Origin of the sequence: Dyadobacter psychrophilus (assembly GCF_900167945.1) — a bacterium.
Taxonomy (GTDB): Bacteria; Bacteroidota; Bacteroidia; order Cytophagales; family Spirosomataceae; genus Dyadobacter; species Dyadobacter psychrophilus.
Window position 1 is genome coordinate 346,029 of sequence record NZ_FUZA01000003.1, and the last position, 115,343, is coordinate 461,371.

95 protein-coding genes and 1 tRNA gene (2 of these 96 cut by a window edge) are annotated in these 115,343 nt (G+C 44.5%); 67 read left to right on the top strand and 29 right to left on the bottom strand.

The window, feature by feature from the left end:
* From B5X68_RS15275 to B5X68_RS15335, 13 genes are all read left to right on the top strand, one after another.
* Nucleotides 1-1,232, top strand: partial view of a M16 family metallopeptidase gene (locus B5X68_RS15275; protein ID WP_082215609.1) — the 3' portion only. 88 nt of this gene lie to the left of the window's left edge; the window shows 1,232 of its 1,320 coding nt (coding positions 89-1,320); its start codon lies off the left edge, out of view; it ends in the stop codon at nucleotides 1,230-1,232.
* Nucleotides 1,233-1,272: 40 nt separating this feature from the next.
* Nucleotides 1,273-2,649: a M16 family metallopeptidase gene (locus B5X68_RS15280; RefSeq protein ID WP_082215610.1), complete on the top strand. Its 1,377-nt coding sequence runs from the start codon at nucleotides 1,273-1,275 to the stop codon at nucleotides 2,647-2,649.
* A gap of 69 nt (nucleotides 2,650-2,718) precedes the next feature.
* On the top strand, nucleotides 2,719-3,573 hold the full coding sequence (locus B5X68_RS15285; protein ID WP_082215611.1) for a sugar phosphate isomerase/epimerase family protein: 855 nt from the start codon (nucleotides 2,719-2,721) through the stop codon (nucleotides 3,571-3,573).
* Nucleotides 3,574-3,664: 91 nt separating this feature from the next.
* The gene (locus B5X68_RS15290) at nucleotides 3,665-4,621 is read left to right on the top strand and encodes an isopenicillin N synthase family dioxygenase (protein ID WP_082215612.1); all 957 of its coding nucleotides are present in this window, start codon (nucleotides 3,665-3,667) and stop codon (nucleotides 4,619-4,621) included.
* Between the two features lie 57 nt (nucleotides 4,622-4,678).
* Nucleotides 4,679-5,821, top strand: a complete 1,143-nt coding sequence (chrA, locus tag B5X68_RS15295) for a chromate efflux transporter (protein ID WP_082215613.1) — start codon at nucleotides 4,679-4,681, stop codon at nucleotides 5,819-5,821.
* An 82-nt stretch (nucleotides 5,822-5,903) separates the two neighbouring features.
* On the top strand, nucleotides 5,904-6,146 hold the full coding sequence (locus B5X68_RS15300; RefSeq protein ID WP_082215614.1) for a UPF0175 family protein: 243 nt from the start codon (nucleotides 5,904-5,906) through the stop codon (nucleotides 6,144-6,146).
* A complete protein-coding gene (locus B5X68_RS15305; protein WP_170916660.1) occupies nucleotides 6,143-6,622 on the top strand; it encodes a PIN domain-containing protein in 480 nt (159 codons plus the stop codon). The genes B5X68_RS15300 and B5X68_RS15305 overlap by 4 nt, the downstream gene beginning before the upstream one ends.
* A gap of 27 nt (nucleotides 6,623-6,649) precedes the next feature.
* Nucleotides 6,650-9,640, top strand: a complete 2,991-nt coding sequence (locus B5X68_RS15310) for a serine hydrolase domain-containing protein (RefSeq protein WP_082215616.1) — start codon at nucleotides 6,650-6,652, stop codon at nucleotides 9,638-9,640.
* A gap of 36 nt (nucleotides 9,641-9,676) precedes the next feature.
* The gene (locus B5X68_RS15315) at nucleotides 9,677-10,003 is read left to right on the top strand and encodes a DciA family protein (RefSeq protein WP_082215617.1); all 327 of its coding nucleotides are present in this window, start codon (nucleotides 9,677-9,679) and stop codon (nucleotides 10,001-10,003) included.
* Between the two features lie 43 nt (nucleotides 10,004-10,046).
* The gene (locus B5X68_RS15320; RefSeq protein WP_082215618.1) at nucleotides 10,047-10,265 is read left to right on the top strand and encodes a DUF2683 family protein; all 219 of its coding nucleotides are present in this window, start codon (nucleotides 10,047-10,049) and stop codon (nucleotides 10,263-10,265) included.
* Entirely contained in the window at nucleotides 10,241-10,513 is a 273-nt protein-coding gene (locus tag B5X68_RS15325; protein WP_082215619.1) for a Txe/YoeB family addiction module toxin, read from the top strand. Before B5X68_RS15320 ends, B5X68_RS15325 begins: the two co-directional genes overlap by 25 nt.
* Nucleotides 10,514-10,537: 24 nt before the next feature.
* A complete protein-coding gene (locus B5X68_RS15330) occupies nucleotides 10,538-11,464 on the top strand; it encodes a S66 peptidase family protein (RefSeq protein ID WP_082215620.1) in 927 nt (308 codons plus the stop codon).
* Between the two features lie 9 nt (nucleotides 11,465-11,473).
* Nucleotides 11,474-12,274 carry an SDR family oxidoreductase gene (locus tag B5X68_RS15335; RefSeq protein WP_082215621.1) on the top strand — a complete coding sequence of 267 codons (801 nt, stop codon included), beginning with the start codon at nucleotides 11,474-11,476 and terminating at the stop codon, nucleotides 12,272-12,274.
* Between the two features lie 5 nt (nucleotides 12,275-12,279).
* On the opposite strand, the gene B5X68_RS15340 is transcribed toward B5X68_RS15335, so the two are convergent.
* The gene (locus tag B5X68_RS15340; RefSeq protein WP_229208434.1) at nucleotides 12,280-13,566 is read right to left on the bottom strand and encodes an amidohydrolase; all 1,287 of its coding nucleotides are present in this window, start codon (nucleotides 13,564-13,566) and stop codon (nucleotides 12,280-12,282) included.
* Nucleotides 13,567-14,037: 471 nt separating this feature from the next.
* Between B5X68_RS15340 and B5X68_RS15345 the strand changes: the two genes are divergently transcribed.
* From B5X68_RS15345 to B5X68_RS15375, 7 genes are all read left to right on the top strand, one after another.
* Nucleotides 14,038-17,301 carry a SusC/RagA family TonB-linked outer membrane protein gene (locus tag B5X68_RS15345; protein ID WP_082215623.1) on the top strand — a complete coding sequence of 1,088 codons (3,264 nt, stop codon included), beginning with the start codon at nucleotides 14,038-14,040 and terminating at the stop codon, nucleotides 17,299-17,301.
* 8 nt (nucleotides 17,302-17,309) lie between these two features.
* Nucleotides 17,310-18,746: a SusD/RagB family nutrient-binding outer membrane lipoprotein gene (locus tag B5X68_RS15350; protein WP_082215624.1), complete on the top strand. Its 1,437-nt coding sequence runs from the start codon at nucleotides 17,310-17,312 to the stop codon at nucleotides 18,744-18,746.
* 237 nt (nucleotides 18,747-18,983) lie between these two features.
* On the top strand, nucleotides 18,984-22,139 hold the full coding sequence (locus tag B5X68_RS15355; protein WP_141110312.1) for a SusC/RagA family TonB-linked outer membrane protein: 3,156 nt from the start codon (nucleotides 18,984-18,986) through the stop codon (nucleotides 22,137-22,139).
* 11 nt (nucleotides 22,140-22,150) lie between these two features.
* On the top strand, nucleotides 22,151-23,725 hold the full coding sequence (locus B5X68_RS15360) for a SusD/RagB family nutrient-binding outer membrane lipoprotein (RefSeq protein ID WP_082215625.1): 1,575 nt from the start codon (nucleotides 22,151-22,153) through the stop codon (nucleotides 23,723-23,725).
* Between the two features lie 10 nt (nucleotides 23,726-23,735).
* A complete protein-coding gene (locus B5X68_RS15365; protein WP_082215626.1) occupies nucleotides 23,736-24,710 on the top strand; it encodes a DUF1735 domain-containing protein in 975 nt (324 codons plus the stop codon).
* Nucleotides 24,711-24,816: 106 nt separating this feature from the next.
* Nucleotides 24,817-26,061: a pyridoxal phosphate-dependent aminotransferase gene (locus tag B5X68_RS15370; protein ID WP_082215627.1), complete on the top strand. Its 1,245-nt coding sequence runs from the start codon at nucleotides 24,817-24,819 to the stop codon at nucleotides 26,059-26,061.
* A 49-nt stretch (nucleotides 26,062-26,110) separates the two neighbouring features.
* Nucleotides 26,111-26,899, top strand: coding sequence for a queuosine precursor transporter (locus B5X68_RS15375; protein WP_082215628.1), 789 nt, complete (start codon nucleotides 26,111-26,113; stop codon nucleotides 26,897-26,899).
* A gap of 27 nt (nucleotides 26,900-26,926) precedes the next feature.
* Here the strand turns inward: B5X68_RS15375 and B5X68_RS15380 are convergent, their stop codons facing one another.
* Entirely contained in the window at nucleotides 26,927-27,679 is a 753-nt protein-coding gene (locus tag B5X68_RS15380) for a TrmH family RNA methyltransferase (RefSeq protein ID WP_082215629.1), read from the bottom strand.
* Between B5X68_RS15380 and tamL the strand changes: the two genes are divergently transcribed.
* The 6 genes from tamL (at nucleotide 27,679) to secG (ending at nucleotide 34,810) form a co-directional block, all read left to right on the top strand.
* On the top strand, nucleotides 27,679-30,150 hold the full coding sequence (gene tamL / locus B5X68_RS15385; RefSeq protein ID WP_445447087.1) for a translocation and assembly module lipoprotein TamL: 2,472 nt from the start codon (nucleotides 27,679-27,681) through the stop codon (nucleotides 30,148-30,150). The two genes, B5X68_RS15380 and tamL, sit on opposite strands and share 1 nt — an antisense overlap.
* Before the next feature lie 138 nt (nucleotides 30,151-30,288).
* Nucleotides 30,289-31,773, top strand: coding sequence for a tRNA (N6-isopentenyl adenosine(37)-C2)-methylthiotransferase MiaB (miaB, locus tag B5X68_RS15390; protein ID WP_082215630.1), 1,485 nt, complete (start codon nucleotides 30,289-30,291; stop codon nucleotides 31,771-31,773).
* Complete coding sequence (locus B5X68_RS15395; RefSeq protein ID WP_082215631.1) at nucleotides 31,770-33,080, top strand: sigma-54 interaction domain-containing protein; 1,311 nt, start codon at nucleotides 31,770-31,772, stop codon at nucleotides 33,078-33,080. Before miaB ends, B5X68_RS15395 begins: the two co-directional genes overlap by 4 nt.
* The gene (locus B5X68_RS15400) at nucleotides 33,064-33,624 is read left to right on the top strand and encodes an LptE family protein (RefSeq protein WP_374754820.1); all 561 of its coding nucleotides are present in this window, start codon (nucleotides 33,064-33,066) and stop codon (nucleotides 33,622-33,624) included. Before B5X68_RS15395 ends, B5X68_RS15400 begins: the two co-directional genes overlap by 17 nt.
* A 54-nt stretch (nucleotides 33,625-33,678) precedes the next feature.
* Nucleotides 33,679-34,335, top strand: a complete 657-nt coding sequence (locus B5X68_RS15405) for a DUF8458 domain-containing protein (RefSeq protein ID WP_082215632.1) — start codon at nucleotides 33,679-33,681, stop codon at nucleotides 34,333-34,335.
* A 67-nt stretch (nucleotides 34,336-34,402) separates the two neighbouring features.
* The gene (gene secG, locus B5X68_RS15410) at nucleotides 34,403-34,810 is read left to right on the top strand and encodes a preprotein translocase subunit SecG (RefSeq protein WP_082215633.1); all 408 of its coding nucleotides are present in this window, start codon (nucleotides 34,403-34,405) and stop codon (nucleotides 34,808-34,810) included.
* A gap of 91 nt (nucleotides 34,811-34,901) precedes the next feature.
* Here secG and B5X68_RS15415 read toward each other — a convergent pair whose 3' ends face one another.
* The gene (locus tag B5X68_RS15415; RefSeq protein WP_082215634.1) at nucleotides 34,902-35,609 is read right to left on the bottom strand and encodes a hypothetical protein; all 708 of its coding nucleotides are present in this window, start codon (nucleotides 35,607-35,609) and stop codon (nucleotides 34,902-34,904) included.
* A gap of 231 nt (nucleotides 35,610-35,840) precedes the next feature.
* Here B5X68_RS15415 and B5X68_RS15420 point away from each other — a divergent pair, with 231 nt between their 5' ends.
* Both B5X68_RS15420 and groL read left to right on the top strand, forming a co-directional pair.
* Nucleotides 35,841-36,137, top strand: coding sequence for a co-chaperone GroES (locus tag B5X68_RS15420; protein ID WP_026628287.1), 297 nt, complete (start codon nucleotides 35,841-35,843; stop codon nucleotides 36,135-36,137).
* A gap of 57 nt (nucleotides 36,138-36,194) precedes the next feature.
* Nucleotides 36,195-37,826 carry a chaperonin GroEL gene (gene groL / locus B5X68_RS15425; RefSeq protein ID WP_082215635.1) on the top strand — a complete coding sequence of 544 codons (1,632 nt, stop codon included), beginning with the start codon at nucleotides 36,195-36,197 and terminating at the stop codon, nucleotides 37,824-37,826.
* Nucleotides 37,827-37,902: 76 nt separating this feature from the next.
* Here the strand turns inward: groL and B5X68_RS15430 are convergent, their stop codons facing one another.
* A complete protein-coding gene (locus B5X68_RS15430) occupies nucleotides 37,903-38,565 on the bottom strand; it encodes an ABC transporter ATP-binding protein (RefSeq protein ID WP_082215770.1) in 663 nt (220 codons plus the stop codon).
* A gap of 90 nt (nucleotides 38,566-38,655) precedes the next feature.
* Between B5X68_RS15430 and sucC the strand changes: the two genes are divergently transcribed.
* Nucleotides 38,656-39,879: an ADP-forming succinate--CoA ligase subunit beta gene (sucC, locus tag B5X68_RS15435; protein ID WP_026628290.1), complete on the top strand. Its 1,224-nt coding sequence runs from the start codon at nucleotides 38,656-38,658 to the stop codon at nucleotides 39,877-39,879.
* A gap of 133 nt (nucleotides 39,880-40,012) precedes the next feature.
* On the opposite strand, the gene B5X68_RS15440 is transcribed toward sucC, so the two are convergent.
* The 3 genes from B5X68_RS15440 to B5X68_RS15450 all read right to left on the bottom strand — a co-directional run bounded on the left by B5X68_RS15440 (nucleotide 40,013) and on the right by B5X68_RS15450 (nucleotide 43,459).
* Nucleotides 40,013-41,347, bottom strand: coding sequence for a GntP family permease (locus tag B5X68_RS15440; RefSeq protein WP_082215636.1), 1,335 nt, complete (start codon nucleotides 41,345-41,347; stop codon nucleotides 40,013-40,015).
* A gap of 13 nt (nucleotides 41,348-41,360) precedes the next feature.
* Nucleotides 41,361-42,497, bottom strand: a complete 1,137-nt coding sequence (locus B5X68_RS15445; protein WP_229208436.1) for an alpha/beta hydrolase family protein — start codon at nucleotides 42,495-42,497, stop codon at nucleotides 41,361-41,363.
* An 86-nt stretch (nucleotides 42,498-42,583) separates the two neighbouring features.
* Nucleotides 42,584-43,459: a diacylglycerol/lipid kinase family protein gene (locus tag B5X68_RS15450; RefSeq protein ID WP_082215638.1), complete on the bottom strand. Its 876-nt coding sequence runs from the start codon at nucleotides 43,457-43,459 to the stop codon at nucleotides 42,584-42,586.
* A gap of 45 nt (nucleotides 43,460-43,504) precedes the next feature.
* Here B5X68_RS15450 and B5X68_RS15455 point away from each other — a divergent pair, with 45 nt between their 5' ends.
* The 6 genes from B5X68_RS15455 (at nucleotide 43,505) to B5X68_RS15480 (ending at nucleotide 52,180) form a co-directional block, all read left to right on the top strand.
* Nucleotides 43,505-44,545 (top strand): App1 family protein phosphatidate phosphatase, encoded by a 1,041-nt coding sequence (locus B5X68_RS15455; protein ID WP_082215639.1) that lies wholly within the window; start codon nucleotides 43,505-43,507, stop codon nucleotides 44,543-44,545.
* Nucleotides 44,542-45,228 carry a response regulator transcription factor gene (locus B5X68_RS15460; protein ID WP_082215640.1) on the top strand — a complete coding sequence of 229 codons (687 nt, stop codon included), beginning with the start codon at nucleotides 44,542-44,544 and terminating at the stop codon, nucleotides 45,226-45,228. The genes B5X68_RS15455 and B5X68_RS15460 overlap by 4 nt, the downstream gene beginning before the upstream one ends.
* A 2-nt stretch (nucleotides 45,229-45,230) precedes the next feature.
* Complete coding sequence (locus tag B5X68_RS15465; RefSeq protein ID WP_082215641.1) at nucleotides 45,231-46,598, top strand: HAMP domain-containing sensor histidine kinase; 1,368 nt, start codon at nucleotides 45,231-45,233, stop codon at nucleotides 46,596-46,598.
* Between the two features lie 93 nt (nucleotides 46,599-46,691).
* The gene (locus B5X68_RS15470; protein ID WP_082215642.1) at nucleotides 46,692-47,939 is read left to right on the top strand and encodes a TolC family protein; all 1,248 of its coding nucleotides are present in this window, start codon (nucleotides 46,692-46,694) and stop codon (nucleotides 47,937-47,939) included.
* Nucleotides 47,940-47,980: 41 nt separating this feature from the next.
* Nucleotides 47,981-49,069: an efflux RND transporter periplasmic adaptor subunit gene (locus tag B5X68_RS15475; protein ID WP_082215643.1), complete on the top strand. Its 1,089-nt coding sequence runs from the start codon at nucleotides 47,981-47,983 to the stop codon at nucleotides 49,067-49,069.
* 3 nt (nucleotides 49,070-49,072) lie between these two features.
* Entirely contained in the window at nucleotides 49,073-52,180 is a 3,108-nt protein-coding gene (locus B5X68_RS15480) for an efflux RND transporter permease subunit (RefSeq protein ID WP_082215644.1), read from the top strand.
* Nucleotides 52,181-52,243: 63 nt separating this feature from the next.
* Here the strand turns inward: B5X68_RS15480 and B5X68_RS15485 are convergent, their stop codons facing one another.
* The 5 genes from B5X68_RS15485 to B5X68_RS15505 form a co-directional block, all read right to left on the bottom strand.
* Nucleotides 52,244-53,674, bottom strand: coding sequence for a hybrid sensor histidine kinase/response regulator (locus B5X68_RS15485; protein WP_082215645.1), 1,431 nt, complete (start codon nucleotides 53,672-53,674; stop codon nucleotides 52,244-52,246).
* Nucleotides 53,675-53,705: 31 nt separating this feature from the next.
* On the bottom strand, nucleotides 53,706-55,172 hold the full coding sequence (locus tag B5X68_RS15490; RefSeq protein WP_082215646.1) for a sigma-54-dependent transcriptional regulator: 1,467 nt from the start codon (nucleotides 55,170-55,172) through the stop codon (nucleotides 53,706-53,708).
* Between the two features lie 42 nt (nucleotides 55,173-55,214).
* Nucleotides 55,215-56,657: an RNA polymerase factor sigma-54 gene (gene rpoN, locus B5X68_RS15495; protein WP_082215647.1), complete on the bottom strand. Its 1,443-nt coding sequence runs from the start codon at nucleotides 56,655-56,657 to the stop codon at nucleotides 55,215-55,217.
* 488 nt (nucleotides 56,658-57,145) lie between these two features.
* Nucleotides 57,146-57,457 (bottom strand): hypothetical protein, encoded by a 312-nt coding sequence (locus B5X68_RS15500; RefSeq protein ID WP_082215648.1) that lies wholly within the window; start codon nucleotides 57,455-57,457, stop codon nucleotides 57,146-57,148.
* 54 nt (nucleotides 57,458-57,511) lie between these two features.
* Entirely contained in the window at nucleotides 57,512-57,811 is a 300-nt protein-coding gene (locus B5X68_RS15505) for a YtxH domain-containing protein (protein WP_229208437.1), read from the bottom strand.
* 263 nt (nucleotides 57,812-58,074) lie between these two features.
* Between B5X68_RS15505 and B5X68_RS15510 the strand changes: the two genes are divergently transcribed.
* Nucleotides 58,075-58,464, top strand: a complete 390-nt coding sequence (locus B5X68_RS15510; protein WP_082215649.1) for a response regulator — start codon at nucleotides 58,075-58,077, stop codon at nucleotides 58,462-58,464.
* 105 nt (nucleotides 58,465-58,569) lie between these two features.
* Here B5X68_RS15510 and B5X68_RS15515 read toward each other — a convergent pair whose 3' ends face one another.
* The 3 genes from B5X68_RS15515 to pgmB form a co-directional block, all read right to left on the bottom strand.
* Complete coding sequence (locus tag B5X68_RS15515) at nucleotides 58,570-60,846, bottom strand: tetratricopeptide repeat protein (RefSeq protein ID WP_082215650.1); 2,277 nt, start codon at nucleotides 60,844-60,846, stop codon at nucleotides 58,570-58,572.
* Between the two features lie 138 nt (nucleotides 60,847-60,984).
* Nucleotides 60,985-63,300, bottom strand: a complete 2,316-nt coding sequence (locus B5X68_RS15520) for a glycoside hydrolase family 65 protein (protein WP_082215651.1) — start codon at nucleotides 63,298-63,300, stop codon at nucleotides 60,985-60,987.
* A gap of 38 nt (nucleotides 63,301-63,338) precedes the next feature.
* A complete protein-coding gene (pgmB, locus tag B5X68_RS15525; RefSeq protein WP_082215652.1) occupies nucleotides 63,339-63,995 on the bottom strand; it encodes a beta-phosphoglucomutase in 657 nt (218 codons plus the stop codon).
* Nucleotides 63,996-64,116: 121 nt separating this feature from the next.
* Between pgmB and B5X68_RS15530 the strand changes: the two genes are divergently transcribed.
* The 3 genes from B5X68_RS15530 to B5X68_RS15540 are packed head-to-tail and all read left to right on the top strand — an operon-like array spanning nucleotide 64,117 to nucleotide 67,819.
* The gene (locus B5X68_RS15530) at nucleotides 64,117-65,856 is read left to right on the top strand and encodes an alpha-amylase family protein (RefSeq protein ID WP_082215653.1); all 1,740 of its coding nucleotides are present in this window, start codon (nucleotides 64,117-64,119) and stop codon (nucleotides 65,854-65,856) included.
* A 52-nt stretch (nucleotides 65,857-65,908) separates the two neighbouring features.
* Nucleotides 65,909-66,727 (top strand): N-acetylmuramoyl-L-alanine amidase-like domain-containing protein, encoded by an 819-nt coding sequence (locus B5X68_RS15535; RefSeq protein ID WP_082215772.1) that lies wholly within the window; start codon nucleotides 65,909-65,911, stop codon nucleotides 66,725-66,727.
* 3 nt (nucleotides 66,728-66,730) lie between these two features.
* The gene (locus B5X68_RS15540; RefSeq protein ID WP_082215654.1) at nucleotides 66,731-67,819 is read left to right on the top strand and encodes a mechanosensitive ion channel family protein; all 1,089 of its coding nucleotides are present in this window, start codon (nucleotides 66,731-66,733) and stop codon (nucleotides 67,817-67,819) included.
* A gap of 156 nt (nucleotides 67,820-67,975) precedes the next feature.
* Here the strand turns inward: B5X68_RS15540 and B5X68_RS15545 are convergent, their stop codons facing one another.
* From B5X68_RS15545 to B5X68_RS15555, 3 genes are all read right to left on the bottom strand, one after another.
* Nucleotides 67,976-69,346, bottom strand: coding sequence for a HAMP domain-containing sensor histidine kinase (locus tag B5X68_RS15545; protein WP_082215655.1), 1,371 nt, complete (start codon nucleotides 69,344-69,346; stop codon nucleotides 67,976-67,978).
* Complete coding sequence (locus B5X68_RS15550; RefSeq protein WP_082215656.1) at nucleotides 69,343-70,020, bottom strand: response regulator; 678 nt, start codon at nucleotides 70,018-70,020, stop codon at nucleotides 69,343-69,345. The genes B5X68_RS15545 and B5X68_RS15550 overlap by 4 nt, the downstream gene beginning before the upstream one ends.
* Nucleotides 70,021-70,234: 214 nt before the next feature.
* Nucleotides 70,235-70,792 (bottom strand): DinB family protein, encoded by a 558-nt coding sequence (locus B5X68_RS15555; protein ID WP_082215657.1) that lies wholly within the window; start codon nucleotides 70,790-70,792, stop codon nucleotides 70,235-70,237.
* 189 nt (nucleotides 70,793-70,981) lie between these two features.
* On the opposite strand from B5X68_RS15555, the gene B5X68_RS15560 reads away from it, so the two are divergent.
* Genes B5X68_RS15560 through B5X68_RS15570 form a run of 3 tightly spaced genes read left to right on the top strand, consistent with a single transcriptional unit; the run spans nucleotide 70,982 to nucleotide 74,460 of the window.
* On the top strand, nucleotides 70,982-71,593 hold the full coding sequence (locus tag B5X68_RS15560) for a DUF4136 domain-containing protein (protein ID WP_082215658.1): 612 nt from the start codon (nucleotides 70,982-70,984) through the stop codon (nucleotides 71,591-71,593).
* A gap of 2 nt (nucleotides 71,594-71,595) precedes the next feature.
* The gene (locus B5X68_RS15565; protein ID WP_082215659.1) at nucleotides 71,596-72,258 is read left to right on the top strand and encodes a hypothetical protein; all 663 of its coding nucleotides are present in this window, start codon (nucleotides 71,596-71,598) and stop codon (nucleotides 72,256-72,258) included.
* A 57-nt stretch (nucleotides 72,259-72,315) separates the two neighbouring features.
* Nucleotides 72,316-74,460: a hypothetical protein gene (locus tag B5X68_RS15570; RefSeq protein WP_082215773.1), complete on the top strand. Its 2,145-nt coding sequence runs from the start codon at nucleotides 72,316-72,318 to the stop codon at nucleotides 74,458-74,460.
* 61 nt (nucleotides 74,461-74,521) lie between these two features.
* Here the strand turns inward: B5X68_RS15570 and pheA are convergent, their stop codons facing one another.
* Both pheA and B5X68_RS15580 read right to left on the bottom strand, forming a co-directional pair.
* A complete protein-coding gene (gene pheA / locus B5X68_RS15575) occupies nucleotides 74,522-75,595 on the bottom strand; it encodes a prephenate dehydratase (RefSeq protein WP_082215660.1) in 1,074 nt (357 codons plus the stop codon).
* Nucleotides 75,596-75,692: 97 nt separating this feature from the next.
* Nucleotides 75,693-77,564 carry a DNA topoisomerase IV subunit B gene (locus tag B5X68_RS15580; protein ID WP_082215661.1) on the bottom strand — a complete coding sequence of 624 codons (1,872 nt, stop codon included), beginning with the start codon at nucleotides 77,562-77,564 and terminating at the stop codon, nucleotides 75,693-75,695.
* A 269-nt stretch (nucleotides 77,565-77,833) separates the two neighbouring features.
* On the opposite strand from B5X68_RS15580, the gene B5X68_RS15585 reads away from it, so the two are divergent.
* From B5X68_RS15585 to nagA, 18 genes are all read left to right on the top strand, one after another.
* The gene (locus tag B5X68_RS15585) at nucleotides 77,834-80,326 is read left to right on the top strand and encodes an SLBB domain-containing protein (protein WP_082215662.1); all 2,493 of its coding nucleotides are present in this window, start codon (nucleotides 77,834-77,836) and stop codon (nucleotides 80,324-80,326) included.
* 2 nt (nucleotides 80,327-80,328) lie between these two features.
* Nucleotides 80,329-81,411 (top strand): hypothetical protein, encoded by a 1,083-nt coding sequence (locus B5X68_RS15590; protein WP_082215663.1) that lies wholly within the window; start codon nucleotides 80,329-80,331, stop codon nucleotides 81,409-81,411.
* Between the two features lies 1 nt (nucleotide 81,412).
* Nucleotides 81,413-82,246, top strand: a complete 834-nt coding sequence (locus B5X68_RS15595; protein ID WP_082215664.1) for an ABC transporter permease — start codon at nucleotides 81,413-81,415, stop codon at nucleotides 82,244-82,246.
* A gap of 17 nt (nucleotides 82,247-82,263) precedes the next feature.
* The gene (locus tag B5X68_RS15600; protein ID WP_082215665.1) at nucleotides 82,264-83,523 is read left to right on the top strand and encodes an ABC transporter ATP-binding protein; all 1,260 of its coding nucleotides are present in this window, start codon (nucleotides 82,264-82,266) and stop codon (nucleotides 83,521-83,523) included.
* The gene (locus B5X68_RS15605; RefSeq protein WP_082215666.1) at nucleotides 83,516-84,601 is read left to right on the top strand and encodes a DegT/DnrJ/EryC1/StrS family aminotransferase; all 1,086 of its coding nucleotides are present in this window, start codon (nucleotides 83,516-83,518) and stop codon (nucleotides 84,599-84,601) included. The genes B5X68_RS15600 and B5X68_RS15605 overlap by 8 nt, the downstream gene beginning before the upstream one ends.
* Before the next feature lies 1 nt (nucleotide 84,602).
* Nucleotides 84,603-86,651, top strand: coding sequence for an ArnT family glycosyltransferase (locus B5X68_RS15610; RefSeq protein ID WP_082215667.1), 2,049 nt, complete (start codon nucleotides 84,603-84,605; stop codon nucleotides 86,649-86,651).
* Nucleotides 86,652-86,657: 6 nt separating this feature from the next.
* The gene (locus B5X68_RS15615; protein ID WP_082215668.1) at nucleotides 86,658-87,356 is read left to right on the top strand and encodes a WbqC family protein; all 699 of its coding nucleotides are present in this window, start codon (nucleotides 86,658-86,660) and stop codon (nucleotides 87,354-87,356) included.
* Between the two features lie 2 nt (nucleotides 87,357-87,358).
* Complete coding sequence (locus tag B5X68_RS15620) at nucleotides 87,359-88,018, top strand: acetyltransferase (RefSeq protein ID WP_082215669.1); 660 nt, start codon at nucleotides 87,359-87,361, stop codon at nucleotides 88,016-88,018.
* A 65-nt stretch (nucleotides 88,019-88,083) separates the two neighbouring features.
* Nucleotides 88,084-89,307: a glycosyltransferase family 4 protein gene (locus B5X68_RS15625; protein ID WP_082215670.1), complete on the top strand. Its 1,224-nt coding sequence runs from the start codon at nucleotides 88,084-88,086 to the stop codon at nucleotides 89,305-89,307.
* Nucleotides 89,304-90,287: a glycosyltransferase family protein gene (locus B5X68_RS15630; protein ID WP_082215671.1), complete on the top strand. Its 984-nt coding sequence runs from the start codon at nucleotides 89,304-89,306 to the stop codon at nucleotides 90,285-90,287. The genes B5X68_RS15625 and B5X68_RS15630 overlap by 4 nt, the downstream gene beginning before the upstream one ends.
* Nucleotides 90,287-91,045 (top strand): DUF5672 family protein, encoded by a 759-nt coding sequence (locus B5X68_RS15635; RefSeq protein ID WP_082215672.1) that lies wholly within the window; start codon nucleotides 90,287-90,289, stop codon nucleotides 91,043-91,045. Before B5X68_RS15630 ends, B5X68_RS15635 begins: the two co-directional genes overlap by 1 nt.
* 6 nt (nucleotides 91,046-91,051) lie before the next feature.
* Nucleotides 91,052-92,002, top strand: coding sequence for a hypothetical protein (locus B5X68_RS15640; protein ID WP_082215673.1), 951 nt, complete (start codon nucleotides 91,052-91,054; stop codon nucleotides 92,000-92,002).
* A 27-nt stretch (nucleotides 92,003-92,029) separates the two neighbouring features.
* On the top strand, nucleotides 92,030-92,917 hold the full coding sequence (locus B5X68_RS15645) for a glycosyltransferase family 2 protein (protein WP_082215674.1): 888 nt from the start codon (nucleotides 92,030-92,032) through the stop codon (nucleotides 92,915-92,917).
* A complete protein-coding gene (locus B5X68_RS15650; RefSeq protein ID WP_082215675.1) occupies nucleotides 92,914-94,245 on the top strand; it encodes a hypothetical protein in 1,332 nt (443 codons plus the stop codon). Before B5X68_RS15645 ends, B5X68_RS15650 begins: the two co-directional genes overlap by 4 nt.
* Nucleotides 94,246-94,307: 62 nt before the next feature.
* Entirely contained in the window at nucleotides 94,308-95,357 is a 1,050-nt protein-coding gene (locus B5X68_RS15655; protein ID WP_082215676.1) for an acyltransferase family protein, read from the top strand.
* Between the two features lie 68 nt (nucleotides 95,358-95,425).
* Nucleotides 95,426-95,722 (top strand): thioredoxin, encoded by a 297-nt coding sequence (gene trxA, locus B5X68_RS15660; protein ID WP_026628332.1) that lies wholly within the window; start codon nucleotides 95,426-95,428, stop codon nucleotides 95,720-95,722.
* Nucleotides 95,723-95,745: 23 nt separating this feature from the next.
* On the top strand, nucleotides 95,746-96,306 hold the full coding sequence (locus tag B5X68_RS15665; protein WP_082215677.1) for a pentapeptide repeat-containing protein: 561 nt from the start codon (nucleotides 95,746-95,748) through the stop codon (nucleotides 96,304-96,306).
* Nucleotides 96,307-96,365: 59 nt separating this feature from the next.
* Nucleotides 96,366-97,475, top strand: a complete 1,110-nt coding sequence (gene nagA / locus B5X68_RS15670) for an N-acetylglucosamine-6-phosphate deacetylase (protein WP_082215678.1) — start codon at nucleotides 96,366-96,368, stop codon at nucleotides 97,473-97,475.
* Here nagA and B5X68_RS15675 read toward each other — a convergent pair whose 3' ends face one another.
* Nucleotides 97,476-99,674, bottom strand: a complete 2,199-nt coding sequence (locus B5X68_RS15675) for a B12-binding domain-containing radical SAM protein (RefSeq protein ID WP_082215679.1) — start codon at nucleotides 99,672-99,674, stop codon at nucleotides 97,476-97,478.
* Nucleotides 99,675-99,793: 119 nt separating this feature from the next.
* Here B5X68_RS15675 and B5X68_RS15680 point away from each other — a divergent pair, with 119 nt between their 5' ends.
* Nucleotides 99,794-101,194 (top strand): purple acid phosphatase family protein, encoded by a 1,401-nt coding sequence (locus tag B5X68_RS15680; RefSeq protein WP_082215680.1) that lies wholly within the window; start codon nucleotides 99,794-99,796, stop codon nucleotides 101,192-101,194.
* Between the two features lie 5 nt (nucleotides 101,195-101,199).
* Here B5X68_RS15680 and B5X68_RS15685 read toward each other — a convergent pair whose 3' ends face one another.
* Genes B5X68_RS15685 through B5X68_RS15695 form a run of 3 tightly spaced genes read right to left on the bottom strand, consistent with a single transcriptional unit; the run spans nucleotide 101,200 to nucleotide 106,884 of the window.
* Nucleotides 101,200-104,187, bottom strand: a complete 2,988-nt coding sequence (locus B5X68_RS15685) for a glycosyl hydrolase family 28-related protein (RefSeq protein WP_082215681.1) — start codon at nucleotides 104,185-104,187, stop codon at nucleotides 101,200-101,202.
* Nucleotides 104,188-104,197: 10 nt separating this feature from the next.
* Nucleotides 104,198-104,977: a ThuA domain-containing protein gene (locus B5X68_RS15690; protein WP_082215682.1), complete on the bottom strand. Its 780-nt coding sequence runs from the start codon at nucleotides 104,975-104,977 to the stop codon at nucleotides 104,198-104,200.
* 32 nt (nucleotides 104,978-105,009) lie between these two features.
* Entirely contained in the window at nucleotides 105,010-106,884 is a 1,875-nt protein-coding gene (locus B5X68_RS15695) for a CocE/NonD family hydrolase (RefSeq protein WP_082215683.1), read from the bottom strand.
* 131 nt (nucleotides 106,885-107,015) lie between these two features.
* Here B5X68_RS15695 and B5X68_RS15700 point away from each other — a divergent pair, with 131 nt between their 5' ends.
* From B5X68_RS15700 to B5X68_RS15710, 3 genes are all read left to right on the top strand, one after another.
* A complete protein-coding gene (locus tag B5X68_RS15700) occupies nucleotides 107,016-108,122 on the top strand; it encodes an MBL fold metallo-hydrolase (RefSeq protein WP_082215774.1) in 1,107 nt (368 codons plus the stop codon).
* Nucleotides 108,123-108,206: 84 nt separating this feature from the next.
* Nucleotides 108,207-108,404 (top strand): hypothetical protein, encoded by a 198-nt coding sequence (locus B5X68_RS15705; RefSeq protein ID WP_082215684.1) that lies wholly within the window; start codon nucleotides 108,207-108,209, stop codon nucleotides 108,402-108,404.
* Between the two features lie 24 nt (nucleotides 108,405-108,428).
* On the top strand, nucleotides 108,429-109,022 hold the full coding sequence (locus B5X68_RS15710) for a hypothetical protein (RefSeq protein WP_082215685.1): 594 nt from the start codon (nucleotides 108,429-108,431) through the stop codon (nucleotides 109,020-109,022).
* An 82-nt stretch (nucleotides 109,023-109,104) separates the two neighbouring features.
* Here B5X68_RS15710 and B5X68_RS15715 read toward each other — a convergent pair whose 3' ends face one another.
* Nucleotides 109,105-109,812 carry an AAA family ATPase gene (locus B5X68_RS15715; RefSeq protein WP_082215686.1) on the bottom strand — a complete coding sequence of 236 codons (708 nt, stop codon included), beginning with the start codon at nucleotides 109,810-109,812 and terminating at the stop codon, nucleotides 109,105-109,107.
* Nucleotides 109,813-109,921: 109 nt separating this feature from the next.
* Nucleotides 109,922-109,993: transfer RNA gene (locus B5X68_RS15720), tRNA-Glu, on the bottom strand.
* A gap of 259 nt (nucleotides 109,994-110,252) precedes the next feature.
* Between B5X68_RS15720 and B5X68_RS15725 the strand changes: the two genes are divergently transcribed.
* The gene (locus B5X68_RS15725; RefSeq protein WP_082215687.1) at nucleotides 110,253-112,742 is read left to right on the top strand and encodes a M14 family zinc carboxypeptidase; all 2,490 of its coding nucleotides are present in this window, start codon (nucleotides 110,253-110,255) and stop codon (nucleotides 112,740-112,742) included.
* 48 nt (nucleotides 112,743-112,790) lie between these two features.
* Here B5X68_RS15725 and aroQ read toward each other — a convergent pair whose 3' ends face one another.
* Complete coding sequence (aroQ, locus tag B5X68_RS15730) at nucleotides 112,791-113,204, bottom strand: type II 3-dehydroquinate dehydratase (protein WP_082215688.1); 414 nt, start codon at nucleotides 113,202-113,204, stop codon at nucleotides 112,791-112,793.
* Nucleotides 113,205-113,230: 26 nt separating this feature from the next.
* Between aroQ and xerD the strand changes: the two genes are divergently transcribed.
* A complete protein-coding gene (gene xerD / locus B5X68_RS15735; protein ID WP_082215689.1) occupies nucleotides 113,231-114,127 on the top strand; it encodes a site-specific tyrosine recombinase XerD in 897 nt (298 codons plus the stop codon).
* Here xerD and B5X68_RS15740 read toward each other — a convergent pair whose 3' ends face one another.
* Nucleotides 114,128-114,331: a hypothetical protein gene (locus B5X68_RS15740; protein ID WP_170916661.1), complete on the bottom strand. Its 204-nt coding sequence runs from the start codon at nucleotides 114,329-114,331 to the stop codon at nucleotides 114,128-114,130.
* Between the two features lies 1 nt (nucleotide 114,332).
* Entirely contained in the window at nucleotides 114,333-114,839 is a 507-nt protein-coding gene (locus B5X68_RS15745; RefSeq protein WP_082215691.1) for a SixA phosphatase family protein, read from the bottom strand.
* Nucleotides 114,840-115,033: 194 nt separating this feature from the next.
* On the opposite strand from B5X68_RS15745, the gene sppA reads away from it, so the two are divergent.
* Nucleotides 115,034-115,343: the beginning of a signal peptide peptidase SppA gene (gene sppA / locus B5X68_RS15750; RefSeq protein ID WP_082215692.1), read on the top strand. Its footprint extends 1,457 nt past the window's final position; the window shows 310 of its 1,767 coding nt (coding positions 1-310); its start codon is at nucleotides 115,034-115,036; the stop codon falls past the right edge of the window.

The window sequence follows — 115,343 nt, forward strand, 5'->3', positions numbered from 1 at the left end:
TCACATTGGAAAACGGCATGAAATTTCTCGTGCTGGAAGACAAATCCATTCCCAATGCGAACATGTATCTGTTCTGGAAAGTGGGTTCGCGCAATGAGGTGCATGGCATTACGGGCTTATCCCATTTCTTCGAGCATATGATGTTCAATGGTTCCAAAAACTTCGGCCCGAAAGAGTTTGACCGTTTTATGGAAGCCAACGGCGGTTCCAATAATGCATATACCAGTGAAAATGTAACAGTCTACACCGACTGGTTCCAGAAAGATGCCTTAGAACCGATCTTCAAACTCGAATCCGACCGCATTGCCAGCTTATCCATTGACCCAAAAATGGTGGAAAGCGAACGCGGCGTGGTGCTTTCTGAACGCAGTACGGGCTTGGAAAACAGCAATTACAGGCTCATAGGCGAGCTTGTACAATCCGTTGCATTTCAGGAACATCCTTATATGTTTCCAGTGATTGGCTTTGAATCCGACATTAAAAGCTGGACGCAGGAGGATTTGGAAAACTATTTCAAAACTTACTATTCACCTAACAACGCGACGGTTGTGGTGGTTGGCGATGTCACTTTGGAACAGGTCAAAAAAATGGCTGACCAATACATGGCGCCTATTCCGGCAAGAGGTTTGCCGCCTAAAATCAGGACGGTTGAACCGCCGCAAAACGGTGAAAGACGCGTTACGGCTTACAAAGACATTGCGACGCCGAACATTCTGATGGCCTACCATGTGCCGGAAACCAAACATGAAGACTTCTATGCACTGGATTTATTAAGCAGCTTATTAACCTCCGGGAATTCTTCGAGACTTACCAAATCGCTGGTAATGGATTCCACAATAGCGACCAATGTTTCCAGTTTTACAGACCAAAGTTTCGATCCTAGTCTGTTCATCATTTATGCCATTGCTGGGAATAATGTTAGCGCGCCAGATCTGGAAAAGGCAATTGATAATCAAATAGATATGGTGATTAAAAACGGCGTGAAAGATGAAGAACTTCAAAAAGTGAAAAACCAGAAGCTGATGGAATTCTATCACACACTGGAAACTATTAACGGAAAAGCCAATAGTCTGGGAAGTTATGACGTGTTTTTTGGGGATTATAAAAAGATGTTTGAAGCGCCGGATTTGTATAAAAAGGTGACCGTGGAAGACATTAAGCGCGTTGCCGCCAAGTATTTCACCGACCGCAACCGTACCGTCGGTTATCTGATTCCCGAGAAATCTAAATAACATCCTCTTCAAACCGACATTCATTCATAAAATTTGAGATATGAAAAAGATACTATTTGTGTTCCTGGCGCTGCTCACGCTTTCAGCCTCAGCACAAAACAATTTTAAAGTGCCGCCTTTCGAGAAATTCAAGCTTAAAAACGGCCTGACCGTTTTCCTGATGGAGCAGCACGAAGTTCCGCTGATCAATGTTTCGGCCGTTTTCGATGCGGGTTCTATCAATGATGGCGAGCGCTACGGCCTTGCAGGCATTACTGCCGATGCATTGCTTTTTGGCACTGAAAAATATACAAAACCGCAGATCGAAGAAATGACCGATTTCGTAGGCGCAAGCATTAACACCTACGCAGCCAAAGACTTAGCCGGTTTGACCTCCTCTTTTGCTGCCAAGGATCAGGAAAAGCTTTTTGACATTATCCAGCAAGTGATCATGCACCCGGTTTTTGACAAAACGGAATTTGACAAGCACAAGCAACGCCTCACGCAGGAATTGGTCAGAGAAAAGGAAAGCCCGCGGGCCGTGATCAACGCCTATATGAATGCATTCATGTTCAAAGACTTCCCCTATGCAACACCTGGCGGCGGCACGCCCACGACCATTGAAAAACTTTCAGCAGCAGATGCAAAGGCTTTTTATGAAGGAAATTACACTTCCGGACGCGGCGCCATCGCCATTGTAGGTGATTTCAAAGCAGCTGATATGAAGAAAAAAGTGACCGCAATGTTCGGCTCCTGGAAAACAGCGCCTTACCGCATGGTGAAACGCGTCGCCCCCGATCTGGAATTTGACAAAAGCCGTGTATTGCTGGTTGACAAGCCCGATGCAAGAGAAACAACTTTCCTTATTGCAGGCAAGGGAATCGATTACAATTCAGCGGATTATGTGCCCGTTCTGGTCGTGAACACTATTCTTGGCGGCCGCTTCACTTCCTGGCTGAATGATGCATTGCGTGTAAATTCAGGACTTACTTATGGCGCAAGGAGCAGTTTTACCCGTTACAAATTCGCAGGAACATTCTCGATCAGCACATTTACCAAAAACTCGACAACGGTTCCGGCTGTGGATATGGCTTTGCAGGTTTTAGATAGTTTACACAAAACTGGCATCAATGACGAAATACTGAAATCGGCCAAGGCATACGTAAAAGGCAGTTTTCCGCCCGCATACGAGTCCGCTGGCGCATTGGCCAGACTGCTCACTGACATGCACATTTACAATTTCGACGAAAATTACATCAACACATTTCAGGCAAAAGTGGACGGCCTGACGACCGAGCAAACCAAACAAATAATCGCGACTTACTTCCCCAAAGACAAGCTGCAATTCGTTATGGTAGGCAAGGCAAGTGAAATACGTGATTCGGTCAAGAAATACGGCGAACTGACCGAAAAGCAGATCAAGGCGGATGGGTTTTAGTATAACTAACATTGCCGGGGCTTTTATGCAAGTTGGCAGCCAAACAAGAAAAAACAAAACCATTATTATATGAACAAACTGTTGAAAACCTGTCTCTTTGCAGCCGCAGCCTTTACGAGTCAGACCGATCTTTTAGCCCAGGGAAATGTTTACACAAATCCAATCGGCTTGCAGGCATACACATTCCGTGGGAGCTGGGACAAAGGGATCGAAGCGACATTGGACACAATCAAGTCATTGGGCGTTACTGAAATGGAAGGCGGCCCGATCAAAGGGATGACAACCGAAGAGTTGCGCAAGCAGCTGGACAAGCGTGGCATTAAGATGGTATCGATTGGTGCCGATTACAACAAATTGGCTGAAAGCAGCGAACAGACGATCAAAGATGCAAAAGTCTTGGGTGCCAAATATGTAATGGTTGCCTGGATTCCTCATAAAGGCAAATTTGACCTCGAAACAGCTAAAAAAGCAGTCGCTGACTTCAATAAAGCGGGCAAAGAACTTAAAGAAGCTGGCATTGAGCTGACTTACCACAACCACGGCTACGAGTTCGAGCCCTATGAGGATGGAACATTGTTTGATTACATCGTAAAAAACACAAACCCTGAGTATGTCAATTTCGAAATGGACGTGCTGTGGACCGCTTTCCCTGGTCAGGATCCGGCAAAATTACTTCTTAAATATCCTACACGGTGGAAGTTGATGCACTTGAAAGATCTCAAAAAAGGTGTCGTAGGCAACCTGTCAGGCGGCACGCCAACCACGAACGATGTGGCACTGGGAACCGGCTCCATCGACATTCCGGCCACTTTGAAAGCCGCTAAAAAGGTGGGTATCAAGCATTATTTTATTGAAGACGAAAGTCCTTCGTATCTAAAACAAATCCCTCAGACGATCGCTTACATCAAGGGTATTAAGGAATAGCAGTAACTCATTAGTCTTTCTTTAAAAGTATACAAACTATCTGTGGACTTGTCTGCGGATAGTTTTTTACTTTGCACCAAAAAAGAATCTTATGGAACCAGCATTATTAAATCAAGTCCCGTCGCTGGATTTGGCAGATTTCACCTCAGGAAATACTGAACAAAAAAAGCAGTTTGTGGCTGACCTGGGTGAGGCCTTTACCAACATTGGATTTGTAGCAATAAAAAATCACGGCCTCAGCGATACATTACGGAACGAGCTTTATGAAACGGTAAAGCAGTTTTTTGCGCTGCCGGATGAGGTCAAAAAGAAATATGAATTCGCTGAATTGTTTGGGCAAAGAGGTTACATTGGTAAGGGAAAAGAAACCGCAAAAGGATTCAAAGTGGCTGATTTAAAGGAATTTTACCACATTGGCCAACCTGATCCCATCGGCAGTATGCCTTCCAACATTTTTCCCGAAGAGCTGCCCGAGTTTGAAAAATATACATTAGAGGTTTACCACACATTTGAAAATGCCGGAAAGATGCTTCTGCGCGCCATCGCGATATATCTGAATTTGCCCGAGGATTATTTTGAAGACAAAATCAAAAACGGCGACAGCCTGCTCCGTGCATTACATTATTTCCCAATCCCGAACCCCGAACTAGTGCCGGAAGGAGCAGTGCGAGCGGCAGCACACGGCGACATTAACCTCATTACATTGCTGATGGGAGCCAGCGCTGAGGGATTGGAAGTGCTTCGGCGAGACGGAGAATGGATTGCTATCACCGCGCTTCCGGATCAGATTGTGGTGAATGTAGGCGATATGCTGGACAGGCTTACAAACCACAAATTGAAGTCGACCATTCACCGGGTGGTAAATCCGCCGCGTGAAAAAATGGGCACGTCGCGCTATTCAATCCCGTTTTTTATGCATCCACGCGCCGATATGGATCTTACGAGTTTGGAAAGTTGTGTGTCGCAAGAGTTTCCCAAATTATATACTAATATGACCGCGGGAGAATTTCTGGACGAACGATTGAGAGAACTGGGTTTAAAAAAATAACCTGCAAAACGCTTGGCCCATCCTCCTATCCGCCGCTTTCGCTACATCATTTATCTGATGGACATCCTCTTGCTGTCCGTAACCGCTTTTGGAGGCCCACAGGTGCATTTAATGATGATGATTGAAAGGCTGGTTCGGAAGAGGCGATACATTACGGAAGAAGAATTGCTCGAATTACAGGCGTTATGCTCGGTTTTGCCCGGCCCAAGCTCCACGCAGACGGTCACCGCCATCGGGCTGAAAATCGGAGGACAACCACTTGCTTACCTGACACTGATTGTGTGGTCGCTGCCTGCAATGATCCTGATGACGATGGCCGCCATCGGCATTCATTACCTGGAACGGCATTCGATTTCTTTACAATTCACGAAGTTTGTAGGACCTATGGCGGTGGCTTTTTTGATGTATGGAGCTTCTTCCATCGCCCGAAAAGTCATTCATAATACGCAGGGCTGGTCGTTTCTGATCATTTCCACGATCCTCGCTTATATGTACCCATCGCCTTACATGACCCCCGTGCTCATTATCACGGGAGGCATTGCGGCTTCATTGAATTTCAAAAAACATGAGGTAATGGAAAAAGGGCCCATCCGGATTTTATGGAGGCCTATAATTTTCTGGATATCAGTTTTGATTGCGGCCGCGATCGTTGGTAAGGTTACCAATTCCCTTCCTGTCAGGCTTTTTGAGAACTTTTACCGGAACGGCAGTCTGGTTTTCGGCGGCGGCCAGGTTTTAATTCCCATCCTTTATAACGAGTTTGTGGAATTTAAACATTACCTCACCGATCAGGAATTTCTGGCAGGGATGGCCTTAACGCAGGTTGTGCCGGGGCCTGTTTTCTCCATTGCGACATTTGTAGGTAGCATTTCGCTGCAATCAGCTGGCATACCCGGGCAAATCATAGGCGGTTTTGTTGCAACAGCAGGCATTTTCCTTCCGGGAACATTCTTCATCTTTTTTGCCTATCCGTTTTGGGCTCAACTTAAAAAATACAGAGGCATACGCGCCTCCCTTGAAGGCATTCACGCCGCCAGCTGCGGCCTCACCATTGCCGCAGCCATCTCTCTGTTCCAACCCATGATGAATCACTGGCAACCGCTATTCACCGTAATCTGCACAATCCTCGTCCTGACCTTTTCCAAAGTGCCTTCTTACGTAATTATTATTGCCGGGCTGGTGCTAGGGCTAGTATTTTGAATAAACACTTAATGAAAATCGTTTTGATGGCAGATCTAATTCTTATCCTTATCTTTACGTAATAGCCTTTAATCTCTTAAAAATGCTTTTAGAGCTGGACGACCAAATTATTCAAAGCACCGGGCTGAGCCAGGAGCAGCTCCGGGTTGAGCTAGCTGTACAACTGTACGAGCAAGGTAAAATTACGGTCGGCCAGGCTGGCAGAATGACATCAATGGGGTCTATCCAGTTTCAGCAGGAACTTGGAAAAAGACAGATTCCATCCAATTATGACAAAGATGATTTGGATGCTGATCTTAAAACACTCAGCAAATTGTTTCAGTGATTGTAGTCAGTGACACTTCGGTAATTAGTGGTTTGTTGCAGTCCGGCAGCTTGCACATTCTTCAAAAGCTTTATAAAAATATCGTAATTCCAAATGAGGTTTTTATTGAACTAGGGCAACTGGACAAAGTGCTTTTTACTCAACTTTTCAGTGACTGGATTGACATCAAGCATGTACATGACAGCAAACTTTTACATAAGCTTTCGACTCTTCTTGATCTTGGCGAAGCAGAAGCTATTACATTAGCAAAAGATTTAAACGCGGATATTTTGTTAATTGATGAGAAAAAGGGCCGTGCTATCGCAACACAGCTGGGCATCAACATTACTGGCATATTAGGGATACTCATCGAAGCAAAGCGTCAAAATCATATTGCAGAAATCAAGCCAATTATCCAGACATTGACTGAGAAAGCAGGCGTCTGGTTTAAGCCAGACCTTATCAGAGAAGTTCTTACCAGGGTTAATGAAATATAATAATCAAGAATCGCATATATATTACGAATGAAATATTCCTATCTCCTACTGCTCTTAATAATCCTTTTTTCTTCAAAAGTTTCCCAGGCCCAGATCAGCGCGCCGCCGGCTTTTTTGAACCAAAATCAACAATGGGTCGATTCGGTTTTTGCTACTTTGACGCCGGATGAGCGGATTGCGCAGTTGATCATGGTAGCGGCGGTTTCGGATGTAAAAAGGGCTGTGATTGACCCTAAAACGAGTAATCCAACTGTTGTTGAGAAGTTGATCAGGGAAAATAAGGTGGGCGGGATTGTGTTTTTTCAGGGCGGGCCGGTTCCGCAAGCCAGGTTGACAAACTTTTATCAATCCATTTCCAAAGTGCCGCTCCTGATCGCAATGGATGCAGAATTCGGATTGGCGATGCGGATCGATAGCACGGTGAGATATCCCTATCAAATGACGTTAGGTGCGATCCAGGGCAGCAATGACCTGATTTATGAAATGGGCGCGCAACTTGCCAAACAGGCGCGGCGCCTCGGAATGCACATTAATTTCGCACCCGTTGCTGACGTAAATAACAATCCGGATAATCCGGTTATAAGCTTCCGCTCTTTTGGCGAAAACAAATACAAAGTCGCAGACAAAGCCGTGGCTTACATGAAAGGAATGCAGGATAATGGCTTGTTAACCAGCGCCAAACACTTCCCGGGACATGGCGACACGGGTGTCGACTCCCATTATGACCTTCCATTAATCTCACATAATACGAACAGGCTGGATTCTCTGGAATTGTATCCTTTCAAAGCACTGATCGCCAGTGGAATAAGCGGAATGATGATTGCGCATTTGAGTATTCCTGCACTTGACAAAACACCCAATTTGCCTTCAACACTTTCAAAGCCTATTGTGTCTGACCTTTTGAGAAAACAGCTTGGATTTGACGGGCTGATCTATTCAGATGCGATGAATATGAAAGGCGTTACCAAATATTTCCCTAATGGAAGGGCCGATGCCATGGGCCTGGAAGCTGGAATGGATCTGCTGGAATTTACGGAGGACGTTTCGAAGTCGGTTGCTGAGATTAAGAAAAGCATTGCGGAAGGAAAAATAACACAAGCAGAAATCGATGCACGTTGCAAAAAAGTGCTGCAAGCGAAAGCATGGGCTGGCCTGAATCATTATAAACCAGTTGACCTCAACAATTTATACAAAGACCTGAATCCAAAAGCCGCAGAACTCACAAACCGCCTTTTGACCGAAAAAGCATTGACCGTGCTCAAAAACGATAAGGATTTATTGCCATTGCGCGATCTGGACACGCTAAAAATTGCTTCTATATCATTAGGCGCGGACACGATCACGGCATTCCAAAATACATTGGGCTTGTATACTACTGTTGAACACTTTTACATTCCTGCCAAAGCAACCGAAACGCAAGTTGCAGCGTTGCGCGAAAAGTTGAAAGCATTCAATTTGTTATTGGTTGGCGTTCATTTAGGAAGCATTTCACCGCGAACCAATTATGGATTAACCGAACAAATGAGTGCGGTTTTACAGGAGTTGATCGCTTCCAATAAGGCTGTCGTTTCTATTTTTGGCAATCCTTATGCATTGAACAAAATTCAAAAGCCAGAAAATGCACGCGCATTGTTAATGGCTTATCAGCTAACCCCTTATACGCAGGATCTTTCGGCGCAGTTGATCTTTGGAGCAATTCCAGCTCAGGGAAAACTGCCGGTTACTGTAAATGCACAATTTCCATACAACGCCGGCATTGAAACACCTACCATAGGCCGATTGAAATATACAATTCCGGAAGAACTTGGACTTGATTCTGAGATCATTACTTATAGAATTGACTCCATCGCAAATGTTGCGCTTACCCAAAAAGCAACGCCGGGCTGCGTAGTGCAGCTGGCAAAGGATGGTAAAGTTTTTTTTAGAAAGGCTTACGGAAAACACACTTATGAAGGAAAGGCGAATGTGAAATTGACAGATCTTTACGATTTGGCTTCTGTAACCAAAATTACGGCTTCCACACTGGCATTAATGAGTCTTTGGGATCAGAAAAAATTTGATCTGGAAGCTTCGATGAAAGATTACTTGCCAGATTTTGAAAATTCCAACAAAGCAGACCTTCAATGGCGACGCGTTCTGACGCATAGCGCTCGGCTGAAAGCATTTATTGTTCTTTGGAAAGAAGCGCAGCATGCTGACGGCTCGTGGAAAAGGAAGACTTTCAGTACGAAACAGTCCAAAAGATATCCGACTTCAGTGGTTGGCGACAGCCTTTTTATTTTCAAAAATTATGATAAAAAGATCTTCAAAGCCATTCGCGATTCTCCTTTGAATGAAAAAGAGGGTTATGTGTACAGCGACCTTTCATTTATTCTTTATCCGCAGATCGTGAAAACATTGTCCGGCGAGAATTTTGAGGATTACCTGAAAAATCATTATTACCATAAACTGGGCGCAAATACATTAACATTCAATCCAAAACGTTTTTACAAGCTGGAAGACATTGTTCCAACAGAGCGCGATACGTTTTTCAGGATGACGCAATTGCACGGCCAGGTTCATGACGAGGCTGCTGCGATGCTGGGCGGATTAAGCGGACATGCGGGTTTATTTGGGGATGCCAATGATGTGATGAAAGTTTGGCAAATGTATTTGCAGCAGGGCTATTATGGCGGTGAGCAATTACTAAGCAAGGACGCGCTGATCGAGTTCACGCGTTACCAGTATCCTGAAACGGGAAGTCGTCGCGGGATTGGTTTTGACAAGCCTACATTCAAGTACTCTGGAAATGCGCCGAAATATGCGAGTCCGTCGAGTTTTGGGCACACGGGTTATACAGGTATCATGACCTGGGCGGATCCGGCGTGGAAGCTGAATTATGTTTTCTTATCCAACCGCGTTTACCCTACAAGGGAAAATAATAAGATCTCGCAGCTTAATATCCGTACAGCGATCATGGACGTGGTTTATCAGGAATTGTTGAAAAAAGTAAGTCCCGAAGCGACGGCAGGACTCTGAGAACTTCCTACATTTGCAAGATTCACAAGTTCAATTATGGCGCAACATTATCGGTTCGACAAAGAAAAAGCATCCCGGCGGCCTGGCGTCACGCCGCTGAAAGATGCTATTGACCAAATGCTGGAAAAATACCGGCTGCGCAACCGCTTCGATCAATCTTACGTTGTTGCGCATTGGGACAAAATCATGGGTTCCGCGATCGCAACCCGCACGAAAACCGTTTACATTAAAGACAGGACCCTTTTTTTACAAATAGAATCCGCGCCGTTACGAAACGAACTCTTCCGCGCCAAAGCCAAGATCATCGAGCTGATCAACCGCGAAATGGGTTCGGATCTCCTGGAAGAAGTGGTTTTTATTTAGGGTAAACTCTGCTATCTTTAAGCTCCGTTTAAATAAAAAACACATGACAACACTATTCATAAACACCGAAGATCAAACTGTTTTAAAAGCGGTCAAAGCGCTTTTAACGGGTTTCAAAGTGACATTTGAGGAAGCTTCTGATAAAGAGTATGATCCTGAATTTGTGTCAATGGTTCAAGAAGGTGAAAAGCAAATCAAGGCTGGTAAAACAGTCAAACTGAAAGAGGGTGAAAGCATATGGAATCTCGTATCTTCGAAATAGAATTTACGGAACTCGCTCTTCAACATTTAGCATTCTGGCATAAATCTGGTCAGAAAGCGCACATTAAAAAAATTGAACAACTGATTCGGTCCATCAGAGAAACGCCCACTACGGGAATTGGAAAACCAGAACCTTTAAAACATCAGCTTGCCGGAAGATATTCCAGGCGAATAGATCAGGAACATAGGATCGTTTATAGAATTGGAAATGATACAGTTTTTATCATTTCCATGAAGGGTCACTATTAGCCAGAAAGCAAGCCATTACTGCGAATGAATAAAATCAACCTTCCTCCCTTCCTTAAACCCGGTGATAAAATTGGCATTGTGGCTCCTGCCAGCGTTTTGAATTATGAGGATATTTTGCCGGGGATTGATATTTTCAGGAATGAATGGGGACTTGAAGTGATTGAGGGCGAGACTTTAAAAACAGCTTCGAACCAGTTCTCAGCGTCTGACGATGTGCGTCTCACCGATCTGCAATCGATGTTGGATGATCCTTCAATAAAAGCCGTCATTGCTGCCCGTGGCGGTTATGGTTGTTCCCGCATCGTGGATCGGCTCAGCTTTGATCAATTTCTGAAAAATCCAAAATGGGTCGTGGGTTTCAGCGACCTTACCGTAATCCTTTCCCGGCTACTTGGCCTAGGTTATGCAAGTTTGCACGCACCAATGGCTAAGTCAATCACAACTGATGGGGCGGATCTGGCCAAAGAATCGCTCAGGCAAATGCTTTTTGGCAAAATGCCGCATTATACTGTCGAAAAACATGATTTGAACAGACTCGGAACTGCAAGCGGCCAAATTGTTGGCGGTAACCTTTGCCTATTGGCGCATATGATCGGGACTGAAACGGACGTGGATACGGACGGAAAAATCCTTTTTATCGAAGACATTAACGAATATCTCTACAACCTGGACCGCATGATGATCCAGATGAAACGGACTGGAAAATTCGACAAACTAGCCGGCTTGATCGTGGGACAATTTACTGACATGAAGGACAATAACAGCCCGACATTTGGTAAAACTTACTACGAGATCATTCAGGAACACATTGCGGAGTTTGACTATCCGGTTTGCTTTGATTTCCCGGTAGGCCACGTTGGCGATAACCGTGCAATGGGCGTTGGCATGGAAGCTGTGTTGCATGTTACAAACGAAGAAGTCTCCTTCCAATTTGCAACTCCCAGAATTTAATCATCCCTTATGGACACATTTAATGATAAAGTCGTCTGGATAACCGGCGCGTCATCCGGGATTGGGGAGGCGATAGCGCTTGCATTTGCGAAAGAGGGCGCTAAGCTCGTGCTCACAGCACGACGTGAAGAGGAGCTGCAAAGAGTGAAACAGCTATCCGGATTACCGGATGTATCTGTGTTGGTGCTTCCATTGGACGTCACCCAATTCGATAAAGCCCAAGGCGCTGCCGAGCAGGTGATTGCACATTTCGGCCGTATTGACATTATGGTGCACAATGCCGGTGTCAGCCAAAGATCTTATGTAAACGATACGGCGCTGGATGTTTACCAGAAGCTGATGAATGTGAATTTTTTCAGTACGGTGGCGCTTACAAAGGCTGTTTTGCCTTACATGGTGAAGCAAAAAAGCGGACATTTTATAGTTATCAGCAGCGTTGCAGGTAAAATCGGCACGATTATGCGATCGGGTTATAATGCTGCAAAACATGCATTGCACGGGTTTTACGACTCTCTGCGTGCAGAAGGTTACAAGGATAATATCAAAGTAACGACCATCTGCCCAGGTTACATTCGCACCAACATTTCACTGAATGCTATGGATGCTTCTGGAAGTAAATTTGGCAAAATGGACTCTAATCAGGCAAAAGGAATCCCTGCCGAAGAATGTGCACGGCGAATTTTGGAAGCGGTAAAAAAGGACAAAAAGGAAATTTACATTGGTGGACTAAAAGAAGTGGCCGCCATTTATGTAAAGCGTTTTTTACCAAATCTGCTTTTCGATCAGGTCCGCAAGAACATTCCGGAATAAACTGATTATTTGCTTTTCGCTTTCTTAACGTCATTTGTTTTAGCCATTTGCAAATAATCTGTTGCCAAACGGCTCAGCGAACGAACACCTAAAACCAGGCTGCTTTCGTCCACATAAAAATCAGGCGTGTGGTGCGGAGCTGCTTCTTCTATTGACTTCCCTTTTGGCATTCCGCCCAGAAAAAAGAAAAACCCAGGCACTTTTTGCTGAAAATAGGAGAAATCCTCAGCCCCGGTTTTAGCCGGAATTAGAGACACATTGCCTTTTCCCGCCACATTGTCCAGCGTCCCGATCATTTTTGCAGTTAATGCTTCATTGTTGAATGTCACAGGATACATGACGTTGATATTCACCTTCGCTGACGCACCTGCACTCTCCGCAATGTTGGTTGCAATCTCGTTCATACGCTTGTGCACATATGTATGCATGCCCTCGTCAAATGTGCGGATCGTGCCTATCATTTTGACACTTTCCGGAATAATGTTCTGTCGGATTCCGCCATTCACAGCACCAACCGTTACCACCGCCGGTGCCTGGGTAAGGTTAAGGTTGCGGCTCACAATTGTTTGCAATCCCATGATGATCTGTGAAGAAGTCACAATCGGATCGACGCCGGACCAGGGATAAGCACCATGCGTTTGCTTTCCCTTTACATCAATGCTGAAAAAATCAACTGCCGCCATAGTCGCTCCCGGCTTGTAGGCAATCTTCCCGACCTCTATCAAGGCATCAATATGCAGCCCGAAAATGGCCTCAACCGTTGGATTTTCAAGTACGCCCTCTTTCACCATCAGTTTAGCACCGCCCTCCTCCCCTTCCGGAGCGCCTTCCTCGGCCGGCTGGAAAATAAACTTAACCGTCCCAGGAATTTCGTTCTTCATTCCCGCGAGCACTTCCGCAACACCCATCAGGATTGCGATGTGCGTATCATGGCCGCAGGCATGCATTACGCCCGTTTTTTGACCATTATAATCAACATTAACAGTCGACTTAAAAGGCACATCCACGCGTTCGGTAACAGGCAAGCCATCCATGTCCGCTCTCAGCGCCACAACCGGCCCCGGCTTCCCACCTTTCAGCAACCCCACTACACCCGTATGCGCTATGCCGGTTTGCACTTCCATGCCCAATTGCTTGAGGTGATTTGCGACTTTCTCAGCGGTTTTGAATTCACGGTTCCCTAACTCCGGATTCTGATGAAAATCCCGACGCCATTCAACCAGCTTTTTTTCTAGTGATTGTGCCTTCTGATCAATTGAGGCGGGCAAATTGGATTGTGCGTGTAATTGCATACATGACAAAACAAACGCGAACGGGAGTAGTTGTTTGAGCATAATTGAAAGGACAAGAAAACTTTAAATTATTGGAATAATCCTATACAAAAAGATCTTAGTTAACGGTTTGGAGCGAATAAATTCTAAAAAAATATAATTTAGATTCTTCTTGTTTACATAAACGTATATGGATAGCGTCAAACTAATTAGCCATTTACTATTCTTAAAACCAGTTACCTGTAATGATACGAAAAAGTTAAAGAAAGCACCTTATTGTTAACAAATATATAACAGGAATGGAATTTTTAGAAAAATCAAACATTTAAAAAATCGCAAAAAATGCCCTATTCCAGGTATAAAATTCGCCGAAAACATAGGGGATACCAAAGTTTATTTTGAAAATTTGCAATTAAAAGGTTGTAATGGTTAAACTAATAATTATTTTTGCAACATTATGTTAACATAACAAATCTAACTCTTTTAACACGTATGAGGAAGACTCTATTAACCCTACTGGGATGCTTGCTGCTATTGACCGCACAGGTATTTGCCCAGGATCGCGCCGTGACCGGTAAAGTCAGCGCTGAAGACGGCTCAGTGCTGCCGGGTGTGAACATTTCTTTGAAAGGTACTAATCGCGGTACCACCACCAACGCCCAGGGAGAATTTTCGATTAATGCAGAATCGAGTTCTACGCTGGTATTTAGCTTCATCGGTTTTCAGACTCAGGAAGCCGTAGTAGGAAGTCAAACCACTATTAACATTTCTCTTAAGAATGATGTAAGCCAGTTACAGGAAGTTGTTGTAACGGCATTAGGCCAGGAAAGAAAAAGAAATGAGTTGGTTTATGCTGCCCAGCAAGTATCGGCTGAACAGATAACCCAGGCAAGGAACCCAAGTCTTATGAATGCCCTTTCAGGTAAAGTTGCTGGTCTTGATATCAAAACCAACAACAACATGGGCGGTTCAACAAACGTGATCATTCGTGGTTACAAATCCATTACAGGTAACAACCAGGCGCTTTTCGTAATTGACGGTGTGCCTGTTACCAACGCTAACACGAACACTACTGATCAGCAAACAGGTCGCGCAGGAACGGATTACGGTAATGCTGCATCAGACATCAACCCTGATAACGTTGCCTCTATCAACGTATTGAAAGGTGCTGCTGCAACTGCACTTTACGGTTCACGCGCTTCAAACGGTGTGATTTTAATCACTACCAAACAAGGTCGTAAAAACAGCTTCGACGTTACAGTTAACAGCGGTGTGACCTGGGGTAAAATTGACAAATCAACATTTGTTAAATATCAGAAGGAATACGGTGCAGGTTACGGTGGCAACGGTTCTGCCGATCAGTTCTATCGCGGTGACCTGGGTTCAGGCGAAGGCGATATCGCTGTTTTCGATGCAGATGCTTCGTTCGGAGCGAAATTCGATCCGAGCCGCATGGTTTATCAGTGGGATGCCATCGACCCGTTCTCTCCCAACTTCGGAAAAATGCGTCCATGGGTTGCGGCTGCTAACGGACCTGACAAATTTTACGAAACTGCGGTAAACTCTAACCAAAGCGTGAGCATCACCGGTGGTGGTGACAACTCAACTTTCAAGGTAGGTTTTACAAGAAATGATGAAAAAGGAGTTTTGCCAAACAGTAAGTTAGGTAAAAACCTTTTCAACTTCTCTGCTTCTTATGATCTGACTAAAAAACTAACTGTTTCGGCTAACGCCAACTACTCACAAATTAAAGGTATGGGTAGATATGGAACGGGTTACGATGGTAAAAACCCTAACCAGCAGTTCAGACAATGGTTCCAGACAAACGTTGATCTTTTGGAACAAAAAGAAGCTTATTTCAGAAACGGACAGGATGTAACCTGGAACTGGGGTGACCCAACAGCGCCAATCGATCAGAACGGCCCGATTTATTCTGAAAACCCATACTTCTCTCGCTACAAAAATTATAGCAATGACAGCCGTGATAACTTCTTCGGTTACACACAAGCGGTTTACAAAATTGCTCCCTGGGTTGACCTGACAGGCCGTTTTGCTTACAATGGCACAAATGACATGCAGGAAGAAAGAATTGCTTTCGGAAGCGCAGGTCCTGCGGAATACAGCAGATTTAACCGTTCGTTTAACGAAACCAACCTAGACGTTATCTTCAATTTCCGCAAGGCGATCACAAAAGATATCAACTTCTCCGGTTTATTAGGAGGAAGCATGCGTAGATCAAAAGAAACCTCTATCCGCGCAAAAACCAATGGTGGAATGGTTGTTCCTGACCTTTACTCTCTTGGAAACAGTGTGAACCCGATTGAAGCACCAAGCGAAGTTTACAGAAGAATCGGTGTGGATGGTATCTACGGACAGGCTTCTTTCGGTTACAAAGAACTGGTTAACCTTGATTTGACTGCAAGACAAGACAAATCGACCACGCTTCCATCCGGAAACAACACGTATTTCTACCCTGCGATCGGTGCTAACTTCAACTTCTCCAACCTGGAAATGTTTAAGACACCTTGGTTGACAATGGGTAAATTGAGCGCTAACTACGCTGAGGTAGGTAATGATGCACCTTGGGGTAGCGTTCTTGACGTATATGACAAACCAACTGGTATCGGTTCTGTTCCATACTTTACATTGCGTAACACGAAGAACAATCCTAACTTGAAGCCTGAGCGCACTAAAAACCTTGAATTCGGTCTTGAAACTGCATTCCTGGATGATCGCGTAGGTTTTAACATTACTTATTACAAATCGAACACGCTGGATCAAATCCTTCCTGTAACGATTAGTGCTGCAACCGGTTATGCATTCCGTTATGTAAACTCAGGTGAAGTAGAAAACAAAGGGATTGAAATCTCTGCATATGTAACGCCGATCAGAACCGCTGATTTCTCGTGGACAGTGAATGCCAACTTTGCACGTAACAGAAATAAAGTATTAAGCCTTTATGGAGACGTACAAAACGTACAAATCGCAGCACCTCAGGGTGGTGTTACTTTGAACGCAGCTATCAAGAAGAACCCGGACGGATCGGTTGAAGGCCTTCCATTCGGTATCATTCGCGGTACAAACTTCGTTTACCACGAAAATGGACAGAAAATCGTAAGACCAAATGGTCTGTATCAGGCATCTGCCAGCTCTGCGGAAGTTATTGGAAATCCAAACCCAGACTGGATCGGTGGTTTGAGCAATACACTTAAATACAAATCCGTTTCGTTAAGCTTCCTGCTTGATGTACGTCACGGCGGAGATGTTTGGTCACTTGACCAATGGTATGGTGAAGGAACAGGTTTGTACCCGATCACTGCCGGTTTGAACGAAAATGGTGTTGAGAAAAGAGCTCCTGTTGCACAAGGCGGCGGTGTTTTATTCCCAGGTGTTCAGGCTGATGGTTCTCCTAACACAGTTCGTGCTGCGAACGTAGACGGAAACGGTGCAACTGCATACGGATATCCAGGAAACCCTCCACGTGCGATGTACATCTACGATGGTAGCTATGTAAAATTGAGAGAAGTTGCCTTGACTTTCGGTGTCCCTCAGTCAATCGTTACTAAACTTCGCGCATTCAAATCAATCGACCTTTCTTTGATCGGACGTAACCTTTGGATCATCCACAAAAACATGGAATACTCTGATCCGGAAGAAGGATTGGGTTCGGGATTATCTAACGGTGCAGGTGGATACCAAAGCGGTGCATACCCGGCTGTAAGAAGTTATGGTTTCAATGTTAAATTCCGTTTCTAATAACCAATATGAAAAAACTAATCATTTTCTTTCTACCCGTTCTCCTGCTGACCGCTTGCGTCGACAGTCTGGACGACTACAACGTAGATCAGAAACGTGCCACGGTTGTTCCACCGGTAACACTTTTCTCGAATGCACTGAAAGGCCTGGCAGATACATTGACCAGCCCAAACGTAAACGTAAACAACTATCGTTTATACGTTCAACATTGGTCTACAACGACTTATCTTGATGAGCCAAGATATAACCTGACTGCGCGTACAATTCCACAGGCTTTCTGGCAGGGATTATACAAAGGTGTAATTTCCGATTTGACCGAAGCTAAAAGATTGGTAAATGAGGATGCGCTTTTGGGTGCTCCATCAAAAGAAGTTCAATTGGCTCAAATCGAGATCATTGAAGTATTAGCCTGGGCTGACCTCGTTAACACTTTTGGAAACATTCCTTATACAGAGGCAATGAATCCTGAGAACCCGTTGCCTAAGTACGACGATGCAAAAACGATCTACGACGACCTGCTTGCACGTTTGGATGCGGCTTTGCCAAAGCTGAACACAACAGGAACTCCTTTCGAGGACGGTGACCTGCTTTACAAAGGCGACATTGCATTGTGGAAAAAATTCGGAAATTCTCTGAAACTGAAGCTGGCAATGATCATTGCGGACAGCGATCCGGCAAAAGCAAAAACAATGGTTGCACAAGCTGCACCTAACGTGTTTACTTCTAATGCTGATAAAGCTGCATTCCCTTACATTGGTACGCCTCCAAACTACAATCCAATTGCACAAAACCTGAATCCATTGTATTCTACCCGTCAGGATTTTGTTGCTTCGGAAACATTGGTTAATCCAATGAATGAACTGAACGACCCAAGGAGAGAGCAATTCTTCACAGCGGTTGGTGGTAAATACGTTGGAGGAAAATACGGAATGCTGAACACTTACTCTGCATTCTCTCACGTAGCAGACAAAATCATTGAGCCAGATCTGGAAGGTTTGCTGCTTGACTATTCAGAAGTTGAATTCTTGCTGGCTGAAGCCGTTGAAAGAGCTTTTATTACTGGTTCTGCTGCTGATCACTACAACAAAGCTGTAACTGCTTCTATCACTTACTGGGGTGGAACACCTGCGCAAGCAACAGCTTATCTGGCACAACCAAAAGTGGCTTATGCAACTGCCGCAACCAATTGGAAAGAGAAAATCGGTTTCCAGAAATGGATCGCTCTTTACAACAGGGGATGGGAATCATGGGTTGAATGGAGAAGATTGGATTACCCGAAATTGCTTCCTCCATCAGGCGGAAACGTTCCAGCGGGACTTGCCATTCCAGTTCGTATCATCTACCCAATCAACGAACAGACATTGAACCCAGCTAACCGTGAAGCGGCTGCCGGCGCAATTGGCGGTGACCTTGCAACGACTAAGCTTTGGTGGGATAAGTTCTAAACAGACTTAACTACATACACAAAAAAAGGGGACAGATTGTCCCCTTTTTTTGTGCCATATTTTTGACAAATACAACGTGAAGCGCTAAAAATTTGGAATAATACCACCAGCATAAAATATAATATACGGAAACTGCTAACCAGACAAAATTTTAATTTAGAAAAGGTGACTTATTAATTGCAATTGTCAAAACAATAATTATTTTTACAGTAAGCTTTTAATAACAAACCTAACTTGATGAGAAAAAATTTACTAACCCTTTTGGGAGGGGTGCTGCTGCTCTGCAGTCAAGCTTTCGCCCAAAGCAGAGAGGTAACCGGGAAGGTTACTTCCAAAGACGACGGATCATTACTGCCCGGCGTTTCCATTCGAATTGCCGGCACCAACACCGGAACACTCACAGATGATCAAGGCGAATACAGCATCAATGCACGCCCGGAACAAACACTCGTTTTTTCTTTTGTCGGCTTCCTCAATCAGGAGCTGAAAGCACCCGCCTCCGGAAAACTGGACGTGGTCATGACGCTTGATGAACTGGCGTTAAATGAAGTGGTAATCACTGCGGGCGGTCTTACCGCACAACGCCGCGAATTGGGCAACCAGTCCACTACCGTGAAAGCCCAAGATATTGTTCAGGGAAAACCGATCAGCGTCGCAGCCAGCCTTGCCGGACGCGTGCCAGGATTGCTGGTGATGGGTGTGAGCAGCGGGGTGAATCCCAATTATCGCTTAGTATTGCGCGGTAACCGTTCCCTCACCGGTAATAACCAGGCATTGGTCGTGATCGACAACATTATCTCAACCAATGACATCCTGGGTAACCTGAACCCGGAAGATATTGAGGACATTCAGGTTCTGAATGGCGCTGGTGCAGCCGCACTATACGGTTCAGATGCTTCCAACGGGGCCTTAATTGTTACAACTAAAAAAGGAAAGTCGGGTATAACGCAATTTAGAGTTTCCAACACTACGACACTTGAAAAAGTAAGTTTCCTTCCTCAGCTGCAAAACGGTTTCGGATCAGGAACTACGCCGGATGACGTGCCTACCTACACGCCATACGAAAACCAGCAGTATGGTCCTGCATTCGACGGCTCGATGGTCAATATCGGTAAGCCTTTGCAAGACGGCTCCATCCAGTCTGTTCCTTACTCTTCACAAGATTTCCGTGAAAAGTTCTGGAACACAGGTGTTGCGAACCAAACTGACCTCAGCGTTACGTCGGGAGATGAAAAAGGCACATTCTATTTGTCCGCACAATATTTTGACCAAAAATCAACAGTGCCTTACGAAAAATACAAGCGTTACAGCGTGCGTGCAAACGTGGTCCGTCATATTTACAAAAATTTAACTGCATCATTTAACACAAACTTTATTGCTGGTCGTACCAACCAAAGCAGTGTGACAGGAAGTGCGTATGAAAATCTTTTAATGTCACCCGGTCAGGTGGATGTGACGAAATACGAGGATTGGCGGAACAATCCATTTGCAAATCCGAACGGCTATTTCAACGAATATTACCATAACCCCTACTTCACATTGTCCAACAATCGCTGGGATCAGCGCAATGACTATTTGCAGGGTAATCTGGAATTGAAATGGAATCCTCTTAAACCATTGACATTCACTTATCGCGTGGGCATGAGCGGACGTAATTTGTCAGGTAAGGTTTATACCAACAAATTCACTTTCACAGATTATACTAAGAGCATTTCTGGAAGTTCTAAAACAGACATTGCCGGTCAGGTTGTCGATTATGCAGGTTACACAACGCAATTTGTAAACGACTTTCTGGCTGAATTCAGAACGAATCTCACCCCTAATTTTAACCTAAATGTTGCATTGGGAACAACCGTTCGCGAGAATGCAACAAAGGCAATGGGTGTGATAGCAAACGGTCTGGTGATCGACGGACTTTATAATGTAGGTAACAGCTTGAACCCGCCGATTGCAAATGAAGGGAATTACAAAGCACGCCAGATTGGCGTCTACGGAGAAGCCCGCCTTGGTTTCAAAGAATTCCTTTATCTGCACGTTACAGCGAGAAACGACTGGCGCTCAATCTTGGCTAAGGAAAACCGTTCGTTCTTCTATCCTTCTGCGGATATTTCATTTATCGCAAGCGATGCGATTCCTGGACTTTCAAATTCAGAATTCTTGGAAAGCTTGAAATTCCGCGCGGGTTATTCGCAAGTTGGACAGGTTAACTTAGGTAACAACAGGGATTTTGGCCCTATTCCTTTGAATAACCTGGGTGCTTATTCATTGAACAGCACATTCTCGCAAGGTTTCGGTTATCCTTTTACGAGCGGCGCCGGTTTTGTACTGGATAACACCCTTGTTTCTGCCAACCTGAAACCTGAGATCACAACAGGGATTGAAGGCGGTATCGATTTCGAATTCCGTCCATGGAGCATTGGTGGTGGGGTTACTTATTATAAGACCAACACCGTTGATCAAACGATCACCGTTTTGATCCCAAACTCTACGGGTTATGGATCTTTAAGAACCAATATTGGAGAAGTAGAAAACAAAGGGATAGAAGCAACATTGCACATCACCCCGATTGAAACTGCGTCTGGACTGAAAGTTGACCTGAGTGCTAATTATACTTACAACCAAAACAAAGTCATTTCTCTTTCCGCACAATCCAATGAGTTGAGCATAGGGACTTCCGGCTCTGCTGCAAGGGTTATTGCAAAGGTAGGTCAGCCCTTCCCGCTTCTTCAGGTAACCGATTATAACCGCGACGATCAGGGAAGAATCATTGTTGATGCCAAAACTGGTTATCCGTCTACAAATGGTACATTTAAGGATGTGGGCATCACAAACCCGCCGCATATCCTGGGAATAAATGGAGGTATTACCTTTAAAAAGCTTAGGCTGAATTTGCTGTTTGAGTATCGTAATGGACATTACATCTTCAATTCAGTTTCCGGAGGATTTGACTTTTCCGGTGCTGGTGTCCGCACAGGCTGGTTCAACAGGGATCGTTTTGTCATCCCAAATTCTTCTTACCTAAATGCAGAAGGCGAATATGTTGAGAACACCAACATTGCTGTAAGAAGCGGTGGCGCTGACTTCTGGACTGATGGAACGAGAAACACCAACATTGGTCAAAACTTCACAAACTCTGCTGGTTTTTGGAAACTGCGCGAAGCATCTATTAGCTACGAGCTGCCAGCGGGGTTGCTCGATAAAACAAAAGTCATCAAAGGCGCAAGCATCAGTATTCAAGGAAGAAACCTGTTTATCTGGGCTCCGAAATCAAACCTGTACACAGATCCTGAGTATAGCTCATTGGGTGCAGATAACAACGCGATAGGTTTCACAAGCCTTGGACAAACGCCTCCTGCACGTTACTTCGGTGGCACATTATCCTTAACATTCTAATTCAAACAATAATGAAAAGATATAACATCAGTTGGATGTTGGCAGTGCTTGTCACGGTCCTGTCATCTTGTAGTGATTATCTCGATATTAACACCAACCCTAACCAGGCAACGACCGTACAGCCGCTACTTGTTTTGCCAGCTGCTATCACCGGGTCAGCTTCCGTATCGAACCAATTTAACAGTTATGGTTCACATTTTGGTGGCTACATGGCTAATGCAGGTGGCTTTTCAGGCTTTGGTAACCTATTCAATTATCAGCTGATTCCTGATACCTATAATGCTTTATGGGTAAACACCTATGACAACCTGAATGATTACAAATATGTCATTGATCAGACAGAAGGAGACGATACGCAGGCTTATGCCAATGCAGCTGCAAACATTATGGTTGCTTATAACTTCCAGAAGCTGGTTGACGCATTCGGAGATATTCCTTACACGGAAGCTTTGCAAAACAACGCAAACCTGACGCCGAAGTATGACGACGCGGCGACTATTTATCAGGATTTGGTAACCAGATTGGATGCAGCAATCGCCCTGATCGATGCAGCAGAGTTTCCGCAAGCGCTAAATTCTTCATCAGATCCAATGTTTGGCGGTGACATGGAAGAATGGAAAAAATTTGCTAATACCATTAAGCTCCGCATTCTGGTACGCGTTTCAGGTGTTGCCTCACTTTCCTCTTTCGTAACGACCCAATTTGCGGCACTGGACAAAACACTGGGATTCATTACAGATGACGCGATTGTTAACCCAGGATATGTAAAAGACAAACCAAATCCGGTTTGGAACTCATGGGGATATACCACAACTGGTACGCTTTCCAACTCTTCCCGCATTCCTACCAAATTCGCTTTCGGGTTTTACAAAGGCCAAAAGCTAACTGACGAAGGCAGGGGTTCCGTTATTTACAAAAACTTTGCTACCAATACGCCGGTTAACCAGCTTGGAAACGAGGTTGATGCTCCAACGGTCATTACCAATTATTCCATCTGGTATACCGGCACTTTCAGCAGCTCTTCCAGCATTGGTAATGCACTCGGTGTACTGAAAGGACCAAGCCAGGGACAAGTGCTGATGCTGCTGGCAGAAGCGCAGTTTTTACAGGCAGAGGCAAGGCTGAAAGGTTTTATCACGGGTGACTACGTGGCAAGTTTTGATGCTGGTATCACCGCATCCTATACTTATCTGTACAAAGACGTAACTAGTGTAGTGGCAGCCGGCAAGAACGTAGCTACGGACGTAGCTGGTTACAAAGTTGCTAACGCAGAAAGCTATTTGGTTAACATCAAACTAGCTACAACACCCGCTCAACGTCTCGAAGCAATCATTACCCAAAAATGGATTGCGGTGAATATGATCAATTCAGAAGAAGGTTATAATGAGTTCAGAAGAACGGGCTATCCAGTTACCCAGCCAACCGGGGATGGTTATCAAAACATTGCGTCTTTGCTGTCGACCTCTACGCGCCCAGACAAGCTTCCTTCCAGAATTCTTTACCCAACTTCCGAGCAATCCTACAATGCTGGAAATTACAGAGTGATTAACCCATTTACTGATTTGATCTTCTGGGATCCTAACTGAAAAATTTGATATGAACTATTCAATAAAAATAGCTGGCCTATTCCTGTTTGGGATGGCCATAACATCCTGCCTCAAAGACGATATTAACCTTGATCCGGACAAATCGACGAATATGGTCGAGTTTAAAAATCCGTCCAGCTTTATATCGCCAAGCGGAAGCACGTATTCGTTGTATACCCAGGCTTTTGATCTTGCAGAAGAAAATGAATATCCGATTACAGTAAGCTATTCCGGTGCTCACGTTGCACCTGAGGATATTAGAGTGACCATTGGCCTGGATACTGCTGCAATTACGCAATATAATACGGAGCAAGAAACGCACTTTGATTTAATCACTCCGGATTTATATACATTTCCAGCTGAAGTGGTTATTCCTAAGGGACAGCGTACGGCAGTCGTTCCGATCAAGGTTAAAAGCTCCAAATTTGATTTCAGCAAAGCTTATGTCCTGCCGATATCTATCAGATCAGTTTCAACAGGCACTGTTAGCGGTAACTTTGGAACTATCCTTTTGAGTCTGAATGCGAAAAACAAGTATGATGGGAATTACACTGTTACTGCAACAGCTCCTATGGTTGATAAGACAAACGAATTGCTATCAGGTTATTACCCACTGAATTCCGACCTGCATACAACCGGTGCAAATTCAGTTGTAATGTACTGCATAACTTATTTGGAAGGACTGGAAGGACACCCAATTAAAAGCAAGAATGCTGAAACCGGCGCAATTACAGATTCTTACTATGGAAGCTTTGCCCCTGTCTTTACAATGGATGCAACCGGTAAAGTGATCAGCGTAACTAACTTCTACGGACAGCCAGCCGGTAACGGGCGGTCTGCCAGACTTGATCCGACTGGTGTAAATAAATTTACAGTGAATGCTGACGGCAGCAAAACACTGGAAGTAAAATATGTAATGCAGCAAGCAGGTCCAACTGACAGAACATTCTTCAGTGAAAAATGGACATTCCTTGCACCAAGATAATACACTTCCTTATTACGTAATAGTTTGATATTAGCTGGTCTGTCTCGGGCCAGCTAATTTTTTAACTGATTTTTTTTAACTTTGGTGGTTATCCTATCTGAAATCAATGGAATTTTTAAAAAGCCAGCGCCTTAACAACCTCAAATACGAGATTCGTGGCGCTACGTATCAAAAAGCATTGGAACTGGAAAGCCTCGGTTATAAAATCCATAACCTGAACATTGGTAATCCAGCCCCATTCGGATTTGACTCTCCGGATGAGATTGTTCACGATATTATCATGAATCTCCGCAATGCGCAGGGCTATTCAGATTCCAGGGGATTGTTTGCGGCCAGAAAGGCTGTCATGCATTACACCCAGACAATTGGTATTCAGGATGTTGAGATAAATGATATTTTTATAGGCAATGGTGTAAGCGAGCTGATTTTGCTTTCTATGCAGGCATTGCTCAATCCGGGAGACGAAATATTAGTTCCTTCGCCGGATTATCCGCTTTGGACGGCCGCCATCGCATTAAGCGGAGGCACACCCGTACATTACGTATGTGACGAGGAGTCGGACTGGAACCCGGATCTGGACGATCTGGAAAAGAAGATAACTTCCCGCACAAAAGGCATTGTGCTCATCAACCCCAACAACCCGACGGGCGCTGTTTACGAAAAAGATGTGCTGATCCGCATTGCCAAAATAGCAGAAGAGCACGGCCTCATTATTTTCTCGGATGAGATTTACGACAAAATACTCTACGACGGAGCCGTACATTATCCTATGGGGTCGCTTGTAACGGAAACGCTTTGTGTGACTTACGGCGGACTTTCAAAAAATTACCGTTCGGCTGGTTTCCGGGGCGGATGGATGATCCTGAGCGGCGCCAAACAAAAAGCGAAATCCTATCTTGAAGGAATTCTCCTGCTTGCCAGCATGCGCCTTTGCGCCAATGTGCCTACGCAATATGCCATTCAAACTGCATTAGGAGGTTACCAAAGCATCAAAGAGCTGGTTGTTCCAACTGGCAGATTGCATAAACAAATGAACCTGGTGTATGATCGCCTGACCTCCATTCCGGGCATCACTTGTGTAAAACCAAAAGGTTCTTTGTATGTTTTTCCAAAAATCGATCTGAAAAAATTCGGTCTTAAAACAGACGAACAGTTTGTCTATGACCTGTTAAGCGATCAAAAAGTGCTTGTAGTGGCAGGAACCGGCTTCAATTACATTACCGATGATCATTTCAGGATTGTGTTTTTACCAACAATTGATGAATTGAACCAGGCGATGGACAAGATTGAATTCTTCCTCGAAAACCACCGGATCCTGTCAACCCGGACCGTGGAGGATGTAATCGCCTGAGCGAGCAGACTAAGTAACCGATCCCTATCAGCAGTTATAGTCAAAATAAATGACCATCGAAAATACTAGTGTCCAGGAAGCAAAGCGGCAACGTTTGTTCTTGCTGCTTTGCGGGATATTTTTAACCAATGCATTGATCGCCGAGATCATTGGCGGTAAGATATTTTCGGTCGAAACATTGCTCGGGATTCCGCCAGCGCAACTGCTCATCGGTGGTCAAAGGCTCGACTTCAATATGACAGCTGGTGTTATCAACTGGCCGATCGTTTTTGTTACTTCTGACATTATCAATGAATATTTCGGTAGAAAAGGCGTGAAACGCATTTCCTTTCTGACCGCCTGCTTTATTGCCTACACTTTTATTACAATCCTGGTAGCCACTTTATTGCCGCCTGCCCAGTTTTGGCTGGACATTAACAACACCGACAAAGCCGGAAATGTGTTTAACATTAACGATGCATTTTCAAAGATCTTCAATCAGGGATTGGGCATTATGATCGGATCCATCGTGGCGTTTTTATTGGGTCAGTTACTGGATGTGGCCGTATTTTCGTGGTTAAGGAGAAAAACAGGGAGCAAGTTTATCTGGCTTCGGGCAACAGGGTCGACGATGTTTTCTCAGCTGATCGACAGTTTTGTAGTAATCACCATTGCGTTTTACGTCTTCGGGAATTGGGACCTCAATCAGGTTTTCTCTGTTGGTACAATCAATTATTTATACAAAGGTCTCATCGCAATCCTGCTTACGCCCCTGCTCTACGTTGCGCATTATTTTATTGACAACTATCTGGGCAAGGATTACGCCGAAGAACTTTCCCACAAAGCCGCGCACGAGTAACCTGGCAGCTTTATAGTAGAAATTTAATTAAAGCTGGCGCCTCAAATTATCCAGCATTACAGCCGTTGCGATGCCAACATTGAGCGATTCTGCCTCTCCTACCCTGGGAATTGTAATTTTATTTGTCACAAATTTTTCGACCGTACTGCCGATTCCATTCGACTCATTGCCCATCACAATGTAGCCGCCAGACGGTGAAAACTTGAAGTCATAAAGTGATTCTCCGCCAAGAAAAGCACCGATAACAGGCTCACTTCCGGCATTTTCCGCCAGGTAGGACGTTAGTTCAGTGTAAAACAGGCTCACTCTGGTGAATGATCCTTTGCTGGCCGCGATCACCTTGGGATTGTAGAAATCCGTAGTATCATTGGAACAAATGATTTTTTTGATACCATACCAATCCGCAATCCTGATAATGGATCCCAAATTTCCCGGATCGCGGACATCGTCCAGAACCAATGCATATTCTGATTTTTCAGGAGACAAAAAATCGTTTTGCTTCGTTTTAGCAACAGCCAGGCAAGAATCGTTCGTTTGAAAAGAACCTAAGCCTTCCAGTTCCTGCAACGTGACCGTTTCTGCAATTGTGTTATGCCTGCTTAAAATACTTGCGTATTTTTGTTCAAATTCCTGTGTTGTTAACACGAATTCAATGTTAAAATCGGAATCGAGCAATTCCAGCACACTCTTGGCACCTTCCACAATAAATGATTGATGAAGTTGCCTGTACTTCTTGATTTTAAGCGAGTTAATATACTTTATACGATTTTTTGACAGCATTGAATATTAATTCTAAGATTACATATAGCTGGTATTTTTTCCTGATTTTAGTGGGATTGTCGTCTTGCGCACGAAAGCCCGCCTCCCAGGCCAAGAGCTATTATCTTGGCAATTCTTCTATAAAAGGCAACCAGATCATCAATGACTCCGAGCTGGAAGCATTGATTCCCCAAAAACCCAACAGGCGCCTTCTGGGCTTACCTTTTTTTCCGTATGTTGGCCTTTACCGCTTCGGCGAACTGTTTTATAACCGCGAAGAGAAACAGCGGAAAGTAATTGAAATCACACAAAAATATCAAAATGAATCCCGCTTAAACGAAAATTCTCCACGGAAGCTGGAAAAAATTCAGCGGCGCTATGCGAAAAAACTTGAAAAAGCGCAGACGAGAGTGGATGAGGGAAATTTCTGGATGCGGGTCCTGGGCGAAGCGCCGGTGTATTTTGTGGCCGCCGAAGTTGCCCTGAATGCGGAAAAAATGCAGAAATATCTTTACAACAATGGTTTTTTTGAAGCTGCGGTAAGCTATAAACCCGACACGATATTTAACAGGATCCGGGTTAATTATTTTGTGGCCGAAAAACGTCCGACCATGATCCGCGACATTGAATATCAGGTGCGGAACAATATGGCCGACAGCATTATCAATTCAAATAATAAGAATCCGGCGCTGCAAACCAAAAAGCGATACGATGGAGATTCGTTTGAGGAAGAGCGGATCAGGATCGAAACATTGCTTCGAAACCAGGGTTATCTGGGCTTTTCACGACAGAATATTTCCTACCTGATCAATGACACTATCACCAACGCATCCACGGATAGTTTTTTTAAGTCGGTTGATGTCAAAGTTCGGGTGGATATGCCCGGAGCGATCAAAAATGGCGAGCGTTATAAGATCAATTCCGTTCATTTTGAAGTGTTACCGCCATCGGGATCGACGGCGGATTCGCTCTATGCGAGAAAAGACACGGTCAATTTTCGTGGCATACGTTACACCTTTTCTGATAAAAGATTCGCCACCAGGATTCTGGATAGTAAAATTCAGGTGCGGCCGGGCGCGATTTATAGTCAGCAAAAAGAGCGCGATACCCAGCAGCAACTTTCCCTTACCGACCAGTTTAGGTTTGTAAACTACACTTACACACTTGACTCGTCTGGTCACGGGATCAACAGCTATTTCAAAGTGATCCCTTTGGAAAAATATCAGATTTCGACTGATGTTGGTCTCAATGTGATCCAGCTTCAAGGCGCGCCCGGGCCTTTTGCAAACCTGTCTTATAAGATCAGGAATGTCTTCAACGGCCTTGAAAACTTTGAAGCGAACCTGCGCGGTGGTATCGAACTCGTGCCTGGCTTTTTGGGTAACAGCTCCATTTACCGCAGTGAGGAAATCGGGCTAAACACTTCCCTGACCTTCCCAAGGTTACTTACGCCGGCGAATATGCTCCAAAAGCAAACTGCCAGCTTTAACCCGAGAACGCAGGTTGGATTGGGTTATAACTACGTAAACAGGCCCGAATATACCCGTACAAACGTGAAGGTTGCAATGACTTATTCCTGGCAGCCCACGAATAAGACATTGTTCAACTTATCGCTCGTTGACCTCAACATTCTCAACACGCAAAATATCCGCTCCGACTTCCAGGATTTGCTGGATACGCTTCGTTTTCAAGGAAATAATCTCTATAACAGCTTCCAGAGATCATTTGTATCAGACATCAATTTTAATTTTACTTATAACACAAATTCGCTGATTGGCCCGCAGAAGAATGCGCATTACTTCCGGGTTGCTTTGGAATCGGGCGGAACGTCGTTGAACATCCTTCCTAAGCAGGAAAACCTGATCAAGAATGTGTTTGGAGATGGTTTGCAGTTTTATAAATATGTGCGTTGGAATGCAGATTATCGGCGTTACTGGCCAGCAGGAAGGCGTTCGGCATTTGTTGCGAGGATTAATACAGGTGCAGTTTACAGTTATGGGGACAGCAAAGTGCCTCCCTACGAAAAGTATTTTTTTGCGGGTGGATCAAATAGTCTGAGGGCCTGGCTGCCACGCCGCCTTGGCCCCGGATCGTCACCTCCCAGACTGACATCCAATAACTTATCCATTGAATCTCCGGGAGAGTTTCTTTTGGAAGGAAATCTGGAATGGAGAGGTTTTCTGGCTAAATTTTTCGGTGATATCAACTACGCTTTGTTCATAGACGCCGGAAATGTCTGGAACCTCGGGAGTAATGCGACCGAACTGCAAAAGTTTGAGGCAAATAAATTTTTGAGAGAAATCGCTATCGGAACAGGTTTTGGTATCCGGTATGATCTTTCGTTTTTCATTCTGCGTTTTGATTTCGGGATTAAAGTCTATGACCCTGCCTTGCAGCGATTTGTACTGGATGAACTTGAATTTAACAAGCTTTTCAAGAGGACTCAATCCAATTTCCTGAATGTCAATCTCGGCGTCGGCTATCCATTTTAACCTTTTTTAAGTCAGCTCACAGTATGACAGTTTGTCAGTTTTAACTGAAATCTTTCTATATTTGTGTTCTTGAAACCTGAATTAAGGAGGCTTTGTGCCCTCAGGTTATTTGAATAAATAGGTGTTAAGATCCCTTCCATGGAACATAGAATTGCAGAGACTTTGAAAATATTGACTGAGGAGGACAAAGTTGCCTGCGAGACAGTCCGTATTTCTGAGAATGAACCGGCTTTAAACAAAAAACGGCTCTTTATAGAAAGTTACGGTTGCCAGATGAATTTTGCAGACAGCGAAATTGTGGCTTCCGTGATGCGTGAGGCAGGTTTTGCCACCACTTCCGACGTTGAAAATGCTGATCTTATATTTTTGAACACCTGTGCCATCCGAGACAATGCGGAGCAGCGCGTCAGGACGAGATTAAGACAGCTTAATGTTATAAAAAAGAAAAAACCAGGCACATTAATCGGTGTTTTGGGCTGCATGGCAGAACGCTTGAAGGCCAAGTTGCTCGACGAGGAGAAAATGGTCGACATTGTGACTGGTCCGGATGCTTACCGTGACTTGCCGCGACTGGTGGAAGAAGCCGAAACAGGTCAGAAGGGTGTCAATGTATTTTTATCAAGAGAAGAAACTTACGCAGACATTTCCCCTATCCGACTGAATTCCAATGGTGTTACCGCATTGGTCTCCATTATGCGTGGCTGCGATAATATGTGCAGCTTTTGCGTGGTGCCGATGACCCGTGGCCGTGAACGCAGCCGTGATCCTTTTTCGATTGTAAAAGAGGCGCAAGACCTTTTTAATGATGGTTATAAAGAAGTGACATTGCTTGGGCAGAATGTGGACAGCTATAAATGGCAAGGACCTAATAGTGTTACAGCAATTTCTACGAATGTTGAAACCGCCTCGTCGCAAACGCAGGTGAACTTTGCAAAACTGCTTGAAATGGTGGCGCAGATCAGCCCGGAATTGCGCGTGAGGTTTAGCACATCACATCCGAAAGACATTACGGACGAAGTGCTTTATACAATTAAAAAGTACGATAACATTTGCAAATACATTCACTTACCAGCGCAACATGGCAATAGCCGCGTGCTGGAAATGATGAACCGGACCTATAACCGGGAGTGGTATCTCGAACGAATTGACAGCATTCGCAGGATTCTGGGAGATGAATGTGCTATTTCACATGACATGATCGCAGGATTTTGCAGCGAGACCGAAGAAGAACATTTGGATTCGCTGTCATTGCTTGAATACGTCCGTTTTGACTTTGGCTATATGTTCGCCTATTCAGAACGTCCGGGGACGCTGGCAGCAAAAAAATACCCGGATGACATTCCAGCCGACATTAAACAGCGTCGTCTTGCGGAAATCATTGATATACAACAAAGAATTTCCCTCGAACGCAACCAAAAACTAATTGGCACGGTACAAAAAGTGCTAATTGAAAATACGTCCAAACGGTCTGTGAATGATTTTACAGGACGCAGTGACCAGAACAAAAGAGTCATATTCCCCCGCGAAAACTTCAAAGTAGGCGATTATGTCGACGTTTTAATTACAGACACGACCGCTGCGACACTTCGCGGTTATGCGGTCGAAAAAGTACCAGTTTCATGAATCCAGCTGAAATACAAGCAATAAAGAACCGTTTCGGAATAATTGGTACGTCACCCGGGCTTAATCATGCGATTAATGTTGCTGTGCAGGTTGCTGCCACGGACCTTACTGTGCTGATCACCGGCGAAAGCGGAAGCGGAAAGGAATCTTTTTCCAAAATCATACACAGCCTCAGTTCCCGCAAGCACGGACCTTTCATCGCCATCAACTGCGGTGCCATTCCCGAAGGAACCATTGATTCAGAACTTTTCGGTCATGAAAAAGGCGCATTTACCGGCGCATTGGATTCCAGAAAAGGTTATTTTGAGACAACAAATAGCGGAACGATTTTCCTCGATGAAGTGGGTGAAATGCCGCTGGGCACCCAGGCGCGGCTTTTACGTGTGCTGGAAAACGGAGAATACATTCGCGTAGGATCCTCCAAAGTCCTGAAAACCAATGTGCGCGTAGTTGCGGCAACCAATGTGAATTTATTGGACGCTGTGAATAATGGAAAATTCCGGGAGGACCTTTATTACCGGTTAAATACAGTTCCCATTTACGTTCCGCCGCTGCGTGATCGTGGTGAGGATATTTTGTTGTTGTTCAGGAAGTTTACCAATGACTTTTCCGAAAGATACAGGACAAAACCCGTTAGACTGGACTCGGAAGCACGCGATTTGCTGATGCAATACGCATTTCCGGGAAACATTCGTCAGCTTAAAAACATTGCCGAGCAAATCACCATTCTGGAAACCGATAAAGATCTGCCCATATCGCGGGAAACTTTAAACAATTACCTGAACCCTGTCCAGCCAGCAGGCAGGAAGGCTCTTATCACTTTGCGTTCGGGCGAAGATGCTGCTGGCGGTTCGTTTTCCGAAAGAGAATTGCTTTACAAAGTGCTGTTCGATATGCGCAGGGATATGACGGAACTTAAAAAGCTGGTCCGTAATGTCCTTGAAAATGAAAAATACGGCGGTGAGATCCTTAAAGATCATCAGGAACTGTTCAGTTCACTGAATAATACGGAGCCCGCGAGCCATTCTCATTCACATACGCCTACTCTTGAGCCTGCGCGCTTTCTCCCGCCTGTTCCGCCAAGAACCGTGGATCTGGACCGATATTCGGATGAAAGAAGCGAAATTGAGGATGTTATGCACGTGACTGCAGAAGAAGAATCATTATCGCTTGAAGACAAAGAGAAGGAAATGATCATCAAGGCTTTACGGAAAAATAACAATAAACGAAAATATGCAGCCAGTGCGTTGGGTATATCGGAACGCACGTTATACAGGAAAATTAAGCAGTATGACATTGAAGAATAGAATAGATAGTGTTTTCACAATGCGCGTTTCAATGATTGCCAAACGGTTATTAACCCTCTTTCTTGTCCTGCATTGTTCGATTTTCATGTCTGGCTGTGGGGTTTATTCCTTTACCGGAACCAATTTATCACCTGATATCAAGACATTCAGCGTGCTCAATTTCACGATGGGAACGGCCGGTGGCCCTTCGGATCTGCCGCAAAGACTCACCGAAGAATTGAAGGAATATTTTCAACGGAATACAAGCTTAATCAGCCAGCCGGGAGGCGGAGACCTGGTTTTGGAAGGTTCTATTACGGGTTACGATGTGCTCGCGGCTGCGCCAACCGCCAATGATCAGGCCGGCCTTAACCGATTGAATGTCACAGTCCAGGTTCGGTATACCAATGCAAAGGACGAAACGAAGAATTTTGACCAGTCCTTCACTTACTACGCCGATTTTCCTCAGGATCAAACGCTTAACCAAAACGAGGCGCGGCTTTTGCCCACGATCCGGGAAAATTTAGTGCAACAGATCTTCAATAAATCTGCTGCGGACTGGTAGTAGATTATCCTTTTGCCTAACTTCATTTTTTATTTCCCAAATTTTAAGGTCAATATGTCCCTCATTGAAAAGGAAGCATTTAGCAATCTGGTAAAACATCCGAATGCTGCTGGCGCGGAAGTGATCACGGCGCTTGAAGCGACTATTAAGGCGTTTCCGTATTGCCAGATTTCCTATTCTTTATTGGCGAAAGCATCCAGCGTGGCCGGAACTGAAAAACTCGAAGAAGCGAGACCACGCGCCGCAGCCTACGCATTAAGCCGCATAGCTTTACAGCAACTTGTTGAAAGTGACACCGAGCGTTACGACGCGACGGTCAACATTGAGGAAGTGATCGAGGCGCAGGAAAAATCTGTTCCGCAAAATGGTGAGGATATCCTGATCAGCATTGTGGAGCAGGAAACGGTTGTTACACCGAATCAGAGATCCGACGAGCAGAAAAGACAGCAGCAGATCATTGAGGGTTTCATGAAAAAGAACCCGCGGATCATTCGCCAGGAGAACAATCTGGAGCCCGTTGCCATTGATGTCAGCGGCAGAGTTGCCGAGTCCGGAGCCGGAAGCATTGAAACCGAAGCTTTTGCAAAAATTTTAGTGCGCCAAGGTAAAATTGAGAAGGCAATTGACCTCTATCAAAAATTGATCTTGAAAAAACCAGAAAAAAGGAATTACTTTGCGAAAAAATTAAGCGAATTATATCGTATGAACTGAAAAGTTTAAAACATATTCAGTCATTCGCTCATTCAGTCATTCAATCATTAATAAATAGTCATAAAGCATGTATTTGGGTTTAATTATCTTGGTTGCGATCATCGCTGTTTTGTTGATCCTAGTTGTGTTGGTACAAAATTCAAAAGGAGGAGGACTTTCCAGCGAGTTTAGCGGAGCAGGAACTACCCAAATGTTTGGTGTTAAAAAGACAACCGATTTACTGGAACAAATCACCTGGGGACTTGCAGGAGGTGTTATTTTAATCTCCCTGGCATCCTACATTATCGTTGGCGGAAGCGCACAAACTGGCGGTATTAACAGTGTCAATGTGGACAAAGCACAAAATACAGTAATTCCAGGCGGTAACATCGCTCCTGCACCGGGAGCAGCTGCTCCTGGCGCAACGGCTCCGGCGGCAGGCGAGGCAACTACTCCTTCTGCTACACCAGCTGCACCTGCGGACAGCTCGAAATAAAATAATTAAGGCATTCAAAAAGGCTCATGATTTACATCGTGAGCCTTTTTTGCGTTTGAGTGCGAGCATTGTCAAATAATATTACGCTTCGCTATGCAATGTTCATCTGCTTCAAAATCAGTTTTTTAGCAACGGGCAGGAGCGCTTCATGCAAAGGATAATCATATCTGGATTCGACCACGTAAGTGGCAGGATTAGGCAGCGATTTATTCTTTTTGGTCAAATCAACCTTAATCTGTGAAACTGTGTTTCCTATTCCAATGCGGATTGTATCCACGAATGTTGTTTTCAAATAACGTTCCTTCATTTCGTTGTAAAGCGCCAGTTGATATTCAAAAACGCTGACCAGCGGCTGGAATGTGTGTAAAAACAGAAGATATCCTTCTTCCAGACGCAACGGCACAATGCCCACCGGCGATATTTTAATGTTCTCCCCTACTTCACTGAAACGCTCCGTTCCTTGTTCCAAAGCACGCGAAAAACGCGGGATCGCAAAGTCCAGGATGTAGTTCAGTTCTTCCAGGTAAGGATCGTCCTGGTGCGTTTCCTCATATTCAAGCTTCCAGGTTTGTAAGTTCACGCCTGTCACATTCTTTGGAAACGATGTTCTGATCTCGCTTTTTTTGGTGCGGATGCTAATGCAGGAATCGAAATGAAATTGCAGATCTGGCAGATGCGGATGAAGTTTATTTAAGGTAAACTGGCTGTCAATGTGTTGTAAATATGCCTGCAAGACATATTTTTTATACTCAAAATCAAAAATTCCTTCGGTTAACCAGTTTTTTTGGAGGTTTGTCATAGGATTCTAAATTTGGTGCCGATAAAATTTAAGCATTTTCAGATCGGTAAACAATCAACTGTCGTGCATGACAATATAATTGCTTCTTATAATTATATAACGGCAGGGTTAGATACAAATTTGTCACACTTGCCGGAAAAAATGTCAGCCGGAAAACGCTGGCATAGATTGTGCTTAGTAGTTACCAGTCAAAACTATTACTGACAATCAAAAAACAAACGTTTAATATTTATGTCAACTTTAGCAGAAATACAAGTGAACGTACAACCTCTGGCTGATCGTGTTCTTGTAGAACCAGCCCCAGCCGAAGAAAAAACAGCATTTGGTATCATTATCCCTGATACTGCAAAGGAAAAACCTCAACGTGGAACTGTTGTAGCAGTGGGCCCGGGTAAAAAAGACGAGCCGATGACCGTTAAGGTAGGTGACACCGTATTATACGGAAAATATTCAGGTACAGAATTGGCGTATGAAGGAAAAGATGTTCTGATCATGCGTGAGTCTGACATTTATGCCATTATTGGTTAATTGTCATTAAGTCCAATCAAATAATCTCAATCAAGAAAATCAAAACGATTAATTAGTATGTCTAAGAAAATTTTCTTCGATACCGAAGCTCGTGATAAAATTAAGCGCGGTGTTGATACATTGGCTGACGCCGTTAAAGTAACATTAGGACCTCGTGGTCGTAACGTAGTTATCGATAAAAAATTCGGATCGCCTAGCATCACAAAAGATGGTGTAACGGTTGCAAAAGAAATCGATCTGAAAGACCCTATCGAAAACATGGGTGCTCAGTTGGTGAAAGAAGTAGCTTCTAAAACTGCTGATTCTGCGGGTGATGGTACTACAACTGCAACTGTTTTGGCTCAGGCTATTTATTCAATCGGTGTTAAGAACGTAGCAGCGGGTGCTAACCCAATGGATCTTAAACGCGGAATTGATAAAGCAGTTTCTGTGATCGTTAAAGATCTTGAATCTCAAAAGAAAAATATTTCTACTTCCAAAGAAATCGCTCAGGTTGCTACAATTTCAGCTAACCATGACGAGGAAATCGGTCAAATGATCGCTGAGGCGATGGAAAAAGTAGGAAAAGAAGGTGTTATCACTGTTGAAGAAGCACGCGGTACAGAAACAGAAGTTAAAACTGTGGAAGGTATGCAGTTTGACCGTGGTTACCTGTCTCCATATTTCGTGACAAACACTGAGAAAATGGAAGCTGATCTTGAGCGTCCATATATCTTGATTTCTGAGAAGAAAGTTTCTTCAATGAAAGAATTGCTTCCAGTTCTTGAAGCAGTTGCACAAACTGGCCGTCCTTTGCTTATTTTGGCAGAAGATGTTGACGGAGAAGCACTTGCTACATTGGTAGTAAACAAAATCCGTGGCGCCTTGAAAGTTGCTGCTGTTAAAGCTCCTGGTTTTGGTGACCGTCGTAAAGCAATGCTTGAAGACATCGCGATCATTACTGGCGGTACAGTTATCTCAGAAGAGCGTGGTTTCAAATTGGAAAACGCAACTTTGGAATATCTTGGTACTTGCGAAAAAGCGATTATCGACAAAGACAACACAACTTTGGTTAACGGATCAGGCAACTCTGAAGACATTCAGGGCCGCGTAAACCAAATCAAAGCGCAGATCGAAAATACAACTTCGGATTACGATCGCGAAAAACTTCAGGAACGCCTTGCTAAATTGTCAGGTGGTGTAGCTATCCTTTACATTGGAGCTGCAACTGAGGTTGAGATGAAAGAGAAAAAAGACCGCGTTGACGATGCATTGCATGCAACTCGTGCTGCTGTTGAAGAAGGAATCGTAGCTGGTGGTGGTGTAGCTTACATCCGCGCAACTGCTGCTTTGGAAGGCTTCACAGGCAACAACGAAGACGAAACAACCGGTATCAATATTATCCGCGTAGCTTTGGAAGCTCCTTTGAGAACAATCGTTTCTAACTCAGGCCAGGAGCCATCAGTAGTTGTTGCGAAAGTGAAAGAAGGAACAGGCTCATACGGTTACAACGCGAAGGACAATGTTTACACAGACCTTTTGGAAGCTGGTATCATTGACCCGAAAAAAGTGTCCCGTTTGGCTTTGGAAAACGCAGCATCTATCGCAGGCTTGTTGTTGACAACAGAATGTGTAATTGCTGACGAGCCAGAAGAAGCTCCTGCAGGTGGCGGTCACAGCCACGGCGGCGGAATGGGCGGAATGATGTAATTCATCCCCTTTCGGATATATAAAAAGCCGCTCAGGAAACTGGGCGGCTTTTGTTTTGGTGAGGCTTAAATAAAAATCAGGACTGCATGAATCCATCCTGCATAACCAGCCTGCGATCGGCCATCGCCGCCAGATCTTCATTATGCGTTACAATTACGAAAGTCTGCCCAAACTCATCCCGCAGTTTGAAAAACAGTTGATGCAGTTCCAAAGCATTATGTGAATCCAGGTTACCACTCGGCTCGTCAGCTAAAACGATGGAAGGTTTGTTCAAAAGTGCCCTTGCTACTGCAACGCGCTGCTGCTCACCGCCCGAAAGCTGAGAAGGCAAGTGGTCTGCTCTGTCCTTCAATCCAAGCATATCCAGCAACTCTCTGCCTCTTGTCAATATTTCCTTTTCACTCATCATGCCATTAATATAACCGGGCATGCAAGCATTTTCCAATGCCGTAAATTCTGCTAGCAGGTTATGAAATTGAAATATGAACCCTATCTTCTCATTGCGAAAGCGGGCAAGATCTTTGTCCTTTTGGGTAAAAACATTGATATCCTCAATAAAAACCTGCCCTTGCTCAGGTCTGTCCAGCGTCCCCAAAATATGAAGAAACGTACTTTTTCCAGCTCCGGAAGGTCCTACTATGGCCACAACTTCCCCCCGCTCAACTTCCAGATCAATCCCCTTCAAAACTTGTAAAGAACCGTATGTGCGCCTGATCCCGCTCGCCCGCAGTAAATTCATATTGTGAAGAAAGATAATTGGACTGAAACCTACGCCCGTTTTGATTAATTCCTTAATTTGCCGTGAAAATACCAATTTACTTTTATACTCATGAATATTCACGAATATCAAGGCAAAAGCGTTCTTAAAAAATACGGTGTGCGTATTCAGGAAGGGCTCGTAGCCGACACTCCGGACAAGGCAGTAGAAGTTGCGCGTGAGCTTAGCCAGCAGACTGGTACCAAATGGTATGTAGTAAAATCCCAGATCCACGCCGGTGGACGCGGAAAAGGCCGCATCGTTGGAACAGAACAACGTGGCGTTGCCCTTGCGAAATCTGTTGAAGATGTACGCACCATATCCAACAACATTTTGGGCAAAGTTCTGGTTACCCACCAGACTGGTCCGGATGGCAAGCGTGTCAACAAAGTGCTTATTGCCGAAGACGTGTATTATCCAGGACCAAGCGAGCCGAAAGAATACTATCTTTCTATCCTCCTTGACCGTGGCCGCAACTGCAATGTGATCATGGCCAGCACCGAAGGCGGTATGGACATTGAAGAAGTTGCTGAGCACACGCCTGAGAAGATCATGAAAGAGTGGATTGATCCAAAAGTAGGTTTGCAGCCATTCCAGGCGCGTAAAGTTGCTTTTGCATTGGGCCTTGAAGGCGATGCTTTCAAAGAAATGGTGAAATTCATCACTTCTCTTTATAAAGCATACATTGAAAGTGATTCAGCGATGTTCGAAATCAACCCGGTTTTGAAAACATCTGATAATAAAATTCTTGCCGTTGATGCCAAAGTTGACCTGGATGACAATGCATTGTATCGTCACCCAGAACTGGCAGAAATGCGTGATACGAACGAAGAAGATCCTTTGGAAGTAGAAGCAGGCGCAAACAACCTGAACTATGTAAAACTGGACGGAAACGTTGGTTGCATGGTGAACGGTGCTGGTCTTGCAATGGCTACGATGGACCTTATCAAACTTTCTGGCGGCGAGCCGGCTAACTTCCTGGATGTTGGGGGTGGCGCAAACGCACGCACCGTAGAAGCAGGTTTCCGTATCATTCTGAAAGATCCGAATGTTAAGGCGATCCTCATCAATATTTTCGGTGGTATCGTTCGTTGCGACCGCGTTGCAGCCGGTGTTGTGGAAGCTTACAAAGCCATTGGAGAAATCCCGGTTCCTATCATCGTTCGTTTGCAAGGAACCAATGCAGAAGAAGGAGCAAGAATCATCAATGAGTCTGGCTTGAAAGTTTCTTCGGCTATTGAGTTTAAAGAAGCTGCTGCGAAGGTTTCCGAAGTTCTGGCCGAGCTGGGAGTTTAGAGAAACGATCATTTACCTGTCACCCTGAGCGGAGTCGAAGGGGGCGTTATCACCTAGGAGTAACGCCCCCTTCGACTCCGCTCAGGGTGACAGGTTGTTTTATGAGCAGTTAGGTGATAAGCTTTTGTACTCCTCACCCCAGCAAAACCCACAATACCATCACCACCAAAAAACTCACAACCCCCTGCAAACCAGTGAGTATCGTATGTGTCCGGTAAGTGTCCCTGGCTGAAATGCCGGTGAATTGAGATACAACCCAAAACCACGCATCATTCGTATGCGAGACGATCATGGCGCCGCTTCCTACTGCCATGACTACTAATGTGATTTGGATGGGCGTTACGAATCCCAATGACGCTAATAGCGGTACCAGAATGCTTGTTGTCAGTACCATCGCGGATGTAGTTGAGCCTTGTGCTGTTTTGAAAAAAGCAGCGATCAGGAAGGCAATTACGAGCAAGTACGCGCCGGACATTTCGTTGTGCAACAGCCATTGGCTGACCATATCCTTCAAAGACGTTTCTTTTAGAATTGCTCCGAAAGCCCCTCCGGCTCCAACCAGAACCAATGTGGTTCCGCAATGTTCGATGCCGCTTTTGAAGCAGGCCATCATTCTTTCTGCTGCGTATTCCGGGAAAAGTGAGTAGCTGAAAAAGATGGCGATGAGGAATGAAACCAGTGGACTTCCGAAAAAGCCGAGCCATTTTGTCCAGTTTTCAGGGAAATTCAATATTCTCGCAAATGAGGCAAGTGTAATGAGTATAATAGGCAAAAGAATAGGCATAAATGCCTTCCATGCCGGCGGTAGTCTGCTTTCGTGAATGATAATAGGTGGCTCAACGGCTGAATTTTCTGTTATTTCAACATTCCTCGCAAATTTGCCTGCGAACCAGGTTGAAAGAAAAAGGCTTGGAATTGAAACAATCAAGCCGATCAAAATCACTAATCCAACTGAGTCAGCAATGCCAAGGTTTCCTGCCGCGGACAAGGGACCCGGCGTGGGTGGGACCAACGTATGCGTGGCAAAAAGTCCGCCTGATAACGACAATGCAATGGTTCCAAGCGGCTTTCCCGTACGTTTAGCAACAATCTGATTCAGCTTGTGGAGAATGATAAATCCAGAATCGCAAAAAACCGGGATTCCAACGATCCCGCCAATAACAGCCATAGCAAATGCAGGACGCTTCTCGCCAAATAAATTAAGAATCACGTCTGCCACTTTAATTGCAGCACCGGATTTATCCAGAATAGCACCAATTACACAACCCAAAATCACCATTAAGCCGATTTTCGACATGAGCTCTCCAAAACCTTTTCCAATGGTCTCAGCCAGTTTGTCGATAGGCAACCCTGCAAACACGCCAACGCCGATTGCAGCAAGCAGCAATCCGACAAGCGGATGCATTTTCAGGATGGTGGAGCTTAATACAATGAAAACAACGGCAGCGAGAACAATGAATATGATCATCGGTTATCTGGATTTACAGCAATTTCATAACAGCCTCATCCCCCATCACCGAATTTGCAGGCCGGGGATGCGCCGCATTGAAGACTTCCAGATCTTTTTGTTCGAGTAGTTTGGAAGGCGTTTCATCAATCTTACCCTGGGAATCAGTAACCGCTTTTAGATCCAGCGCCAGCTGTTTAGCCATAAAAACGTACATAGCATTCCTTTTGGAAGGACCATAGTCATGCTTCTCATCTGGTAAATGCACATTTTCAACTAAATTTCTCTTGCCGTATAATCCGTAGATATTTTGAATAAATGGATATTCAACATTCGGCGTGTTCTTTGTCCAGTCGCCGCCGTCAGAAACGAGCAGCATGGGACGCGGCGCTGTCAGCGACGCTATTTCAACATTATTGGTCTGATATTCACCTTTTTTATGGATCGGCAGACCACTTTCACAGACACATCCGCCAAAGAAATAAGCCGAAACCATTACAACTGGTGCAGTCACTTTAACCCGGTCATCGAGCGCTGCCAAAAGGAAAGTCTGCGTTCCCCCACCCGATTCACCAGTAACAGCAATTCTTTCGGGGTCCACACCAGGCTGCGCTATGAGAAAATCCAATGCCCTAACAGCATTTATAGTCTGCAACTTGAGGGCCTTTGGCATTTTATGCTCGCAATATTTGGAATCACCCTGCCCTACCATGTCTAAAACAAAAACCACAGCGCCCATGCGGGCAAGCGTAGCGCAACGTTTCTGGGTTTGCTCCCTGAACCTGCCATGCGGATTTTCACCATGCCCGTGGGGACAAAGAATGCCCGCGTACGATTTTTGTTTTTTTAATGGCTTGTATAAATTCCCCGTCACGTAAATGCCCGGCATGCTCTCAAAAGCCACATTTTCAATGGAATAACCGTCCATTTCCCGTTTGCTGTGAATGATCGGCTTTGAAGTCGGTTTGGCAGGCATTGTTAGTAAGTCCATTCCTTCCCGAATCTGCTTTCTGATAGCAGCAGCCCGCGTTTCCCATTCCAGCTTGGTCTTAACAGCATGTTTTTCCAAAAATTCTTTTCCCTGTGCCTCGGTGAAATATGCACCCTGACACAACTCTGACTGCTGCGCATGTAATGTGGTTGTCAGACAAGAAACTGCTAGTAAAGACATTAAAACAACTTTCATCAGCCAAGCGGAAATAGAGTGAATAGATTTTCACAAAAGGGAAAAATAACTCTGGGCTACTGTGAGCAGCCTCAGGGAATTGCTACTTTGATATAATCCTTCAAAATGTGCGCTTCCAGATTTCTGACCATTCCTTTGTACTCGCCATCGATCTGGAAATGGGCTTCTTTGTCAAGACATTCAATGTCTGCTTTTTCGACAGAGATCACGCGCATGATTTCCGGATTGAAATCCGTGCTGCCTGCCAGGATTTTAGCAGTTTCAATAAAGTCCAGTTTTTTAGCAATGACCAGTTCAAAAAAACCGTCGGACATATCCCCGGTCGGATTAATGGTGACGCCTGTCCCGTATTTTTGTGCATTCGCAATGATAACTATAAGCGCCTCGGTTTCAATCACTTCATTCGCCGTGGTGATCTTAACCAAAAAGTTTTCGTGTTCGCTCAGCGTTTTCAGCATTTCACGTGCATATCCCAACTTTCCGCGTGTATCGCTGCTTTCATAGTTTTTTACCAACAACGCATTCAGCCCGATATCACTCAAATGCAGACTGACCTCATTATTGATACAAACCGCATCGATACCAATAATTTTATCTCCAAAAGCGACTTCAACTGCCTCGGTTATGGACCCCGTAATACCGAAGTCCATCGCCAGTCCATTTGCGGAACCCACCGGAATAACGCCCATAATCACATCAGAACCCTGAACTGCCTCTGCGGTTAATGAAATGGTGCCATCGCCGCCTGCAACCAGCACGCGTTCGGGTTTTATATTTCCCACCATTTCCCGGATCGTTTCCAGATCGTGTTCACCGGTTGTTGTGTAAATGCGCAGATCATAACCCTTTGCAGCAGCAGTTTCAATCACTTCTTCAAAAACCACATCCTTATTAACATCCCCGGATATAGGATTTACAACCAACAAAACCTTTCGTTCTGAAAACATATTGTCTAAATTAGGCACTTCAAGTGTATGGGGATAAAGATAGTTATGAAACGTTGCGACTTAAAATTGTATCGTGGATATGCCAATAAAAATGAGCTGGTGGTGTTTGGGCATATCGTCAAAAAATATCCCTCAGGTGATCGAAAATATACAAGAAGCGGGTTCAGATACGCGCGGACGATCATTGAGCTCTTTTCTATTAAGCCTATCCCATTTCTGAAAGTGGTGCTCCGTGTCGGCAATATTACGGCAGAAACAACGGCGGAAGCGGATGGATATTTCCGTTTTCAGATTCCGTTTACCGAGCCCATGCCGAGCGGATGGCATCTTTACGAGGTCACTGTTGACGATGAGTGGAACGGAAAAAGATATCAGGGAAGTGCGCAGGAAGAGTTTTTTCTGCCGTATAAAAGCTCCTATGGCATTATTTCCGACATTGACGACACATTCCTGATTTCACACAGCCGCCGCTCGTTCCGAAAGCTTTTTGTATTACTGTCGAAAAACGTTCAGGCCCGAAAGCCATTTGACGATGTTGTCAAACATTATCAGCTTCTTTCCTTCGCAAGCCGCACGCATCCGCACAAGGACAGCAATATTTTCTTTTATGTGTCAAGCAGTGAGTGGAATCTTTATGATATGATCGTCCGTTTTGCAGAGCTGAACGGTTTGCCAAAAGCTGTTTTGAAACTCAGGAAAATAAAATCGGGACTGGACGATTTTGTGATGACAGGGAGCGGCTCGCACGAGCACAAGCTGCGCAAGATCCATAACATCATTAATTTCTACCCCGAACTGCAATTCATCCTGTTGGGTGATGATTCTCAGAAAGATCCGGAAATTTATGAACAGATCTGCCGGGATTTTTCTGCAAACATCCGCGCGGTATACATTCGGCAAACCAGAAGACGGAGCAAATCGGAAACAACGGCTTATTTGAAGAACATTCAGGAATTGGGCATTGATGTTTGTTACTTTGCGCACAGTAACAAAGCCATTATTCATTCTCTTGACAACGGAATTGTGTTTCAGGCACCCGTTGAGCCAGTGCCTCCGATTATTGAATCAAAAGAACCGCTGCCATGAAAAAAATCCTGATTATTGAGGATGACCGAAGGATTGCACAGAATATTTTTCGCGGACTCGCCTCGGAAAATATCGAAGCAGAAATTGCATACGACGGCATTACCGGAAAGCAACTGGCCCTGGACAAAAAGTTTGATCTGGTTTTGCTGGACGTAAACCTGCCCGGGATGAATGGTCACGATGTTTGCCAGCAAGTAAGGATTTACAAACCGTCGCTTCCGATCATTATGCTCACTGCTTATGGCGAAATTGAGGATAAATTGGAAGGCCTCGGGCGCGGAGCAGACGACTACATTGTTAAACCATTTGATTTCCGGGAATTATTAGCGAGAATCAATGCTGCATTGCGCGTTTCAGAATTAATTAATCCTGAAACAACCGACAAAATCCTGCGGATTGCGGATCTTGAAATGAACCTGGGAACCAAACAGGTAAGCCGCGGCGGCAATATGATCGACCTTACTGCGAAAGAATTCGCGTTACTGGAATATTTTCTCCTGCACAGAGGAAGGGTTGTTTCAAAAATGGATCTTGCTGAGCATGTATGGCACCTCAACTTCGATCCCGGGACCAATGTTGTGGAGGTGTATATCAATTATTTGCGCAAAAAAGTGGATAAGGACTTCTCTACAAAACTAATTCACACACGCCCGGGCATGGGCTATATCATGAAGGAAGAATAAGCATGAAAATCAAAGACCGCATTGCATTTCAATTCACGCTTCTCGTGGCGGCGGTCTTGCTGTTGTTTTCAATCGCTATATACAGCGTCTCCGAACATTACAGACAGGAAGAATTTTATGACCGCCTGAAAGGCCGCGCGCGGACAACCTGCCGTTTGCTCGTGAAGGTCAAAGGCATTGATAAGGACCTGCTTAAAGCGATTGACCAGAACACCCTCTCCGAAATGCTGGATGAAAAAGTCCTGATTTTCAACATGGATAACGAACTGATCTATTCCAGCGTAGATGACAAGCTTCTTACATATCAAAAATCATTGCTCGAAGAGGTCAGGCGAAAAGAATATATGGAGTTCCATGAAGGCGAAAGTGAGGTGATCGGGCTTCTGTACGAAGAGCAAAGCGAGCCGCTGATCGTGCTGGCATCGGCTTATGACACTTTTGGGCATAGCAAACTCACCAATCTGCGGGAAACATTAGGTTGGGGACTTTTAGCCGGGATTGCAGTCACGATTGGGCTGGGAATTTATTTTGCTGGAAACGCATTGCGGCCCATCAGCCGTATTAATCACGAAGTTTCACTTATTACTGCACAAAATCTTTCCCAAAAACTCGACGAAGGCAATAGGAAAGATGAAATAGCACAGCTTGCCATTAACTTTAATACGGTGCTCGTGCGGCTTCACAATGCATTCGAACAACAAAAAAGCTTTGTTTCTCACGCTTCACATGAGCTCCGAACGCCATTAGCAGCATTAAAATCTGAGATTCAGCTTGGTCAGCGATTTAACAAAAATAACCCCGACCTGGACGAAGTGTTTGCCAATCTCTTTTCAGACACCGAAAGATTGATAAGCATTACCAATAATCTACTTTTCCTCGCACGCTCTTACGAACATTCAGGACAGCTGAAAATGGCCCCTATCCACATTGAAGATCTTGCATTTCTGGCCAAAGAAGAGTTGCTGTCCATCAATCCTGATTACCATGTCGAGATTGATTACGAGAACATCCCGGAAGACGAAAACCAGACGGTTATTGAAGGAAATGAAGAATTATTGAAAAGGGTTTTTTCCAATCTGCTGGATAATGCCTGTAAATATTCACCCGATCACGAGGCCAAGATCCTTATCTCGTCCGATGCCAAATCCTGCATTGTCAAGTTTAAAGATCGTGGGATCGGTATAAGTCAGGAAGATATGCCTCATATATTCAATCCGTTTTACCGGTCGTCCAATGCAACGCCTGTCCCTGGCTTCGGAATTGGCCTTTCTATCTGCCAGCGGATCGTGGATTTGCATCATGGTGTGATCTCAGTTACAAGTGAACTGGGTCGCGGAAGTGAGTTCCAAGTGCGTTTAAACCACGTATAGGCCCCTTTTTGGCATTCTAATTTTTTTCTAACTTTATTTTAAGCCTCCTGTAATACCGGCGTCGGAATATCGCATCATTCTAACACAGAAACCATGCGAACTTATTTCACGACGATCCTCTTATTCCTGGCAATCCAACTGCACGCACAGGATACATTGAGGCTTTCGATCAAGCAGGCCGATAGCCTGTTCCTGCAAAACAACCTCGAAATTCTTGCTGAGAAATACCAGATCGATATTGCCAAATCGATTGAAATCCAGGACAAGCTTTGGAATAACCCCACTTTTGGCGTTGAGATCAGCGCCTATAATCCTTCCCGTGGCTTTCTGGACGTGGGTAACAAGGGCCAAAAAGCCTTTACAATCCAACAGCTTATTACCCGCGCCGGAAAACGCAACAAACAGGTCGCCCTGGACGTAGAATCGACGCGAAAAAGCGAATATCAATTTTTCGACCTGATCCGGACATTGAAATTTGAACTCCGCCAGATATTCTTTGAATCCTATTATCTGGAACAGACCATTGCGCTATACGACACGCAAATTGCGTCGCTGAACACGACTGTAACTGCGTTTGATAAAGAATACAACCGGAAAAACATTTCCCTCAAAGAAGTTGTCCGTCTCAAAGCCCTCCTCTTTCAGTTAACCAATGACCGCGCAGACATTCTATTCGAACTGCATGACAATCAACGCGATCTGCGCACATTACTCAATGCTGACAGGCCTGTAAAATCCATTGTGGATTCGGCCGATGTACGTCGTTATCAGCTCAGCCAATACACAGCGGATGCATTGAAGGCGAGAGCAATGGAAAGCCGCTCGGACCTGAAAGTGTCGCAATCCGAAACGAAACAGGCCGAATTGAACTACACATTACAAAAAGCATTGGCAGTGCCGAACATTCAGCTTGGTGCTGTTTACGACCAGGCCAGTAATTACGTGAACAATTATGTGGGCGTTTCGGCCACCATGGACCTGCCATTTTTTAACAGGAACCAGGGAAACATTAAGGCTGCCAAGAGCAACATTAGTTATTTCAAAACCGCGGAAACGGCAAAAGTGAACAGCATTAACAACCAGGTTGACGCTGCACTTCAAAAGGTTAATGTGGCTGAAAAGGCTTATCAAGGCGTGGAAAGCCAGTTTTCAGACCAATTCCAGCTCCTTAGCAAGGGGATTTACGACAATTTCCAAAAAAGGAACATTACCCTCCTCGAATTCATCGATTTTATAGAAACCTACAACGAAAGCATCAAGGAATATAACCGCTTGCAAGCCGACCGCATCAAAGTTTACGAAGAACTCAATTTCGTAGTCGGCGAAGAGCTCTTTAACTAATCGAATTATCACATCACGGCTTTTGCCACAAATATTTTCCAATGAAAAATTCTCTGAGCATGGTTCTGCTGGCCGCAATGGGCTTATGGCTGACCGGATGCAATACAAAAAAAGAAGATCCCGAAGAATCCAAGGCATTTATGCTTTCGGACACGATGATGAGCCGGATAAGCCTGGATACGGTTAAAACCGAGGCCGTGCGTAACGAGCTGACATTGGTTGGGAAAGTCGTTCCTGATGAAAATCAGGTGATTAAGATCTACCCCTTGGTAGGCGGCAATGTGGAGGAAGTAGACGTGGAATTGGGCGACAATGTTCGCAAAGGCCAGAAACTGGCTACAATACGTTCAGGAGAAGTGGCTGATTTTGAAAGACAAATGATCCAGGCACAATCCGATTTGCTCATTGCCCAAAAGAATTTGTCGTCTACCGAGGATCTTTTTGAGAGTAAACTTGTGCCGGAACGGGACGTGATCACGGCGCGCCAGGTCGTCGACAAAGCACAGGCAGATGTAAGCCGGGTGAAGGAAATCTTCTCGATTTATGGTCTGGGCAAATCGACTAACTACACTGTTAAGTCGCCGATCAATGGTTTTATCATTGACAAAAGCGTAAACCGCGGCATGCAATTGCGCTCGGACAATGCGGAAGCGCTCTTCACGGTCGGGCAGATTGCGGATGTGTGGGTGATGGCAAATGTGAATGAAAGTGATATTCCGAGGATCAAGCTGGGAATGCCAGCGGACGTACGCACGATCAGCTTTTCAAATGAAGTTTTCAAAGGCAAAGTGGACAAGATCTACAATGTGCTTGACCCGGATACAAAAGCGATGAAGATCCGCATTCAGCTGCAAAATGTAGGTTTGAAACTGAAACCCGAAATGCATGCGACCGTCAACCTGAACTTTGAAGAAGGAGGTGAAATGCAGGCCATTCCGTCCCAGGCCGTGATTTTTGACCGCAGCAAGAATTGGGTAATGGTGTATCACAGCCGTTCCAAAATAGAAATCCGCCCCGTCGAGATCTATCGCTCGCTCGCCAACAGAACCTACATCAGCGGCGGCCTGAAAGACGGCGAAGCAATCATTTCCAAAAACCAACTCCTCGTTTACGACGCACTTAACGATTAACCCATGAACAAATTCATCAGGGGAATTGTGGGCTTTTCTTTGAAAAACCGCTTTTTCATATTCTTTATGACCGGCCTGCTGATCATCGCAGGGATCGTCAGCTATCGGGATACACCGCTTGAAGCGTTTCCGGATGTTACTAATACACAGATCATTATCGTAACCCAATGGAATGGACGGAGCGCAGAGGAAATCGAGCGTTTTGTAACCGTGCCCATTGAAGTCGCCATGAATTCGGTGCAGCAAAAGTCGAATGTTCGCAGCACAACCATGTTTGGTTTGAGCATTATCAAAATCATTTTCGACGATAATGTGGAAGACTTTTTCGCACGGCAACAAGTTAATAATCAGTTACGTAACATCTCGCTCCCAGACGGCGTGGAGCCGGACGTCCAGCCTCCATACGGACCGACCGGAGAAATTTTCCGCTTTACATTAAAAAGCAAAGACCGCGACAGTCGGGAACTGCTGACATTGCATAACTGGGTCATTGACAGACAACTAAGAAGCATTCCGGGTGTTGCAGATGTAGTGGCATTTGGCGGAAGAGAGAAAATATATGAGGTGCAGGTTAATCCAACCAAACTGGTTAAATACAACATTACCCCGCTGGAAGTTTACCAGGCGGTTACCAAAAGCAATGTCAATGTTGGTGGAGATGTGATCGAGAAAAACGGCCAGGCATATGTGGTGCGCGGAATTGGCTTGCTAAACTCAATCCCTGACATTCAAAACATTATCGTCGAATTTGTAAAGGATAACCCGGTGCTCGTGAAGGATGTGGCGGATGTAAAAGAATCGGATATGCCGCGGGTCGGACAGGTTGGCCTTGATGGTAATGATGACGTTGTGGAGGGGATTGTGGTGCAGCGAAAAGGTGAAAACCCAAGCGAAGTGCTGGCGCGTATAAAGGATAAGGTGGAGGAATTGAATACTAAAATCCTTCCGCCAGACGTGAAAATGGTTACTTTTTACGACCGCGACAATCTGATTGAGTTTTGTGCGCATACAGTAAAGCATAACCTCATTGAAGGCATTGTGCTGGTGACCGTGATCGTTTTCCTCTTTATGGCCGACTGGCGAACGACGGTCATTGTGTCCATTATCATTCCGCTTGCCCTCTTGTTTGCCTTTATGTGCCTGAAATTGAAGGGAATGTCTGCCAACCTGCTTTCGATGGGTGCGATTGATTTTGGGATCATAATCGACGGGGCCGTGGTGATGGTCGAAGGGATTTTTGTGGCACTGGATCATTTAGCGCATCGCAATGGGATGGATCGTTACAATAAGCTGTCCAAGCTAGGTCTTATCAAAAGAACCGGCGGGGAGCTTGGTAAGGCTATTTTCTTTTCTAAACTCATCATTATCACCGCATTGATCCCCATTTTCAGTTTCCAGAAAGTGGAGGGCAAAATGTTTACCCCGCTTGCCTATACGCTGGGTTTTGCGCTATTGGGCGCATTGCTCTATACATTGACGCTCGTTCCCGTGCTTTGCTCTTTATTATTGAATAAAAATGTCCGTGAAAAGAGCAATCCGGTCGTTCGGTTCTTTGATAAAACGATTACGAACGGTTTTGAATGGTGTTATGCGCGAAAAAAACTGAGCGTCGTATTTGCCACATTATTCCTGGGGATCAGCTTGTTTTCCGCCAAATTCCTGGGAACCGAGTTCCTGCCAACATTGAACGAAGGTGCGCTTTGGGTAGAAGCTAAAATGCCCATGAGCAGCTCGCTGAACGAAACCATCAAAATGGTGACCATCCTGCGCGCTAAATTGAATGAATTCCCGGAAGTGAATGGTGTATTGTCCCAAACGGGCAGATCCAATGACGGGACCGATCCCTCGGGCTTTTATTATGTCCAAATGCAGGTTAACCTCAAACCAAAGGAGGAATGGAAACGCAAGATAACGCAGGATCAGCTTATTGAGGAGATGGATAAAAAGCTGAAACAATTCCAGGGCATCAATTACAATTACTCTCAACCCATTATCGACAATGTTGCCGAAGCTGTGGCGGGAATGAATGCGAGTAATGCGGTTAAAATCTACGGTGACGACCTGGAAACGCTGAATGCGAAGGCTGATCAGGTGCTGGAAGCGATCAAGAACGTGCCTGGGATTAAGGATGTGGGCATTTTGCGCAATATTGGCCAGCCGGAGATCAGCGTGATTTTGCACGATCATAAGATGGCCCAATACGGAGTCAGCACAGCGGACGCACAGGCCGTTATTGAAATGGCCATTGGTGGAAAAACGGCTTCGATATTGTATGAAGGCGAACGCAAATTCGATATCCGGCTTCGTTACGAGCAGCAATATCGTCGGACAGTAGACGACATCCAGCAGCTGATGGTGCCAACATTAACCGGGGGGAAAATTCCTTTGAAAGAAATATCCTCTATCCGAACTGTTACCGGGCCGGCATTTGTGTACAGGGATAATAACAAACGTTTTATCGGGGTTAAATTCTCTGTGCGCGAACGTGATTTGGGAAGCACCATTGCAGATGCCCAAAACCGCGTTAAGCCGTTGCTAAAAACATTGCCCAAAGGTTACTCTGTGAACTGGTCGGGGGAATTTGAAAACCAGGTGCGTGCCACTGCGAGGCTTGGACAAGTTGTGCCAATCAGTCTGATCGGTATCTTCATCCTCCTGTTTATCATGTTCAGCAATGCAAAAGATGCGGGTCTGGTATTGATAAATGTGCCATTTGCATTAATTGGCGGGATTCTGGCGTTGCATGTCACGCACATGAACTTCGGGATATCAGCAGGAGTTGGTTTTATTGCATTGTTCGGATTGTGCGTTCAGAACGGTGTAATCCTGATTTCAGTCTTCAATAAAAATCTCGCCGCTAGAATGTCGCTGGATGAAGCGATCCGCGAAGGTGTCAAATCAAGGATCAGGCCAGTAATTATGACAGCATTAATGGCTGCGATCGGTCTGTTGCCAGCCGCAACTTCAACAGGAATCGGCTCAGAAACACAGAAACCGCTGGCGATTGTGGTGATTGGAGGCTTAATAACAGCCACTGTCCTCACATTGCTGATCTTCCCAATCATTTACGGCTTTTTCAACAGAAAAAGCCGGACGGTGAGGGCGGCTTGACTTCGGCCGCGTTCAGACTAAGCGGACCCGTTCTTTTTTGTCACACTGAGCGGAGTCTAAGTGTCATTTCCCACTCTGAAACGTAATGGTAAACGTCGTCCCTTCCCCCACTTCGGACTGCACGTCGATGCGGCCGTGGTGGGCGTGGATGATGCTCATGGTTGTGGACAGGCCAATGCCCATTCCGTTGTTTTTTCCAGTGAAATACGGCTCGAAGATCTTCTCCATATGCTCTTCACTGATGCCGCAGCCATTGTCTGTGAAAATCACCTGAATGTTCTCCCCCTGGCTTTTAGTGCTGATTCTCAAAATGCCCTTATCCTCTTCCATTGCTTCTATTGCATTGGTAATGAGATTCAAAAAGGCCATTTGTAAAGAAACAGGATCAAGCGGCAACGCCATCTCCTCCTCGGCAAACTGGTTTACGATCTGGATCCGCTTCAACTGCACGCGGTCCAATGCTGCTCCGATCGCCTGCGTAAGCACGGTGTGCACGGAGCTCGTCACGAGTTCAATATCAGCTGAGCTGGAAGGTTGCAATAGCTGAGAAATCAGATCATTAATGCGGTTACAATTGCGTTTAATGATCTGTGTATAAAATTTCTGGTCTTCGTCGACCAGTTCCATTTCCAGTTGCTCTGCGGAAAGGTTTACATTCGTGAGCGGATTTCTCACCTCATGGGCGAGCATCCGCACTAAACGACCGGTGACGGCCATTTTTTCAGAGAACAGCCTTTCCCGTTCAGACTGCTTACGGGCGGTCATGTCGTGCAACCTGCCTTGTATATACGGATGGTCATCGTCCACTTCCAATGTTGCCGAGAAAAGGCAATATTTCTTGTCTCCGTCCTTTGTTAACAACTTTACTTCCTGGTCGTGGATCGGGTGATCCTTTATATTTTTCCAAAAAGAGTCAAACTGCGCATCTTCCAGCAGTTCGAGTATATTTTTTAACCGGAGATCATCCTCTGCGTAACCCGTCAGCACACTGGCTGATGTGTTCAGATCGATAATGTTTCCTGCAAGATCGCTGATGAAGAGAAAATCATTGGATTCTTCGAAAATCCTTCTGTAACGGCGTTCGCTGTGTTTCAATGCTTTCAGCACAGATGTTCTTTCCAAAGCATAACGAATGCTCCTTTCGAGCTTTTCGGCGTCCAGCTCACTTTTGATCAGATAATCAGCTGCGCCAAGCCGCAATGCCTCCACTGCGATCTTGGTATCCCCCTTTCCTGTCAAAAGAATGATAGGCTCTTCACACTCAAACTGGCAAGCCAGTTCTATAAGGTCTATCCCCGTGCTTTCACCCAGCAGATAGTCAAACAGATAGAGATCATATTTATGGTCTCTTACGTGCTGCTGCGCGTCCCGGAATGTGGAACACCACGTAATATCAAACTTCCAGTTGACCAATTCCTGAAAATACTCGCGTGTGAGGAAATAGTCGTCCTCGTCGTCGTCGACAAGGAGAACCTTTATTAATTTATTATTCATTCCGTGTCATAGCTCAAACGTAACTCAACAATTAAATGTCAAACTGTTTCATCTTATTGTAGAGTGTTTTGCGGTCAATATTCAATAGGCGGGCTGCTTTGCTTTTATTGAAGTTAACATCTCTCAGCACTTGCATAATCATATCATATTCGGCTTCATTAGCCACTGTTTTCAGGCTCGGTTTGGAATCGTCTCCGTCCGATGATTCTGCAATGCTGGCTGTGGGCGCTGATACGGAAGTCGCAGGCTCTTCGTCGAGGTCTTTCAACTTTCTGTAATTCACAATTTCAAAAGGCAGCGCCTTTTCTTCGATCAGCTCGCCATCAGAAAGCAATGTGGCCCGTTTGATGACATTTTTAAGCTCTCTTAAATTTCCCGGCCAGGAATAGTTGAGAAAATCGTTCTTAACTTCTTCGGAAAAACCGCTGACATTTTTGTTAAGCTCGATATTAGTCGTGTCCAGGAACGTGTTTGCAAAAAGCATCAGATCGTCTTTTCTGTTTCTCAAAGCCGGAACTTCAATCGTGAACTCATTGAAACGATAGTAAAGATCCTCTCTGAATTTGCCATTTCTGGCCGAGTCCAGAAGCCTTTCGTTACTTGCAACCAGAATCCTTACATCCAGGTCAATTTCCTTGGAACCACCAATGCGGCGCATCTTACGCTCCTGCACTACACGCAGCAGCGCGACCTGTATTTCATATGACAAGTTGGAAACTTCATCCAGGAACAAAGTGCCTCCATTTGCCATTTCAAAATGCCCTATTTTGGTATTTAAAGCCCCTGTAAATGATCCTTTTTCATGACCAAAAAGCTCACTACCAGCCAATTCCTTGGATATTGCACCACAATCCATGGCCACGAAGGGCATATCCCGCCTTTTCGATCGGTTATGGATTTCCGCGGCAATAGCTTCTTTGCCGGATCCGCTTTCTCCATAAATAATCACACTGAAGTTGGTAGGCGCAACCAGGTCCACCTGGCGGAAAAGGTTATCAGAAACCTCGCTCTGTCCCATGACATAGCCGGCTTTTGTCCGCGAGCTCATCTTGCGGGCCGGTTTGGTCGTTTCCGTAGTTCCCCCGCTTGTCCCGGAGGAAACTGCTGTATATTCAAACTCTTCGTTTTCTCTCGATTCTGCGTCTGCAATGGCTTTTTTCACGGTTACCAATATTTCATCTGGAAATAATGGTTTCGTGATATAATCGTAAGCGCCGAGTTTCATCACATTAACCGCTACTTTAATGTCAGAATAGCCGGTTATGATGAGTACAGGCACATTAGGGCGTTTGGATTTAATCGCTGTCAGCAATTCAGTTCCTGTAATATCGCCCAGCCGGAAGTCGGTCATGACCAGGTCAGGAGAAATGGAATCGATCAGGGCAAGGCCGTCTTTACCGTTTTGCGCAGTCTCTACTATAAAATCATTCTTTGATAAAAATCTCTTCAACAGGAAGCAAATATCTGCCTCGTCATCAACTACAACAATTTTTTTCATGCCAGGTTTTTAGGGCTAAATCCAGTTCGTTTTGTAAGCTGCTTAAATGGTAACTCGTAATCTTGCAGTAGGGATATTCAATTGTTCCCGGTATTTCGCAACGGTCCTTCTAGCCACAGAATAGCCTTTTTCGGAAAGCATGTCTGTGATTTGCTGGTCGTTGTAAGGGTGTCTTTTATCTTCGTCGCCCACAATCTCCCGGATCGCCTCCTGGATTTCCCGGTTGGAAACCTCGGTCCCATCCTCGTTGGTAACTCCTTCTGTGAACAGGTCTTTGAGTAACACAATTCCGAAAGGGGTCTGAACGTATTTATTCGTCGTCACCCGCGACACGGTGGAAATGTCCATATTGATGATCTCAGCAACATCTTTCAGGATCATAGGGCGCAATTTCTTGATATCGCCGGTTTGGAAATAATCATATTGCAACTTGACAATGGCCCTTAAAGTGCTCAGCATCGTGTTTTCACGTTGCTTGATCGCATCAATGAACCACTTTGCCGAGTTCATTTTGTTTTTCAGGAACTGGTTGGTAGCCTTGTCGTTCTTTTGCTCGGCCATTTGCGTGAATAATTTGTTCAACCGCAAAGCCGGGCTATTGCCCCAGGTAAGTTGCACTTCTATGTCACCGTCCTCTGTATACCGAAGCGAAAAATCAGGCTTAATGCTTTCATTAACGATGGAATCATTACGCAGACCGGACGCAGGCTTGGGGTTCAATGTGGTGATTAATGCGATGGCCTTTTTCAACGACTCCTCGTCGAGACCCGTGATCCGCATAATCTTGTCATAGTTTCTTGCACCTAGCTCATCAAAAGCATCGGTAACAATCTTGCACGCCCATTTCCAGGTCTCATCCTGATTTTCAATCCGGCTAAGCTGGATTTGCAAACATTCTCTCAGGTCACTAGCAGCAATTCCGGCCGGATCAAGTTGCTGAATCACCTTCAACATCAGATTAACCTCATCTGTGTCGATAAACATGCTGTTAGCAAAAGAAATATCATCAGCGATCACATCACTTTCACGTCTCAGGAAACCGTCCTCATCCAGTGAATCGAGAATAAAGTCTGCTATCAGTTGCTGTCTTTCGTCCAATCTCAGGAAATGCACCTGTTGTTTAAGATCGTCCCGAAAAGACATTGTCTCTACCATAGGACGCGTATAAAGCTCATTATCCGGAGACTGATTGTTGGCGTAGGTTTTATAGTCGGGAACATCATCGTCCCTGAACTCGTCCCAGTCATAATAATCCTGCATGGTATTATCGTCGCCGGTTCCGGTATCAGCCGGGTCCTGAAATTCGTCAACAGTATCTTCCGAAGCATTATCCTCCTTGCCTTCCTCCAAAATAGGATTTTCTTCAAGCTCCTCCTTAATTCTTTGTTCCAATTCCATTGTCGTCAAATGCAGTAAATTCAGCATCTGAATTTGCAACGGAGAATATTTCAGGGTCTGTCTTTGCGTCTGCGTTTGTCTTTGCATATAGCAACCAAGGGTATATAATTAGAATTCTTAAAGTTTAAATTTACGACTCTTTATTCAATCTATCTTAATAACGGGCGCGTTTATGAACATTGCGTACTTATTTCCACAGACTGAGTACAATTGTTCAGAATCCCGCGTCAGCAACGGAAAAATCCTGGCGCCTCATGCATATCCTCCAAACAGCTCCGTATTATGGAACAGCTTTTTCATACCGGAGGTGAGCACACGTTACATGTTTAGCTCCAATCTACAACTACCCCAATTTCACTGAGTTACACTTAAACCTGAGCGGCAAACCAGAGATGGTTGTCACAATTTCAAGTATCAGGCGCAGCAAAAACAGAGGTCGTCAACGATTTAACACCATCAATCGTTGAGAGACGAGACAACAAGTATAACAAATTTCTTGCCGCCCGCTTTTGCGCAAAAAAAGAACCTGCCGCTTCCGACAGGTTCAGTAGTGTTGCAAATCGACTTGATAACGGTCAGGCCGCAGGGACAGGCTTCTCCTCTGTATTCTTCTTCACCCAGCGCAGGCCTTTTAGTAATAGTTCCCTGCCTTCCGGGACGCCGTGTTTCACAATTACATTCTTCACAACCAGCGGCACCACGAAATTAAGTGGCGGTGGCAGGCGGCGCAATGCTGTCTTCGCAAGAATGGCACTTACGCCCATTTCGATGCTTTTCCCTGAATTGCTTTCAGGCCCCGACAAAAACATTGTCTTGACATAATTAACCGTACTCTCAATCGGCGTCGATTCTTCTGGTTTTTCAGGATCTGTTGATGAACCTTTCATGTTCTGATGAAGTGATGAAAATTTCCGGCAACATGCATGCAGCCGGAAACTTTGTTATTGATATTTATTAACCTCTTTTTTGGCAGCGTCTGAATATTCCTCCGCTTTGTCCCATGCTGCGTCCTTATATTCTTCCCCTTCTTCTTTGATCTGCCCGGCCACATTCGATGCCTTTTCTTTGCTTTTTTCCAAAGCTTCAATCAGGTCCGTTGCCAGACTATTTGTTTTCTTTTTGATTTTCTTTCTGGTTTTGTTTCCTTCTTCGGGGGCAAAAAGTAACCCAATGATTGCTCCAACCGCTGCTGCTGTTACGATTCCCCAAAATGCTTTATTACCATTCATAATCTTTTCCATTTTAATGTGAAAACTCATTTTACTTCCTCATTCCCAAATCCTGTACCAGTGCCTGATTTTCTTTAAACGGGATAATCGTTCTACACATCGGGCTTTATCAGCCCGCTGCATTTTTTAATTAATCTATATAAAGATGCTTCTGGCACGCAGAATGGCAGGATTATTGTAACTGCACGTTGATGTTGCGCCTGGCTTAAAACTAACAGGAATATTTAACAACCCTTCGATACCATGACCAAAAATTCTATTTCTGACACATCGCTATGAAGATTGTAATTATTGAAGATGAAAAGGACCTGGGGGTGTTAATGCGCAATTTTTTAGTGAGGCAATTAAATATTAAGTCACCAGATGCTTCGGTTAAGGTAGCCTCTTCACTTTCAGAGGGCTTACAATGTATTTATGACATGAACCCCGACTGGATATTCATTGATAATAACTTACCAGATGGAAAAGGAATTAATGAAATTCAGCGAATCAAAAATGCAAACACATTGCAGGGAGCGAAAATTGTGATGATGAGTGCAATGACAAACCTCAAAGAAGAAGCTTTCAAGAACGGGGCAGATTATTTTCTTGACAAACCAATCAGCTTTGTCGAAGTGCGAAGCATATTCAGTAAAAATAACAATAACAGGGAAGGGAGCGCTTAACGCGAAATAGTAGAAAACATTACTTTAATTGTGGATTGAGGTGGGAAATACGTAGAAATTATTTCTCAGAAGCTATTTTTTTGCTGTTATCTGAATAAATATCCTTCAAAATAAAATGGGACACTTGGTCCCCGCCTTCCCTCGCGAACCCGGCATTTTCACCTTTTGACTCTTGTAACGGACGCGTTTTTTCTTTTCATCATCTCCCTTTTTCTTCTCGTAGGCAACCAGTTTAAAATCATATTCCGGTATGAAATAGTCTTCCTTATATTCGGCAACCGGAAGTGGCATATAATGTCTTCCCGGGAAAGTAAGTTCGTCGTATTCGTAATCGTAGAGATATATCGTCACAAAACCATCCCGGCTGTACTTGATCCCAATATCTGAGAACGGGCTGTTTTCGTCTGACGAAGCGACTAGCCGCATCATTTCCTTCTGCTTCCCTTTGGCCAGGATCGTCATATTGTACTGGAATACACGATGCAATGAGTCAATTTGCAGTGCTACGCCTAGGTAATATTTTGCTTCCTTGATCTGCTCTTTTCCAGCATACATCACTGCCGTATTGTTGAGCGCACTTTTATCCTGATAAGTCTGGTAACTCAATTTCGCCTCATCGAATTTTTCCAGATAGCGATAAACATTACCCTGATTCACATTGTAAAACTTTCTTGAGGGAGCATTGTCCATCGCGGTTTTAAAGTCATTGAACGCGCCATCATATCTTGCATTAGCCTCATTAACCTGATGCCGCTGTTCATGTCTGTTCCCGATATACGCCTGAATGATCCCGTGGTTATTATGCAAAAAGGGAAGTTCCGGTTTTTCCCTTACCAGGCTGTCAAACAATGCCATGGACTTATCAAGCTGGTCGTTTTCAAGCAATACAATTCCCCATCCGTTTTGCGCATTTACATTGGACGGGTTCAGAGAAACTGCTTTTTTGAAGACCTGATACCCTTTTTTATACATATCAAAATGCATCAGCAAACTTCCGTAATTGCTCCACATCAGGTCATAACCCTGCTCATACACCAGCGCCTTCGAGAGAAATTGACCCGCCTCAGAATAGCGTTTCTGATTAATCATTATGCTGCTCATACCAGCCAGCGCTTCGTACCGGGTAGGATCCAGCTTGATCGCCTTTTTAAAATCATCCTGCGCGGGGTTGATTTGCTTAAGGTAATATTCCGAAAACGCTTTTGTCACAAACAAGTCTGCGAAAAATTTGTTGTCTTCATTTAACGCCTTTTCGGCTTTCTTGAAATCTTTCAGCGCGAGGTCATACTTTTTTTGCCCGTAATACGAAACAGCCCGGCCCAGGTAGGCAGGCAGATAAGTTGAATCCTTTTTAATTACACGGTCAAAAAGTGTAAAGGCGGTCTGATATTCATGTTTTGATAGATGTGTGTTAGCCATTCCGGATTGTAGGGCGGGCGTTTCGCGCTTCAATGTTGAGGCCAGCTTGTAGTAGCGCTGCGCTTCGCTTATCTGCTTCAAGCCATAAAATGAATGCGCCATGCCGAGATAGGCATCGCCACGGAATGTGCGGTCATCAGTTTCAAGGTATTTCTCAAAAACCGCTTTGGCTGCGCCAAACTGGTTGAGCGATAGCAATGCATTCGCATACCGGATCTGCGCTTTAAGATGATTACGCGACACTTTTTCAAAATCCTTTACGGCTTTCTTCTCATTGCCGGTCCGCATCAGCATGTCGCCCCGCTGCAACCGGTAAGCCATTTCATCTTTTTGGCGGATCGCCGTAGCCATTTCGTCCACAGCTTCGGAAAATTGATTATTGAATTTATAAACCATTCCCAGGTTATAATTCCATTTGCCGCCTGTATTTTTTGCACTATTGCCATTCGCGTAACCCAGCGCGTCGGCGTATTTTTTCTGTTTTGCGTAAGAAACAAGTGTATTCAATGTAGCCTGTGTGCCGCCCGGCGCGTCTGCGAAATCATTCCTCGCAGCGTCATATTTTCCCGATAACAAGCTGAAAAGCCCCCTGTTGTAATGCAAATGCGGGTCCTGAGCGCTAAGGTCCAGCTCTTCCATGATATGAAATGCTTTTTGGTGATTGCCGAGCAATGCCAGGATCACGGCCTCATTATTCATGCGCTGCACGGAATCGGACGGCTGAAAAGCCTGCTTGTGATATTGCGCGTATGCTGCCTGCAAGTTGCGGATGCCGCGCTGGTAAGTCTCTTCGCGGAGTAATGCGGGGTTGTTTTCTTCGAAAGAGCGGTTAAAAACAGGGAGTAGATCTTTGACTATTCGCTGGCATTCATTAAAATCCTGTGCAAATGCGGCTCGGGAAGTTAAGAGCATCAGCATCAGCAACATATAGGAAATGAAAAGCAGGCGAATCTTTTGTACCATTGTCTAAAAAAAGATGGCTCAAAAGAACGAACCTACAAGTTAACTTCCAGAATTACAATATTTACGGTCACCGTTTAATAGAATCTGCTTAAAATATAATTTTTTCAATAAATAAGATTATCAAATCTAGAACTACTTTTACACCCTAACGCTACCAAATGCGTCGATGAACAAACGTTGGTTTCCGAGAAGGATGGTCAGCGATTTACCCGATGTGTTCTGAATGGAAACGTCCGTTTTTGAAACAGAAACGAGCAGCCCTGCTCCCTGAAAACCTATTCTGAACGAATAAGAATTCCATTGCTCCGGCACGTAAGGATTCAACACCAGCATTCCGTCTTTCACTCGCTGACCTGCAAACCCTTTTACAATGCTCATCCACGTTCCTGCCATGGAAGTAATGTGCAAACCGTCCTCAGTATCATTATTATAATCGTCCAGATCCAGCCTTGCCGTACGCACATACATTTCGTAGGCCTTGTCTTTCAACCCAATTTTCGCAGCCAGAATAGCGTGAACGCAAGGCGACAGGGATGACTCATGAACGGTCATAGGCTCGTAAAATTCAAAATTGCGCTTGATTTCCTCAGTTTGAAACTCATCCTCGAAGAAGTAAAGGCCCTGCAAAACATCCGCTTGTTTGATGAAGCACGATCGCAGGATCCTATCCCAAGACCAGTTTTGATTGATCGGACGCTCGCCCGCAATGTCATCAACGGTGAGGATTTCCTTGTCCAGAAAACCTTGTTGTTGCAAATAAACCTTCCTTTTTTCATCGTATGGAAAGTGCATATTTTCAACAATATGCTTCCAGGATTCCATTTCGCTGTTCAGGCTGAAATTGGTCCTGATAATGATCTCGTTAAGCTTACGGGAATCCTGGGTCCACAATTTGCCGATAATTTCCAGCGTGTAACGTAAAGTCCAGCAGGCAATGTAGTTGGTATACCAGTTGTTGTTAACATTGTTTTCATACTCATTAGGCCCGGTGACGCCCAACATGACATATTGCCCTTTTTCCTTCGACCAGTTTATGCGCTGTTTCCAGAACCTGGAAATACCGATCAAAACTTCGAGCCCTTCGTCATTTACATAACTATCATCACCTGTGTAGCGTGTATAATCATAAATTGCGTAAGCTATTGCGCCGTTTCTATGGATCTCTTCGAAAGTAATTTCCCATTCATTATGGCACTCCTCGCCATTCATTGTCACCATTGGATAGAGCGCTGCGCCGTCTGTAAAACCGAGCTTTTCAGCATTTTCAATTGCCTTATCCAATTGTTTATACCTATAAACAAGCAGGTTACGCGCAACTTTCTGTTCAGCAGTTGACAGGTAAAAAGGAATGCAGTAAGCCTCCGTGTCCCAGTATGTGCTGCCGCCGTATTTTTCACCGGTAAACCCTTTCGGGCCAATGTTCAAACGCTCGTCTTCGCCCGTATAGGTTTGTCCCAAATGGAAAATGTTAAAACGTATTCCTTGTTGCGCCGCAATGTTGCCCTCAATGGTAATGTCGTTTCGCTCCCATTTTTCGGCCCATGCCTGAATGTGCGTTTCTAATAACCGATCAAATCCTTCCTCCGCAATGCGTGCTACGTAAGCTTTGCACTCTTCCAATAATTTCTCCTTTGGATAATTAGTTGAAGAAAGATTGACCCCATACTTATATACGCTAAGCTCCTGACCCTCTTTTACTTCCACTTTTACAGTCCCGGCTACGTATTTATCAATCTTCACGGGCAACGACTGATACTCGGTTTTCAAGCCATTTAGCTTGATATCGAACGACATTCCCGTCGCAACCTGGAACAATTCGACGCCGTAAGGATTTTGTTTGGTTTCAAGGATCAGGTAACCCTGCGAAAAGCCCGTTTCCTTATGCACTTCATTCCAGAAAGACTCGTCGTAATTGGAATCCCGGTTCCTGATATTACCGTCCAGATAGGGCGTAATTGTAACGTTATCACTGAAATTCAACGGGGTAAGCTTGTAACTGATTGCGCCGGATTCGTCGTCCGCCATGCTGCAAAAGCGCTTCGAATGAATTTTGATCCGCCTCCCTTCTGCCAGTTTCACAGTCGCTATCCTTTCAAGGACGCCTTCCTTCATGTTTAAAACACGGCTGAATGTTTCGATCTCGCACATATTTAAGTCCAGCACCTCCTCCCCGATCTTGATATCGATCCCAATCCAGTTGCATGCATTCAGCACTTTGGCGAAATAATTTGGATAACCATTTTTCCACCAGCCTACGCGCGTCTTGTCAGGAAAATAAACCCCCGCAACGTAATTTCCTGGCAATGATTTGCCGGAATAATGTTCTTCAAAGTTGCCGCGCTGACCCATCCGGCCATTGCCCAAACTCATTAGGCTTTCGGTAATCTCATTATATTCAGCATGGAAGCCGTTTTCTACTATGCACCATTCATCATGGGTGATGTAATTTTTCATCCGGGTAATGTGTAACTGTAAAATTAAAAATGAGCAGCTTATGCAAAAGCCACTTCCAGATCTTCAAAATGAAAATCGGTAAATCCGGGAATAACGATGTCTGCTTGTGTCAAAACGGCCTTTTCTCCGACTCCAACCGCGAGCATTCCCGCTGCTTTCGCCGATTGGATGCCAGCCACCGCATCTTCAAAAACAACACATGCTGCCGGCGATGCGTCAAGATCTGCGGCTCCTATTAAAAAAACCTCCGGATCTGGCTTTCCTTTGGTAATCCGGTTTCCGTCTACAATGGTTTCGAAATAAGAAAGCATATCAATGCGTTCCAGAATCACTTTTGCATTCTTGCTGGCAGAACCCAAACCAATTCTAATGCTCCTGTTTTTCAACTCGTCCAAAAACTCCCGAATGCCCGGAAGCGTGTCCGCGGGCGTCATTTGCATGCACAATGCTAGGTAACGGCTGTTTTTCTCCGTAGCGCGCTGCAATTTCTCCTCCTCTGAAAGTTTCACGCCGCCAATCGCCAGGATAATTTCAAGCGATTCCATCCTGCTAATGCCCTTCAAGAGTTCATTTTGTGCGTGGGTGAGGTCAAATCCGAGATTATTGGCAAGTTGCCGCCACGCAATATAATGGTATTTGGCTGTATCGACAATTACTCCGTCCAGATCAAAAAGGCACGCTTCTATTGAGGGCATATTATTTCAAATTTAATATCTTGCAAAATAGTAAAATTTTCCAAGCTCATTTCCGCAAGCCGTCTCAGAACGCGCCGGGAGGGGTTTGGCCATATGATTTTTATAAATAATTCAACTTGATATGCCCGCAATTAACAAGGATAAGTTCATAGTATATCAGGTATTTACCCGCTTATTCGGGAACCAATGCACGACCAATAAATTTTATGGCACCATTGAGGAAAATGGCTGCGGAAAATTCAATGATATTACCGAAACCGCGCTCCTTGCGCTCAAAGATTTCGGCATTACGCACGTTTGGTACACCGGCATTTTGGAACACGCCACGCTAACAGATTACAGCGAATTCGGAATAAACGCAGATCATCCATTGATTGTGAAGGGAATAGCAGGCTCTCCTTATGCTGTGAAAGACTATTATGATGTGGATCCTGACCTTGCCGTAGACGTTACCAAGCGCATGGAGGAGTTTGAGCAACTCGTCATTCGTACGCACGGACAGGATTTGAAAGTGATCATTGATTTTATTCCGAACCACGTTGCCCGGCAATATCATTCAAATGCAAGGGCGTTTGGCATCCGTGACTTTGGAGAAGATGATGACAATACAGTTAGTTTTAGTCCCGAAAACAATTTTTATTATATCCCCAACCACGATTTTGTGGTTCCCGAGGGGCATAAGCCGCCCGTAGAAATTGCCGCACCGTATCACGAAAGGCCCGCCAAAGCTACGGGAAACGACGTTTTTCAGGCGCAGCCCAGCCAGTATGACTGGTATGAGACCATTAAGCTGAATTATGGTGTGGATTATCAAAATGGCGGATTACGGTATTTCGATCCGATCCCTTCCACCTGGCTGAAAATGTATGATATCCTGCGTTTCTGGACTGAAAAAGGGGTGGATGGCTTTCGGTGCGATATGGCTGAAATGGTGCCTGCGGAATTCTGGGCCTGGGTCATCCCCGAAATTAAGAAGCTGAAAGAGAGCGTTATCTTCATCGCAGAAATTTACAATCCCGCTGAATATCACCATTACATCAAAACAGGGAAGTTTGATTACCTGTATGATAAGGTGGGACTTTATAACTCCTTACGAAGCCTGATTGAAGGCAGCGGGACTGTTGAAAACATTACCAGGATCTGGCAGCAGGAGTCGGGCGATATCAGTGAAAATATGCTCCGGTTTCTCGAAAATCACGATGAACAGCGCATTGCATCCCGCTACTTTGCAGGCGATCCCTGGGCGGCGGTTCCGGCGATGACATTAAGTGCAACATTGCATACGGGCCCAATGATGATCTATTTTGGTCAGGAGTTGGGCGTCAATCCTGTTGAGACAGAAGGCTTCCAGGGAGAAGACGGCAGGACTACGATCTTTGATTATTGGGGCGTTACCGAGTTCCAGCAATGGGTTAATGGTGGGAAATTTGATCTTGAAAAACTTAGCGCGGACCAGAAAAAATTACGTGCTTTTTATGAAACTTTAAATCATTTTGTCCTGGAAAACGAAGCCGTTTACGCCGGATCATTTTATGATCTTCAATATGTGAATGTTGACGGACAGTCTCAAAATTATAACAAAACACTGCAATACAGCTACTTGCGTTTCACCGAAAATCAAAAGCTTCTTTTTATTTATAATTTTGACAAAGTAAATACCGTTGATACATCCGTAAAAATCCCGCAGGATGCCTGGGCAAACTTTTTGAAGCTAGGCAATACAGCAGCTTACAGATTGAAACCGGTTTTCCCTTTATTTTCGCCTTCGCCGAGCTTGCGGACCAATGGAATTACGTCAACCGGAGTTCAGGTTGGATTACTGCCCAACTCTGTATCTGTCTATGAAATTGAAGCCAAATAAGGATGATAAAAGTCAAATAAAACGCAACTTTACGCAAAAAGGAAATTTAAGCATGATCAGAGTTATAGTTCTATCCATTTTTCTCTTGTCGTCGACTGGCTCATTCGCACAGTTGGCGGTTCAAAAGGTTTTTGCCCAAAAAATGGATTTACCGGAGAGCAGGGATATCGGGACGCAGGTTTTGCGCATGGGGGAATCGTTTCTGGGGACGCCATACGTCGCCGGAACGTTGGAAGCAAATCCGACAGAACGACTCGTTTGTAAATTCGACGGGCTGGATTGCACCACGCTTGTCGAGAGTTCCGTGGCCCTGGCCGTTGCGAAAACAGAGAATCCAACTTATGAAGGTTTCAAGAATGAATTGACCAAGCTGCGTTACCGCGATGGAGTCATTGACGGCTATCCTTCCAGGCTGCATTATGTGCTCGACTGGATGTATGAAAACGAAAAGCGTGGGCGTCTGGAAGATATTACGGCCAAAGTGGGTGGCATTCCGTATAAAAAGGAAATCAATTTTATGTCCAACCATGCTAATTTGTATCCGTCCATGGCTGAAACGGCTGTTTGGGAAAAAGTGCGGGAGCAGGAAGGTCAGATCAATTCGAGAGAGCATAGCTACATTCCAAAATCGGGTATCCACAAGGCCGAACCCATGCTGCACGACGGTGACATTGTTGCTTTTACGTCATCGGTGGAAGGACTGGACGTTAATCATATGGGCATTATTTCCAAAGTCGGCAGCCGTGCTTACCTGATCCACGCTTCACTGACAGGCAAAAAGGTGATTATGACCAGTGTTCCGCTGGCAGAATACGTGGCCTCGGTTCCCAAGCATACGGGCATGATCGTGGCGCGACTCAACGATATCTGATCCATGAACGATTTTTTTAACCTGCTCGATTACCGAAATTCCCCGTGGCTTATTGTGCTCCCGGCGCTGGTAATAGGGCTGATAATCAGTGCCGTAGTTATTAATATTATAAAAATCACAGCTGCAAAAAAAGAATGGCGCGCAGTAAAGGCTGTTAGTGAAAACCTGACAAGTGTTTTGTATTTTTTTATCCCGCTTGTTTTAATCACCGCCGCACTTAAAACTTATTCTCTGACCCATAAAGATTACTACTGGACATTTACGATCAGCAAAGTGGCTTTGATCGCGGTGACCACGTGGCTAATGACCCGGATTGTCATTATTATTGAAAAAGTGCTGATCGATCAGCTGGATTTTAACACTCCGGACAATAACCAGGCGCGGCGATTATTCACGAAGATCAAGTTTGTAAAAAGAATGGTGATCATTCTGATCATTACCATCGGGGTTTCCATTTTACTGCTGAGTTTTGAAAGTGTGCGTCAATACGGCGTTGGTATACTGACTTCTGCGGGTATTTTCAGTGTAATCATAGGTTTCGCTGCGCAAAAATCGCTGGCCAATCTCATGGCGGGCATTCAGATCGCCTTTACACAGCCTATCAAGATAGACGACGTGGTGATCGTAGAAGGGGAATGGGGGCGCATTGAGGAGATTAATCTGACTTATGTGGTCGTTAACATTTGGGACCTGCGCAGGATCGTGCTTCCTATCACGTATTTTATTGAAACACCATTTCAAAACTGGACACGTAATGAAAGTGCGCTGATCGGAACGGCATTTTTTCAGCTTAATTACTTAACGCCTGTTGCAAGGCTCAGGGAAAAATTGAAAGAGATCCTGGATACTACGCCCCTCTGGGATGGCAAATCCTGGGCATTACAAGTGACTGACACCCAAGGCCAGTTAATGATCCTAAGGGCATTGATGTCCGCACGAAATTCTTCTGAAACGTTTGATTTGCGGTGTTATGTCCGCGAAAAAATGATTGAATTCATTTCCCTGGAATATCCCGAAGCGCTGCCGAGTTTCCGCATTGAAGAAGCAAAAAAACAGGAAAGTATGCTGCCTGATAATGAGCCCCGTATATAAAAATTGGCCTCCGAAATATTCGGAAGCCATTCTTTTCTTACTACTCACCTAACTCAATTTAAAGTTTTAACACTGCACGGAATAGCCAATTGCAATTGATACTGCAAATGACATTTCAGAGTGTTAAATGCACATTAACACCGAATTAAAAGAGCGTTAAAACGGAGGAAATTTGAGTATAAATGTCGTCCCGGCCCCTAGCGCCGACTCCACTTCAATGCTGGCACCTTGCATGTTAATGATACGCTTGGTCAATGCCAGGCCTATGCCGTAACCTGCTTTACTGATCGTGGTGGCACTCCTGTAAAAGGTGTCGAAAATGAAAGGCAGCTCGTCGGATGCAATGCCAACGCCGACATCCTTAAAGTCAACCTGGATTAAGTCCTTTTGAATTTTCAGGAACACATTAACAGTCTTGTTATTGGAATATTTACAAGCATTGTCCATGAGGTTCATAAATGCTGTTTTCAGCAGGCTTTCGTCGCCGTATCGCTTCAATTGCTCTTCATCCTCGGGAATCTTGTCGTAATGAATATGCACTTCGTAACCCGGATTTTTCTGTTGCACAGACGCCTTCGCCTGCCAAAGCACTTCATCCACACGGATCTTTGAGAATGTTACCCTGAACGCGTGTTCTTCTGTCCTGGCCAACTCTAGCAACCTGCTAACCAGCTCATTCATTTCCTTGGCCTCAGACCAGATCCCTTTCAGCGCCACTTTATATTCTTCGCTGGCGCGTTCCTTCATCAGGCTCAGTTCGGCTTCGCTCATAATGAGCGCGAGCGGCGTTCGCAGCTCGTGCGAGGCGTGGGATACGAAGTTTTTTTGCGCTAGAAATGCTATTTCCAGCCGGCCGAGCATCTGGTTGAATGTTTGTGCAAGCGCGGCAAGTTCATCCTTTTCGCGCCCTACGGTCACTTTTTCGTGTAAGTTTCCCGCCGAGATGTTGTTAACCTGAGAAATAATGTCTGAAACTGGCTTAATAGCATCGTTGGCAAATTGCCAGCCTGCCACACCTACCAAAATGAGAGATAGCAGCCATCCGATGACCAGGATCTCACGAAGCCGCTTCAACTGGTTCATGCCGGGGACGTCGTTGGCAACGGCCATCACCACCCAGGGTTTCCTGTGATCCTGCAAAACGTGACGAATGATGATGGCTTCTTTTTTATCGTGTTTCGTCCGAATTTCCCGTCCTGCCCGGGCTTCTGCCAATATGGTTTTGGAAAGTGTAAATTTCTCGTTGCCACCTGTGAATATCAGCGAATCCGCCCCGTCGTAGATCGTAATCTCTTCGTTTAAAAAAATCGTATTGTTCTCTTTTTCAATCTTTTCAATGTCGGCCTTGCTGATATCCTGGCTCGCTTCGACCAACTGGGCGATGGTTTGCGCGCGTTCGTTCAGGAAAGAATAAAATTGTTTCTCCCTGTATTGATCGTAGAAATAATAAATGGAGAGGCAGAACAAGGCCATGATGGATCCCACTAGCATGGTAAAAAGCAAGGTCAGGCGGGACTTAATGTTCATTCTTCCTTAAAAATATAACCCATGCCCACAACGGTATGGATCAGCTTGGTAGGATAATCCTTGTCCACTTTTTTTCTTAAAAAATTAATGTAAACATCAATCACATTGGTGCCCGTATCGAAGCGGATATCCCAGACCTGTTCGGCAATGTCTACACGCGAAACGACACGGCCTTTGTTGCGCATCAAGTATTCGAGCAATGCAAACTCCTTGGCAGTGAGGTCAATGCGGTTTCCGCCGCGGCGCGCTACTTTCTCGTCCAGATTGAGTTCGAGATCAGCAAGGCTCAGTATCTGATTAGACTGTTCGCGGTTGCTGTTTCTTTGTGAAAGGACCTTAATACGCGCAATCAATTCCCTGAATTCGAACGGCTTAACCAGGTAATCATCTCCGCCGGCTTCAAAACCATCCAGCTTGTCATCAATGGTTCCCAGGGCGGTTAAAAACAGGATTGGTGTTGCCAGGCCGTCGTGCCGGAGCTGGCGGGCGAGGTCGTATCCATTCAATAAAGGCAGGTTTACATCGAGAATGATGACATCGAAACGATAGTTTGACGCCATTTTCTTCCCTACCTGCCCGTCATATGCTAATTCTACTTCCCAGGACTGTTCTTCGAGGCCCCGTTTCAGGAAACCTGCCAACTTGGGTTCATCTTCGACGATTAAAATTTTCATATATGAGTGGTGAGCAATTTTTTTGCCCAATGTTGCACGGATTTCTCTTTAAAAAAAGGCTGTCCGAAAATATCGGGCAGCCTTTTTGTCTATATCCACACCATTAGAACGCTTGCAACTATCTACAACTTCGTTCTATTATAATGCAAAATACAAATTGTTTATTATAAAACATAGGCAACTTGGCCTTTTTACAAAATTAAATGTAAGTATTTCAGTAATAGTCAGTTCCATTATCAAAGTCGGCACGGTCGTCAAAAGCGCCATAATCATCCTCTTCCAGACGCATTCCTTTTACTGCTTTTTTGATTAACCCGATCTGTCCTGCATGGTAAACGTCGTGCTGGATAACGCCATGAATCAATGTATAATAACTGTAATCCCGGCCCGGCACAAACTCTTCCAGGAAGCTGTCGCTTTCAATCTTTTCAAGTTCCGAGACCAGTTCTTCCTGCGAAAGGCTCAACTCCATTTGAATGGCCTCCCACTCAAATTCATCCACCAAGGGAAACTTCTTCCAGTCCTTGTCCTGTGTTTTAATGTCAAATTCAGCATCTCCCTGAATCTTGCGAACGGCAAATATCCGCCATGTCGTCATGTGGTAAACGATCTCAGCGATCGAGTGCGTGTTACTGCTCAATCTCACTTCCGCCATTTTTGGCGTAACGTCACGCAAAGCTTCAACCACAGACGGGCCATACCAGGCCTCTTCACTTTCGTAGGTGTCGTTGAGTACATCTATAATCCTTAAAATCTCTTCTTTTGTTTCCATATATATACAAATGAGTTTGTACGGGGTTTAAATGATTTACGGTTTTGCTACAACCAATTTAGTTTTACAATAGTCCTGAAAAATATCGGGAACGTTTAAAACTAAAAAATTGGACCGAGAAATAACGAAAAATAAAATGTTCAATTTCAAATTTCGTTTAATTATCATATTTAAATACTCAAAATAAACATGTTAAAAAAAGCTTCATTGTTCATACTCATGGCGGGAATAGGAATGATGTCCTGCTCCAAAGATCCTATCAGTGATTTGTCAACAGAAGAAACCCTCGTTTACATTACAAATCACGATAAAGCTGCCAATTATACGCAATACAAAACATTCAGCATTGTCGATTCTGTGCTCGTTGTTGAAAACGGACAGGCTGGAACTGCATTGACCGAGCTGGACCGGGACGTTTTAATCCGTATCATTTCAAATATGGAAAAATTGGGATACAAATATGTAAGCCCAAAAAGCAAGCCAGACATTGGCATTAATGCGAGCTGGATCACGAACACTTACCTGAATGTTGTTTCGCAGCCTGTATCATCCTATTACGGCGGTTACTGGGGCGGCGGCGGTTATGGTTACGGCTATCCGAGTTATTACCAATATTATCAAACCAGCGAAAGTTACTGGCTGATCTCCATGCTGGACTTCAAGAATCCGAATACGGTGGATAAAACATTTAAGGTTGTGTGGGATGCGCAGATCCGCGGCGCGGGAATCGGTGAAAGACAATATGTGGACACAATGGTTGACTCTATTTTTGGTCAGTCAGGATATTTAAAAATTAATTAGAAATGAAAAAAATCATAATCATTGCCCTTTTCGTCATTGGTGGGTTTTCGTCGTATGCGCAGGAACCGGCGCCTAAGCTTTATACACTCCCTTCTCCATTTGAACGCTATACGCATTACCTGGCCACGGCCAGATTGATGGGCGCTGTGCCGCTGGGATCGTTTTCGGATAATTACATTGATAAGGCTTCATTTCAAAACTACTCTATCTCCATTGAATGGGTTTTGAGAAATTCACCCCTCTCAGTCGGTGGAGAGATTGGCTCGACTTATTTTGAGAAGAGAATTCCAAGGGCGCTTTATGAAAATGGGGACGAAACGCTTTCCGCTGTTCAGACACGGACGGTTTCCCAGTATCCGGTTGAAATTTTCGGGAATTACCATTTCCTGCCCAAAACTTCCAACATACAGCCTTATGTACAGCTGAGCGGCGGAGTGAGCATTCTGGATTACACCTTATATTATGGTAACCTGGCTTCTCAGGACCAGAAAGTAAGGCCGAAATATGGCATTGGCCTAGGTTCAAAGTTCCTTTTCAAACGCGATGGGGCATTTGGTGTCGACGTCCGGGTTAAGTATGATGGCGTTTCTTACAAGCACGAATATATTGACAAAGGAATCTCTTCTGTGAACGGGTCAATTGGTTTATTCTATCGGTGGTGGTAAGTTTGTCTGATCCTTTTCATCAATCCTGAATAATCTGTGCCCAATAATAACAGCATTTTGTCAAAATCAACTTTCTTTTGGATTACCGCATTATTAGTTTTTCTGACGGGGTCCGGCCTTTGGCTTTGGAACCGTTTCGGTCCTTCAACCGGCCGGACCTATCCGCAGAAACTGGAAGCTTACCCGGTTGCAAAAACAATTGATTCGTCCTCTTCTGCCTGCGATCTTGTGATAAGGCGTTATAAGCAGATCGGGGACGAAATGCAGTTTGAACTGGCCGCCAATGCTGGCGGTCTCTCCCCTTATAATGTTGAAATAACGCAAAAAGGCAAAGTATTTCAATTCAAAGAAGTGCCGCACCGTTTCGGGATCTGGCTTTCTATTATGCCACTTACCCTGGAAACCGGTCCGGCGACCATCAAAATCACCAGCTTGGGGCAGCCCGGCTGCGAAACCTCGGCTGCTTTCGAATTTGATACGAAGAAAAAAGTGGAGATTCTGGATCCGCAGAGCTGGATCCGGCAGGGAAGCAAAGACAACTGGCTGGATGTAAGGCCGGTAATGGTCAACGGAAAACTGCATTTGAAGGATTTCGGCAATTATGACGACGGTCGCACAAAAGTCGTTATGATCGATGGCATTGAAGTGAAAGGCCTGGAAAATGGCATTGAAGCGAAACCAGGCTATTTGTATTCCATTACTGCCCGCTGGATCGATGCACCTTACAACGATTGGTGGAACAAAATGCGAAACCGCTCATTAAGGCAGCAAAATATCTGGATCTCCGGAAAACCAGATGCTAAGGAGGATACAAAGCTTACACGCGTTGAAATCCCGCAATGGTTTTCGCCATCGCGGACCATTAATGTGGATTTCGATACTAAATTCCCTGAATTTGAGCCGATTAAAGGCAAGATGGTAATGCAGTACCGCCTGAATGATTACGTCCCGACAGAGAATTACTACAAACGCGGCATCAATTACCTTTCCGGTGGCAAGGACACACCTGCGCCCCGGATGCATTATACGGTTACGCCCAATTATTTTGCAGACAGGGATGAAAAGTGGTTCTCTTCTTTGTCTCAATCAGAAGTGGAAACGTGGGCTGGTGTTCCCAATTTCGGAGTTTATGCGCTGGATTTTGAGTTTTGGAATCAACATTACATCCCCGAAGTGAAGCAGCGGCTTATCTGGTTCGCAAAGACGATTAGAAAGAACAATCCGGATATGTATTTGCTGGATTACTGGGGTGGAGGTGCTTATACCAATCCGCATATCAACACGCTGGGCGGCAAAAGTCCGAAAGAGCTGATGGGCGATTACAATGATCCCAAGTCTAATAATTCAAACTTCGAGCCTTTGCCTAATGGTGAAAGTTTCCAGGACCTGTTCAATGCGACTCCGATTGATGTTTACCCAAAACCCATGTTTGTCATGGACGACGAGGGAAATACACCAAATAATTTCGTGCTGCTATCAGCTATACATTCCCTGCGGATCAATAAGCTGATCCCTTATCAGAAAAATAACAAATTCATATTCTACGGCTGGAACCGCTACATGCCGCTCTACCATGACCCGATCGTGCCCTGGAACTTCCAGCTAACCGAGCCAAAAGGCGAATTGGTAATGAACCAGCTCGAAATGATGCCAGCGAGCCAGGCATTAAGCATGTCGCTCTTTTCACTGATTTTGTTTGACGGCTATTATTTGTGGCACGACAGCGGCCCGAGCAGCAATGATCCCAACGCCTATAATGTAGGAGCCGATGCTTCGCCATGGGGAAACGAGTGGTATCCTGCTGATGGAAAAACACCGAAAACGGAAATCGGCAAAAAGCCGAGAGAACGTGATGCACCCTATTACTGGGACTTCCCTACGGAATTTTATTCACTTGGAAACTGGATGGCAAAGCAGGTGGAAGACGTGATCGTGGGCGGAACAAATCAAGATCTTGCTTTCCAGCTGAATGGAAACTGGATTCAGCCCAAAAAGGAACAGGTTTTACTTGCTATTGACAAGAAAGAGCCATTTGTAACTTCCATCGTCAAAGGAAATCAGATTGTGGTGCTGGGCGTAGACTCATTCCAGTCCCCCACCGCGAACCGCGTGGTGAAAGTCAAATTGCCGGACGGCTCGGAAACGTCCATTGAGCTTTACGGAAACTGGCCATCGCTTTACAGAGGCACATTGAAAAAATAGAGAACATTTAAAACATAATTGCCTGGGGCATAAGCCCCAGGCAATTATGTTTTAAATGTTCTTATGAAACTCTGATATAACTGCCCAGCCATTTCAGGTTTGAACCATATTTATGCATAATTTCCTGCACCGGCGGATCATCCACATGCCCCAGGAATTCCACCAGAAACCATGCCCGGAATGTCGAGGTTCCTCTCAGCGGGCGGCTTTCAATTTTGGTAAGGTTAATGCCCCTGTCATTAAAGTCTTTCAAAAACTCGTATAAAACGCCGGGACGATTTGTATTGGGCAAATTGGCGATAATGGTTGTTTTATCATCATCACTTTTAATGTTAACAAAGTCTTTGGCCAAAATCAAAAAACGGGTCCTGTTCTGATCGCTGTCTTCAATGTTGTCGTAAAGGATCGGAACACCGAAAAGCCTTGCAGAGATCGATGAGCAGATTGCCGCTGCATCGGGTTCCTGAGCGGCCATTTTGGCTGCCTTCGAAGTGGACTCTACGGGAATCAGCTCAATGTCCATTCCTTCCAGATATTCGCTGATAAACTTTCCGCATTGACGGAATGCAATGTCCTTTGAATAGATCCGGCGAATATTTTTCAGCGAATCGGACTGCGACGCGAACGTGAAATGAACTTGTAACAGCACTTCCGCAACGATGGACAAGTTTTTTTCACGCAGAAAATCCACTGTTTCAATTACAATGCCTTCCTGGTTATTCTCAATAGGCACAACACCAAATTTGGCACGACCTGTTTCTACGCTTTCAAATACAGAATGAATGGTTGGCAGAACCAGATATTCACTCATTCCACCAAAACGGCCTTCCGCTGCCTGATGCGTAAAACTTCCTTCCGGACCAAGATAAGCCACTCTTTCGGGCAATTCCAGGTTACGGGAAACTGCGAAGATCTCGAAAAAAATAGCGTCAATAGCCTGCCGTGTAAGCAAACCATCGTTGCGCTTTTCGAGGCGGTCCAGGATCTGCTTTTCTCTTTCGGGGCGATAAATGATAGACTGTGACGAACGTTTCAGGTCTCCTACTTTTTTTACGAGCTCCATACGCTCATTCAAAATACTAAGCAGCTGATCGTCAAGCGAGTCTATCCTGTTTCTTAGGTCTTGTAATTCCACTGAACGGTGATTAATATGTATCAGGAGGTCAAGTAAGATTTAAAGACCCGACACTCCTAATATTACTTTGTGCGCTCAAAGATAAACAAACAGCCGCCTATACTGCCAGCGCAAGTTCTTCAATGTTCTTTTCCGTTTTCAGATTATCAATGATAAAGCGCTGGCGTTCAGGCGTATTTTTACCCATGAAATAGCTCAATAATTTCTGAATGGATGTTTCTTTTTGTAGGATTACGGGTTCAACACGCATGTCTTCCCCGATAAATTTCCCGAACTCATCCGGTGAAATCTCGCCAAGACCTTTGAAACGCGTTATCTCGGGTTTGCTGCCAAGCTTATTCACCGCGTGTTGTTTTTCCTCCTCGCTGTAACAGTAAATGGTTTCTTTTTTATTCCTGACCCTGAAAAGAGGCGTTTCCAAAACAAAAAGATGCCCGTTGCGGACGAGATCCGGGAAAAATTGCAGGAAGAATGTCATCAGCAGCAAACGAATATGCATCCCATCCACATCGGCATCTGTTGCGATTACAATGCGGTTAAAACGCAGGTTTTCAACACCATTTTCAATGTCGAGCGCATGTTGGAGTAGATTAAATTCCTCGTTTTCATAAACGATTTTCTTCGTTAACCCGAAGCAGTTCAACGGTTTACCTCTCAAACTGAAAACAGCCTGCGTTTGAATGTTCCTCGATTTGGTGATTGATCCACTTGCAGAATCTCCCTCCGTAATGAACAATGTGCTTTCATAACGCAGCTCATTTTTGAGGTCGGTCAAATGCAAACGACAGTCCCTCAGTTTCTTGTTATGCAAATTCGCTTTCTTTGCACGGTCATTAGCCAGCTTTTTAATACCCGCCAGCTCCTTCCGTTCTCTTTCCGATTGCTCGATCCGCTTTTTCAATGCGTCCCGTGATTCCGGGTGCATATGCAAATAATTGTCAAGCCTTTCTTTTACAAAATCGTTGACAAATGTGCGGACGGTCGTGCTATTCGGGTCCGGCGTGATGGTGTTTGAGCCTAATTTGGTTTTGGTCTGAGATTCAAAAACCGGTTCCTGCACACGGATAGCGACGGCTGCAATGATAGACGAGCGTACATCTTCCGGTGCATAATCTTTGTTGAAGTGCTCCCTAACCGCCTTTACAACCGCTTCCCGAAAGGCCGCCAAATGCGTCCCCCCCTGCGTTGTGTATTGCCCGTTAACAAAAGAATAATATTCCTCGCCATATTGATTGCCGTGCGTCATGGCAAATTCAATGTCCTCTCCTTTCAAATGAATGATCTGGTAACGCAACGAATCTGCATCAGACTTACTTTGCAGCAGGTCGAGCAAGCCATTTTGTGAAATGTATTTTTGGCCATTGAAGTTAATAGTCAGGCCAGCATTCAAATAGCAGTAATTCCAGATCATATTATCCAGATACTGCGGAATGTACCGGAAGTTCTTAAAAATCGCCCCGTCCGGTTCAAAGGCAATGTGCGTTCCGTTGCGTTGGTTTGTCTGGATTTCCTTGGATTCGTTTACCAGCGCTCCTTGTGCAAATTCAGCGTTTTTGCTCTTCCCTTCCCGAAACGACTGCACCTTAAAATACTGTGAAAGTGCATTAACCGCCTTCGTTCCAACCCCATTCAGACCCACCGATTTCTGGAAAGCGCCGGAATCATATTTTCCACCCGTATTGATCTTGGAAACACAGTCCACAACCTTTCCAAGCGGTATTCCACGTCCATAGTCCCTTACCTCCACTCTGTGCTCAGAAATCTTGATTTCTATGGTTTTTCCGTTGCCCATCATATGTTCGTCAATAGAATTATCGACGATTTCCTTCACCAATACGTATATGCCGTCATCCACCGATGAACCATCGCCCAGCTTGCCAATATACATCCCTGGCCTCAATCTGATATGTTCTTTCCAGTCAAGTGACCTTATACTATCCTCATCATATTGCACATTGGTACTTTCCATAAATTATGATCCCTTTGGAGCCTATTGTTGATTTTAAATATTGTATTTTAATAATTTAAGACATTTGTCGTTACCCTGTTATAACTTTACACGAAATTAGCTTGGGCACGATTAATAGAAATTCTTTAAAAATAGGAAAAATCTAATTTACTTTGCCATGTTATACACATCCAAAAATTAAGTATGCTCATATCCAAAATTCAAAAACACTAGTCTTATACATAGTTTTAATGAATGATAGGCATTTCAATAGTACAATAATACTTCATATGAACAGATTCAAATTGGCAAAAAGTTATAAAAGCATATTCCTTTATCTTCTCTGTTTATCCATTTCCTTACCATCCCTGTCGCAGGTAATCATTCCCCAGTCCCTTCCTAATGCTCCCACTGGCAGTTCGCCACAAAGCGGCAACAACACAGGAACGCAGAGAGGCGCGACGGGCAATACGGGCAACACACAGGGAAATCAGCCCGGAGCAAACAACCAACAGCAACAAAGCGGCAAACAAAATGCTGATAGTCAAGGCAATGACAAAGGAAAAGCTCCTGGCGACCAGAAAATTCCTGGCCAGGAACAAGGAAAGATAAATGACAGCACCTCTGCGAAGCTCAATGCCCAGGATCCGGAAAAAGAGGCATTGCGCCAGAAAATCTATGGTTATTCGCTCTTCGCCGATAAAAATCTAGATCCTATTCCCGACTTGCAGATTGCAACGCCTACAAATTACATCGTTGGGCCTGGGGATGAACTCAAAATCTTTATTTATAACTACGCAGAGAGCACTTTCGAAGTCGATGTTACCAAAGATGGTTTTATTTCCCTCCCACGCGTGGGTAACGTATATGTAGCCGGTCGCACGATAGAGGAAGTCCGAAAGATATTAATTGACAAATTTTCAAAATTCACACCAGGGCTGATCGGAACGGGTGGTGAAACTGCCAGAACCAAATTAATGGTAACCCTGGGTGATGTACGAACTGTAAAAGTCTTTGTAACAGGGGAAGTTATTAATCCCGGAACGTATCAGGTGTCGTCATTATCATCCGCTTTTAACGCACTTTATCAGGCTGGCGGACCTAATGAAATTGGATCTTTCCGTGATGTGCGGGTAGTTCGCCAAGGTAAAGTTGTGTCGCATATTGACATATATGATTACCTGGTTAATGGTAAAATCGACGGTGATATCCGTGTTCAGGACAATGATAATGTGGTTGTTGGTTACTATCTGAAGCGAGCAGAAATAGCCGGAATGGTTAAACGCCCCGGTATTTACGAACTTAAAGCGGAGGAAAAACTAGGCGACATGCTTCGTTACGCAGGCGGCTTCAACGATAAAGCTTACCGTGCAAGACTTAAAGTACAAAGAATTACATCCAAAGAGCGTAAAATCCTTGACGTTGCAGAAGCCAATTATGATGCTTTCGAAGTAGTAACAGGCGACTCTGTCAATGTAGAAACCGTTCTCGACCGTTTTGAGAATATTGTAACTGTGGAAGGCGCGGTAATGCGTCCTGGTGATTATTCGCTAGATAACAGCCCTTCATTAAAACAATTGATTGAGAATGCCCAAGGTTTGCGCGAAGATGCATTTGTAGGTCGCGTAAGTGTTTTAAGAACTCGCCAGGATCTTGTTTTGGAAAGTATTTCAATCAACTATACAGATGTGCTAAACAACGTCACGCCTGACTTGATATTAACCAGGCTTGACAGAGTAATTGTCCCTTCCAAGTTTGATATGGCCGAAACGGCTTATGTGAGCGTCGACGGTGAGGTGAATAACACAAAGATCGGTGAGAACGAAGGGAAATTCCCTTACACGGTGAATATGACGCTGGAAGATCTTCTGGTGCAGGCCGGTGGACTTAAAGAATCTGCGTACACATCCGAAATTGAGGTGATCAGAAGAAAAAGGAACAGCATTGCGGGCGCGGCAAACGCACAAATCTCGGAAGTCTTTAAATTCGATGTAGACCGCGATCTTTCGCTTAACAGCAAAGGAAGCAACTTCACTTTAATGCCTTTTGACCAGGTTACCGTTCGTAAATCACCGAATTATGTTGAACAGCAAAGTGTATTCGTTGAAGGTGAAGTGCTTATCGCAGGCCCTTACACGATTATAAATAAGAATGATAAGATCAGTGACGTTATCAAAAGAGCCGGTGGCTTAACTGAGCTGGCTTATCCGGAAGGCGCCACATTGTTGAGAAGAACATTGGTGAGAGAACTCGACGAACCAACGGATTTCGATCAGGCGGAACAAACTGAAAAGAGCATCAAAAAAGGAACAATCCTGGGCGACGTTCCAAATGTTAAAGAAGAGTCTATCGGGATTAAATTGAAGAACATTCTCAAGAGCCCGGGATCATTCGAAGACCTTATCGTTCAGGAAGGTGATATCATCCGTATTCCGAAAAGACTGGAAACGGTTCAGGTTAACGGCGCTGTCCTTTATCCTACAACTGTTAAATACGGAAAAGGAATGGCATTTTCTGACTACATTTCACAGTCTGGTGGTTTTACTGTTGAGTCACTCAGAAAGAGCTCATACATCAAATATCCAAACGGAAACGTAGACCGCACCAGAAGGTTCCTGTTTTTCAATGTTTATCCAAAAGTTGAACCGGGTTCCGAGATCTTTGTTCCGCAAAGAGCCGCTCCGGCACTTAACCCGCAGCAAGCCCTTCAAACCGCAACTGGTATATTGGGTTCTGTAATGAGTTTAATTTTAGCAGTTCTAGCCTTTCGATCAATCAACTAAAAATGTCAACGACGACACTACATCCGCAACAACAAGTGCCAGAAGACGAGTTGACCCCGAAAGAGGTTATCGAAAAAGTCCTGGTCGTTAAAACGGCAATTCTCCGTAACTGGAAAATGCTATTGCTTTTGCCGATTCTTGGTTTTGGGATTGGATATGGTTTGGATACATTCATCGAAAAACCGAATATGTACGAAGCTGAGGTGGTTTTCAACCTTGGCGGAGGCAGCCAGTCATCTGGATTTGGTGATATGGCGGGCTTGCTGGGTTTAGGAAATGCACCCGATGCGAACATTTTTACAGGGGAAAACTTCTTCTACTTTGTAAAATCACGCCCCGTCCTTGAAAGAAACCTGATGAAAGAAGTGGAAGTAAATGGTCAGAAGATGATCCTTGCCAACTTCTTCATTGATTCAAGCGGCATCAAGAAAAAAGAATGGGAAGAGATTCCCGACAACCAGAACTTCCATTTTGCTAATACGGACGTTAAGAAGTTCGATATGAAATCACGCAAGATCCTGAATGAGCTGGTTAAAAAGGCAGCAGACGCAACTGAGATTGCTTCTCTGGATCGGAAATCCTCTTTCATTTCGCTTTCCACAAGCATGGAAAACGGAACCCTTGCGGGACTTTGGGTGACTAAGCTTCTGGAAACCGTAGAACAAATGTATACGGAAAACCAGACTCAGAAATCGCGAAAAACATTAAACCTTCTGCAACATCGCGCCGACTCTCTGGCAGCAGTGCTTGGCATTGCAGAACACAAGCTTGCAAGACAACTGGATTACAGTGCGCAGATTCTGCTGCCAGAGGCCAAGGTTTCTGCTAACAGCATGGAAAGAAAATCGGCTTTCCTCCAGACGCTTTACTATGAAGCAATGGGAAGCGCTGAAAAAATGCGTGTATCGCTTGTTCGTGAAGCACCGTTATTTACAGAAATTGAAGGCATTAAAGTGCCATTAGACATTAAAGCAGAAGATAAAAGGAATGCAAAAATCGGGGCGTTGGTGGGTGTAATGCTTGCGCTGATATTCATTTATTTCCGAACAGTTTTTGCAACCCCCACAGTAGTAGTTAAGCAATAGAATGGCAACTCAACACACGATTACAATAAAAGCAGGCGGATCCGAAAAGGATTACTGGAAAGACCTTTGGCTCAACAGGCAGTTACTCTGGATATTGTCAAAGCGCGACATTTCAGTGCGTTATAAACAAACCCTGCTAGGCGTTGCGTGGAGCGTTTTGAGGCCGATCATGACCATGACTGTCATGGTCTTTGTTTTTAGTTACCTCGCCAAGATCAAAAGCGACCCCGGTGTTCCCTACCCGCTGATGGTTTTGAGCGGACTTACGATCTGGACGTTCTTCGCAAACACATTCACACAGATCAGCAATAGTATCCTTATTAATGGCAATTTGGTTTCCAAAGTTTACTTTCCAAGATTGCTGATGCCGTTAAGTTCAATTGCGGTTGGTTTTGTAGACTTTTTGATCGCTTTCGGCATATTTATGGTGATGACCCTGTTCTTCAAGCATCCCATCAGCTGGAACATTGTATTTCTTCCTTGCTTCATTTTACTTACATTTATTACAAGTTTGGGGTTTGGCCTGTTCTTTGCGGTATTGAATGTGCGTTTTCGGGATATCGGTCAGTTAATTCCATTTTTAGTACAAGTTGGAATGTACGCAGTGCCCGTGGCTTACAGCAGTACGCTAGCAAAAGGAACCTGGTTTGAAAAATATTATAACCTGAATCCCCTGGTTGGTATCATCGATGGTTTTCGCTGGTGCTTACTCGGTGATAAAGCTTATTTTAATCCCCAAAGTCTTTACTCGACGACAATAATTTCCTTTTCGATATTGATATTGTCTTTGATTTATTTCCGTAAAAAAGAAAAAACTTTCGTGGATCATATCTGAAATAATTACATTTGGGCATGCCTGTAATCGTAGCTGAAGACATCAGCAAGAAATATATTATAGACCATCAACGTAAAAATGGTTCTCCAAGCCTGCGTGATATTGTCACCGAAAAGGTTGACAAAATGTTCTCACGCAAGCAGGATAATTCCGATTTTGCCGAAAAAGAGGAATTCTGGGCATTAAGGGATGTAAACTTTTCCATAGATCAAGGTGATCGCATTGGTATTGTTGGTCATAACGGTGCCGGGAAGTCAACGTTACTAAAAATTCTCAGCCGCATTACCGAACCTACCACCGGCCAGATCAAGATTGACGGCCGTATTGCCAGCTTGCTGGAAGTGGGCACGGGTTTTCATCCGGAACTTACAGGCCGCGAAAATATCTTCCTTAACGGTGCGATATTAGGTATGGCAAAGAGCGAAATCAGGCAGTCATTTGATGCTATTGTTGATTTTGCGGGTGTTGAGAAATTCCTGGATACACCGGTAAAAAGATATTCTTCGGGAATGTACGTGCGGCTCGGTTTTGCAATCGCGGCGCACCTTAATCCCGAAATCCTGATCGTTGACGAAGTTTTAGCGGTCGGCGATACAGAATTCCAGAAGAAATGTCTTGGGAAGATGCGCGATGTTTCCGAAAGCGGCAGAACATTGATTTTTGTAAGCCATAACCTTACTGCTATTCAAGCCCTTTGCAACAAATCCTTTTATTTTGAAAAGGGAATGTTGATTGATCAGGGCGAGACAACACATATTGTTACCAATTACCTGAGCAAGGTTTCTCATAAAACCCTTGAAAAACATTGGGACAACATTGAAAGCGCTCCTGGCAATGATCAGGTCCGTGTCAAAAGATTTAAACTTTTCCCAGAATATCAGGACGATCTGAACCACATTGACGTTCGGACACCAATCAATTTTCAGTTTGAATTCTGGAACCTTGTGGAAGGCGCGAGCCTGAACCTGAGCATGCACTTGTACACGTTTACAGGTGAGTGTATTTTTAATGTAGGAACGCAAGCAGAAACTTTTTCAAAAGGCCTTGTAAGCGGCGTGTGTGAAATTCCCGGCCACTTCCTGAATGACGGCTCTTACGTGGTTTCTATGATGATCGTAAAGGACACAAGCACCGTTCTTTACAACATGGAAGAAGCCCTGATTTTTGATATTGAGGATTATCGTGAAAATGTAACCTGGTATGGCAAATGGCCCGGGTATATTCGCCCTCAACTTAATTTTTCCATTCGCCAAACTGAACATGTAGTGAATGATTAACGTCACTAAAACCTTTTTACCAGACCAGGAAAAATATCTGCAGTATGTTCGGGAAATTTGGGAACGCGGATATCTTACCAATAACGGACCTGTTCTTCAGGAACTTGAAGCAGAACTAAAAAAATACCTGGGGGTCGATCATCTCTATTTTTGCGGAAACGGCACTATTGTCCTTCAAATCGCTATTAAGGCGCTTGAAATTACGGGCGAGGTTATCACAACGCCGTTTTCCTATGTTGCAACTTCCAATGCAATCCTGTGGGAAAACTGCACGCCTGTTTTCGTTGACATTGACGCGCAAACATTCAATATCAATCCGGCGTTGATCGAGGCTTCCATTACGCCTGCTACGACCGGGATTCTTGCAACGCACGTTTACGGAAATCCCTGTGATGTTGAGGCCATTGAAGTGATCGCCAAAAAGCACAACCTGAAAGTGATTTATGACGCCGCACATGCATTTGGTGTCACATATAAAGGCAAATCTCTATTATCATTTGGAGATCTGAGCACTTGCAGCTTTCACGCCACCAAAGTTTTCCATACCATTGAAGGCGGCGCATTGATTTCCAATCATCCCGAGCTTGACCGGAAACTGCACTTATTGCGTGCATTCGGCCACCAGGGCGATGAACATTATCTGTACGCAGGGATCAACGGCAAGAATTCCGAGTTTCACGCAGCCATGGGATTGGTAAATCTTCCGCTTGTGAAAGACATTATTGCTGCCCGCAAAGAAGTTTTTGATGCTTATGACAGTCTGCTGAACTGGGATGTGCTTTACAAGCCGGTTATCAGTAAAGACATTGAATATAATTACGCATATTATCCGGTTGTCTTTCCTTCTGAGCAGGTTATGTTCCGCGTTATGGATGCATTGCGCGAAGAAGATGTCATTCCGCGGCGCTATTTTTATCCTTCATTAAACACGCTATCGTTCATGCCACGGCAAATTGCCTGCCCGGTTTCTGAGGATATCGCGCTAAGAGTGTTAAGTTTGCCTTTATATGTTGGCCTTCCGTATTCGGATATAGAACGGATTTCCCGCATCATTAACGCTCATTTATCACCAGAATAGCATGGGTTTTGTTTACTGGCTTGCCTTCTTACTGTTTTTATACAGCATCAGTTTTGTTGCAAAAAAAATTGCCCAGCCTTCCCTGGCAGAATGGCTCATTGTTTGTTTCATGCTGTTTGTGGGAAGCATTATCCCTGCTGGTTTTATACTTTCTGCATTTGACCTTACCGCCCAAACCTGGGCATGGATCGCCGCGACATTTGTTGCTTTGGGTATACATTACGTGATTTGGTCCTCTTTGATCCAGTCACAGCCCTCCTATTCGATTCGCGCGGTTACTGCCAACAGGGCCGCCACGTTTCGTTTTTGGACCAAAGAGCTGTCCGTTTATCTCAAAACAATATTCTTCTTCATGTTTGGCACCATTGCGGTTATTGCGGTGACCAACCTCATTCTCGTGCTTTTCACAGCACCAAACGAATGGGATAGCATGACAGGACATTTGAACCGTGCCATCCGCTACATTCAGCGCGGCACGATGGCTCATTTTGGCGGGACAAACTGGAATATGGACACCTATCCTAAAAGTCTCACCACCATTCAGATTTACAGTTATCTGATCAGCGGAAAGATTGAGAATGCATTTAAGCTGATACACCACACTTCTTATTACATTACATTGGTTTGCGTGTTTGGGATCGCGCAGCGCATTGGGAGAAATTTATCGGCCAGCTTCTTTTGTGCATTGGCTTACGGCATGTTCCTGAATTTCCTGATGCAGGCCGTCACCACCGAAACGGACATTGTTTTAACCGCTTACCTGAGTTGCCTGTTATACTTCCTTTTCACCTATTATAGCACGCGCAACAACAAATATCTTTATCTATCAGGCCTCGCATTTGGCATCGTTTTTGGCCATAAGGTAACATTTGCCTTGCTGCTGCCGTCGGTTTTTGTGATCATGCTTTACACGGTGTTTCTGGCGCCAGACTTGAAAGTTTTTTTCAACAGATTCATAAAACTGGCCATTGCGATTTTCCTTGGCATGCTCGTCTACACTTTCCCGACGGGTTATATCAAAAACATTATGGTTTTTGGGCACCCGATCGGGCCTCCTACTGCATTGAAACATCAGTCAGTGGAACGTTTTGGCTCATTACCAAACCTTTTCGAGCAGGGAAGCCGCAACGTGGTTCGCTATACTTACGAGTTTTGTAATCTGGATGGCATTCGCAATGCGCAGTGGGGATATGATCTGAATACGGTCATGCGCAAGCCGCTTGTGATCCTGGAAGACAAGTTGCGCATGCGGTTGGATGAAGAAACCGAATACGCGATCGTCCCGTTTTCGTTCCAGCGCCGGTTCGATAACTTCAATGCAAATCCTTACTGGGGTGTTTTCGGTTTTGCGCTGATATTGCCACTGATATTCTTAACATTAATCCGCGTATTCCGCTCGCGTGTCCATTGGTTTCTGGCGCTTGCATTTTGTTTACACTTTGCAGCGATTTCCTATTCAGCCGTTTACGATCCTTTCAAAGGAAGATATTTTATAGAAACCGGCCTATTTGGCGTTCTTTTTCTTTTACTATTATTTTCAAATCACCGCTTATCCATCCTCAAACCGCGCAGGAATATCTGGAAAGGATACATTATGATCGTGGTGGGCCTCGCTTGTATCTCCGCCGTCATGTCCGTTTATCTGAATATTCGTTGTCTGCCCATTGCTGCTTATGGTTACAAGTCAGCATTGGAAACGGATAGGATACAGTTGCAGACATTTGCACGCCCCGACATTACCAAGGCATATCAGACATTTGATTCCATCGTTCCAAAGGATGCCACAGTTGCCTTAGCGACCATTAATGATGACTTTGAATATCCGCTCTATGGCGAAGATCTGTCGCGTAAGTTGATCAGCATTAATCCTTTTGAACAGGGATTGAAACCCATTCCCAAGGAAGCTGATTACCTGTTTTATGCCAAAAGCGTGATCAATGACACCAGCCGCATCAAATCTTTGCCGCAAGACATTCGTTTAGGAAGCGATACCACGATCACAAACGTGGCAGTCCGGGGAGAAGATTATTATCTCAGAAAGCTTAAATAGCAATCCATGACCATCGCCATTATGCAGCCGTATATATTTCCGTATATAGGCTATTTCCAGCTGATCAACGCCGTTGATAAATTCATTATTTATGATGATGTGAATTTTATTAACAAAGGCTGGATCAACAGGAACAACATTCTGGTGTCCGGTCAGTCACATCTTTTCACGATACCGCTGAAAGATGCAAGTCAGAATAAGCTGATCAATGAAGTGGCAATTTTGAAAGGGGAACCCTGGCAAAAGAAGTTCCTGAAAACCATTCAGCAATCGTATCAGAAGGCCCCATATTATCAAAAGGTTTTTGTTCTGATCGAAGAAATTGTAAATTTAGATGTTCAAACAATATACGAACTGACCTTTCAGGCGCTGAAAAGAACATGTGAATACATAGAAATCACGACTGAAATTGTACCCTCATCCACGATATATCACAACACACACTTAAAAGGTCCGGATAGAATCCTGGATATCTGTAAGCAGGAAACTGCCAGCCACTACATTAATCCGATTGGAGGAATGGAGTTGTATGATAAAGAGAAATTTGAAAAGGAAGGGATAAAACTTGACTTCATTAAAAGTGTTTCAAGCCCTTATACCCAATTTAAAAATGCTTTCGTACCTTGGTTGTCAATTATAGATATCCTCATGTTTAACGATTCCGACAGCATAAGGAAACAATTAAAGGCTTACGAACTTATTTAAGAATGGCTAAGGTTATTGTTTTTGGAGTACTCGACACAGCGGAACTGGCACACTATTATCTGACAAACGATTCAGAACACGAAATAGTCGCTTTCACTATCAATCGCCAATATATTCAGGATGAATCTTTTAAAGGATTGCCTGTTGTCGCGTTTGAAGATGTTACCACCCTTTTTCCTCCTTCTGAATATGCTTTTTTTGCCCCTATGACCGGCAGAAATATGAATCGGAACAGAGAAGCCATTTATAATGAGGCAAAATCCAAAGGTTACCAATTCATCTCATATATCAGTTCGCACGCGACCATTTTCGATCGAAGCGTAATCGGCGATAACTGTTTTATCCTGGAAGACAACACCATTCAGCCTTTTACAACTGTTGGAAATAATGTTGTCATGTGGAGCGGAAATCACATCGGTCACCACGGCCAGATCAAAGATCACGTATTCTTTACTTCCCACGTCGTGCTTTCAGGCCATTGCGTTGTCGAATCTTATTCATTTTTTGGCGTCAACAGCACAATACGCGATTATACTACGATCGCGCAGGGAACTTTGGTAGGAATGGCTTCTGCTATTACCAAAGAAACTGAGGAATGGGGAATCTACATTGGAAATCCTGCCAAGAAAGTGCCTGGCAAGAAAAGTTTTGAGGCTTATTGAGTCTATATCCGGGTGAAGGACGTAAATCGGGTTAACCGAATTTTGAGACAGTAATTTACTGGGTAATGGAGCAGAAGAAAATCTTATTTGTGAGTCATGACGCCAATCGCGCAGGAAGCCAGTTGCTGTTGCTGCAATTGCTCAGACTATTGAAAGAGCGGGGCGTTCCTATGCATTTGTTGCTTTGCAGCGGCGGAGAGCTGGAAAAAGATTTTGAAGAAGTTGTTGGTGTAACCCGTTTGTATCAAAATATCAAAGTCACTTCCACTCCACTTACCGGAAAACTCCTCAAAAAAGTCCCTTTATATAAATACTATCAGCAGCATTCGGCGCAAAAGATCAATGAACGGATCGCTACCGAGCTTGCACACCAGAACATTGGACTTGTTTTCATCAATTCAATCGCCAATGCGGGTGTTTATTACGACTTTCTAAAATTCCTGCATCATTTACCACTTGTGCTTTTCGTTCATGAGCTGGGCATGTCTGTGAAGGTTTATACGCACGAAAAGCAGTTAAACTTCATGTTGAAGAAAACCGGTCATCTGATCGCGGTTTCCAATGCAGTTGCCAATTATTATATCAAGAAATTCGATTATCCTGAAAGTCAGGTCAGCACTTTCACACTCATTGATCACGAACACATTGATCAGAAGGTAAAATCGGTGCAGCGTGACATTCTGGAAAAAACATACCATGTCCCGCAAGATGCCATTGTGATAGGAGGTTGCGGAAATGCAGAATGGCGCAAAGGAAACGACATTTTCAACTGGATTGCGAAGCGTGTGATCCATAAAACAAGCCCTTTGCCGGTTTATTTCGTTTGGATTGGCGCAGGGCCGCAGCATGAAATTTATGAGCTGATCGAAAGCGACATCCGGCTTATGGGACTGAGCGACAAGATCATACTCGTTCCACCGACACCGCACGCGTTGGATTATATCAATAGATTTGATGTGCTTTTGTTGAGCTCACGCGAAGATCCATACCCGCTTGTCGTTTTGGAAGCGGCCCTGCAGGAAATTCCGGTGGTATGTTTTGAAGATGCCGGCGGAGCACCCGAACTGATCGAGTCAGATGCAGGTTTTGTGGTCCCTTATATGGACATTTCTGCTGCTTCTGAGGCGATTATACAGTTGGTCCTTGATCCTTCTCTTCGAGAAATGTTGGGCCGTAATGGTAGAAAGAAAGTGTTGGAAAGGCACAATACAGACAAAAGTGTCGCAAGTGTCGAAGCCATCATCCAAAAGTATTTACCTTTACAGGTTTCGGAAAAGCAAAATCAATGACAATTGCATTCACAATTTGCTCTATAAATTATTTAGCTCAGGCCAGGACATTAGGCGATTCACTTAAATCCACCAACCCAGACGTCCTTTTCTTTATCGGTCTGGTTGATTCATTACAAGGTGTGGTTTTTGAAAAAGGATATGCTAGTGATTTTCCGATGATCGAGATCGACAAGATCGAGATTCGTGATTTCCAGGAAATGGCTGACAGATACAACATTACCGAGCTTAATACAGCGGTAAAGCCTTTCTACTTTACCTATTTTTTCAAACATTACCCCGAAGCTGATCACGTTATCTATTTTGATCCCGACATTATCGTATTCCAACCTTTAACGGGATTACTCTCTTCATTATCAACCCATAAAGCTGTATTAACACCGCACATTAATACACCCATTGAAGATCAGCTTAAACCGAACGAACTGCACCATTTGAATACGGGCGTGTATAATCTTGGTTTTGTGGCTTTCAGCCGGTCTTCCGAGGTGACAGAATTCATTAACTGGTGGGAAGAAAAATTAAGATACGAGTGCCTGATCGATCTTTGTAATGGTCTTTTTGTAGATCAAAACTGGATGAACTTCCTGCCTGTGTTTGTATCAAATACACATTTGGAACGAAACCCGGGCTATAATGCAGCTTACTGGAATTTGCACGAAAGAGTATTTTCTGAATCCGAAGGCACACATTTCGTGAATGGGACAAATCCTCTGATCTTCTTTCATTATAGCGGCTATGATCCGCAAAAGCCTGGCGTTTTGTCTAAATACCAGGATCGTTTCGAACTTTCGGAACGTCCCGATTTGACCGCCTTGTTCGATCTTTACCGCAACAGCCTCATAAACAACGGCAATGCATATTACCGGAAATTTCACTGCGCTTACATCAAACCAACCCCTGTTCGTCGTTATCAGCGCGTGCGAAAGCTGCTGAAAACACCTTTGAACTACATTATTGATCAGCTGGAAACAACCTGATGAAAGAGCTTGTATCCGTAATTGTGCCCATTCTGGACCCGCAAATCAACCCGACAGAAGAGCGACTCCTGCATCATTGCCTCAACACGCTGGAAAAGTATCCTGTCATTTTCATTGCTTATGAAGGTGCAGACCTTTCGATTGTGAAGGAGCACAATGAAGATATTGATGTCATTTATTTTCCAAAAAAATACTTTCAATCCCGTGCAGCCCTGGCCGGATTGTTGTTAATGGAAGATTTTTACGACCGTTTTAGCTGGTGTGATTTCTTATTAATTCATGAATTAAATAGCTGGGTCACACGCGATGAACTCTATTATTGGTGCAAACAAGGTTATGATTATCTCAAAGCTGGCCCCACCGAAGATGACAACATTAAAAGGCTTGGCGGTATCATTTCGAGGATCTCGGGACTGAAAGACGACGAAAAACGGCTGTTCGGGCAAGCATATGCCAATAATGGGATTTATCTTTGCCGCATCGAACGCATGATCAATACGATAAAAGCGAAGCAAAAAGAGGTTTATCAATATCGGCACAGCGCGGATTTCCTGCATGCGGATTCCGTTTTTTGGGAAATTGAAGCGAACCGGTTCTGGCCGCATTTGCGGAAACCCACAAACGTTGTTCGCAACCATTTTGCTATGGATGCAGCAAATATTAACTTAAACAAGACGTTACCCTTTGCATTAACCGGCATTTCGAAGGAAAATATTCATCATCTGTCTTATTTCAAATCATTGCCGGAAGCGGATTAATTGCACATGAACATTATTTATACGGTTTGTAACAGAATCAATCTCGGCCATGCGCTCGCCTTGGCGGATTCGGTTTTGCTTCACCAGCCGAACCATACATTTTACCTTTGCTGGGTCGATAATACGCCTTTACACGTTCCGTCGCATATAAAAATATTGACTATTGAGCAGGCAGCAATTCCGGCCTGGAAAAGTATGGAGGCTCAATATTACAATTTTGAGCTACTGGCGGCCTGCCGCCCCTGGTTTGCGTTAGCGCTGCTGCGTCAGCATATTGATTGCGAAAATCTTATTTTTCTGGCACCGTCCGTGCTTTTGGTAAAACCTTTTGAAGACGTAATTAATGCTTCTTCATACATTCATTTAACACCGAACATAAAAAAGCCGCTCGCTCCTTCCAAAATTCTTGACGATAAACGGATTTTGAACATCGGCATGTTCCATTCAGGCAGCTGGATGTTGAAACGGGGTGATAACACGTTGAAAATGCTGAATTGGTGGGCCGAAAGGACGGTTGATCGTGCAGAGTTTGACCTTTGCAACGGGAAGAATATGGATCAGTTATGGCTCAATTATACATTGGTCTGGATTCCTGAAACCACGCAAATTTCGCATCCAGGCTGGCATTACGGACTTCATTCCATCCTCAATAACGATCTTCAAATGAGGAACGGAGATTACCATATCGAAGGCAAGCCACTGATATCACTTGACTTTGCTGGACTGGATTTTTTTGACCCTGTGTGGTCCAATCACATTGCCCTTATGCCTGCAAATAATGCATTCCACGCACTATTCAACAGCTACAAAAAAACGCTGGACAAATACAAAAAATTGCTCCCCGCTGATCCTGTTCCGGGTTACGGAAAACAAGCCAAAATCAGGGAAAACAGGATCCTAAGGAATAACATTGCAGCCAAATTGAAATCAATCACTGCATTTATTGACCAGTTTTAAAATCACAACAGCGGAAATCAGGACTATATGCACTTCCTAGAAAAAAATACGCAGGACTTGCGGAGTTTTATATCTGAACTAAAAGTAAACGGCTCTCAGAACACCGCTGCTCAACAGGATTATCCTAAATTGACCATTATAACGCCTTCCTATAATCAGGCAGATTTTCTGGAACGGACCATTTTGAGCGTTTTGAATCAAAATTATCCCAACCTGGAATACATCATCGTAGACGGCGGCTCGACGGATTACAGTGTTGAAGTGATCAAAAAGTACGAAAAATATCTATCCTGGTGGGTCTCTGAAAAAGATCGGGGCCAGGTGCATGCCATCAATAAGGCACTGGAAAGGGCTACGGGAGACTACATTGGTTTTCAAAATTCCGACGATGTATATTTTCCTGGTACTTTTAATCGTTTTGGAAAAGCAGCATTAAACCAGGAAGATGACATCATTTATGGTGACCTGTACATGATTTCTCCGGACGATAATGTTACCGAAATCCTGAAAACAACATCTTACAGCTTTGATTGCCAGATTTTGGAGGGAATGCAAATTCATAATCAATCGCTTTTTTTCAAACGGGCGCTGGTTGAGAAATATGGAAAATTCGATGAATCGTACCGGTTTGCTTTTGATTATGAATTTATAACGCGCTACACCTACCAGAAATCGACCAAAGTCAGAAAAGTAGAAGGCCTTGGTGGCGCGTTGCGAGTGCATCCCGATGCCAAGTCATCCACGATTGCATCCGTTGGAAAAGAGGAACATGCCAAGATCCAAAAATTGTACATTTCAACGAACGGCTCAGCAGCTTCCAACAAAATAAGGTATCTTTGGTGCCGAGTTCGTAAAATTCTCTACTTCGCTATGCGATTAGATTTACAATATATCCGTTTCCGATTTTCCAGATGAATTGGAGTCTGCTTAATATAGCCACCAACTTTAACAATCTCAGATATTCCGTCGGCATCGCCATGATGTTCAACGGTTTTCCGCTGATATTTTTCATTCGGGATACTTTGGGAATCGGCCCGGCAAGTAGCGTCTTTACGGCGATGTTTTTTGGCCTCGCCCTGGCTATGATGGTGCCTATGCACCTTTTCAAGAGACTTTATAAGCCGAATGTGATCCTGCTGAACCTCGGCCTTGGCTTCCTGCTGCTCACATTATACTATTTCTTTTTTATCAATAAGCAGGGCAAAGCTGTTGCCGACATTGGTAATTACGTGTTCATTTTCGGCTTTTTGATATTGTTGCTGCATGTCCCAAATGATGTGAAGGAAACGCTGGTCATGATGCTGTTTTTAATGTCATTATTCACCAATGTTACCCTGGTCTACTCTATCCTCAAAGATCCGAACTGGACGCCCGGGATGCGCGCTGCGGTAAGTTTTGCAAATGAAGGAGCACAACCCGGTGGTAATCCGCACATTACGGCCCGAAACGGGATTATTTGCATGCTCACGGCATTAGTTATGCTAAATAGGACGCCGGGGATTTTTACCAAATTATTTCTTTTCTTTTCCGTCCTTTTCAGCCTCGGGGTTGTAGTTATTTCCCTCGCCAAATCCAGTTACCTGGCTGTGGGGCTTATGGCAGCGGCTTATTTTATCCTGCATTTCAAAGTTTCCAATATATTCAGTGCCATCGGCAGCGCCTTTAAACTGCGGAATATGGCATTCATTGTGCTCATTCTGATCGGGATCCGATATTTCTTAATCCGCTATGGCAACGTTCTGGATATGCTGCTTGGTTATTGGGATATTTTCGAAAACAGGATTATGGACGTAATTTTTACTTCAACCGGGGTAAGGATTACGGATACAGCTGACACGGATGCCTCTGCAATGGGGCGCGTAGGCGGTTTTGGCGAATTTACAGAAACCCTTTTTTCTTGGGATGTTTTCCTCGGCAGAGGCTACAAATCCGATTATCTCGACGTCCCACTACTGGAATCCTGGGTGAGCCACGGCATATTCGGATTTGTGTTTTTCGCAGGATTCAACTTTTTCCTGTTTATATATGCCATGCGTGAAATCAAGCGGTATACAAACCCGCTGACCACATTCCTGGCTTATTTCTTTTTGTCTTTGATGGTGCTGCTATTCACCGGCGGAAGACCATACGACATTGCATTCTGGTTTCCTTATCTGGTTATGATCCGCTTTTTGGGAATCAAATATCTCGATAACATTTCCAGAAGGCAGGTTAAAACTCAACTTACAACGGTTACCAGTTAACCTCTTTTACAACAAGTCGTGAGGCAAATTTCCAAGAACGAAGCCTGCGAGAAACCCTGCTCATGAGAGACCGCGTTGAACAATTAGATGGATTAAGAGGCATTTTTTCCATTCTGGTAATCGCCCACCATCACAATGCGTTCAAGGAATCGGTTTTTTATAACAATTTTTTTGTAATCAATTCCAGCCTTTTCGTTGATTTCTTCTTTGTATTGAGTGGTTTCGTTATCGCAAGGAATTACTTAGGCAGGATCAATACGCCACACGATTTTGGCATATTTCTCAAAAAACGCTTTATCCGCTTATTCCCGCTTCTTTTTTATACAGAAGTTATCTTCATTATCGCGAGTTTAATCGGAGAAAGCAGCCCGATGAAGAATGTTGGCGAGCTTGGCCTGCGCTATTACGCCTACACGGCCTTTGACACACTCACTTTCATGGGTTCCACGCCCGTTTTTGGTTCCTGGGTTAGTAATAATTATCCCGCCTGGTCCATATCGTCTGAAATGGTTTCCTATGCTGTTTTCGGACTGGTAATTTTATTGTTGCCCAAAATAAAATATGCATCTTTTGCAGTGATCGCCTTGTTATCAGGGCTCTTTATCATTTCAAGAGGTGAATATTTGCTGGCTTACGATTACGGGTTTGTTCGTGGCTTGCTATGCTTTTCGTTAGGTATTTTTACAAACCTGGTGCTGAACAAGCGTGCATTCAGCCTCTCGGCATATGAGATTCCATTCCTGCTGTTCCTTATTGCTGCCATGTATGTAGTTCATCATTGGGGCCTTAATTTGTGGAAACTTGTTTTCCCGTTCATATTCGCGATTGGCATTATCATTTTTGCAAGTTCCAGGGGCATTGTTACGCAAATGCTTAAAAGTGAAGCTTTTCAATATTTGGGTAAAATATCCTACTCCATTTATCTGAACCACGCTATTGTCCTGATTTTGGTTAATGTGATTCTCTTTCGTGCATTGAAATCGCCTGTCAACGAAGGCATGATCGCAATTTCACTCGTCACCTCCATTTCACTTACTATTCTCTATTCACATTTCACTTACGAGTTTATTGAGAAAAGGGCTGGAAAGGTTTTGAAGAAAATGTTGGAATGAAATTTGATGAAATCGGGTAAACCTTTCACGCATTTGAATGGTTATTCTAAAACAACAAATTAAAAATCATGGCCACATTTTCAGAGCTTATCCAAGGAAATAAACCTGTACTCGTCGATTTTTCGGCCGAATGGTGCGGGCCGTGCAAAATGATGAAGCCGATTTTAGAAAAAGTAAAATCAGAGCTTGGCGATTCAGCAACCATTATAAAAGTGGATGTTGATAAAAACAAATCGGCCGCTAATGCTTATAAAATCCAGGGCGTGCCCACATTGATCGTCTTCAAACACGGAAAACCGATGTGGAGACAATCGGGCGTGGTTCAGGCTGACCAGCTGAAATCCATCATTCAGAAATACATTTAATCATTAATTCAATCCCGGAAGCTTTGAGAAGCAGCGATTTAGAAGTTATTGAGAATAAAGATTTCAGCATTGAAGAATTGTCGGAAACGGCTTATGAACAGTTTAAATTTCTCAATTGCACCTTTTCCGATCTTTCTGGTATTGACTTCATAGATTGCGTTTTTCAGGATTGCAACCTGAGCAATGCGCATGTCAAGAATTGCAAAATTTCCGACATTGAGTTCATTAACTGCAAGTTGCTCGGCGTCAATTTTTCAGAAAGCAAGGATTTCGCATTCGCGGCAAAATTTGAAAGCTGCATTCTTGATTATGCCATTTTTGAGCGGAAAAAATTAAACAAATCGGCATTCAGTAACTGCAAAATTCACGGTGCCGACTTCACACAAGCTGATTTATCCAAATCCAGATTTTACAATTGTGACTTCTGGGATGCTGTTTTTGACAACACCAATCTGGCAGGCGTCGATTTTTCCAACAGCAAGAATTTCACCATTGATCCAACCAGCAACAATATTCGCAAGGCCAAATTCCTATCCTCCGATCTGGCCGGTTTGTTGACCAAATTTGACATTATTATCAAGTAGCATTTTGAACGCCTGGGCATTTTTTGTTTCTTGACGGCTCAAAACCTACCTTTTCCAATATGTCACGTCAATTGTTTGCCGAAACCGTTTTCACCGGTCAGGAAATTTTAAGAAATCAGTTAATCCAGGTCATAGAAGGACGAATTGCCGGGATGGAATATGCAGAGCCAGACCCAGCCGTCACACGCTTAACCAATCTTGCGCCAGGCCTTTTTGACAGTCATATCAACGGCGGCGAGCAGTTTTATTTCACTGAGCGCGCCGACGAAGAAACCATTGACGACATTTATCAGGCAAGCCTTAAAACCGGCACTGCCTATGTACTTCCGACGCTTATAACGTCGCCGCAAGAAAATATTTTGAAAGGAATTGAAGCGACCCGTAATTATATCGCCAACAACCCGCAATCCGGCGTTTTAGGAATGCATTTGGAGGGGCCTTTTCTCAATCCCATTAAAAGAGGCGCACATTTAACAGCATATGTTCGCAAACCAACAGACGCCGATCTGGAAGAAATCATTCGTTACGGAAAGGACATAATCAAGCTCATTACCATTGCGCCGGAAATGTTTACAACTGAGCAGATCCAAATGCTGCTGGAATCAGGCATAACCGTTTCCGCAGGCCATTCCAACGCAACATACGAGGAAGCGACGGCCGCCTTTGCGCAGGGAATCCAGCTGGTAACGCATTTATACAATGCCATGTCAGCATTCGGACATCGTGCACCTGGTTTGGTTGGCGCCACATTTGACAATGAGTCTGTTTACGCGCCATTGATTATTGACGGTGTTCACTGTGATTTCGGAGCTGCCAGCGTGGCTTATAAAATCAAAAAAGACAAGCTGTTCCTGATTTCGGACGCATTGTTTTTAGGAGAAAAAGTAACGGAATTCAAATGGGGTGAATTTGATGCATATTTAAAAGACGGTCGTTATACAAATTCCGATGGGAATCTGGCGGGAGCAACGATTTCACTACCGGATGCAGTCCGTAACGCGGTAAATATAGTCGGCATTCCCTTGCAAGAGGCGATTGAAATGGCAACAATCAGGCCCGCAAAAGCATTGGGACTGGAAAAACAAATCGGCAGCATTGCCATCGGTTATCCCGCAACATTCACCACATTTGATGATAATCTCGAAAATTTTTCGGTGCTGAAAATGTAATTATAAAACCAGCATTCCGCCTGTACGAAGCTGCGTCCAGGTCATGGAAGTCATAAAAGTTTCGAAGCTGCCCAATCCGGCGGCTTCGAAATCATTTCTTAATTTCTCCAAGGGATAGGCTTCTGCATTGGAAGACAGCAGCTTAGGCATAACTTCTACGAGCCACTCACCTACTGCGACTTCGGTCTCAACAGCCCACTCTTTTTTCTTATTATAGAAAACCAATTCCGCGATTTCGTAAACCTTTTTGCCCTTCTTCTCTTCAAAAACAGACATTTCCGGCAAACTGCCCAGCCAGGTCACAATTGCATTCTGCCTATTCGCCAGGTCCGGCAATTCGCTAATGCTTTTTTCAATATAATTCGGCGGAATCGAAGTCGGCGGCACTTTGAAATCGAACCATCTTGAATGCGGAAAATCGAGGCAAACACCGTGCATATAATTAAATAGCGACTTCCGTAAACCCTCCGCAAAAAGATCATGATTAGCGCCCGTCGGGTCCTGATGTTCCAGATCATTATTTGCAAAATCGCCCATATGAGGCCCAATCCGCATTACATCAAATTCCTCAGGATGCAAGCCAACAGGACTATGCGCAGTCATGGCAAACCGATGCCAAAATCCGGATTGCACGATCCCGGCCTGAAACAACTGCCGCACCATTTCCAGCGAGTCAATCGTTTCCTGCGCCGTTTGCGTAGGAAAACCATACATCAGATACGCATGCACCATAATGCCCGCCTGCGTGAAAGCATCCGCAACGCGCGCGACCTGCGCAACGGTCACACCCTTTTTCATACGCTCCAAAAGCCGGTCAGAAGCCACTTCCAGTCCGCCCGAAATGGCGATGCAGCCGGAAGCTTTTAACAACAGGCAAAGATCGTGCGTGAAGTTCTTTTCAAAACGAATGTTGGTCCACCAGACAACCGTGAGTTTTCGTCTGATGATTTCAAGTGCGAGATCCCTAAGCAATGCTGGCGGCGCTGCTTCGTCTACAAAATGGAACCCGTTTTGCTGCGTTTGTGCAATTATTTCTTCTATGCGATCACAAAGCAAAGCAGCCGTCATTGGCTCATATCGTCTAATATAATCCAGAGAAATATCGCAAAACGAGCATTTGCCCCAGTAGCAACCGTGCGCCAATGTCAGTTTATTCCACCGGCCATCGCTCCACAAGCGATGCATGGGATTGACAATTTCAATAACCGACAAGTAATCATGCAACGGCAAATCGCTGTAATCCGGCGTGCCCGTATCGCGCTGCGGCACATCCTTTTCCTTTGCACCGTTGTGATAAATTACTTCATCATTAACCCGGCAATAAACACGTTTGAGCTGCGTAATTTCTCTTTCTCCATCCAGATATTTCAAAAGCGAAAGCAACGGCGCTTCTCCGTCATCCAGACAAATAAAATCGATATAATTAAAGACCCTTGGCTCTTTTAGCGTGCGTAATTCCGTATTCGGGAAACCGCCGCCCATGACAATTTTAATGTTGGGATAATGCTTTTTCAAATACTGCCCGCACTTGAAGCCTCCATAAAGATTCCCCGGAAAAGGGACGGAAATGCAGACGATATCAGGTTGGTATTTTTCTATTTTTTGCTCCAAAACATCTGTCAATGTTTTAGATAAAAGCGTGTCAGGAGCTTCCAAAGCAGCTTCCATTTCATCAAAACTCGTAGCCGACCTTCCTAACCGCTCGGCATAACGGCTAAAACCAAAATGCGGGTCCACTGCTTCCTGGATCAAATCGCCGAGATCTTCGAGATATAATGTTGCAAAATGCCGCGCCTTATCATGAATCCCCATTGTTCCAAAAGCCCAGTCCATATCTTCCAATTGCTGAAAGCGGCTGGCCTCCGGCAGGTAACTCCGGTCACAAATGCTGTGGGCTAATGTTGGATTGAGGTTTTTGAGAAATCGGATAACCGGATCAATGGTCGAGATGTAATCGTCTTTAAGCGAATAAATCCGGAAACTGTTTTCTGAAAGTTCAATATCCGAGTCATCGAGTTGCGCAAAAAGCGTCCGTAACCCCTTCGAAGAAAACAATTCCAAAATCACATCAATACCCAGGTCAGCTTGGTAAGATTCCCTTCCAAGCGTATTCAAAAACCCTTTCAAATAAGCCGTAGCAGGGTAAGGCGTATTAAGCTGAGTAAATGGCGGTGTGATGAAAAGCGTTTTCTGCTGCAAGGTGACATGATATTTGTTGTTGCAAAGGTACGACGCCAAGAGAAAAAGATCATCAACAAATTATAGTCCGATTGATGCGCATTCCAGTATCTTAAAGGTCTCAACTACTCACATTTCACATGCGTGCCGCTTTTCAGAGCTTATTTTCAGGACTTATATTATCACTGTTCGTAACTAGCAATTCCGCTCTTTTTGCGCAGAAAAATAAACTTTATCCACCATCAGCTTTCCCAGACCGCATTGTACTCGGCTACAAAGGCGCTCCGGCGACTTCGCAGGCCGTTAACTGGCGGACGGACTCTACGGTTACCAAAGGAGTCGCAGCTATCCATGAAGCTGATCCGTCGCCGGATTTTGTTCCTAATGCTAAGATCGTGAATGCATTGACCCAACCGGTTAAACTGGATGGCAGGCAGGTGCATTACCATGAAGTGAACTTCACAGACCTTAAACCGTCAACGCAGTATGTTTACCGGGTTGGCGATGGGGAAAGTTGGAGTGAATGGTTTCACTTTACAACTGCTTCCGACAAAAATGAGCCGGTTTCCTTCCTATATTTTGGTGATGCGCAAAATGATGTCCGTTCGCTCTGGTCACGCGCCATTCGCAGTGCTTACTCAACATTGCCAAAAGCCAATTTCATGATACACGCGGGAGATCTCATCAACCGTTCCAATAACGACTACGAATGGGGTGAATGGTTTGAAGCAGGCGGCTGGATCAACGGTATGATTCCGAACCTGTCGACACCCGGAAATCATGAATATTTCAAAGACACCGACAACGATTTGAAGGTTTCCATGCATTGGCGGCCGCAATTCGCATTACCCGAAAATGGCCCGGAAGGGCTAACTGAAACAGCTTATTACATTGATTACCAAAACAACAGATTCATTTTTCTTAACTCCGAGGAAGCCGATAACAGCATTCGGGCAATGAAACGACAGGCTGAATGGTTTGAAGATGCGATAAAAGATAACCCAAACCGCTGGACGATCGTCGTACATCATCATCCGGTTTATTCCACAAAGCAGGGCCGCAGCAACGATCGGTGGCGCAGGACAATGGAGCCGCTTTACAAAAAATACAATGTGGACATTGTGCTGCAAGGACATGACCATTCTTACGGGCGCGGCCTTAATATGCCCACTGGTGAAAGTAGAAAATCACCGGATGGCCCCATTTATGTGGTTTCAGTGAGTGGCCCGAAAATGTATGATATCGGCTTGCAAGACTGGATGGATCGCGCGGGCTCAAACACGCAGTTGTATCAGGTTATCACCGTCGATCCTGCAAAGCTCGCATTCAAAGCTTTCACCGTTAATGGCGATTTGTACGATTCGTTTGAGCTGAATAAAGACATTAATGGCAAAAATACATTGGTCGAATTGGAGGGCACGCTGCAAATGAAGGAAAGACTGGAACTGCCAGAACGTTACCTCAAAACATTCAAGGAAGCTGATTTAAAGCAATATAATGAGCGTTTTCAAGAATATAAAAAGAGAAAGGGGCTGAAATAGCGCCCCTATTTGATTTTTACACTATATAAAGCAGTTCTCCCGGTTATAAAAAGCGTTTGATTATCCGTTCCTCCGAAGACAATCGTTGTGGGGCGTTCAGGAACAATAATGTCACCAATAGGCTTACCGGTTTTGTCATAAATATAAATTTGCCCATCCGCAATGTAGACATTCCCTTCGTTATCAACTGCCGAACTGAATTCCCCCTTTTCCGCAAAGAGCTGAGGCTCTGATAAATGACCTTCCTTACCGACATTAAACCGCACGGTCCTTTTTAAATATTCATCTGCACCGTACAGAACTTTTCCAGGAAAACCTTCCAGCAACGCATTGCTGCGCGCGAGATCGTACACGACAGGAATAACAGTAACCTCATCCGGTGCCAGCCAACATTCCTGAAATTTATTCGTACTAACCTTATTAAAATCACCGGAATCCCGCCTTCTATTGGACGGATTAAGCGTTTTATAAATGCTGCTAACACTTTCCAACGGCCGTTTTTTGAGCAACTGCATCGTTTCTTCGGGCTTTTCGGGATTCATAGCATACACCAATGTCCCAAAACCATTATTACCCCAGCCGCTGAAAGAAGTTCCGGCAGCGTCGGGCGGATTTGGGAACGTTTCGGGATGACCATTAATAAGATAACCTGCTTTCGGCACATATTTGAAAACCACCAATAAATTATCCTTCGTATCACAGCCTAATGAAAGCGGCTCCCAGGGAAAATCAGCGATAAGGCTCAATGCCTGCGTTTCAACAGACCATTTGTAAATTCTTCGCGCCCGCGATTCGCTGAAATAAACATTCCCTTTGCTATCCCGGCAAATTCCATCTGCAAACTCAAACCCTTTGGCCAGTTCCACCACTTTGCCAATTTCAGATTTAACAACATTTGCCTGAGAGTCTCCCTTAATAACCAACCTGTTAAACTCCCAAGGGCGCACCTCGAAATTAGATTTCACATCAAATAGAGGGACGGTTGAAGGAAATTTAGTCTGGCTATAATTATGCACATTCAGGAATTCTATATTCTTATTGTTCCAGGATCTAATTGAATATGGATAAGGTGTTTTCACCCGGATTACGCGGAACATATAAAGATTTGCAAAAGTCATATCCGCGCAATCCTGCAATTCAAATGGCTGGCATTCAGAACTTTCCTTACTTTCTTCTTCTAACTGCAATGCGTAGACTTTCCAGTTGGACACCTTATTGAACCGAACTTCATTGCGCATGTGATGTTCAATGGACATTGCGTAAATTTTTCCAGGCGTTGCAGTGTTGGAAACATAAGTGCCCGAAGTCGCGTAAGTGTTTGCAGACCAGATGTTTTTAAAAGTCCCTCCCCCGCCATTAGTAATCCAAAGACTCCAATATTGCGTGTCCCAAAGCGACTCATCCTGGTGGGCATTCTGCTGAGGCGCAGACTGCGGTTTCTTTGTGTTAATCGTTCCATGCCCACCGATAAATTTCACATCATTCAAATAAGAATCCGCACCAGCCATCCATTTCACCCCAACTGCTCTCGTATTGCTGGCGCCGGTTGAAACGCCAATCCCGGTCATAATGTTCGCGCCGCCTTCTGACGATTCAATAATAGGTTTGGGCGGACCAAAACTGCCAAAGGCCTCCGTGTTGTCCTGAATGATGAATTGCGTAGCGATCGGATTCAAGCCTATCAAGACGGTTTTAGGTTTCATCCTGATGGTTTCAGTAACCCGATAATGGCCCTGCGGCACATATAAAATATCGTTTTTATCAATCGCGTCCTGAATGGCCTTCGTATCGTCCGTAATGCCATCGCCTTTCGCTCCAAGCGCTTTCAGGTTCATCCATAACGCAATGACCGGAAAGTCCGGAATGTCCTTTTTGATTGTTTCAGGAAATGTTTTGAGCGGCGCCATTTCCAGATTGGTTTCTTGCACAGGCTTAGCAGTAAGATTCGCCATTTGCAGCCCGTGATTCAAATTTTTTACTTTGTACAAAGTGCCCTCCCCTTTTATTTGTTTCCCACTTTCGCGAAAACTGGCCAGAAGCGGGACATTCTTGCAGTTCAAATTCCTGACACTGATCTGCGTATACGCATTGTTTTCATTGCTGACAATAAAAGCCGGCCCGCTAACATTTTCAAATTGGCTGTCCTCGATAAACAATTTTTCATAGAAATCGCGGTTCATGTCAAACACCGTCGGAACATTCTTCACTGTCATCCGGACCATCGTTAAACCCGATTCCTGCGACTTGATAGCGGCCTTACGCTGGCCTTCAAAATACGTATCGACCATCATAAACTGCCAGCCGGGTGAAGGTTTGAACGTGTAAATGCCATACTCTCCACCGAAAAAGCGCACATCTTCCATTTCATTGCCCACATCAAACATGCCCGCTTTACCATTCCCTGTATGGATATCCACGTGTGAGACAAAGCTGTGCTGCGCAAAATGTGTCCTTAAAGCCACCGCAAACGGATTTCCCTCACCGATCTTTATGTCAACATTAGACAAAGCGCTATAAAATGTGCTGGCTCCCGCATCCGGAATCGGCTGACCGGGTTTCGGAATGGAGGAAGTAAACCAGAACATGTATTTCGCATGCCCTTTGTCCTGTGGATATTCCTCTTGAAAGCCAGGTGAATTGTCTGCCAATACAAATACAGGGCGCTTTTTGCCATAACCAATCACGCGAACCGCTGTTGGAATGTAAATGGTTTTGCTGATCTTATAAGTGCCTTCGGGGATAAAAATGATGCCAAAATTGAATTTCGTTTTTACTACATCGATCGCCCGTTGCAGCTCGTCCGAAACGTCACTTTTACCATCGTTGGTGATCTTGAATTTTTCAGGTGTGAAGTATGTAGCATCTTCATCTTGAAGCCGTTGCTGATAAAATGATTTGCTTTCCTGAAATTTTTGAGCCGATTTCTTCTTTTGTGAAAAGGCGACATGCTGAACCAAAACAACCAGAATAAGTGCTAATAAATGGTTATTCATATGCTTGGGATTATTTCTTTACAGCCCAGAAAATGGCGTTTTTGAAAACAGTTCTATACACATCACTTTCAAACAGAACCGGCGAATGTCCCATGAAAATGTAAATATTCTTCGCCTTCATCTTCGGATTAGACCAAATTACGGGATGATCGCCCATTTTGACTTTGGAATCGGGTGAATAAGTGGATTCATCAACGCTTGCAACCACATCCACATTCGGTCGCGGGCTTTTATCATAAATGTACCATTCTTCTTTTTTGACCAAAAAAGACGCAGGAACGCCCTTCATAACGGGATGATCTTCCCTCTCAACATTCACAGTTCCCGCCGCAAAATCGCCGATATAATTTTTGTATCGAATCCCTCCCATAAAGTCCGAAAACCAAGGCCAGATTTTATAACCATCAAATTCCCCCAGTAATGTTGCATGATGAAACCCGATCCAGCCACCTTTTCCTTCATTAATGTATTTTTCAAAAGCCGCAGACGCTTCTGGTTTCCAGGCATAGGGAACATAATCCAGCTGAATAATCAGCTGATAATTAGCCAGATAAGCCTCATTGATCGGATCGGTTTTATCAATATAATCAATGGCAAAATTCTCACTGCCAGCCAGTGAGTCCAGCCAAAGCTTCGCTCTTTTTGAATATTCAATGTGGTGCCCACCCGGCTCAGCCATCGCCAGGACTCTGAATTGCGGCTTTTGTGTTTGGGCCAATGTGACGTTACAAGCGCAGAAAAGTAAGCCCGCGAGCAGATAAGCGGGAAGTTTCCCGGTGAAAAGTTTCATGATTTTCAGGTGTTTAGGAATTAAAACCGACCTTATTTCAGGACGGGCAATGTTATGCTGCTGCTATATTGCGCATTGTGGTGGATCGTAACTTTCGATTTTTGAAAATCCGACTCACTCGCTTCAAAAATGTTCATGAATTTCTGTGGATTTCTGTCAACCAGCGGAAACCAGCTACTTTGGATCTGCACCATAATGCGGTGTCCTTTTTTGAATGTGTGCGCGGTTTCGTTGAGCTTAACTGTTACTTTTTCCACTTTGTCTTTCGTAAAAGGCTCAGGTTTTGAAAAGCTTTTGCGGAATTTGCCACGAAGCACTTCTGCCCGCACCATTTGCTGATAACCGCTCATATCCACCGCCTTATCGCCTTCTTTTGCGCCAGGAACCGATGTGTTAGCAGGCCAAACATCAATCACTTTTACTATGAAATCTGCATCAGAACCGGTGGTTGAAACCATAAGATCAGCAATAATTTCACCGGTTAATGTTACGTCTGCCAACAAAGAATCTGTTTGAAAGCTAAGCACATCGGGCCTTTCAGAAGCAAATCTTTGGTCCTCGGCCATATAAGCGTTATTTCTGTGGCTGCCCGCAACACTCGTGTAAGGAACCGGGTTGGCAGGGTCGCTTTCATAATCGGTTTTACCAGACTTCGAAGCAGGTTTGGTTATTGACAATAACCCATTTAGATTGAAATAATACGGCGTTGGCTGGCTGTTTTTAGGTGGCCAAACATCGTAATTTTTCCATCGATTAGAACCTGTTTCATAAACCGTTACCTCAGGCTGGTCAAAGCTGCCTTTTCCTTTTAGGTAAAAATTGAAAAACTTCGTTTCGATCTCTTCCTGAAAATATTTGTTCAAATCGCCACCAAAATGATATTGGGCAAACGACTTCCACTGCGCCGCCGCCCAGCCGCCATGCGTCCATGGGCCCATAACGAGGCGATTATTATTTCCGGGCGTTTGCTTTTCAATGGCCGCATACGTTTTCAAAGCACCATATAAATCCTCCGCATCAAACCAGCCTCCAACGACCAGCACAGCAGGTTTTATGTTTTTCAAATGCTTCTTAATGTTCCTGCTTTCCCAAAATTCGTCATAAACCGGATGCGCCACAGTTTGCCTCCAAATGCTGTTGGGATCAGAAAAATAAGCATCCGTATTTGCTTTTTTCAAAGGCCCGAAGTCCAGGAAATATTTATAGGCATCTGTATAACTGGCATTAAAAAAAGGCTTGTAATTTTCCCCATCTGCACTTTTTGGACCATCAAAACCGCTGTAAAAACCGAAGTTGTCCATCAAAAAGAAAGCTCCGTTGTGATAGCAATCGTCACCGATAAATTCATCAGACATAGGCGCTTGCGGCGAAACGGCTTTCAATGCGGGGTGCGCATCGGGTAACGCGGCGGAAGAATAAAATCCCGGAAACGAAATGCCCGATTGACCTACATTACCATTGTTTTTCGTGTTTTTCAAAAGCCATTCAATCGTATCATAAGTGTCGCTCGACTCGTCGACATCTTTATTACCCAATTTTTTCTCAATCGCCGGCGTCATTTCCCTGAAATTCCCTTCACTTTTGTAACGTCCACGCGCGTCCTGGTAAACGAAAATGTACTTTTCACGCATCAGATAGACATTTGGGCCAAGGCTGCGTCGATATTTATTCACTCCATACGGCCGCACCGAATAAGGCGTCCGCTGCATGAGAATCGGATAAGTTTGAGATGAATCCTTAGGGGAATAAATGGCCGTAAAAAGCTTCACACCATCGCGCATGGTAATGTATTGCTCGGTTTTAATGTAATTTTCCCTGATCCAGTTGGTGTCAGGCGTTGCCGTGTTCTGGGCTTTACAAATGCAGGACGAAAGCAGCAAAAAGAGCAATAGCAAACGTTTATTCATGGCTGGCTGTTAACGATAAAATTATATTGACCAAAAATACAGAAGAAAGTGTTTGTCAAACATAAAACTTTTTACCTTCCCGTTTATTTGCATATCCCCCGTCGATGATCCGAGTTCTTAAAAAATCCTTTATGATATTATTCATTTTGCTGGCCTTGCTCGTCATGGCGGGCTACATTTTTATACAGCAGCCGCAGTTTGGCAGACAGCCGTCAGGCGCACGTTTGGAGTTAATCAAAAATTCACCCAATTACAGAGACGAAAAGTTTCAGAATGAAAGCTTTACGCCTGATTTAGCGGAAGGGTCCAGTTATTCAAAAGTGTTGATCAAATTCTTTTTTGGCAAAAGCAAATACAACATTCCGGGAGCCCCTATTCCCTCTCAAAAGACCGATTTGCTACATTTGGATCCGACAGAAAATGTGCTCGTCTGGTTCGGACATTCATCCTACTTTATGCAAATTGACGGCAAAACCTTCCTCGTCGACCCGGTTTTTAGTGGCAGCGCATCGCCAATTCATTTCACGACACCGAGTTTCAAAGGCACTGACGTTTACACCGTTGACGATTTTCCAGCCATTGATTTTCTTCTCATTTCACACGACCATTGGGATCATTTGGATTACCAGACGATTTTGAAATTAAAATCAAAGGTGAAAAAGGTTGTAACAGGCCTTGGAACCGGCGAGCATTTGGAATACTGGGGCTACGATCCGAAAATTATCATTGAAAAAGACTGGTATCAGGAAGCCGATCTGGGCAATGGATTTAAAGTGAATGTTACGCCGGGCAGGCACTTTTCCGGAAGAGCATTAAGCAGGAATAAAGCCATGTGGGTCTCTTTTGCACTACAAACCCCAACCATGAAAATCTTTATCGGCGGCGATTCAGGCTATGACCAACATTTCAAAAAAATAGGCGAAAAATTCGGTCCCTTCGACCTCGCCCTCCTCGAATGCGGACAATACAACGAAGCCTGGAAATACATTCACATGATGCCGGAAGAAACTGTAACCGCTGCCCACGAGCTTAAAGCCACCAAACTAATGCCCGTACACTGGTCCAAATTCTCACTCGCCCTCCACGACTGGAACGAACCCATCCAAAGAGCGACTACCGAAGCCAAAAAACAAAACATGCCGCTCGTAACGCCTATGATAGGCCAGAAGGTTAATTTGAAGGGGGAGAATGTTTTTACGGAATGGTGGAAGGATCGGGCGTTGGAGCCGGAGGATTAACCAGAACGACCGCAGGAAAAGTAGAGTTTGGAATGTGAATTGAGATTTTCGAAATTGTATCATTCTACACAAACACTTGTAACGATGACACAGGAACTGGTTGACAAAGTCAGGGCGTATGTGAAGGCAAGGCGGGAAGAAATAGACAATTCTCCCGATCCCCGCCAGGCATCTATCAACCACTTAAAAGAAATTGGCTATCTGGATGAGAATGGGGAGGTCGCAGAACACTACCGCGGCGGACTTCCCGACGCTGGCAAGAAAACAAAAGTTTCCGCCTAATCTATATTTACACGGACACTATCAATGAATCCATTTCATTACTGTGACGTTATAGTCTACGGCTTTCATGGCTGCAGTGTAGTGGTCAAAGACAGAATTCTGAGCGGCTTTGCAAAATTTAATAAAAGTGCTAATCAGTATGGCTGGTTAGGGCCCGGAGTATATTTTTGGGAAAATGATTTTTTGCGAGCTCAGAGCTGGGCGATAGAAATGCATGGAAATAGTGCCGCAGTAGTAGGAGCGAGAATTCAGCTTGGACATTGTTTCGATATTTCTAACTCGTTTGCCAAAGAAATTCTCAAAATTTCCTACAACGATCTTTGCGAAGATTTGTCAACTTCGCATTTATCAATGCTTGCCAACAAGCCCCATCCCAAGGCAAAAGGAAACCCGGACGACAAAGTTTTGAGATATTTGGACAAGGTTGTTATTGATCATGCAATGGCACTGGTCGAAAAAAATGAACCCGACACTTTGTACGACACAATCCGAGCCCCATTTCAGGAAGGATTTCCAGTTTATCCCGGCAGCGCCTTCCGCGAGCATGATCACATTCACTTGTGTGTACGGAATCCTGATCTGCTGGTTGATTTGCTTGATCCAGATGAGGTGAGTTAGATTACTCCTCAACCTCCAACTCCCAAATCCCATCCACATCGGCATGAGCGTGTAACTCTGGCCTTGGAGGATATTACAGGAATCAATCAAATAAATTTCTAAAATATAGCTCGGGATCGTCCAACAGGCTTTTGGTCAGTTGATAATGGTTTGTTTCTGTGTATTTTATTTGTCGTACAGGCGATTTGTCAAAGTCGAAAATGACTGCGCCGGGATAGGTTAAGAGAATTGGCGAGTGTGTTGCGATAATAAATTGAGCGTTTCCGGCATTCTCCAAACTATTAATGATTGACATGAATGCAAGTTGGCGTTGCGGAGAAAGCGCCGCTTCAGGCTCGTCCAGCAAGTAAATGCCGCGATTGAATCTATTTAGAAAAAGTGATAAAAACGCTTCGCCATGCGATTGTGCATGCAGTGACTTGCCGCCATATGCGTCCGAAAGATCATTCGAGTCAACATAAGTGGCGAAATTGAAAAAACTTTCGGCGCGCATGAAGAATCCGTTGGTGATCCGTTTGGGTCGCCATGAAAGTCTTAAAAAGTTGGCAAGATTTGATTCCGTTTCGTAGAAATCGTAAGTGTGATTTTGGTTTCCGCCGGCTGGATTAAAACCACATTTGATTGCAATTGCTTCGAGGATTGTTGATTTTCCTGATCCGTTTTCTCCTACAAAAAAAGTTACGTTGGAATTGAATTCCATATCCAGGCCGTTGGCAAGGACTGGAATGTTAAATGGATACTCGGTGGTGTTGCCGATGTTGGTTGTGATGGCGTTGGTTAGGAATGGCATTGGCGTGTGTAATTGTATAACTGAAATCAGCACGCAAGATAGCAACAAAAAAACCGCCCTAAAATAAGGCGGTTTTTGTAGTTTCTGAAAGCGCTAACGCGCGGTTATGTGACCCATAGGGGAATCGAACCCCTGTTTCAACCGTGAAAGGGTCGTGTCCTAACCGCTAGACGAATGGGCCGACTGGTCTCCTACTTCGCGCGTTTTTTAAGCACTTTCTTTCACTTTTCGTTTCCGTTTTCCGAAATCGTGGTGCAAAGATGCACGGTGCGATTTTAAATTCCAAACTTACAGTTGAAATAAAACGAAGTTATTTTACACTCTCCTGATTTCCAGAACATTCAAACCAAAACTTTTTTTATTCAATATCCCATGCCGTTAAATTGAGGTAACTTTCTAATTTTGGACTTGCTCGTTTTCAATTTCACTTCCTTCAACATATGTTAAAACGTTTCTGCTGGTCACTGTTGTTGCTTTTTTCCCAATTCGCAGTGGCGCAAAATAAAACGCCGGATGAATTCCTGGGTTTTCCGCTTGGCTCCAAATTCGCATTTCACCATCAAATCGTAGATTACATTAAGTTATTGCAATCGCAAAATACGGATCGCGTGAAACTGGTCCAATATGGCAGCAGCAATGAAGGTAGGCCCCTTATGGTGGCGTTTATTTCATCGGCAGAGAACATCGCGAATCTGGAAAAGATCCGAACCAATCATCTGAAAAGCATTAAACTGCTGGACGGAAAACCCGATGCTGCAACCCCGCCGATCGTTTGGATGAGTTACAATGTGCATGGAAATGAGTCTGTGTCGGCGAATACAAGCATGAAAGTAATTTATGAGTTGCTAAACAAGCAGAATGCGCTGACCCAGGATTTTCTTAAAAATATGGTCGTGATGATCGATCCGTGCATCAATCCGGACGGTTATGACCGCTATTCCCAATGGTATAACCGCGTGCAAAATGCGACGCCGGATGTGACCCCGTTTGGTTTGGAACATGACGAGCCGTGGCCTGGCGGACGATTTAACCATTATTTGTTTGACCTGAACCGCGACTGGGCGTGGCAAACACAGAAGGAAACGAAGGAGCGCATTGTGCTTTACAACCAATGGATGCCGCATTTCCATGCCGATTTCCATGAAATGGGCCACACCAGAAGTTACTATTTCCCTCCTGCCGCTCGGCCATTCCACAAAGATGTAACTGCCTGGCAGCGACAGTTTAATGATCTGATCGGCGAATACTGCCGCAAATATTTTGACAAAAACAACTGGGCTTATTTTACCAGATATAATTACGACCTTTTCTATCCAAGTTACGGTGACACCTGGCCGACGGTGAATGGCGCTATCGGTGTTACTTATGAACAAGGCGGAGGCGGAAGGGCCGGGTTGGGCATTGAACGCAAAGATGAACATGATACATTGACGCTTGCAAGCCGCATTTCACATCATTATGCAACGAGTTTGGCCACATTGGAAGCGGTGCTTTCCCAGAAGGAACGAATTGTTTCTGAGATGATTAAATTTCATGAGGACGCGGTTAATGCGCCTGCCGGCTCTTTCAAAACATACATTGTAAAGGCTAAAGGAAATGAAGAACGGATTCGCTCATTTGGTGAATGGATGACCCGCCAGGGCTTTGTTTACGGCATAGCAGGCAAAACGGCCTCGACAAAAGGAACGGAACTGACAACGTTGAATGAACAATCTTTCAAAATTGAGAACAATGACTTGCTCATTAGCGCATATCAGCCAAAATCAAACTTGTTAAGGATTCTTTTTGAGCCAAAACCTGTGCTGGAAGACTCTGTAACTTACGATGTTACAAGCTGGGGACTTGCTTACTTATATGGTTTGAAGGCTTACGGATTGAAAGAAAAACTCGTGCCGGCAACTTATCAGGCAGAGAAGATTGAGAACCCGATTCCGGCTACTTCACCTTATGCTTATCTGGCACAATGGTCTGAGGTTGAGCACGCTGCATTTCTGGCAGATTTGTTGAAAAACGGAATTTTGGTTAAAAGCTCAAATGTTCCGTTTGACATTAATAAAGCAACCTATGAAGCAGGAACACTGATCATTCCCAAGAAAGGAAATGAAAATCTGGCCTTCGACAAACTGGTCACTTCCATCGCTACCAAACATTTTGTAAAACTGACACCGGTGCAGACAGGCTATGTGAGCAACGGCGCCGACTTCGGCAGCGATTACATTGTGTCCCTTAAAGCCCCGAAAGTGGTTGCAGTGACCGGAGATGGCATTAGTCCGACCGCTATTGGTGCCATATGGCATTATTTCGAACAGCAAATTGGCTATCCGGTGACGCTCGTGAACGGATCACGACTTTCAACATTGCCATGGAATGAAATCGACGTCCTGATCCTTCCTGATGGTAAATATTCGGACATTATTAATGACAAACATTTGGAAGCACTGCAAAACTGGATTCGTAATGGCGGGAAATTAATTGCTATGGAACGGGCTACGGATGCTTTTGTGGGTAAACAAGGGTTTAATTTAACCAAAAAATTCACCGACAAAAAGAAGGATTCTGATACATTCAAAAAATATGGCGATCAGGAGCGCGAAGATGCGGGCGACACTTCGCCGGGAAGCATGTTCCAGGTCACAATGGACACGACTCACCCACTTTCATTTGGCTGCGGAAAAGAATATTTCACGCTTGTTCGCGACGCGTATGAAATGGATTATCTGAAAGATGGCTGGAATGTTGGTTACCTGACAGAAACAGGCTATAAAGCAGGTTTTGTGGGCAACAAAATGACGGGTAAGCTCAAAAACACATTGGTAATGGGCGTGCAGGACATGGGCCGCGGCCACGTCGTCTACCTGCTGGACGATCCGGTTTTCCGATCCATGCTCTATAATGGCAAGATTCTGTTTAGTAATGCGGTGTTTCGTTAATGAGTGAATAAAAAACATTCAGTCATTCGCTCATTCAGTCATTCAACATTAAAATGTGCGAACCGCTAGTTCGTAACCTTTAAGCCCCAGACCACATATCATTCCCTTGCAACGCGATGTCAAATAACTGTGGTGACGGAAGGTTTCGCGGGCGTGGATGTTTGAAATGTGGACTTCTACGGCCGGGGTGGTTACTGCCGAAAGCGCGTCGGCTAACGCGATGGATGTGTGCGTGTAACCGCCCGCATTGATCACAATGCCGTCGAATGTAAAACCGACTTCGTGGATTTTATCTATTAATGCTCCCTCGTGATTGGATTGAAAATAATGTAGCTCAATGTCCGGAAAAAGACCTTTCAGCGTTTCGAAATAATCCTCAAATGATTGGTTACCATAAACGCCGGGTTCGCGTTTGCCTAAAAGATTCAAATTAGGGCCGTTCAGGATCAGGATCTTTTTCATTCAATAATCAGATTAACAGTTCTTCTATGTGGCAAAGCTACATCAAACATTTTAAAAATTATCTTCGTCTGGAACGCTCGTTATCGGGCAATTCGGTGGAAGCTTATGTGCGGGATGTTGAAAAACTGGAAGAATTTTTAGAACTGGCAAAAATCGACTTGCCGCCAGTGAGGATTAATGAGGAGCATTTAACGGCATTCCTGAAATATTTGTCTGAGCTTGGCCTTGCCGCGCATTCACAAGCGCGCATGCTTTCGGGAATTAAAGCTTTTTTCAAATATTTGTTGCTGGAAAATGAGATTTCGGAAGACCCTACCGAGCTCCTGGAATCCCCTCGCCTGCCCCGAAAACTGCCCGATGTGCTTTCGTATGAAGAAATTGAGACCATGCTTTCCGCAATTGACCATTCCACGCCGGAAGGAACGCGGAACCGGGCTATTATTGAAGTTTTGTACAGTTCAGGGTTGCGGGTTTCGGAACTGACCGGTTTGCAGCTAACGCATTGTTATTTCGACATTGGATTCCTGCGGATTTTAGGAAAAGGCGATAAGGTGCGGCTGGTCCCCATTGGCAAGGAAGCCATCAAATACACCCAAATTTATCTCGATCATGTGCGCAGCGAAATCGCGCCCGCAAAAGACAGCGAAGACATCGTTTTTCTCAACCGACGAGGCGGTCAGCTCTCGCGTGTAATGATTTTTATAATGATCAAGGACGTTGTGGAGAAAGCAGGAATTCACAAGAATGTAAGTCCGCATACATTCCGGCATTCATTTGCAACACATTTAATTGAAGGCGGCGCCAGCTTGCGTGCTGTGCAGGAAATGCTTGGTCATGAGTCGATTACGACCACAGAAATTTACACGCATCTGGATCGCGATTATCTCCGGCAGGTCATTACGGAATTTCATCCACGAGGGTGATTATTTTACCTCTTCCAAAAGCGAATCCAATAAAAGTGAATCCGCGTCAGGCGTGGCACCTGGCAATGCACGGTTCAGTTGCTTGGGCTTATTCCAGGGAGCAGTTGTGCGGCTCGACATGTCGTACGAAATGTAAGCGAACAACGTGATGAACAGGATGGTCACAATAATAAATATGCTGCGGTTTCTGTTTTGCTTTTCCATTCTAGTCAACGTCCCGTACTTGCTTGGGCGTTTTATATAAAGTCAGATTTCCTGTTTTGCCAGAAATTTCCTCCCATTTAAGATTCTCAAATTCAATAATGGCAACGCTCCCTTTTTTCATTGATCCCAGGCTTGCACCTGAAATGTATTCAGCAAAATAGGTTATATCCGGGTTATGCCCAAAAAGCGCAAGCATGGAAAATTCTTCCGAAATTTCGTTTACCGCATTCAGGTAAGCCTTTGGACCGCCATCGTAGATTTCCGCTTTGGAAACCAGTGATGCCACATTAACACCCAGCTTTTCAGCAGTGATAACCGCGGTCTGATAAGCCCGTGAAGCCGGGCTGGTAACAAAAATATCCGGTCTGAAATTGGTATCAGCCAGCCACTCTCCCATCACGGCAGCCTCCGCCAACCCTTTACTGTTCAGGATTCTATCGAAATCCTTAGTCCGAAAAGTTTGATCCTCGGCGGTTGCGTGGCGTACGAGAATAAGGGTTTTCTTCATTTTTTATTTTTTCCCAAAAATACAGATTCCCCCGCATTTATATACTTTGAAGGGCGACGAAAATCAGCCGGATTTTTTTACCACTTACCTCCCGCAAACAACCTTTCGACATTAATTATTCTACAATGCGCGACAATTAATCCGTATTTTTGTTTCTTACGTACCTAGAGATAAAACCCATTATACAGCATACCATGTTACAATTTCTTAAATATGTCCTCGCCACTTTCGTCGGCATAATCATCTTCCTCTTCGTTTCAATTTTTATTCTTGTCGGCATCGGATCCATGTTTTCGTCTGAAGAAGAAGTTGTGATAGAAGAAAAATCAGTGCTCAAACTGGACCTTAACAAGCCAATCCAGGAAGTGGGCGTCGAAAATCCTTTTGCGGAAATAGGCGGACCATTTGGTGGTGACGAAAATGCGGTCGGATTAAAGGACATTATTGAGGCGCTGAAAATTGCGCAGAAAGATGATAATATTAAAGGAATTTATCTCAAAACAG

Excerpts from the sequence above, each read along its gene's own strand:
- B5X68_RS15610 (WP_082215667.1), top strand. The coding sequence starts at position 84,603 with ATGGGTTTTGTTTACTGGCTTGCCTTCTTACTGTTTTTATACAGCATC.
- B5X68_RS15300 (WP_082215614.1), top strand. The coding sequence starts at position 5,904 with ATGCTTTTAGAGCTGGACGACCAAATTATTCAAAGCACCGGGCTGAGC.
- sucC (WP_026628290.1), top strand. The coding sequence starts at position 38,656 with ATGAATATTCACGAATATCAAGGCAAAAGCGTTCTTAAAAAATACGGT.
- B5X68_RS15515 (WP_082215650.1), bottom strand. The coding sequence starts at position 60,846 with ATGGTACAAAAGATTCGCCTGCTTTTCATTTCCTATATGTTGCTGATG.
- B5X68_RS15555 (WP_082215657.1), bottom strand. The coding sequence starts at position 70,792 with ATGGAAACAAAAGAAGAGATTTTAAGGATTATAGATGTACTCAACGAC.
- B5X68_RS15290 (WP_082215612.1), top strand. The coding sequence starts at position 3,665 with ATGGAACCAGCATTATTAAATCAAGTCCCGTCGCTGGATTTGGCAGAT.
- B5X68_RS15350 (WP_082215624.1), top strand. The coding sequence starts at position 17,310 with ATGAAAAAACTAATCATTTTCTTTCTACCCGTTCTCCTGCTGACCGCT.
- B5X68_RS15360 (WP_082215625.1), top strand. The coding sequence starts at position 22,151 with ATGAAAAGATATAACATCAGTTGGATGTTGGCAGTGCTTGTCACGGTC.
- B5X68_RS15320 (WP_082215618.1), top strand. The coding sequence starts at position 10,047 with ATGACAACACTATTCATAAACACCGAAGATCAAACTGTTTTAAAAGCG.
- B5X68_RS15625 (WP_082215670.1), top strand. The coding sequence starts at position 88,084 with ATGGAGCAGAAGAAAATCTTATTTGTGAGTCATGACGCCAATCGCGCA.
- B5X68_RS15695 (WP_082215683.1), bottom strand. The coding sequence starts at position 106,884 with ATGAATAAACGTTTGCTATTGCTCTTTTTGCTGCTTTCGTCCTGCATT.
- B5X68_RS15630 (WP_082215671.1), top strand. The coding sequence starts at position 89,304 with ATGACAATTGCATTCACAATTTGCTCTATAAATTATTTAGCTCAGGCC.
- B5X68_RS15580 (WP_082215661.1), bottom strand. The coding sequence starts at position 77,564 with ATGGAAAGTACCAATGTGCAATATGATGAGGATAGTATAAGGTCACTT.
- secG (WP_082215633.1), top strand. The coding sequence starts at position 34,403 with ATGTATTTGGGTTTAATTATCTTGGTTGCGATCATCGCTGTTTTGTTG.
- B5X68_RS15650 (WP_082215675.1), top strand. The coding sequence starts at position 92,914 with ATGAATTGGAGTCTGCTTAATATAGCCACCAACTTTAACAATCTCAGA.
- B5X68_RS15370 (WP_082215627.1), top strand. The coding sequence starts at position 24,817 with ATGGAATTTTTAAAAAGCCAGCGCCTTAACAACCTCAAATACGAGATT.
- B5X68_RS15620 (WP_082215669.1), top strand. The coding sequence starts at position 87,359 with ATGGCTAAGGTTATTGTTTTTGGAGTACTCGACACAGCGGAACTGGCA.
- chrA (WP_082215613.1), top strand. The coding sequence starts at position 4,679 with ATGGACATCCTCTTGCTGTCCGTAACCGCTTTTGGAGGCCCACAGGTG.
- B5X68_RS15725 (WP_082215687.1), top strand. The coding sequence starts at position 110,253 with ATGTTAAAACGTTTCTGCTGGTCACTGTTGTTGCTTTTTTCCCAATTC.
- B5X68_RS15605 (WP_082215666.1), top strand. The coding sequence starts at position 83,516 with ATGATTAACGTCACTAAAACCTTTTTACCAGACCAGGAAAAATATCTG.
- B5X68_RS15535 (WP_082215772.1), top strand. The coding sequence starts at position 65,909 with ATGATCAGAGTTATAGTTCTATCCATTTTTCTCTTGTCGTCGACTGGC.
- B5X68_RS15560 (WP_082215658.1), top strand. The coding sequence starts at position 70,982 with ATGTTAAAAAAAGCTTCATTGTTCATACTCATGGCGGGAATAGGAATG.
- B5X68_RS15680 (WP_082215680.1), top strand. The coding sequence starts at position 99,794 with ATGCGTGCCGCTTTTCAGAGCTTATTTTCAGGACTTATATTATCACTG.
- B5X68_RS15530 (WP_082215653.1), top strand. The coding sequence starts at position 64,117 with ATGCCCGCAATTAACAAGGATAAGTTCATAGTATATCAGGTATTTACC.
- nagA (WP_082215678.1), top strand. The coding sequence starts at position 96,366 with ATGTCACGTCAATTGTTTGCCGAAACCGTTTTCACCGGTCAGGAAATT.
- groL (WP_082215635.1), top strand. The coding sequence starts at position 36,195 with ATGTCTAAGAAAATTTTCTTCGATACCGAAGCTCGTGATAAAATTAAG.
- B5X68_RS15640 (WP_082215673.1), top strand. The coding sequence starts at position 91,052 with ATGAACATTATTTATACGGTTTGTAACAGAATCAATCTCGGCCATGCG.
- B5X68_RS15635 (WP_082215672.1), top strand. The coding sequence starts at position 90,287 with ATGAAAGAGCTTGTATCCGTAATTGTGCCCATTCTGGACCCGCAAATC.
- B5X68_RS15345 (WP_082215623.1), top strand. The coding sequence starts at position 14,038 with ATGAGGAAGACTCTATTAACCCTACTGGGATGCTTGCTGCTATTGACC.
- B5X68_RS15475 (WP_082215643.1), top strand. The coding sequence starts at position 47,981 with ATGAAAAATTCTCTGAGCATGGTTCTGCTGGCCGCAATGGGCTTATGG.
- B5X68_RS15405 (WP_082215632.1), top strand. The coding sequence starts at position 33,679 with ATGTCCCTCATTGAAAAGGAAGCATTTAGCAATCTGGTAAAACATCCG.
- rpoN (WP_082215647.1), bottom strand. The coding sequence starts at position 56,657 with ATGCAAAGACAAACGCAGACGCAAAGACAGACCCTGAAATATTCTCCG.
- B5X68_RS15505 (WP_229208437.1), bottom strand. The coding sequence starts at position 57,811 with ATGGAAAAGATTATGAATGGTAATAAAGCATTTTGGGGAATCGTAACA.
- B5X68_RS15465 (WP_082215641.1), top strand. The coding sequence starts at position 45,231 with ATGAAAATCAAAGACCGCATTGCATTTCAATTCACGCTTCTCGTGGCG.
- B5X68_RS15395 (WP_082215631.1), top strand. The coding sequence starts at position 31,770 with ATGAATCCAGCTGAAATACAAGCAATAAAGAACCGTTTCGGAATAATT.
- B5X68_RS15710 (WP_082215685.1), top strand. The coding sequence starts at position 108,429 with ATGAATCCATTTCATTACTGTGACGTTATAGTCTACGGCTTTCATGGC.
- B5X68_RS15415 (WP_082215634.1), bottom strand. The coding sequence starts at position 35,609 with ATGACAAACCTCCAAAAAAACTGGTTAACCGAAGGAATTTTTGATTTT.
- B5X68_RS15490 (WP_082215646.1), bottom strand. The coding sequence starts at position 55,172 with ATGAAAAAAATTGTTGTAGTTGATGACGAGGCAGATATTTGCTTCCTG.
- B5X68_RS15715 (WP_082215686.1), bottom strand. The coding sequence starts at position 109,812 with ATGCCATTCCTAACCAACGCCATCACAACCAACATCGGCAACACCACC.
- B5X68_RS15310 (WP_082215616.1), top strand. The coding sequence starts at position 6,650 with ATGAAATATTCCTATCTCCTACTGCTCTTAATAATCCTTTTTTCTTCA.
- B5X68_RS15365 (WP_082215626.1), top strand. The coding sequence starts at position 23,736 with ATGAACTATTCAATAAAAATAGCTGGCCTATTCCTGTTTGGGATGGCC.
- B5X68_RS15355 (WP_141110312.1), top strand. The coding sequence starts at position 18,984 with ATGAGAAAAAATTTACTAACCCTTTTGGGAGGGGTGCTGCTGCTCTGC.
- B5X68_RS15280 (WP_082215610.1), top strand. The coding sequence starts at position 1,273 with ATGAAAAAGATACTATTTGTGTTCCTGGCGCTGCTCACGCTTTCAGCC.
- B5X68_RS15705 (WP_082215684.1), top strand. The coding sequence starts at position 108,207 with ATGACACAGGAACTGGTTGACAAAGTCAGGGCGTATGTGAAGGCAAGG.
- aroQ (WP_082215688.1), bottom strand. The coding sequence starts at position 113,204 with ATGAAAAAGATCCTGATCCTGAACGGCCCTAATTTGAATCTTTTAGGC.
- B5X68_RS15445 (WP_229208436.1), bottom strand. The coding sequence starts at position 42,497 with ATGTCTTTACTAGCAGTTTCTTGTCTGACAACCACATTACATGCGCAG.
- xerD (WP_082215689.1), top strand. The coding sequence starts at position 113,231 with ATGTGGCAAAGCTACATCAAACATTTTAAAAATTATCTTCGTCTGGAA.
- B5X68_RS15375 (WP_082215628.1), top strand. The coding sequence starts at position 26,111 with ATGACCATCGAAAATACTAGTGTCCAGGAAGCAAAGCGGCAACGTTTG.
- B5X68_RS15470 (WP_082215642.1), top strand. The coding sequence starts at position 46,692 with ATGCGAACTTATTTCACGACGATCCTCTTATTCCTGGCAATCCAACTG.
- B5X68_RS15455 (WP_082215639.1), top strand. The coding sequence starts at position 43,505 with ATGAAACGTTGCGACTTAAAATTGTATCGTGGATATGCCAATAAAAAT.
- B5X68_RS15400 (WP_374754820.1), top strand. The coding sequence starts at position 33,064 with ATGACATTGAAGAATAGAATAGATAGTGTTTTCACAATGCGCGTTTCA.
- B5X68_RS15440 (WP_082215636.1), bottom strand. The coding sequence starts at position 41,347 with ATGATCATATTCATTGTTCTCGCTGCCGTTGTTTTCATTGTATTAAGC.
- B5X68_RS15285 (WP_082215611.1), top strand. The coding sequence starts at position 2,719 with ATGAACAAACTGTTGAAAACCTGTCTCTTTGCAGCCGCAGCCTTTACG.
- B5X68_RS15380 (WP_082215629.1), bottom strand. The coding sequence starts at position 27,679 with ATGCTGTCAAAAAATCGTATAAAGTATATTAACTCGCTTAAAATCAAG.
- B5X68_RS15330 (WP_082215620.1), top strand. The coding sequence starts at position 10,538 with ATGAATAAAATCAACCTTCCTCCCTTCCTTAAACCCGGTGATAAAATT.
- B5X68_RS15420 (WP_026628287.1), top strand. The coding sequence starts at position 35,841 with ATGTCAACTTTAGCAGAAATACAAGTGAACGTACAACCTCTGGCTGAT.
- B5X68_RS15340 (WP_229208434.1), bottom strand. The coding sequence starts at position 13,566 with ATGCAATTACACGCACAATCCAATTTGCCCGCCTCAATTGATCAGAAG.
- B5X68_RS15745 (WP_082215691.1), bottom strand. The coding sequence starts at position 114,839 with ATGAAGAAAACCCTTATTCTCGTACGCCACGCAACCGCCGAGGATCAA.
- B5X68_RS15315 (WP_082215617.1), top strand. The coding sequence starts at position 9,677 with ATGGCGCAACATTATCGGTTCGACAAAGAAAAAGCATCCCGGCGGCCT.
- B5X68_RS15500 (WP_082215648.1), bottom strand. The coding sequence starts at position 57,457 with ATGAAAGGTTCATCAACAGATCCTGAAAAACCAGAAGAATCGACGCCG.
- B5X68_RS15645 (WP_082215674.1), top strand. The coding sequence starts at position 92,030 with ATGCACTTCCTAGAAAAAAATACGCAGGACTTGCGGAGTTTTATATCT.
- B5X68_RS15485 (WP_082215645.1), bottom strand. The coding sequence starts at position 53,674 with ATGAATAATAAATTAATAAAGGTTCTCCTTGTCGACGACGACGAGGAC.
- B5X68_RS15430 (WP_082215770.1), bottom strand. The coding sequence starts at position 38,565 with ATGAATTTACTGCGGGCGAGCGGGATCAGGCGCACATACGGTTCTTTA.
- B5X68_RS15540 (WP_082215654.1), top strand. The coding sequence starts at position 66,731 with ATGAACGATTTTTTTAACCTGCTCGATTACCGAAATTCCCCGTGGCTT.
- B5X68_RS15520 (WP_082215651.1), bottom strand. The coding sequence starts at position 63,300 with ATGAAAAATTACATCACCCATGATGAATGGTGCATAGTAGAAAACGGC.
- B5X68_RS15550 (WP_082215656.1), bottom strand. The coding sequence starts at position 70,020 with ATGAAAATTTTAATCGTCGAAGATGAACCCAAGTTGGCAGGTTTCCTG.
- B5X68_RS15450 (WP_082215638.1), bottom strand. The coding sequence starts at position 43,459 with ATGTTTTCAGAACGAAAGGTTTTGTTGGTTGTAAATCCTATATCCGGG.
- B5X68_RS15600 (WP_082215665.1), top strand. The coding sequence starts at position 82,264 with ATGCCTGTAATCGTAGCTGAAGACATCAGCAAGAAATATATTATAGAC.
- B5X68_RS15690 (WP_082215682.1), bottom strand. The coding sequence starts at position 104,977 with ATGAAACTTTTCACCGGGAAACTTCCCGCTTATCTGCTCGCGGGCTTA.
- B5X68_RS15595 (WP_082215664.1), top strand. The coding sequence starts at position 81,413 with ATGGCAACTCAACACACGATTACAATAAAAGCAGGCGGATCCGAAAAG.
- miaB (WP_082215630.1), top strand. The coding sequence starts at position 30,289 with ATGGAACATAGAATTGCAGAGACTTTGAAAATATTGACTGAGGAGGAC.
- B5X68_RS15460 (WP_082215640.1), top strand. The coding sequence starts at position 44,542 with ATGAAAAAAATCCTGATTATTGAGGATGACCGAAGGATTGCACAGAAT.
- B5X68_RS15615 (WP_082215668.1), top strand. The coding sequence starts at position 86,658 with ATGACCATCGCCATTATGCAGCCGTATATATTTCCGTATATAGGCTAT.
- B5X68_RS15685 (WP_082215681.1), bottom strand. The coding sequence starts at position 104,187 with ATGAATAACCATTTATTAGCACTTATTCTGGTTGTTTTGGTTCAGCAT.
- B5X68_RS15545 (WP_082215655.1), bottom strand. The coding sequence starts at position 69,346 with ATGAACATTAAGTCCCGCCTGACCTTGCTTTTTACCATGCTAGTGGGA.
- B5X68_RS15700 (WP_082215774.1), top strand. The coding sequence starts at position 107,016 with ATGATATTATTCATTTTGCTGGCCTTGCTCGTCATGGCGGGCTACATT.
- B5X68_RS15480 (WP_082215644.1), top strand. The coding sequence starts at position 49,073 with ATGAACAAATTCATCAGGGGAATTGTGGGCTTTTCTTTGAAAAACCGC.
- pgmB (WP_082215652.1), bottom strand. The coding sequence starts at position 63,995 with ATGCCCTCAATAGAAGCGTGCCTTTTTGATCTGGACGGAGTAATTGTC.
- B5X68_RS15325 (WP_082215619.1), top strand. The coding sequence starts at position 10,241 with ATGGAATCTCGTATCTTCGAAATAGAATTTACGGAACTCGCTCTTCAA.
- B5X68_RS15590 (WP_082215663.1), top strand. The coding sequence starts at position 80,329 with ATGTCAACGACGACACTACATCCGCAACAACAAGTGCCAGAAGACGAG.
- B5X68_RS15565 (WP_082215659.1), top strand. The coding sequence starts at position 71,596 with ATGAAAAAAATCATAATCATTGCCCTTTTCGTCATTGGTGGGTTTTCG.
- trxA (WP_026628332.1), top strand. The coding sequence starts at position 95,426 with ATGGCCACATTTTCAGAGCTTATCCAAGGAAATAAACCTGTACTCGTC.
- B5X68_RS15655 (WP_082215676.1), top strand. The coding sequence starts at position 94,308 with ATGAGAGACCGCGTTGAACAATTAGATGGATTAAGAGGCATTTTTTCC.
- B5X68_RS15335 (WP_082215621.1), top strand. The coding sequence starts at position 11,474 with ATGGACACATTTAATGATAAAGTCGTCTGGATAACCGGCGCGTCATCC.
- B5X68_RS15740 (WP_170916661.1), bottom strand. The coding sequence starts at position 114,331 with ATGGAAAAGCAAAACAGAAACCGCAGCATATTTATTATTGTGACCATC.
- B5X68_RS15585 (WP_082215662.1), top strand. The coding sequence starts at position 77,834 with ATGAACAGATTCAAATTGGCAAAAAGTTATAAAAGCATATTCCTTTAT.
- B5X68_RS15510 (WP_082215649.1), top strand. The coding sequence starts at position 58,075 with ATGAAGATTGTAATTATTGAAGATGAAAAGGACCTGGGGGTGTTAATG.